At 67.3% G+C, this 114,222-nt stretch carries 98 protein-coding genes and 2 riboswitches (2 of these 100 only partly in view); of the genes, 56 read left to right on the top strand and 42 right to left on the bottom strand.

Features of this window, described 5'->3' with window-relative positions:
* Positions 1-376 carry the 5' end (the start) of an NAD(P)-dependent oxidoreductase gene (locus tag ABL312_RS15970; protein ID WP_349358394.1) on the bottom strand. The gene continues 491 nt to the left of window position 1, outside the view, so the window shows 376 of its 867 coding nt (coding positions 1-376); the start codon lies at positions 374-376; the stop codon falls past the left edge of the window.
* A 205-nt stretch (positions 377-581) separates the two neighbouring features.
* Positions 582-716, top strand: a riboswitch (TPP riboswitch).
* 103 nt (positions 717-819) lie between these two features.
* On the opposite strand from ABL312_RS15970, the gene thiC reads away from it, so the two are divergent.
* Positions 820-2,622: a phosphomethylpyrimidine synthase ThiC gene (thiC, locus tag ABL312_RS15965; RefSeq protein ID WP_349358393.1), complete on the top strand. Its 1,803-nt coding sequence runs from the start codon at positions 820-822 to the stop codon at positions 2,620-2,622.
* A gap of 94 nt (positions 2,623-2,716) precedes the next feature.
* Here thiC and ABL312_RS15955 read toward each other — a convergent pair whose 3' ends face one another.
* The 3 genes from ABL312_RS15955 to ABL312_RS15945 all read right to left on the bottom strand — a co-directional run bounded on the left by ABL312_RS15955 (position 2,717) and on the right by ABL312_RS15945 (position 4,578).
* Positions 2,717-3,040, bottom strand: coding sequence for a bifunctional hydroxymethylpyrimidine kinase/phosphomethylpyrimidine kinase (locus ABL312_RS15955; RefSeq protein ID WP_349358392.1), 324 nt, complete (start codon positions 3,038-3,040; stop codon positions 2,717-2,719).
* Entirely contained in the window at positions 3,037-3,501 is a 465-nt protein-coding gene (locus tag ABL312_RS15950) for an NUDIX hydrolase (protein WP_349358391.1), read from the bottom strand. The genes ABL312_RS15955 and ABL312_RS15950 overlap by 4 nt, the downstream gene beginning before the upstream one ends.
* Before the next feature lie 30 nt (positions 3,502-3,531).
* A riboswitch (TPP riboswitch) is annotated at positions 3,532-3,650 on the bottom strand.
* A 55-nt stretch (positions 3,651-3,705) separates the two neighbouring features.
* Entirely contained in the window at positions 3,706-4,578 is an 873-nt protein-coding gene (locus tag ABL312_RS15945) for a LysR substrate-binding domain-containing protein (protein ID WP_349358390.1), read from the bottom strand.
* Between the two features lie 272 nt (positions 4,579-4,850).
* Here ABL312_RS15945 and ABL312_RS15940 point away from each other — a divergent pair, with 272 nt between their 5' ends.
* Positions 4,851-5,105, top strand: coding sequence for a hypothetical protein (locus ABL312_RS15940; protein WP_349358389.1), 255 nt, complete (start codon positions 4,851-4,853; stop codon positions 5,103-5,105).
* 54 nt (positions 5,106-5,159) lie between these two features.
* Here ABL312_RS15940 and ABL312_RS15935 read toward each other — a convergent pair whose 3' ends face one another.
* Positions 5,160-6,434, bottom strand: a complete 1,275-nt coding sequence (locus tag ABL312_RS15935) for a HipA domain-containing protein (protein WP_349358388.1) — start codon at positions 6,432-6,434, stop codon at positions 5,160-5,162.
* Positions 6,424-6,762 (bottom strand): helix-turn-helix transcriptional regulator, encoded by a 339-nt coding sequence (locus ABL312_RS15930; protein ID WP_349358387.1) that lies wholly within the window; start codon positions 6,760-6,762, stop codon positions 6,424-6,426. Before ABL312_RS15930 ends, ABL312_RS15935 begins: the two co-directional genes overlap by 11 nt.
* A 554-nt stretch (positions 6,763-7,316) precedes the next feature.
* Between ABL312_RS15930 and ABL312_RS15925 the strand changes: the two genes are divergently transcribed.
* The 12 genes from ABL312_RS15925 to ABL312_RS15870 all read left to right on the top strand — a co-directional run bounded on the left by ABL312_RS15925 (position 7,317) and on the right by ABL312_RS15870 (position 20,994).
* Positions 7,317-7,958 (top strand): cupin domain-containing protein, encoded by a 642-nt coding sequence (locus ABL312_RS15925; RefSeq protein ID WP_349358386.1) that lies wholly within the window; start codon positions 7,317-7,319, stop codon positions 7,956-7,958.
* Positions 7,955-9,556 (top strand): ABC transporter substrate-binding protein, encoded by a 1,602-nt coding sequence (locus ABL312_RS15920; protein WP_349358385.1) that lies wholly within the window; start codon positions 7,955-7,957, stop codon positions 9,554-9,556. Before ABL312_RS15925 ends, ABL312_RS15920 begins: the two co-directional genes overlap by 4 nt.
* 70 nt (positions 9,557-9,626) lie before the next feature.
* Positions 9,627-10,652 (top strand): ABC transporter permease, encoded by a 1,026-nt coding sequence (locus ABL312_RS15915; protein WP_349358384.1) that lies wholly within the window; start codon positions 9,627-9,629, stop codon positions 10,650-10,652.
* On the top strand, positions 10,649-11,482 hold the full coding sequence (locus tag ABL312_RS15910) for an ABC transporter permease (protein ID WP_349358383.1): 834 nt from the start codon (positions 10,649-10,651) through the stop codon (positions 11,480-11,482). Before ABL312_RS15915 ends, ABL312_RS15910 begins: the two co-directional genes overlap by 4 nt.
* Positions 11,479-12,369 carry an ABC transporter ATP-binding protein gene (locus ABL312_RS15905; RefSeq protein WP_349358382.1) on the top strand — a complete coding sequence of 297 codons (891 nt, stop codon included), beginning with the start codon at positions 11,479-11,481 and terminating at the stop codon, positions 12,367-12,369. The genes ABL312_RS15910 and ABL312_RS15905 overlap by 4 nt, the downstream gene beginning before the upstream one ends.
* Positions 12,366-13,172, top strand: coding sequence for an ATP-binding cassette domain-containing protein (locus tag ABL312_RS15900; RefSeq protein ID WP_349358381.1), 807 nt, complete (start codon positions 12,366-12,368; stop codon positions 13,170-13,172). Before ABL312_RS15905 ends, ABL312_RS15900 begins: the two co-directional genes overlap by 4 nt.
* A complete protein-coding gene (locus tag ABL312_RS15895) occupies positions 13,169-13,678 on the top strand; it encodes a GAF domain-containing protein (protein WP_349358380.1) in 510 nt (169 codons plus the stop codon). Before ABL312_RS15900 ends, ABL312_RS15895 begins: the two co-directional genes overlap by 4 nt.
* Positions 13,678-15,750, top strand: a complete 2,073-nt coding sequence (locus tag ABL312_RS15890) for a hydantoinase/oxoprolinase family protein (RefSeq protein WP_349358379.1) — start codon at positions 13,678-13,680, stop codon at positions 15,748-15,750. Before ABL312_RS15895 ends, ABL312_RS15890 begins: the two co-directional genes overlap by 1 nt.
* A 10-nt stretch (positions 15,751-15,760) precedes the next feature.
* Positions 15,761-17,425, top strand: a complete 1,665-nt coding sequence (locus ABL312_RS15885) for a hydantoinase B/oxoprolinase family protein (RefSeq protein ID WP_349358378.1) — start codon at positions 15,761-15,763, stop codon at positions 17,423-17,425.
* A 26-nt stretch (positions 17,426-17,451) separates the two neighbouring features.
* Positions 17,452-18,276: an aspartate/glutamate racemase family protein gene (locus ABL312_RS15880; RefSeq protein ID WP_349358377.1), complete on the top strand. Its 825-nt coding sequence runs from the start codon at positions 17,452-17,454 to the stop codon at positions 18,274-18,276.
* A gap of 26 nt (positions 18,277-18,302) precedes the next feature.
* Positions 18,303-19,400, top strand: a complete 1,098-nt coding sequence (locus tag ABL312_RS15875) for a M24 family metallopeptidase (RefSeq protein WP_349358376.1) — start codon at positions 18,303-18,305, stop codon at positions 19,398-19,400.
* Positions 19,401-19,404: 4 nt separating this feature from the next.
* The gene (locus ABL312_RS15870) at positions 19,405-20,994 is read left to right on the top strand and encodes a hydantoinase B/oxoprolinase family protein (RefSeq protein ID WP_349358375.1); all 1,590 of its coding nucleotides are present in this window, start codon (positions 19,405-19,407) and stop codon (positions 20,992-20,994) included.
* 98 nt (positions 20,995-21,092) lie between these two features.
* Here ABL312_RS15870 and ABL312_RS15865 read toward each other — a convergent pair whose 3' ends face one another.
* The 8 genes from ABL312_RS15865 to ABL312_RS15830 form a co-directional block, all read right to left on the bottom strand.
* Positions 21,093-21,881: an SDR family oxidoreductase gene (locus tag ABL312_RS15865; protein WP_349358373.1), complete on the bottom strand. Its 789-nt coding sequence runs from the start codon at positions 21,879-21,881 to the stop codon at positions 21,093-21,095.
* A 132-nt stretch (positions 21,882-22,013) separates the two neighbouring features.
* On the bottom strand, positions 22,014-23,036 hold the full coding sequence (locus ABL312_RS15860; RefSeq protein WP_349358372.1) for an ABC transporter ATP-binding protein: 1,023 nt from the start codon (positions 23,034-23,036) through the stop codon (positions 22,014-22,016).
* A complete protein-coding gene (locus ABL312_RS15855; RefSeq protein ID WP_349358371.1) occupies positions 23,036-24,703 on the bottom strand; it encodes an ABC transporter permease subunit in 1,668 nt (555 codons plus the stop codon). The genes ABL312_RS15860 and ABL312_RS15855 overlap by 1 nt, the downstream gene beginning before the upstream one ends.
* A gap of 31 nt (positions 24,704-24,734) precedes the next feature.
* Positions 24,735-25,865 (bottom strand): Xaa-Pro peptidase family protein, encoded by a 1,131-nt coding sequence (locus tag ABL312_RS15850; RefSeq protein WP_349358370.1) that lies wholly within the window; start codon positions 25,863-25,865, stop codon positions 24,735-24,737.
* A 77-nt stretch (positions 25,866-25,942) separates the two neighbouring features.
* On the bottom strand, positions 25,943-26,977 hold the full coding sequence (locus ABL312_RS15845) for an ABC transporter substrate-binding protein (protein WP_349358369.1): 1,035 nt from the start codon (positions 26,975-26,977) through the stop codon (positions 25,943-25,945).
* A 19-nt stretch (positions 26,978-26,996) separates the two neighbouring features.
* The gene (locus ABL312_RS15840; protein WP_349358368.1) at positions 26,997-27,740 is read right to left on the bottom strand and encodes a type 1 glutamine amidotransferase; all 744 of its coding nucleotides are present in this window, start codon (positions 27,738-27,740) and stop codon (positions 26,997-26,999) included.
* A 5-nt stretch (positions 27,741-27,745) separates the two neighbouring features.
* The gene (locus ABL312_RS15835) at positions 27,746-28,687 is read right to left on the bottom strand and encodes a dihydrodipicolinate synthase family protein (RefSeq protein ID WP_349358367.1); all 942 of its coding nucleotides are present in this window, start codon (positions 28,685-28,687) and stop codon (positions 27,746-27,748) included.
* A 3-nt stretch (positions 28,688-28,690) separates the two neighbouring features.
* Positions 28,691-29,329 carry a GntR family transcriptional regulator gene (locus ABL312_RS15830; protein ID WP_349358366.1) on the bottom strand — a complete coding sequence of 213 codons (639 nt, stop codon included), beginning with the start codon at positions 29,327-29,329 and terminating at the stop codon, positions 28,691-28,693.
* 580 nt (positions 29,330-29,909) lie between these two features.
* Here ABL312_RS15830 and ABL312_RS15825 point away from each other — a divergent pair.
* The 6 genes from ABL312_RS15825 (at position 29,910) to ABL312_RS15800 (ending at position 37,178) form a co-directional block, all read left to right on the top strand.
* Positions 29,910-30,446, top strand: a complete 537-nt coding sequence (locus ABL312_RS15825) for a biotin transporter BioY (protein WP_349358365.1) — start codon at positions 29,910-29,912, stop codon at positions 30,444-30,446.
* 10 nt (positions 30,447-30,456) lie between these two features.
* Positions 30,457-31,929, top strand: a complete 1,473-nt coding sequence (locus tag ABL312_RS15820) for an AMP-binding protein (protein ID WP_349358364.1) — start codon at positions 30,457-30,459, stop codon at positions 31,927-31,929.
* Positions 31,892-33,034: a thiolase family protein gene (locus ABL312_RS15815; protein WP_349358363.1), complete on the top strand. Its 1,143-nt coding sequence runs from the start codon at positions 31,892-31,894 to the stop codon at positions 33,032-33,034. The genes ABL312_RS15820 and ABL312_RS15815 overlap by 38 nt, the downstream gene beginning before the upstream one ends.
* A gap of 92 nt (positions 33,035-33,126) precedes the next feature.
* On the top strand, positions 33,127-33,882 hold the full coding sequence (otsB, locus tag ABL312_RS15810; RefSeq protein ID WP_349358362.1) for a trehalose-phosphatase: 756 nt from the start codon (positions 33,127-33,129) through the stop codon (positions 33,880-33,882).
* On the top strand, positions 33,879-35,675 hold the full coding sequence (locus ABL312_RS15805) for a glycoside hydrolase family 15 protein (RefSeq protein ID WP_349358361.1): 1,797 nt from the start codon (positions 33,879-33,881) through the stop codon (positions 35,673-35,675). Before otsB ends, ABL312_RS15805 begins: the two co-directional genes overlap by 4 nt.
* A gap of 126 nt (positions 35,676-35,801) precedes the next feature.
* Complete coding sequence (locus ABL312_RS15800) at positions 35,802-37,178, top strand: trehalose-6-phosphate synthase (protein ID WP_349358360.1); 1,377 nt, start codon at positions 35,802-35,804, stop codon at positions 37,176-37,178.
* A 136-nt stretch (positions 37,179-37,314) separates the two neighbouring features.
* On the opposite strand, the gene hppD is transcribed toward ABL312_RS15800, so the two are convergent.
* Entirely contained in the window at positions 37,315-38,427 is a 1,113-nt protein-coding gene (gene hppD, locus ABL312_RS15795) for a 4-hydroxyphenylpyruvate dioxygenase (protein WP_349358359.1), read from the bottom strand.
* Positions 38,428-38,595: 168 nt separating this feature from the next.
* Here hppD and ABL312_RS15790 point away from each other — a divergent pair, with 168 nt between their 5' ends.
* The 4 genes from ABL312_RS15790 (at position 38,596) to ABL312_RS15775 (ending at position 43,031) form a co-directional block, all read left to right on the top strand.
* Positions 38,596-39,069 (top strand): Lrp/AsnC family transcriptional regulator, encoded by a 474-nt coding sequence (locus ABL312_RS15790; protein WP_349358358.1) that lies wholly within the window; start codon positions 38,596-38,598, stop codon positions 39,067-39,069.
* Between the two features lie 137 nt (positions 39,070-39,206).
* Positions 39,207-39,977 carry a tellurite resistance TerB family protein gene (locus ABL312_RS15785; protein ID WP_349358357.1) on the top strand — a complete coding sequence of 257 codons (771 nt, stop codon included), beginning with the start codon at positions 39,207-39,209 and terminating at the stop codon, positions 39,975-39,977.
* Positions 39,978-40,295: 318 nt separating this feature from the next.
* Positions 40,296-41,894 carry a GMC family oxidoreductase N-terminal domain-containing protein gene (locus ABL312_RS15780; RefSeq protein ID WP_349361433.1) on the top strand — a complete coding sequence of 533 codons (1,599 nt, stop codon included), beginning with the start codon at positions 40,296-40,298 and terminating at the stop codon, positions 41,892-41,894.
* 126 nt (positions 41,895-42,020) lie between these two features.
* The gene (locus ABL312_RS15775) at positions 42,021-43,031 is read left to right on the top strand and encodes a DctP family TRAP transporter solute-binding subunit (protein ID WP_349358356.1); all 1,011 of its coding nucleotides are present in this window, start codon (positions 42,021-42,023) and stop codon (positions 43,029-43,031) included.
* A 23-nt stretch (positions 43,032-43,054) separates the two neighbouring features.
* On the opposite strand, the gene ABL312_RS15770 is transcribed toward ABL312_RS15775, so the two are convergent.
* The 13 genes from ABL312_RS15770 to ABL312_RS15710 form a co-directional block, all read right to left on the bottom strand.
* Positions 43,055-43,729, bottom strand: coding sequence for a TetR/AcrR family transcriptional regulator (locus ABL312_RS15770; protein WP_349358355.1), 675 nt, complete (start codon positions 43,727-43,729; stop codon positions 43,055-43,057).
* A gap of 52 nt (positions 43,730-43,781) precedes the next feature.
* On the bottom strand, positions 43,782-44,786 hold the full coding sequence (denD, locus tag ABL312_RS15765) for a D-erythronate dehydrogenase (protein WP_349361432.1): 1,005 nt from the start codon (positions 44,784-44,786) through the stop codon (positions 43,782-43,784).
* Positions 44,787-44,850: 64 nt separating this feature from the next.
* Complete coding sequence (locus tag ABL312_RS15760) at positions 44,851-45,693, bottom strand: isocitrate lyase/phosphoenolpyruvate mutase family protein (protein WP_349358354.1); 843 nt, start codon at positions 45,691-45,693, stop codon at positions 44,851-44,853.
* A gap of 137 nt (positions 45,694-45,830) precedes the next feature.
* Positions 45,831-46,112 (bottom strand): SCP2 sterol-binding domain-containing protein, encoded by a 282-nt coding sequence (locus tag ABL312_RS15755; protein ID WP_349358353.1) that lies wholly within the window; start codon positions 46,110-46,112, stop codon positions 45,831-45,833.
* 112 nt (positions 46,113-46,224) lie between these two features.
* The gene (locus ABL312_RS15750) at positions 46,225-48,024 is read right to left on the bottom strand and encodes an IlvD/Edd family dehydratase (protein ID WP_349358352.1); all 1,800 of its coding nucleotides are present in this window, start codon (positions 48,022-48,024) and stop codon (positions 46,225-46,227) included.
* Positions 48,025-48,148: 124 nt separating this feature from the next.
* Positions 48,149-50,338 (bottom strand): heavy metal translocating P-type ATPase, encoded by a 2,190-nt coding sequence (locus ABL312_RS15745; protein ID WP_349358351.1) that lies wholly within the window; start codon positions 50,336-50,338, stop codon positions 48,149-48,151.
* Between the two features lie 227 nt (positions 50,339-50,565).
* A complete protein-coding gene (locus ABL312_RS15740; RefSeq protein ID WP_349358350.1) occupies positions 50,566-51,600 on the bottom strand; it encodes an oligopeptide/dipeptide ABC transporter ATP-binding protein in 1,035 nt (344 codons plus the stop codon).
* A complete protein-coding gene (locus tag ABL312_RS15735; RefSeq protein WP_349358349.1) occupies positions 51,597-52,586 on the bottom strand; it encodes an ABC transporter ATP-binding protein in 990 nt (329 codons plus the stop codon). Before ABL312_RS15735 ends, ABL312_RS15740 begins: the two co-directional genes overlap by 4 nt.
* Before the next feature lie 25 nt (positions 52,587-52,611).
* The gene (locus ABL312_RS15730; RefSeq protein WP_349358348.1) at positions 52,612-53,616 is read right to left on the bottom strand and encodes an ABC transporter permease; all 1,005 of its coding nucleotides are present in this window, start codon (positions 53,614-53,616) and stop codon (positions 52,612-52,614) included.
* A gap of 19 nt (positions 53,617-53,635) precedes the next feature.
* Positions 53,636-54,613 carry an ABC transporter permease gene (locus tag ABL312_RS15725; RefSeq protein ID WP_349358347.1) on the bottom strand — a complete coding sequence of 326 codons (978 nt, stop codon included), beginning with the start codon at positions 54,611-54,613 and terminating at the stop codon, positions 53,636-53,638.
* A gap of 83 nt (positions 54,614-54,696) precedes the next feature.
* A complete protein-coding gene (locus ABL312_RS15720; RefSeq protein WP_349358346.1) occupies positions 54,697-56,280 on the bottom strand; it encodes an ABC transporter substrate-binding protein in 1,584 nt (527 codons plus the stop codon).
* Positions 56,281-56,554: 274 nt separating this feature from the next.
* Positions 56,555-57,715 carry an acetylornithine deacetylase gene (gene argE, locus ABL312_RS15715; protein ID WP_349358345.1) on the bottom strand — a complete coding sequence of 387 codons (1,161 nt, stop codon included), beginning with the start codon at positions 57,713-57,715 and terminating at the stop codon, positions 56,555-56,557.
* Positions 57,712-59,424, bottom strand: coding sequence for an adenylate/guanylate cyclase domain-containing protein (locus ABL312_RS15710; protein ID WP_349358344.1), 1,713 nt, complete (start codon positions 59,422-59,424; stop codon positions 57,712-57,714). Before ABL312_RS15710 ends, argE begins: the two co-directional genes overlap by 4 nt.
* Positions 59,425-59,517: 93 nt before the next feature.
* Here ABL312_RS15710 and ABL312_RS15705 point away from each other — a divergent pair, with 93 nt between their 5' ends.
* Positions 59,518-59,865 carry an ArsC family reductase gene (locus tag ABL312_RS15705; protein ID WP_349358343.1) on the top strand — a complete coding sequence of 116 codons (348 nt, stop codon included), beginning with the start codon at positions 59,518-59,520 and terminating at the stop codon, positions 59,863-59,865.
* A 124-nt stretch (positions 59,866-59,989) separates the two neighbouring features.
* On the opposite strand, the gene ABL312_RS15700 is transcribed toward ABL312_RS15705, so the two are convergent.
* A complete protein-coding gene (locus ABL312_RS15700) occupies positions 59,990-60,793 on the bottom strand; it encodes a creatininase family protein (protein WP_349358342.1) in 804 nt (267 codons plus the stop codon).
* A 236-nt stretch (positions 60,794-61,029) separates the two neighbouring features.
* On the opposite strand from ABL312_RS15700, the gene ABL312_RS15695 reads away from it, so the two are divergent.
* On the top strand, positions 61,030-61,986 hold the full coding sequence (locus ABL312_RS15695; RefSeq protein WP_349358341.1) for a putative metalloprotease CJM1_0395 family protein: 957 nt from the start codon (positions 61,030-61,032) through the stop codon (positions 61,984-61,986).
* Positions 61,987-62,176: 190 nt separating this feature from the next.
* Complete coding sequence (locus ABL312_RS15690; RefSeq protein WP_349358340.1) at positions 62,177-63,232, top strand: MFS transporter; 1,056 nt, start codon at positions 62,177-62,179, stop codon at positions 63,230-63,232.
* Between the two features lie 84 nt (positions 63,233-63,316).
* Here ABL312_RS15690 and ABL312_RS15685 read toward each other — a convergent pair whose 3' ends face one another.
* Positions 63,317-64,660 carry an 8-oxoguanine deaminase gene (locus ABL312_RS15685; RefSeq protein ID WP_349358339.1) on the bottom strand — a complete coding sequence of 448 codons (1,344 nt, stop codon included), beginning with the start codon at positions 64,658-64,660 and terminating at the stop codon, positions 63,317-63,319.
* Between the two features lie 167 nt (positions 64,661-64,827).
* On the bottom strand, positions 64,828-65,214 hold the full coding sequence (locus ABL312_RS15680; protein WP_349358338.1) for a RidA family protein: 387 nt from the start codon (positions 65,212-65,214) through the stop codon (positions 64,828-64,830).
* A gap of 559 nt (positions 65,215-65,773) precedes the next feature.
* On the opposite strand from ABL312_RS15680, the gene ABL312_RS15675 reads away from it, so the two are divergent.
* From ABL312_RS15675 to ABL312_RS15640, 8 genes are all read left to right on the top strand, one after another.
* Positions 65,774-66,826 carry an ABC transporter substrate-binding protein gene (locus tag ABL312_RS15675; protein ID WP_349358337.1) on the top strand — a complete coding sequence of 351 codons (1,053 nt, stop codon included), beginning with the start codon at positions 65,774-65,776 and terminating at the stop codon, positions 66,824-66,826.
* Between the two features lie 144 nt (positions 66,827-66,970).
* Positions 66,971-67,786, top strand: a complete 816-nt coding sequence (locus ABL312_RS15670; protein ID WP_349358336.1) for an ABC transporter ATP-binding protein — start codon at positions 66,971-66,973, stop codon at positions 67,784-67,786.
* A gap of 27 nt (positions 67,787-67,813) precedes the next feature.
* Complete coding sequence (locus ABL312_RS15665) at positions 67,814-68,689, top strand: ABC transporter permease (RefSeq protein ID WP_349358335.1); 876 nt, start codon at positions 67,814-67,816, stop codon at positions 68,687-68,689.
* A gap of 10 nt (positions 68,690-68,699) precedes the next feature.
* Positions 68,700-70,016 (top strand): cytosine deaminase, encoded by a 1,317-nt coding sequence (locus ABL312_RS15660; RefSeq protein WP_349361431.1) that lies wholly within the window; start codon positions 68,700-68,702, stop codon positions 70,014-70,016.
* Positions 70,013-71,413 (top strand): FAD-binding oxidoreductase, encoded by a 1,401-nt coding sequence (locus ABL312_RS15655; protein WP_349358334.1) that lies wholly within the window; start codon positions 70,013-70,015, stop codon positions 71,411-71,413. The genes ABL312_RS15660 and ABL312_RS15655 overlap by 4 nt, the downstream gene beginning before the upstream one ends.
* A 78-nt stretch (positions 71,414-71,491) precedes the next feature.
* Positions 71,492-72,073, top strand: a complete 582-nt coding sequence (locus ABL312_RS15650; RefSeq protein WP_349358333.1) for an NAD(P)H-dependent oxidoreductase — start codon at positions 71,492-71,494, stop codon at positions 72,071-72,073.
* Positions 72,074-72,193: 120 nt separating this feature from the next.
* A complete protein-coding gene (locus tag ABL312_RS15645) occupies positions 72,194-72,781 on the top strand; it encodes an NAD(P)H-dependent oxidoreductase (protein ID WP_349358331.1) in 588 nt (195 codons plus the stop codon).
* 217 nt (positions 72,782-72,998) lie between these two features.
* Positions 72,999-73,478 (top strand): MarR family winged helix-turn-helix transcriptional regulator, encoded by a 480-nt coding sequence (locus tag ABL312_RS15640; RefSeq protein WP_349358330.1) that lies wholly within the window; start codon positions 72,999-73,001, stop codon positions 73,476-73,478.
* A 172-nt stretch (positions 73,479-73,650) separates the two neighbouring features.
* Here ABL312_RS15640 and chrA read toward each other — a convergent pair whose 3' ends face one another.
* Positions 73,651-75,018: a chromate efflux transporter gene (chrA, locus tag ABL312_RS15635; protein WP_349358329.1), complete on the bottom strand. Its 1,368-nt coding sequence runs from the start codon at positions 75,016-75,018 to the stop codon at positions 73,651-73,653.
* Positions 75,019-75,272: 254 nt separating this feature from the next.
* Here chrA and ABL312_RS15630 point away from each other — a divergent pair, with 254 nt between their 5' ends.
* From ABL312_RS15630 to ABL312_RS15620, 3 genes are all read left to right on the top strand, one after another.
* Positions 75,273-76,199, top strand: coding sequence for a DMT family transporter (locus ABL312_RS15630; protein ID WP_349358328.1), 927 nt, complete (start codon positions 75,273-75,275; stop codon positions 76,197-76,199).
* 217 nt (positions 76,200-76,416) lie between these two features.
* The gene (locus ABL312_RS15625; RefSeq protein WP_349358327.1) at positions 76,417-77,598 is read left to right on the top strand and encodes a LacI family DNA-binding transcriptional regulator; all 1,182 of its coding nucleotides are present in this window, start codon (positions 76,417-76,419) and stop codon (positions 77,596-77,598) included.
* A gap of 149 nt (positions 77,599-77,747) precedes the next feature.
* Entirely contained in the window at positions 77,748-78,656 is a 909-nt protein-coding gene (locus tag ABL312_RS15620; protein WP_349361430.1) for a 2-hydroxyacid dehydrogenase, read from the top strand.
* A gap of 303 nt (positions 78,657-78,959) precedes the next feature.
* On the opposite strand, the gene ABL312_RS15615 is transcribed toward ABL312_RS15620, so the two are convergent.
* From ABL312_RS15615 to ABL312_RS15605, 3 genes are all read right to left on the bottom strand, one after another.
* Complete coding sequence (locus tag ABL312_RS15615) at positions 78,960-80,138, bottom strand: pyridoxal phosphate-dependent aminotransferase (protein WP_349358326.1); 1,179 nt, start codon at positions 80,136-80,138, stop codon at positions 78,960-78,962.
* Between the two features lie 115 nt (positions 80,139-80,253).
* Positions 80,254-81,297, bottom strand: a complete 1,044-nt coding sequence (locus ABL312_RS15610) for a thiamine pyrophosphate-dependent enzyme (protein WP_349358325.1) — start codon at positions 81,295-81,297, stop codon at positions 80,254-80,256.
* On the bottom strand, positions 81,294-83,096 hold the full coding sequence (locus tag ABL312_RS15605) for a 2-oxoacid:acceptor oxidoreductase family protein (protein WP_349358324.1): 1,803 nt from the start codon (positions 83,094-83,096) through the stop codon (positions 81,294-81,296). Before ABL312_RS15605 ends, ABL312_RS15610 begins: the two co-directional genes overlap by 4 nt.
* A gap of 277 nt (positions 83,097-83,373) precedes the next feature.
* Between ABL312_RS15605 and ABL312_RS15600 the strand changes: the two genes are divergently transcribed.
* Genes ABL312_RS15600 through ABL312_RS15590 form a run of 3 tightly spaced genes read left to right on the top strand, consistent with a single transcriptional unit; the run spans position 83,374 to position 86,350 of the window.
* Positions 83,374-84,438 (top strand): GTP-binding protein, encoded by a 1,065-nt coding sequence (locus ABL312_RS15600; RefSeq protein ID WP_349358323.1) that lies wholly within the window; start codon positions 83,374-83,376, stop codon positions 84,436-84,438.
* A gap of 6 nt (positions 84,439-84,444) precedes the next feature.
* Entirely contained in the window at positions 84,445-85,419 is a 975-nt protein-coding gene (locus ABL312_RS15595; RefSeq protein WP_349358322.1) for a WD40 repeat domain-containing protein, read from the top strand.
* Between the two features lie 22 nt (positions 85,420-85,441).
* Complete coding sequence (locus tag ABL312_RS15590) at positions 85,442-86,350, top strand: LysR family transcriptional regulator (RefSeq protein WP_349358321.1); 909 nt, start codon at positions 85,442-85,444, stop codon at positions 86,348-86,350.
* 31 nt (positions 86,351-86,381) lie between these two features.
* Here ABL312_RS15590 and ABL312_RS15585 read toward each other — a convergent pair whose 3' ends face one another.
* Positions 86,382-87,458 (bottom strand): Glu/Leu/Phe/Val dehydrogenase dimerization domain-containing protein, encoded by a 1,077-nt coding sequence (locus tag ABL312_RS15585; RefSeq protein ID WP_349358320.1) that lies wholly within the window; start codon positions 87,456-87,458, stop codon positions 86,382-86,384.
* A gap of 384 nt (positions 87,459-87,842) precedes the next feature.
* Here ABL312_RS15585 and ABL312_RS15580 point away from each other — a divergent pair, with 384 nt between their 5' ends.
* A complete protein-coding gene (locus tag ABL312_RS15580; protein ID WP_349358319.1) occupies positions 87,843-88,472 on the top strand; it encodes a DUF1007 family protein in 630 nt (209 codons plus the stop codon).
* 11 nt (positions 88,473-88,483) lie between these two features.
* Positions 88,484-89,608: a nickel/cobalt transporter gene (locus ABL312_RS15575; RefSeq protein WP_349358318.1), complete on the top strand. Its 1,125-nt coding sequence runs from the start codon at positions 88,484-88,486 to the stop codon at positions 89,606-89,608.
* Here the strand turns inward: ABL312_RS15575 and ABL312_RS15570 are convergent.
* From ABL312_RS15570 to nthA, 4 genes are all read right to left on the bottom strand, one after another.
* Positions 89,605-90,519: a DMT family transporter gene (locus ABL312_RS15570; RefSeq protein WP_349358317.1), complete on the bottom strand. Its 915-nt coding sequence runs from the start codon at positions 90,517-90,519 to the stop codon at positions 89,605-89,607. The two genes, ABL312_RS15575 and ABL312_RS15570, sit on opposite strands and share 4 nt — an antisense overlap.
* Positions 90,520-90,784: 265 nt before the next feature.
* The gene (locus tag ABL312_RS15565) at positions 90,785-91,201 is read right to left on the bottom strand and encodes a nitrile hydratase accessory protein (protein ID WP_374730138.1); all 417 of its coding nucleotides are present in this window, start codon (positions 91,199-91,201) and stop codon (positions 90,785-90,787) included.
* Positions 91,188-91,847: a nitrile hydratase subunit beta gene (gene nthB, locus ABL312_RS15560; RefSeq protein ID WP_349358316.1), complete on the bottom strand. Its 660-nt coding sequence runs from the start codon at positions 91,845-91,847 to the stop codon at positions 91,188-91,190. The genes ABL312_RS15565 and nthB overlap by 14 nt, the downstream gene beginning before the upstream one ends.
* A complete protein-coding gene (gene nthA / locus ABL312_RS15555; RefSeq protein ID WP_349358315.1) occupies positions 91,844-92,596 on the bottom strand; it encodes a nitrile hydratase subunit alpha in 753 nt (250 codons plus the stop codon). The genes nthB and nthA overlap by 4 nt, the downstream gene beginning before the upstream one ends.
* Before the next feature lie 364 nt (positions 92,597-92,960).
* On the opposite strand from nthA, the gene ABL312_RS15550 reads away from it, so the two are divergent.
* The 5 genes from ABL312_RS15550 (at position 92,961) to ABL312_RS15530 (ending at position 102,038) form a co-directional block, all read left to right on the top strand.
* Positions 92,961-94,061: a TRAP transporter substrate-binding protein gene (locus ABL312_RS15550; protein ID WP_349358314.1), complete on the top strand. Its 1,101-nt coding sequence runs from the start codon at positions 92,961-92,963 to the stop codon at positions 94,059-94,061.
* A gap of 160 nt (positions 94,062-94,221) precedes the next feature.
* A complete protein-coding gene (locus ABL312_RS15545) occupies positions 94,222-95,262 on the top strand; it encodes a TRAP transporter small permease subunit (RefSeq protein WP_349358313.1) in 1,041 nt (346 codons plus the stop codon).
* Positions 95,263-95,382: 120 nt separating this feature from the next.
* Positions 95,383-98,046, top strand: a complete 2,664-nt coding sequence (locus ABL312_RS15540; protein ID WP_349358312.1) for a TRAP transporter large permease subunit — start codon at positions 95,383-95,385, stop codon at positions 98,044-98,046.
* A 249-nt stretch (positions 98,047-98,295) separates the two neighbouring features.
* Positions 98,296-101,763, top strand: coding sequence for an indolepyruvate ferredoxin oxidoreductase family protein (locus tag ABL312_RS15535; RefSeq protein WP_349358311.1), 3,468 nt, complete (start codon positions 98,296-98,298; stop codon positions 101,761-101,763).
* Positions 101,764-101,891: 128 nt separating this feature from the next.
* On the top strand, positions 101,892-102,038 hold the full coding sequence (locus ABL312_RS15530; protein ID WP_349358310.1) for a hypothetical protein: 147 nt from the start codon (positions 101,892-101,894) through the stop codon (positions 102,036-102,038).
* Positions 102,039-102,093: 55 nt separating this feature from the next.
* On the opposite strand, the gene ABL312_RS15525 is transcribed toward ABL312_RS15530, so the two are convergent.
* Together ABL312_RS15525 and ABL312_RS15520 are read right to left on the bottom strand one after the other, a co-directional pair.
* Positions 102,094-102,858 carry a response regulator transcription factor gene (locus ABL312_RS15525; RefSeq protein ID WP_349358309.1) on the bottom strand — a complete coding sequence of 255 codons (765 nt, stop codon included), beginning with the start codon at positions 102,856-102,858 and terminating at the stop codon, positions 102,094-102,096.
* A complete protein-coding gene (locus ABL312_RS15520) occupies positions 102,855-104,876 on the bottom strand; it encodes a PAS-domain containing protein (protein WP_349358308.1) in 2,022 nt (673 codons plus the stop codon). Before ABL312_RS15520 ends, ABL312_RS15525 begins: the two co-directional genes overlap by 4 nt.
* A 262-nt stretch (positions 104,877-105,138) precedes the next feature.
* Between ABL312_RS15520 and ABL312_RS15515 the strand changes: the two genes are divergently transcribed.
* From ABL312_RS15515 to ABL312_RS15480, 8 genes are all read left to right on the top strand, one after another.
* Complete coding sequence (locus tag ABL312_RS15515) at positions 105,139-107,127, top strand: AMP-binding protein (RefSeq protein ID WP_349358307.1); 1,989 nt, start codon at positions 105,139-105,141, stop codon at positions 107,125-107,127.
* Entirely contained in the window at positions 107,124-107,951 is an 828-nt protein-coding gene (locus tag ABL312_RS15510) for an ABC transporter ATP-binding protein (protein WP_349358306.1), read from the top strand. Before ABL312_RS15515 ends, ABL312_RS15510 begins: the two co-directional genes overlap by 4 nt.
* A gap of 13 nt (positions 107,952-107,964) precedes the next feature.
* Positions 107,965-108,861 (top strand): branched-chain amino acid ABC transporter permease, encoded by an 897-nt coding sequence (locus tag ABL312_RS15505; RefSeq protein ID WP_349358305.1) that lies wholly within the window; start codon positions 107,965-107,967, stop codon positions 108,859-108,861.
* A 33-nt stretch (positions 108,862-108,894) separates the two neighbouring features.
* Positions 108,895-109,971 (top strand): branched-chain amino acid ABC transporter permease, encoded by a 1,077-nt coding sequence (locus ABL312_RS15500; protein ID WP_349358304.1) that lies wholly within the window; start codon positions 108,895-108,897, stop codon positions 109,969-109,971.
* Positions 109,972-110,078: 107 nt separating this feature from the next.
* The gene (locus ABL312_RS15495) at positions 110,079-111,410 is read left to right on the top strand and encodes an ABC transporter substrate-binding protein (protein ID WP_349358303.1); all 1,332 of its coding nucleotides are present in this window, start codon (positions 110,079-110,081) and stop codon (positions 111,408-111,410) included.
* A 43-nt stretch (positions 111,411-111,453) separates the two neighbouring features.
* On the top strand, positions 111,454-112,272 hold the full coding sequence (locus ABL312_RS15490) for an ABC transporter ATP-binding protein (RefSeq protein WP_349358302.1): 819 nt from the start codon (positions 111,454-111,456) through the stop codon (positions 112,270-112,272).
* Positions 112,273-112,388: 116 nt separating this feature from the next.
* The gene (locus ABL312_RS15485; RefSeq protein ID WP_349358301.1) at positions 112,389-113,630 is read left to right on the top strand and encodes a phenylacetate--CoA ligase family protein; all 1,242 of its coding nucleotides are present in this window, start codon (positions 112,389-112,391) and stop codon (positions 113,628-113,630) included.
* A 166-nt stretch (positions 113,631-113,796) separates the two neighbouring features.
* A protein-coding gene (locus tag ABL312_RS15480) for a response regulator (protein WP_349358300.1) crosses the window boundary here: on the top strand, positions 113,797-114,222 show its 5' portion. The gene runs 24 nt beyond the window's last position; 426 of the gene's 450 nt are visible here — the first part of the coding sequence; it begins with the start codon at positions 113,797-113,799; its stop codon lies off the right edge, out of view.

The raw sequence follows: 114,222 nt of genomic DNA, 5'->3' as shown, positions 1-114,222 counted from the left end.
GCTCGCCGGCGAGCATGCCGACCAGTTGCCCGGCTTCGGCCGGCTTGCGCGAGCCCGAGACCGGCGCTTCGACGTAGCGCCCTCCGGCGGAGCGGATGTCATCGGCCAGTTGCTTCGAATAGTCGGCCGACACGGTGCCCATGGAGACGATGATATGGCCGGCGACGCGGGAGGTGAATTCCGGACCGAGGCGATCGAGTACGGTATCCATCGCCGTGTCGTTCTCCAGCATTAGGATAACCGTTTCGCATCGCGTGAACATCTCCGCAGCGTCAGAGGCAATCGTGGCACCCGCCTGTTCCAGCGGGGCGCATCGATTTCTTGTGCGGTTCCAAACGACGAGCGGCGTTCCGGCCCGCGCGAGGTTCAGAGCCATGGGCGCGCCCATCGTGCCAAGACCGATGAACCCGATTGGTGAATCCGGCGGCATGTCCAAGTTCCCTATTGCCTCTCCGCCAAGTCTACCCGCGGCTCGTTCTTCGGAAAAACGAATGTTTATGGATTGCAACTTCAGAGAACCGGGTATGTTGCCGGCGGTCCGCCTGGCAGTTGACAAAGCGCGGGACGAAACGCAGTCTCGGCATATTCACCCGGGGGGTCCCGACAAGGGGCTGAGATACTGATGGCCCGTCTGCCTTGATGGCGGCGCGCAGCGCAGTGACCCGATGAACCTGATCCAGTTCACACTGGCGTAGGGATGGTGTTCCGGCTGCGCGGCCTTGGCCGTATCTGCAATGCACGGCGTCTTTCACGCGGCCAATCCCCATTCATTGCGGCGAACTGGGTCTCCAACGCTTCGAGCTCTGGAGGCTCCGACCGATGCAAGATCTTTCCCCAATCGTCACAACAGGCCCGTTGCCCGCATCCCGGCGGGTCTGGCAGCGCGGCATCCTGCACCCGGATATCCGCGTGCCCATGCGCGAGCTCGAGTTGCTCCCGACGGCGGGCGAACCGCCCGTGACCGTCTATGACAGCTCCGGTCCCTACACAGATCCAGAGGCTGAGATCGCCATCGAGCGCGGCCTGCCGCGGCCGCGCGAAGCCTGGATCGCTACGCGGGGAGACACGGAGCTGTACGAAGGCCGTCATGTAAAGCCGGAGGACAACGGCTTTGCCCAGGGCGAGCGCCTGACGCCGGAGTTTCCGGTGCGGCACGAACCGCGGCGCGCGAAGAATGGCCGCGCCGTCACCCAGTTGGCCTATGCCCGTGCGGGCATCGTCACGCCTGAAATGGAATTCGTCGCCATCCGCGAAAACCTCGGCCGGCAGGCGGCGAAGCAGGCGCTTGAGCGCGACGGCGAGGCCTTCGGCGCCGAGATCCCGGATTTCATCACCCCGGAATTCGTCCGCGACGAGGTGGCGCGGGGCCGGGCGATCATCCCCGCCAACATCAACCACCCCGAGGCCGAGCCGATGGTGATCGGCCGCAATTTCCTCGTGAAGATCAACGCCAATATCGGCAATTCGGCCGTGACCTCCTCAATGGCCGAGGAAGTCGAGAAAATGGTCTGGGCGATCCGCTGGGGCGCCGACACGGTGATGGACCTCTCGACCGGACGCAACATCCACAATATTCGCGACTGGATCATCCGCAATTCCCCGGTGCCGATCGGCACGGTGCCGCTCTACCAGGCACTCGAAAAGGTCGGCGGCATCGCCGAGGCGCTCTCCTGGGAGGTCTATCGCGACACGCTGATCGAGCAGGCCGAGCAGGGGGTGGACTATTTCACCATCCACGCAGGCGTCAGGCTGCACATGATCCCGATGACGGTGGACCGGGTGACCGGTATTGTCAGCCGCGGCGGCTCGATCATGGCCAAATGGTGCCTACATCATCACCGCGAGAGCTTCCTCTACGAGCATTTCGGCGAGATCTGCGACATCGCGCGCGCTTACGACGTCTCGTTTTCGCTGGGCGACGGCCTGCGCCCCGGTTCAATCGCAGACGCCAACGACAAGGCGCAGTTTGCCGAGCTGGAGACGCTCGGGGAGCTGACGCAGATCGCTCGGGCCAAGGACTGCCAGGTCATGATCGAGGGCCCCGGTCACGTGCCGATGCACAAGATCAGGGCCAATATGGACAAGCAGCTCGAAGTCTGCGGAGAGGCGCCGTTCTACACGCTCGGGCCGCTGACCACCGACATCGCACCAGGCTACGACCACATCACCTCCGGCATCGGCGCGGCGATGATCGGCTGGTTCGGCACGGCAATGCTCTGCTACGTGACGCCGAAGGAGCATCTCGGGTTGCCCGGCCGGGACGACGTGAAGGTCGGCGTGATCACCTACAAGATCGCCGCCCATGCCGCCGATCTCGCCAAGGGCCATCCGGCGGCGCGGATCCGCGACGATGCACTGAGCCGCGCCCGGTTCGAGTTCCGCTGGGAGGATCAGTTCAACCTCTCGCTTGATCCCGAGACCGCCCGGTCGATGCATGACGAAACCCTGCCGAAGGAGGCACACAAGGTGGCGCATTTCTGTTCGATGTGCGGTCCGAAGTTCTGCTCCATGCGCATCAGCCACGACATTCGTGCAGAGGCCCAGAAGGACGGCATGGCGAAAATGGCCGAGAAGTTCCGCGAGGGCGGCGAACTCTACGTGCCGCTGGAGGACGCCCGATGACCGAGACCCCCGATCTGGCCGCAGCGGTCGATCCCGCACCGGTCGATTGCATCGGAGCGGGGCCGGTCTTTGCTATCCCGACCAAACCGGATCATCAGCAGCCCGTGCCGTGATCGTTGCGGGTCGCGATACGGGGTGCGGCAAGGGTGACGGTGCCTCCGGGACCGTAGAGGAGATCGGCACTATCGGCGCTGTCCTCCAGGTGCCCGCCCGCCGGAAGCACCCATTCCGGTCCCAAAGCCAGCGGATCGGGCAGCGCCGCGTGCATGGCCCCGGCCGTCCAATCGTCGTCACGCTCCAGCAGCACGGCCGCTTCGGGCAGGTTCGGCGTGATGAGCGTCGCGAGCGGCACAAGCCGTTCGCGCACCGCGGCGATCGCATCTTCATCGAGCAGAGCATGCCCGCTCTTGGCGATCATGACCGGTTGTCCTGTGCGGTGGCGATGTCGGCGGCCTGGCGAGCGACCTTGGCGACATCGAGACTGAGGGCAAGGCCGGCGTCGTCCAGTTCGTCGAGACGAAACCATCTCGCCTCGAGGGCGTCGTCCCCGGCGACTGGCCGTCCGCCAATCCAGTCGCACAGAACCGCGATCAGGACGAAATGCCGGTGAAGCCGGCCGGTTTCGTCGCGATCGAAGGCGTCGACCGCCGTGAACACCCGACGCGGCTGACCACGGACCCCGGTTTCCTCGAAGAGCTCCCGGACGGCGGCTGTTTCTATCGGCTCACCAGCCTCGATCTTGCCGCCCGGGAACCCCCAGCGGCCCGCATCCGGCGGATTGGCCCGGCGCACCAGAAGAATCCGTTCTTCATGGAAGACGGCGGCAATCGTGGCGGCGATTGGGAGAGCCTTGGAAATGTGGTGTGGTGTTGCCGGCATGGCGGCCTCTCAAGCGAGGCCGGCAAAGGCGCGAGGCGTTTAGACCTGTCCCTTCGCCGGCATAATCCGGATCAGGTTCAAAGGGTCACTGTGCTGCCGTACGGCCAACAGTATCTCAGCCCCTTGGCGGGGCCCCCCTCGGTAGGGCGAAACATAGCAGACGCAATCCGATAACGCAGCCCCACGCGCATCGGCCCGCGTATCTCAATGCGGGGCGACCCGATCGATCGTTTCCCGATGCAGGGCCTCGCACAGGGCATGTGCCGCCGGCGTCGCGTTCTGCGATCTGAGCATCCTCAGTTCGATCGCCGGGAGTTTTGGCAAGGCCAGATCATCGCCTGCACACACGATATCGTCGGGAACACCATGTCCGGTTCGCACCGCAATTCCCAGCTTCGAACGCAACGCACCCCATATGCCGGGCAAGCTTGGTGTCGTCACCGATACTCGCCAGCGCCTGTCCGCCCGGTCGAGCGTGGCAAGTGTCGCTTGCCGAAACAGACAGGGATGGTCGAACATCACCAGCGGAACCCGGTCCTGCACCGTCAGGTCCACAAAGGCCTTGTGCGCGAGCCATTGCATGGGCAATTCACACAGAAGCTCTCCCCCGCCGCCGGCGCCTTGCGGGAAAAAGACAATTGCGCCGTCAAGACGTCCAGCCCGGATTTCGTCACCGAGCGTGTGGTTCGGACCGGCGCGGACCTCGACGTGAACCCCGGGATGATCGCCCGCAAATGTCGACAGCGTGGCCGGCATTACATCGTCGAAGAAGTCCTGCGGCAGACCCAGGCGTACGGTTTCCGAGCTCATGGCCGCGCCCAATGCGCGCGCGGCTTCATCGTTGAGAGCGACGATCCGGCGGGCATACGCGGCCAGGGCCTCCCCGGCTTCGGTCGGTACCAGACCTCTGCCCTTGCGCACAAAAAGCTGCGTGCCGGCCTGCTGCTCGAGCTTTTTGAGTTGCATGCTGATCGCCGATTGCGACCGCCCGAGCTCCACGGCTGCCCGCGCGAAACTGCGTAATTCGATGCCGGCCACAACAGCACGTAGTGCATCCATATCAAAGGCTGGGTTCACTTCACGATTCCTGAATCGGAATTTCAAATATATTCGCTATTTAAAAGTGTAAGGTGCGGGTCGTCTCATCGTCAATCGAGAAGTGAGGGCTGCACCCGGTTCGTGCCGGCCTCGAACTGGTGCTGGAGGCATTCGGGATCGCCGGAGGCTGGCGCAGATCCACTGGTTCTTCGAGCTCGACAGCTCTCATCCCGGTGCCTGGCATGACCCGTCGTGGCACAAATTGTCGGTTAGTCGGCCGAGACGAAGTATTCTATGTAAGAGCAGCATGCATGGCATCGATCGAACCTGCGGATCAAGCTCATCCTCCGCAAGGAAGCGCACTCATAACCGCCGCCATGCTCACCGTTGCGTTGGTTGACGGCAGCGCGAAACATCTGAGTGCGGACCATTCACCGCTTCTTATTGCCTGGGCGAGATACGTTTCGGCAACGGTTTTCGTCCTTCCCACGGCTAAAGCCCTGCGCGGGCGGAAGGTCTTTATTGAGGCACGCTTGGGGGCAGCGAATGCCAACAGTTCGCAATAGGCTTGAAAACTGTTTGCCGCTCTTGAGTCTTGACGGTGTGCCTCAGGCACCGCGTCAGAAGCCCTCACTGCCTTCAAAAATGTAAGGGTTGAGGAAGATCCGTTCCCAGAACAGGTTTCGATCCACGTCTGAAAGGCTGGCCTCATTGCAGGTTGCCTCCCATTCTGTTCGCACTGTTGACATCATATCCTGAATGATCCCCGCAGCGGTTTGTTTGTCGAGCAGGAAATTGGGAGCAGCCTGCATACAGGTGGCAAGCGTGCTGCGCCGATTGTTGCCGGTGATCAGCATGGCCTGGCTGGCCTCATTGCCTGCCCTGCTTTGCGGGCAGATGTCATAGGCAGGCGTCAGAGTAAGCGCCTTGCCGTCCCAGAATGCGGCATGATTGCGGGCATGGTCGTCAGTGTTGCCGCACAGGATATTGAACACCAGTCGCCTGAACAGTTCCCGCAGTGTGTCCTTAGGCGCGCTGAAGCGATGCCGGATAACTTCGGTCAGGTCGGCATAGCTGGCATAGCGGGCCATCATCTCATCGAGCCCGAATATTGTCAGCGCTGAAACCATGGCTTTGCGCTGCCAACCTTCGTCGGTGTGCAGCCTATCGAAGCGTTCCACCAGTAGCACGTCCTTGCCGGCGACATGGATCAGGCGTACCGGCGCAACCTCCAATCCTGTTTTGGCGGCAAGCCGCATGGCGATGAATTCCGCCTTCGCCACATTGTAGGTGTCAGAGGAGGAGGGGAACTTGGCGATCAGTTTCTTGTCGCCATCCTCAATCATGGCCTTGGGCCGTGCGCCGCCCAGTGAACTGCCATGAAACAGCGCCTGATCCAGCTCAGGGGTGAGGGGAATACCCTTCTCGACTTTCTCGGCAGCGCTCAGTAATTCTTCCAGAGTGGCGTCCTGCGCCGAACGGGGAACATACGTCGTCGGCGACAGCTGAAAGTCCTGCGCACCAATGCGGTCGGAGCCGGATTCGAGCAGATAGGTCAGCTCGTCAATCGCGCCGATATCAGCATCCTTGCCCTTGATGCCAAATGTTCGGTTCAGGATAACACGCCGTCCCCAGGCGTCTGGTGCGCCATCACGCAGGCACCCAGCCATGCTAAGGCCTGCCTCAGGGGGGATTGCGCCAGCTTGCAAGGGCAGCTCTGGTAGATAGAGGGGGATAGCCCCTTCAAGCTCAAGATAGCTGCGGCCATAGTTGAAGATCAGGTTCTCGCCATAACGGGCGAGGCGGCCAGCAACAACCGGCTCGGTTGCGCCGGGGAGCCATACCCAGACATAAGCTTCTCTTGAAGCCTCATCGCGGCGGGGGTTAGAAGTCATCCTTCACCGCCTTTGTGCTTTTGCGGACCTTCTTCGGCAGCAGGGTCAGCTTGCTTCGTGCCGTTGCAAGGTGCTGGGTCAGGGTGGAGGGGGCCGCGTCAAAGAGCGGTACGCCGACAATGGCCGCGAGTTCGAAGACGGCACCGATGGAACAGCCCATCTCACCTTTTTCGATCCTGTGGACCAGCCCGCGCGAAATGCCTGCGCGCTCCGCAGCCTCGGCAACCGTCAGCCCACGCTCAATGCGGGCGTCGTGAATCAGCAGCCCCAGCAGCTCTGCGGCTTCCAACCCATAGCGGGAGTAGGGGCGGGTGTTTGGCTTTGCCATCTCGGTCAATTCCGTTTTATTAACAGAGCGTATCGCGCCTTTATGCATTATTTATGGATCAATCTGGCAGGATTCAAGTCAATACCACAAGGTTGAGTTCTATAAACAGGTCGTTAGGCAATAATTTGACCTGTTTATAGGTCATTCATTCGGACCGGGTGGCAAGGTGCCTACCCTCTGGATCCTTATCCAGCGTTCGAGCTGTGTCATGTCAATGAACACCCGCCCGCCGGTGCGGATCATGCAGGTGTTGACGCCATTGGTCTCCTTGACCTGCTCCCCTGAGATGTTCCCGATTTTGGGTTGGCCTGTTCCTCAACGAAGGAGATCCGCTCTTCCGAGAACCGGTTTCGTTTCATTGCCTGTCTCGTTTCCTTGGCGACAGGCTCACCCAGATCTCGGATATCGCAGGGGAGCGGTTCGATGCGCCGGGGCGCTGCAGGCTGAATCCCGGCGCCCGATCAAGCGGGTCTCGAAAACTGCCACGCCAGGGCTTGACGGACAATTTTAGTGCTGATTAAATTTTAACAGTACTAAAACGAGTGGTGGGGCTGATGGCGGTCGAGACCGAGATATCCGAGCATCCGACGCAGTTGGGCAAGAAGCTGCGCCGCCGGCGCAAGGAACTCGGTCTGACCCTGAAGGAGGTTGCCGACGGTGCGGGCCTGTCGGTCGGGTTCATCTCCCAGATCGAGCGGGGCATCGCCACGCCTTCGCTCTCCTCGCTGGTTGCGGTTTCCCAGGTGCTTCAAGTGGACGTCGGACACTTCCTGTCGCAACCGGTCTCGGGCGCGGCGCTGTCACGTCACGATCAACGTGCCACCTACGCCATCAGCGAGAACTCGCTCACCTACGAACGCGTCTCGTCTTCCTTCCCGGGCAATGTGCTGCGCAGCGTCATCATCCATGAGCCGCCGGGGCACCGGGGCGAGCCGATCGCCCATGAGGGCGAGGAGATGATCTTCGTTCTCAAGGGCGCGATCACGGTCGAGCTCGAGGGGGAGTCGAGCATCCTGGAGGAAAACGACTCCATCCATTTTCAGTCATCGCGCACGCATGCCACCTGGAACCACACGGACGAACCGGCGGCGGTTCTGTGGGTCGGCACGATGGACGTATTCGGCGAGGATCCGGGGCTTCGCGGGCTTCATTCCTCTGCCGGTGAAACCCAAGACGACAAAGGGGAAAAAAAATGAAAAAGCCTTCCATGCTTCTGGCCGCAACGCTTCTTGCCGCGACCGCGATCGTGCCGCTTCGCTCGGCGCCGGCGGTGGCGGACACCGTCCTTCGTCTCGATGAGGTCGCCGTTGGCGAACTCGATCCCGGCAAGGCGAGCGACTACGCCGACTCGATCCTGATGTTCAATGTCTATGACACCCTGGTGCTGCCCGTTCAGGGCGGGCCGGGCTATGCGCCGCATCTTGCCGAAAGCTGGGAGATGGACGGCACGGATTTCGTCTTCAAGCTGCGCTCCGATGTCAGCTTCCAGAGCGGCAATCCGCTCACCGCCGAGGATGTCGTGTTTTCCTTCGAGCGCATGAAGGCGCTGGGCCAGGGGCTTTCCTTCCTGTTCGGCAAGGTCGAGAGCGCCGCGGCCGTCGATGAGCACACGGTGCGCTTCACGCTCACCGAAGCCTATTCGCCTTTCATCGCGTCGCTGGTGCGCCTCCCGATTGTCGACAAGAAACTGGTGATGGAAAACCTGGGTGACGGCGAAGGCGACATGAAGGACTGGGGGCAGGCGTTCCTTTCCGCCAATTCCGCCGGCACCGGTGCCTATTCGGTCTCCTCGCACAATCCGCAGGCCGAAACCGTGATGCAGAAGAATGCCGACTATTTCCTCGGCGTCCCCGAGGCCGCACCGGATACGGTCCGTCTTCGCTACAGTCTCGAAGCGTCAACGGTGCGCACGCTGATCGCCCAGGGAGAACACGACATCTCCTCGCAGTGGCTGCCGCCCGAGGTGATGAAAGCGCTGGCCGCCGATGGCGCGCAACTGTTCACCGAGACCGGTGGCGGCGGCTTCTACATCAAGATGAACACCGCGAAACCGCCGCTGGACGATGTCAATTGCCGACTGGCTCTCGCCAAGGCCTATGACTACGCAACCGGCCTTGCGATGGTTTCGATCTCCGACGGCGTTGCCCAGGGCAGCCCCTCCACCGGTGCTGTTCCCGTCGGCATGTTCGGCGCCAATCCCGCGAACCAGACCCTGCAGCGGGATGTCGAGGCGGCGAAGCGGCATCTGGCGGACTGCAGATATGACCCTTCCGATTTCACGCTGGAGATCTCGTGGATCGGAGAGGTTCCCATCGAAGAACGTTTCGCACTTCTGATGCAGGCGAATTTCGCCGAGATCGGCATCAAGTCGGAAATCCGCAAGATTCCGTGGGCGCTCTTTACCGAGCAGGTGACCACCCCGGAAACGACCCCGCATATCTCGCAGATCTTCGCCAATGCGGTGACCGGCGATCCCGATACGCTGCTCTATCCCATGTATCATTCTTCGGTCAGGGGCACCTGGCAGTCTCCGGAATATCTGGACGACGCGCAGGTGGATGCGGCGCTCGACAAGGGCCGCAAGGCCGCCACGCCCGAGGCGCGCGAGGTCGCTTATTCGGAGCTCAATGACCGGCTGATGGAGATCGCGCCGACGATCTATGCCTACGACCGGCAGTCCGTCTTTGCGGCAAGTGACCGGGTGAAGGCCCCGGCGCTTCAGGACCCTGCCAAGGCGTTCGGCCTCGATGGCATGGGCTTCAGCTTCCGGCTCATGGAAATGACCGGTCAATAGCGGTCGGGGCGGCCGGTCCGGCGTCGATCGAACAGGTCGGGCCGGCGCTCTTCCAAATCATGGTGACGCAATGTCGTCTGTAATCCGCCTCATCCTGAAGCGGCTGGGGATCTCTTTGGTCGTCTTGATCGGGGTCTCCATGCTGATCTTCGCCATCGCCCGGGTCATTCCGGGGGATCCGGCGCGCATCGCGCTGGGGCCGAGCGCAACGCCCGAGCAGGTCGAGGTGCTGCGCGAAAAGCTGCATCTGAACGATCCGCTGCCGCTTCAATACGCCTATTTTCTCGCCGATCTGGCGCGCGGCGATCTGGGGGTGTCGCTCTATACGAACCGCCCGGTGACCGCCGACATCGCGCAATTCCTGCCGGCGACGCTGGAACTGGTTCTGGTGGCCGGCGCGATGATGGTGCTGATCGGCCTGCCGCTCGGCATCCTGTCGGCGCGGTATCGCAACAGCTGGATCGACGGCACCGTGCGCGTGATCTCGATCCTTGGCGTCTCGGCGCCGAGTTTCGTCTGGGCGGTGATCCTGATGCTGCTCTTCGCCTATTTCCTTCCGCTCTTTCCGATCGCCGGGCGCATATCGGATTCCTACGCCATCCCCCCCGTCACCGGTTTCCTGCTGGTGGACACGCTGGCGGCGGGGAACATCGCGGCCTTCGGCAATGCGCTGTCGCATCTGGTGCTGCCGGCCTTCGCCCTTGCGCTTTCCGGTATCGGGCAGGCCGCCCGGCTGACGCGCGCCAATATGGTCGAGACATATGGTCGGCCCTTTATCGAGATGGCGCGTTCCTACGGGTTTCCTGAACGCAAGATCGCGCGGCGCTACGCCTTCCGGCCTTCGCTCATTCCCTCGCTCACCATCATCGGCCTCGATTTCGCGGCCATGCTCGGCAATGCCTTTCTGGTGGAAGCGGTTTTCGCCTGGCCCGGGCTGTCGCGCTACGGCGTCTCCGTGATCCTGCGCAAGGACCTGAATGCCATCGTGGGAACGGTGCTGGTCATCTCGGCCATGTTCCTGATCGTCAACATCATCGTGGATATCCTGATCGCCATCATCAATCCGCGTATTCGCCTGTCGCAGAGGTCGACATGACCCGGACCCTCGCGATCCTTCTGCGCAACCCGCTTTCCGCGCTCGGTGTCCTCCTCGTCACGCTCGTCGTCCTGGCGGCCGTGCTCGCGGATTTCATCGCGCCCTTTCCCGAGCATCGCGGCGCGGTGGTGGACTTCGTCAACTTCAACAAGGCGCCCGGCTGGCCCTATCTGTTCGGGACCGATCTTGTCGGCCGGGACCTGTTCAGCCGCATCCTCTATGCCTACCGGATCTCGCTCTTCCTCGGCGTGGTGGTGCTGGCGGTGGCCGTTCCCGTCGGGGTCACCATCGGGCTGGCCGCCGGTTATCTCGGCGGCTGGACGGAATCGATCCTGATGCGGATCACCGATGTCTTCCTGTCGATCCCGCCGCTGGTGCTGGCCATGTCGATCATGGGGCTGCTGGAGCCGACCCTCTTCAATGGGATGCTCGCCGTGACGGCCATGTGGTGGCCCTGGTACACGCGGCTTGTCTACAATCTGGCGCGCGGCGAACGCGAAGAGGGCTATGTGCTGGCGGCAGAGGTGATCGGGTCATCGCGTCTGCACATCATGTTCCGCGAGATCCTGCCCAACTGCGTGCCGGCCATCCTGACCAAGATGACGCTCGATCTCGGGTTCGTGATCCTGATCGCCTCGTCGCTGTCCTTCCTCGGCCTCGGTGTCCAGCCGCCGACCCCCGATCTCGGCTCGATGGTGGCGGAAGGCGCGAAGTATCTGCCGGATTCCTGGTGGCTCACCGTTTTCCCGGGCCTTGCGATCCTGGTGGCGGTGTTCGGCTTCAACCTTCTGGGCGACGCGCTGCGGGAAATTCTGGGGGTCGACGAATGAGTGCGCCAACGCTTCTGATCCGCGACCTGCATCTCAGCTTTCGCACCTACACCGGCCTCATCGAAGTGCTGCATGGCATCTCGCTGCATATCGCCAAGGGGGAGCGCGTCGCGCTTGTCGGGGAATCCGGCTCCGGCAAATCCGTCACCGCACGGTTGATCATCGGGCTCCTGCAGATGGCGCGCGGCACGCGGGTCGACGGTCTGCTGCAATTCGAGGGGCGGGATCTCGAGCGCCTCTCGCAATCCGAACGCCACGCGCTGCGCGGCACGCGCATGTCGATGATCTTTCAGGACCCGACCTCCTCCCTCAATCCCGTCTATACGGTCGGCGCCCAGTTTCATGAGGTCTTGCGACGCGGCGCGCCGGGCATCGGGAAGACGCAGGCCATGGAGAGGGCCGCGGCGCTTCTCGATGAAGTGCTCATCCCGGACCCCGCGCGGGTGCTCGCCAGCTACCCGTTCCAGCTCTCGGGCGGCATGAACCAGCGGGTGATGATCGCCATGGCGCTGGCCAACGAGCCGTCGCTTCTGATCGCGGACGAGCCGGGTACGGCGCTCGACGTGACCGTGCAGGCCCAGACCCTGAAACTGATGCGCGACGTGGTGACACGCCATGGCACCTCGGTGCTGTTCATCTCGCACAACCTTGGCGTGGTGCGGGAGTTCGCCGACCGGGTCTATGTAATCTACAAGGGCCGGCTGGTGGAACAGGCGCGCACCGAAGACCTCTTCGACAGTCCGCGACACCCCTACACCCAGGCCCTGATGCGCGCCATTCCGCGCATCACCGGCGGGGGCATCCCGGATATCGAAGAAGCATCGGAGCGTTTCCACGAACCGCTGATCGTTCACGAGAGCTGCGGCGAGCCGGGAGACGCGCAATGACAGCTCCGCTTCTTTCCCTGAGGGACATTTCCAAGATCTTTCATGTGGGCGACCGGGAGGTGCGTGCGGTGGAAGGCACCTCCTTCGATGTGATGGAGGGCGAGTGCCTCGCCATCGTCGGCGAATCCGGCTCGGGAAAATCGACCATCGCCAACATGACGCTGGGCATCTACCCGCCGACCACCGGCACCATCGCCTATCGAGGCGAGGTCTTGCCGGCGCGGCGTCTGGCGAAACATCGCCGGGCCATTCAGCTCGTGCAGCAGAACCCGCTGTCGTCGCTCAATCCCAAGCGCTCCATCGGCGCATCGCTGCGCCTGCCGCTGGACGTTCATGACATCGGCGAGAAACGCGGCCGCTGGGATTGCACCGGCGCGCTTCTGGAGGAGGTGGGGCTTCCCGCCGAGCTGCGGTCGCGCTCGCCGGCGGCCCTGTCCGGCGGCCAGCGGCAGCGGGTGGCGATTGCCCGGGCGCTTGCCTGCGAGTCCGATCTGGTCGTTCTGGATGAGCCCACCTCGGCGCTCGACGTCCTGGTGCAGGCCCGGATCCTGAAGCTTCTCGCCGACCTCAAGCAGAGGCGGAAGCTCACCTATCTCTTCATCACACACGACCTTGCCGTGGTGCGCAACATCGCCGACCGGGTGGCCGTCTTCGAGAAGGGCCGGATGGTCGAACTCGACGCGGTGGAGACCATCTTCACCCGGCCGCAGCACCCCTATACGCGCGGACTGATCGGTGCGGTGCCGGTGATCACGCGCGAAGAACATGAGCTGAAAAACAGCCTCACAAAGGACCTGACATGACGGAAATGCCCGACTACGCGTCTTTCGAACGCGCGCTTGCCGCTGCCGACAACCAGCCCGCGACCGCCTTCGACGCGCTCTATCGTCTCACCCGGCAGGTGATCGGCGTGAAGCTCTTCACGCTGATGAGCTTCGACTTCCGGGCGGGCGTCTCGTCGCGCTTCTACTCCAACATGCCCGAAGCCTATCCGGTCTCCGGCACCAAGCCGGTCAACGAGACCGACTGGGCCCGCCAGGTCCTGAAGGAACGGCGCATGTTCGTGGCCAATGACATCGAGAGCATTGCCGAGGTCTTTTTCGACCACGAGCTGATCCGGTCGCTCGGCTGCGAGTCGGTGATCAACATCCCGGTCGAACTGGCCGGCAATGTGGTGGGCAGCATCAACTGCCTGCATGAGGCGGGTTTCTACACGCCGGAAAAGGTGACGGCGGCGGAGACGCTGAAACTGCCGGGCGCGGCCTGTTTCATGCTGCGCGAACGGTGCGAACAGGAAGAGGTGGCGTGATGGCCGACAAGACAATCCGCGTGGCAACCGATGTGGGCGGCACATTCACCGATCTGGTTGCCTTCGAGACCGATGCGAACGGTGTCGCGCGCGTCATCACGGCGAAGTCCGACACGACGCCGCCCAACTTCGAGCAGGGTGTGCTCAACGTTCTGGACAAGGCCGGGCTCGACCCCTCGTCCGTGGATTTCCTCGCGCATGGCACCACGGTCGTGATCAATGCGCTGACCGAGCGCAAGGGCGTGAAGGTGGGGCTCATCACCACCGAGGGGTTTCGCGACACGCTGGAGATCGCGCGCGGCAACCGCCCGGATTTCTTCAACCTTCACTACAAGAAGCCGGAGCCATTCGTTCCGCGCTATCTGCGGCGCGAGCTGCCGGGGCGCATGAGCTATCGCGGCGAGGAAATGGCCCCGCTGGATCTGTCGGGGCTTAAGGCGATCCTTGACGACTTCAGGGCCGACGGCGTTGAAGCGGTCGCCATCTCCTTCCTGCATTCCTATGCCAATCCCGCGCATGAACAGGCCGTTCTGGCCGAGGTGAAGTCGCTCTGGCCGGACGTCTCGGCGGTTGCCTCGCACCAGATCACCCGCGAGTGGCGCGAATACGAGCGCACCAACACGGCCGTGCTGTCGGCCTATGTCCAGCCGATCGCCGAGCGCTATCTGTCGCGTCTCGCCGGCGGGCTGAAGGACAAGGGCTTCGACCGCAATCTCTACATCATGCAGTCCAATTGCGGGGTGGAGTCGCTCGATGTGGTCACGCAGGTGCCCATCACCATGGTGGAATCGGGACCGGCGTCCGGCTTCTGGGGCGCGGCGGAACTGGGCAAGCTGATCGGCGAACCCAATGTGCTGGCCCTCGATATCGGCGGCACCACCGCGAAGTGCTCGCTGATCGAGGACGGTCAGGTCAAGATCATGACCGATTACTGGATCGAGCGCGAACGCACCACGGCGGGCTATCCGATCATGGTGCCGGTGGTCGATCTCGTGGAGATCGGCAATGGCGGCGGGTCGATCGCCTGGGTGGACGATTTCGGCAAGCTGCATGTGGGCCCGCAGTCGGCCGGGGCCGCGCCCGGGCCGGCGGCCTATGGCCGGGGTGGAACCAGCGCCACCACGACCGACGCCAATCTCTGGCTCGGCCGCATCAACCGCGATTATTTCTGCGGCGGCGAAGTGGAGGCCGACATGGCCTCGACCGAAAAGGCGATCGCGACCGTTGGCGAAAAGCTCGGTGTCGATGCCGCCGAGGCGGCGCGCGGCATTATCCGCATCGCCAACAACAACATGGTCAACGCGCTGAAGCTGGTCTCGCTCAATCGCGGCCATGATCCGCGCGATTTCACGCTGGTCGCCTTCGGCGGCGGCGGCGCGATGCATGCGGTGGCCCTGGCCGCCGAGCTGGGCGTCAAGAAGGTGGTGGTGCCGGCGGCGGCGGCGGTGTTCTCCGCCTGGGGCATGATGATGTCGGACCTGCGGCGGGACTATTTCGTCACCCGTCTGGCCGACCTGAAGCCGGGCGCGGCGCAGGGGCTGGAAACCGTCTTTGCCGAAACCGAGGATCGGGCCCGCGCGCAGTTCGAGCGCGAGGGGATCGATGCCGGTCAGGTCAAGTTCCTGCGCTATGGCAAGTTCCGCTACCAGAACCAGGAGCACACGACGGAGGTCCTTCTGGAGGAGGGCGTCATCACCGATGAGCGGCTGGCCGCCATCGAAGCCGCCTTCCACGAGACCTATGAGCGCGAATACACCTACCGGCTCGACGCGCCGGTGGAGATGGTCGGCATTCATCTCGTCGCCTCCGCCGAGGTCGGCAAGCTGACCATGGCCAGGAGCGAGCCCACCGGCACCGACGTGCAGGTGGCCCTCAAGGGGCGGCGCAGCGTGGACTATGCCCTCGAGGGTGTTCATGAGGCGGCTATCTATGACGGCACCAAACTGGAAGCCGGCATGACGTTCAGCGGCCCGGCCGTGGTCGAGGACCCCGGCACCACCACCGTCATCCATCCGGGCAACCGGGTCGAGGTGGACGGCTACGGCAATCTCCATATTCATCTGACGGCGTGAGGCAGGGGACATGAGCACCAGCACCACAGACCCCATCACTCTGGAGATCATCCAGAATTCGCTGCAGGCGACCGCCGATGAGATGTTCGCCGCGATGCGCAAGACGGCGATGAGCTCGATCATCTACGAGGTTCTCGACATGGGAACCGGCATCATGGACGCCAAGGGCCGCCTTGCCAGTTCCGGCGCGGGCATCCCGGCCTTCATCGGGGTTCTCGACAAGGCCGTTCAGGTCATCGTGGAGAAGTTCGACAAGCCGGGCGATATCGAGCCCGGCGATGTCTTCACCACCAATGACCCCTATTACGGCGGCGTGACGCATCTCAACGACATCGTCGTGGCCATGCCCGTCTTTGCCGGTGGCAAGATCATCGCCTGGACGGCCAACATCGCGCATAACTCCGATATCGGCGGCAAGTCGCCCGGATCGCTCTCGGCGGATGCGACGGAGATCTATCAGGAAGGCCTGCGCCTGCCGGCCATCAAGATCGTCTCCAGGGGCAAACCCATCAAGCCGGTCTTCGACATCATGAAGGCCAATTCGCGCATGCCCGACTTTCTGGAAGGCGATGTGTGGGCGGCCATTGCCTCCGTGCGCATCGGCGAGACGCGGCTGCGCGAAACGGCGGAGAAATACGGCGTCGCGACCTTCGAGGAAGCCGTCGATGCCTTCATGGACTTCGGCGAGAAGGTGTCCCTTCGGGAACTGGGCAAGCTGCCGCACGGCACGTTCGAGCTGTCCGAAGAGCAGGACGACGGCCGCGTCTACAACGTGAAGATCACCATTTCCGAGACCGAGTTTCTGGTCGATCTGCGCGACAATCCCGATCAGGACGAAGGGCCGACCAACACCAGCCGCGACGGGGTGATGGTCTGCGCGCAAATGATCTTCAAGTCGCTGACCGATCCCTATTCGCCCTGCAACGACGGCTCGTTCCGCCCGCTCAGGCTGTTGACGCGCGAAGGCTCGGTGTTTCATGCCCGCGAGCCTTCGGCCATCGGCTTCTACTTCGAGACCGAGGTTCGCGTTTACGATCTGCTGTGGCGCTGCCTGGCCCAGCAGGTGCCGGACCGCCTTGCGTCGGGGCATTTCTCGTCGATCTGCGGCACCTTCATCGGGGGCGTTCATCCCGATACCGGTCGCCACTACACGATCATCGAACCGCAGATCGGCGGCTGGGGGGCGAGCAAGGGCCGCGACGGCAACAGCGCCATCTTCTCCGGCTTCCACGGCGAGACCTACAATTGCCCCGCCGAAATCTCGGAAGCCCGCAACGGGCTGATCGTCGACCGGATGGAACTGAATATCCCCGGCGGTGGCGAGGGGCAGTGGTCGGGCGGACATGGCATCCGCCTGGACTACCGCATCCGCGTCGATGGCTCCTTCCTGACGGCCGGCTACACCCGCGCCAAGGTGCTGCCCTGGGCACTCGACGGCGGCAAGGAAGGCTCGCCCAACCATGTGGAAGTGCTGCGCCGCGACGGAACCAGCGAAAGCTATGCCTTCGTTTCGGGGCTGACCGTCAACAAGGATGACGTCATCTCCATCCGCACCGGCACCGGCGGCGGCTATGGCGATCCGAAGGCGCGCGACCCCGAAGCCATCCGCGACGATATCCGCAACGGCTATGTGACCGCGGAGCGGGCGCGCGAGATCTACGGCTTCGCGGGCTGAGACCGGTCAGGGAGGAGGAATTGGCCATGAAACCGTTGAAGGTGATGTACTTCAGCCCGGTTGCGGGCTCGCACGAGCATGACGAAATCTTTGCCCGGATGGCACGCGATCACAAGTTGCCTGGCACGGAGGTGCATATCGTCTCCCTGCCGCCGGGCGAGGGTCGGTTCAGCCACATCGAGTTCCGCTCCTATGAGGCGATGGTCACGCGCGGCATCCTGCGGGCCGTCCGTCAGGCCGCGCGCGAAGGGTTCGACGCCTTCGCGATCGGCTGCTTCTACGACACGGCTCTGCTCGATGCCCGCGAGGTTTCCGGCGACATGGCGGTGACCGCGCCCTGCGTTGCCTCCTGCGAGATCGCGGCGAGCCTTGCCAACCGGTTCGGCGTGATCGTGGGGCGGCGCAAGTGGGTCAACCAGATGGAAGCCACGGTGCGCGAGCACGGACATGGTCACCGGCTTGCGGGTTTCCATCACGTGGAACTGGGGGTGACCGAGTTCCAGGCGGATCACGCGGAGACCGAGCGCCGTCTCGTGGAGGCGGGCCGAAAAGCCGTCGAGGAGGATTACGCCGAGGCGGTCATCCTTGGCTGCACCATGGAAGTGGGCTTCTACCGCGATCTGGAAAAGCGGCTCGGCGTTCCGGTGATCGACCCTTCGATCGCCGCGCTGAAGCGGGCCGAATATGCGGCCATCCTTCGCAGACACTGCGGGTGGATCCCCAGCCGGCGCTGGTCGTGCGAGGCGCCACCCGAAGATGAAATCGCTCACATTGGCGGATTTGACGAGGGCGACGCCTTCGGTCGCCGGATCGTGGTCGAGGCCGAGGATCCGGCCGCACACGCCGCGTGAGCCCATAGTTACAGGATAAAGAGACCATGGCCGATGTTGCCAAGCGCCTTGAGCGCCTGAAAGAGAAAATGCGGGAAACAGGGACCGATCTGGTGGCGCTGGGACCGGGAGCGCACATGCAGTGGCTCCTGGGCTTCCATCCGCATCCCGACGAGCGGCCCTGCCTGCTCCTGGTTTCCCGGGTCGGCGAAACCTTTCTGATGCCCATCCTCAACGCGGACGGGACGCGGGAGGACACCGACATTTCCTTCCATTGCTGGAGCGATGACGAAGGCCCGGAGACGGCGCTGGCGGCGGCGCTTTCGGCCATCTCGGCGGAAGACGCCAGCTCCGTGGTGCTCGACGAGACGATGCGCGCCGATTTCGCGCTTCTCCTGCTGGGCGCGCTGCCGCGGCCGCGCCATGCCTTCACCGCCGAGACGGTCGGTGCGCTGCGCATGCGCAAGGACGAGGGCGAATACGGTCTCATCAAGATGAACGCGGGCATAGCCGATGAGGCCATGCGGAAGGCATTCGCGGCAATCAAACCCGGCATGGCGGAGAAAGACGTGGCGGACGTGATCCGCGCGCATTTTGCGTCCGAGGGCGCGGCGACGCAGTTCACCATCGTCGGGAGCGGAGGCAACGGGGCCTTCCCGCATCACCAGACCGGCGACCGCAAGCTCCAGGACGGCGATGCGGTGGTGATCGATATCGGGGCGCGCAAACAGGGGTTCCCGAGCGATATCACCCGCATGGTGGTGGTCGGTCATCCGCCGGAAGGCTACGATCAGGTCCATGCCGTCGTGGAAGATGCCGTCCGCGCCGCCATGGCGGCCGCCCGTCCGGGCGTGCAGGCCAAGGAAGTGGATGCCGCCGCCCGCAAGGTGATTTCCGACGCCGGATATGGCGAGTATTTCGTCCACCGCACCGGCCACGGCCTTGGCATCGACGGGCATGAGCCGCCCTATATCACCGCCGCTTCCGAGACCGTTCTGGAAGAGGGGATGGTGTTCTCGATCGAGCCCGGCATCTATCTTCCCGGACGCTTCGGCATCCGGCTTGAGGAAATCGTGATCCTGCGGGCCGACGGTCCGGAGATCCTCTCGTCGCTGCCGCGTGACGTGCACGTGGTCGAGGTCTGAGATCATGGCCAGGGAAGCGATCGATCCCATCACCGCCTCGGTGATCCAGGCGAGCCTGACGGCGGCGGCGGACGAGATGTTCGCCGTCCTCCAGCGCACGGCCATGAGCCCGATCATCTATGAGGTTCTGGATGTGGGCACGGGTATCACCGACGCCCGTGGCGAGCTGGTGAGTTCGGGAGCGGGCATTCCCACCTTCGTTGGCGTGCTCGACAAGGCGGTCAAGCGCATCATCGAGCTGACCGGCTTCGAGAACATCCGCGACGGCGACATGTTCGTCACCAACGATCCCTATTTCGGAGGCGTCACCCATCTCAATGACGTGGTGATCGCGCAGCCGGTGTTCGCGGAGGGCGAGCTGTTCGCATGGACGGCCTCCATCGCCCACTGGAACGATATCGGCGGCCAGACGCCCGGCTCCATGGCCGTCGACGTGACCGAGATCTACCAGGAGGGATTGCGCCTGCCGGCGGTGCGGCTGTTCGATGGCGGGCAAGAGGTGCGATCGGTCTTCGAGATCATCGCCGCCAACTCGCGCTTGCCGGATTTCGTGCGCGGCGATCTCTGGGCGCAGGTGGCGGCCAGCCGCAAGGCGGACGCGCGCATCCGTCAGCTGGTCGAAAGCTACGGGCTCGGCACGTGCCGTTCGGCGCTGGACGATCTCTTCGCCGAAGGCGAGCGGCGCGGACTTGCCGGCCTCGCGGCCCTGCCGCAGGGCAGCTACAGCATCGAGGAAGAGCAGGACGACGGGGCGCTGTGGAAGGCCACCGTCACGGTCACGCCCGAGAAGTTCCTCGTCGATCTGCGGGGCAATCCCGCGCAGCGGGCCGCCCCCTACAACACCAGCCGCGACGGGGCGATCATCTCGGCGCAGATGATCTTCAAGGCACTGGCCGACCCGACCCTCTTCGCCAATGCCGGGTCCTTCCGGCCGCTGGAGGTGATCACCGAACCGGGAACGATCTTCCATGCGGAGGGCGCCGCGCCGCACGGCTATTATTTCGAAACGCGCATCCGCCTCTACGACATGCTCTGGCGCTGTATGGCGAAGGCCTTGCCCGAACGCCTGCCCGCCGGCCATTTCGCCTCGATCTGCGGCACGGTGATCGCCGGCAATCACCCCGATACGGGACGCCGTTTCACCATGGTGGAGCCGCAAATGGGGGGCTGGGGGGCGACCGCCGAACGGGACGGGCTGGACGCCATGTATTCCTGCAGCCACGGCGAGACCTTCAATTGTCCGGTCGAGATCTGCGAGGCACGCTATGGCCTCGACGTGGACTACAAGAAGCTGAACGACAGCGGCGAGGGCAGGGGCCTGCACTCGGGCGGGCGCGGCGTGTCCGTCAGCTACAGGCTGCGTGCCGGGGCCGTGCTTTCCGCGGGCTACAGCCGGAACCGGATGCCGGTCTGGGGATCGAATGGCGGCGCCCAAGGCGGCACCAACGGGCTTTCGCTCGTTCGGGCGGATGGAACGCGGGAGGACTATTCCTTCGCCAGCGGCGTCGTGGTGCGTCCCGGCGACCGGATCCTCGTGCAAACCGGCAATGGCGGCGGCTGGGGCGCCCCGTTGGACCGGGGCGTGGAGGCATGACGGCATCGCCCCCCGCCGCACCGGGGGGCGATGCCTCGAAACGGCGTTTGCGCGCCGGAGAGGGCGCGCCGCAGAGGGCTCCGCCGGGCGCGCCTTGCTCAAACGCCCTTGATCGCTCCGCCGTCGCATCGAACGATGGAGCCGGTGGTGTAGCCCGCCCGGTCGCTGCAGAGGAAGGTGGCCATGTCGGCGAATTCCTCCACGCGACCGTATCGGCCGGCGGGAATGGTCGCCTTCGAGCCGGCCCGCACCTCCTCCAGGGTCTTGCCGGTGCGGTTCGCGGCGGCTTCGTCGAGCTGGTCGACGCGCGCGGTGTGAATGCGCCCGGGCACGAGGAGATTGCAGGTCACGCCATCGGCTGCGATCTCGTTGGAAAGGGACTTGTTCCATCCCACGAGCGCCGAGCGCAGGGTGTTCGACATGGCCAGATTGGGGATCGGCTGCACGACGCCGGAAGACGCGACCGTGAGAACGCGTCCCCAGCCCTTCTCCCGCATGGCGGGCAGCAGCCGGTTGGTCAGGTCGATGATGCCGAAGATCATCATCTGTGCCTGTCTGGCGAGATCGTCGGCGGACATGTCCGTCACCTTGCCCGGTGCCGGCCCGCCCGTGTTGTTGACCAGAATGTCGACGTGACCCAGCTGCGCCCGTGCGTGCCCGGCGACCCGTTCGGCGAAGGCGCCATCGGCGAGGTCGGCCGAGACATGGTGTGCCGCGACGCCATGCGCGGCCGCGATCTCCGCCGCATTGCGCTCCAGGAGATCGGCGCTGCGCCCGCACAGCAGGACCTCGACGCCTTCCGCCGCCAATGCGTTGGCGATGCCAAGCCCGAGCCCCCGGGACGCCCCCAGAGCCAGCGCTTTTCTACCCTTGATCTTCAGATCCATTTTATCAAACCCGTTCCTGATACGTGAGACTGGAGCATTTCTCGCGAATGCTGACTCGCTCGAAATGCTCCACGCGTTTGTCTTCATGCAATTTCGCGAGCGCGAAGGTCTCCAACTCTTGCTGGAATTGCTCTAGGTCGAAGCGCTGAACCGCAGAACGCGCTCCTCATCGAAGGCAAACTCCACCGGTGCGCCGCGATCGAGCCCTTCGACCGCGCTGGAGTTTGCGACATTGGCGGAGATCTCGGTGCCGTTGGCCCGGGCGATGATCTTGCTCGCCGGACCCGTGAACACGACGGTTTCCACATGCGCCTCGACGAGATGAGCCGCCGTCTCGCCGGGCGCGCGCAGGCGGATATCCTCGGGGCGGATGCCGAACTCCCGGCCGTTCGCGTCCTTCATGAGGTTGCACTCGCCAAGAAAGCAGGCGACGAAACTGCTGTTCGGCCTGAAGTAGAGTTCCCGCACGGGCCCCGATTGCTTGATCCGCCCCTCGTCCATGATGACGATGGTGTCGGACAGGTGCAGCGCCTCTTCCTGATCATGGGTGACGTAGACGATCGTGACGCCGAGCTCGCGATGCAGCTGTTTCAGCTGAAGCTGGATCGCCTGGCGGAGGTTCTTGTCGAGGGCCCCGAGCGGTTCGTCCATCAGGAGGATGTCCGGTCGGATGACCAGCGCCCGCGCCAGAGCCACCCGCTGCTGCTGACCGCCCGAGAGCGAACCGGGAAGCCGGTCCGCGAAATCGCCGAGGCTGACGAGGTCAAGCACTTCGGCGACACGCCTGCGTCGTTCCTCGCCTGGAACCTTGCGCATGTCGAGACCGAAGGAGACGTTCTCGCGCACGCTCATATGCGGAAACAGCGCATAGTTCTGGAACACCATCCCGATGTTGCGCTTGGAGACCGGGACATTGCTGATGTCGCGGCCGTCCACCTCGATCCGCCCTTCGTCGAAGGGCTCGAAGCCGGCAAGCACCTTGAGCATGGTCGTCTTGCCGGAGCCGGACGCGCCCAGCAGCGTGCAGAATTCTCCCGCCGCGATGTCGAGGTGGATATCGTGCAGGACCCTGAGGTTTCCGTAGCTCTTGTTTAGCCCCGCAATGGTGACAGGCCGACCCTGCAAGCCGTAGCGCGCCGATGACGAATTCTCCATCAGGATTGTCTCCGCGAAAGAAGAAGGTTGATTGCCAGCAATGTCAGCGTGAGCAAGATGATCATTGCCGACGCGGCGATGATGGTCGGATCGATCTCGTGGACCATGCCCTCGAACATCACGCGCGGGAGCGTGCGGGAGCGGATGTTGGTGAGAAACAGCGCCAGCACGACATCGTCGAAGGACTGGATGAAGGCGAACACCGCGCCCGCCGCCACGCCCGGCATGATGGCGGGCAGCATGACGCGGCGGAACATGACCGGCCAGCTCGCCCCCAGGTTCAGGGCCGCGAGTTCGAGGTTGCGATCGAACCCCACGAGAGACGCCCGGACGGTGATGAACACATAGGGCACCGCCAGGACGCTGTGCGCCAGGCCGAGGGTGGCCGGGTTTCCGATCACCCCGAGCGGCGCCAGCATGTAGAACAGGCCGACGGACAGGATGATCACCGGAATGACCATCGGCAGGATGAAGACCGTTTCCAGCCAGGGCCGCATGCGCCTGCCCACACGCATCGTCCCGATGGCGGCAAGCGTTCCCAGAACAACCGACAGGCTGACCGCCACCCCCGCCGCCTGAAGCGAGTTGACCACGCCCCGCATCCACTTGGCCTCCTCGAAGAGGTTCTCGAACCAACGCAGGCTGTAGCTTTCCGGCGGGAAGCTGAGGAACGGCGACGACCCCAGGCTCATCGGGAACACGATCAGAATGGGGGCGATCAGGAAGATCAGGACAGCGACACCGCAGGCGAAGGTGAGCCAGCCGCCCCCCGTGCGCCCCTTGTTGCCGATGGAAAACTTCGCGGTCGACCCGCGCGAGGCGCTTCCGGTCAGCAGGCGCTCCAGCCCGAACACGCGCTGGAACACGACGAAGATCGCCACGGTGCACAGGAGCAGCACCACGGAGAGGGCCGCGGCGAGACTCCAGTTGAGATCGCGGTTGATGTTGTCGGCGATGAGCATCGCGATCATCGTCTGACCGGGGCCGCCCATCAGGGCGGGCGTGATGTAATAGCCGATGGAGTTCAGGAAAACGATGGTCGCACCGGCGATGACGCCGGGCGCGGTCAGCGGCAGGATGACCCGCCGGCCGATGCTGTATGGGCCGGCGCCAAGACCTTCCGCGGCCTCGACCAGCGTGCGGTCGATGTTGATGAAGGCGGCGAACAGCGGCAACACGACAAACGGCATCAGCACATGCGTCATGCCGATCAGGACGCCGGAGAGATTGTAGACAAACGCGATGGGCGCGTCGATCAGACCGGCCCCGGTGAGCAGATCGTTCAGGACACCCTTGCGCTGGAGCAGGATGATCCAGGCCGTGGTGCGCACGAGCGCGCTCGTCCAGAACGGCAGGAGCACCACAATGAACAGGATCTTTCGGACCTTCGGACTGACCGTCGCGAGAAGATATGCGACCGGATAGCTCACGATCACGCAAAACAGCGTCACGAGAGCGGAGATCGCGAAGGTGTTGAGCAGGACCCGCCGATAGATCGGCACGTCTGCGATCCGCAGATAATGCTCGAATGTCAGCTGATCTTCACCGAAGCTGATGCCGAGCAGAGAAAGCGCCGGAAAGAAGAACAGGACCCCGAGAAAGATCAACAGGGGCGCGACCGCGACCCAGGCCCAGAAGGCGGGGCGCATGTTTGGCATGGTTTTCATCGGCGCTTTCTCCGATAGGTCTTGCTTCCCGTCACCCGACAAAAAGCTGACGGGGGAAGTTGGTGAGACGTTCGTAGCCGTCGCCGGTGACAAGAATCGTCTCGGACATGCCGAACCCCTTCGCCAGGACATAGGTGTGGAAGGTCATTCCCGGCTGGAAACTCCAGGAGGCCTTCGGCTCTGCTTCGAGCGGCTCTCCGCCGTTCGGATTCAGAAGCAGCCCGACCGAATAGAAGGTCTTGTTCGTGTAGGTCTTGCGCAGTCCCGCCCCCAGGACGCCGTCCCGGTACACCGCATCCGGCACCGTGGCCGGCACGCCGGGACGCACCTCCGACAGGGCCCTGTCCTGGATCTCGATCAGCTTTTCCACGATGCGATGATCCTCGTCGCTCGCCTCGCCGACCCGGATGGGGCGCATGAAGCGCGCGTGGTAGTGATGGCTGTTGGGCGTGGTTTCGACCTGAACGATGTCACCGCGCGCCAACACCCTGTCCGTGTATCCGCCGTGAAGGTGGAAGGCGCGTTCGCCCGAAGACAAAACGCCGGGACCGGGCAGGTCACTGCCTCCGCGCACCATGGCCGCGCAGATCGCCGCGGCCATCTCGCGCTCGCTGTTGCCGTCCTTCGCCGTCTCGATGGCTGCCGCCATTCCGGCTTCGGCGGCCTTGCCGGCCTTGCGCTGATAGGCGATTTCCGCCGGCGACTTGATCAGCCGCATCCGGCTGACGATGTCGGAACAGTCGACCCATTCGGTGCCGGGCAGACCGGACTTGATGCTTTCGAACCGTTTCACCGAGAGCGGCCAGGCCGCCATTTCGATCCCGAGCCGCGGCGCATTGCCGAGGCGCGAGGAGATCGCCTGCGCGGCCAGTGCAGACTTGTCGTCGCTGTCGGTCCACATGACGCGATCGGGGAAGATGCAGGTCGCGTCGAGGTAGTATTCTTCAACGTCGCGGCAGATCAGCGTCGGATCTCCGGAGGCCGGTATGATCGCGAACTGGAATGAACCGTAGCCACGCGTGAAGAACCCGGTGAGATAGGTGACGCTCTCGGGAAGGAATGCCAGCATTCCATCGAGCTTCCTTCTCTTGAGTTCTGCCTGAACCCTTTCGAGGCGCTGCGTGTACTCCTCACGCGCGAACCAATGGGAGTCGATCGCCATGCGATGCCCTTCTTAGGAAATTCTGAGATGGAGAAGACGGGGAGGGGGAGGGGGCAAAAGCCCCCTTCAACATGCCGCTATTTCTGCAGCATTTGCCGGTATTTCTCTGAAGCCGCCGTGGCGTTGTCGGCCCACCAGGCAATATCCATGAAGATGGCGTTCTTCAGACGCTCGGGCGTGGAGGGCAGGCGCGCCTGGCGTTCATCGTCGATGAACTCCCACGCCTGGTCCGTCACCGGGCCATAGGCCACATACTCGCTGAAGCGGGACTGGGCTTCGGGCTGCACCATGTAGTTGAGGAACCTGATCGCCTGGTCCCGGTTCGGCGCGCCGCGCGGGATCATGAAGTAACCCACCTGCGCGATGGATTCCGCCCATGACATCTCGATGTCGAGGCCTTCATCCATTCCCGCCTGAAAACGGCCATTCCAGCCAAGCGCCATCACGACTTCGCCGCTGCCGAGGGCCTGAACCGGCTGGGCGCCGCTGCTCCACCACACGGCCACGTGGTCGCGCAGGGAACTGACCTTGTCGAGCGCACGCTGGAAGCCGTCTTCCGTATCGAGCACCTTGTAGACATCCGCGGGCGCAACACCATCTGCGAGAAGCGCGGCTTCAAGCACCGTCGCGGCCCGGTCCGGCACGGCGCGCATGCCCGGGAATTTCTCGACATCGAAGAAGTCGGCGAAGGTCCGCGGCCCGCCATCGGGGAAGGCGTCCTTCGAATACCCGATCACGGTGGAGAAGATCTCGGAAGGAACGCCATAGTCGTTCCTCGCGCCCTCGATGACGTGGCTCTGGTCGACCATGTCCGCGGTGATCGGCTCGAACAGGTCGTAGGCCACGCCGCGCATCAGCGTCGAGCCGCCGCCGGTGACCACGTCCCACTCCAGGGAGTTGGTCTCGACCATCGCCTTGATGCGGGCCACCTCCGGCTCGGTATCCTGGATGATGTCGATGCCGGTTTCCTCGGAGAACGGCTGCAGCCAGGCCTTGGAGATGGCCTCCTGGTAGCTGCCTCCCCAGCTGGCGAAAACCATTTCCTCCGCCTGCGCGGCACATGTGCCGGCTGCAAAGGCACCGGCCAGAAGTATTGTTCTGATCGCTTTCATGTCTTCCTCCCTGGATTTTTTATGCAGGTTTCACGAGACCGTCCCTGGGTCTCGTCTCCGCGCTCGCCGCCGTGATCACGAAGTCGGCAAACTTCTTCAGAGATGTCTTCGCAACCTCGGCGTCGTCCGCCGTGCGGTTGAGCTCGTCGATATCCGCGCCGTCCTTGATGAGGCGCTCGCGGTTTTCCTCGAACCAGATGCGCGACTGCTCGAGCGAGATTTCCGGATGCCCCTGGATTCCCCAGATGGCCTCGTCGCGGTAGCGCCAGACCTGGTTCGGGCAGAGGTCCGACGAGGCGAGAACCGTCATGTCCGGATGCTCATGACGCACTTCGTCGTTGTGCCAGACGTACATGTAGACACGCTCGCCCCACGCATTGGTGATGGCGTCGTTTCTGATGGCCTCGGAGGTCGGGAGCCATTTGTAGCCGACCTCGCAGAACGACCGGCGGAACACCTGGTCCCTGCCGCACAGGGCGGAGGCGAGAATCTGGCTGCCGAAGCAGATGCCCAGCATGGGGATCTTCTTGTCGGCGGCCGATCGGATCAGCTCATGCTCGCGCGCGATGAAGGGGATATCCTCGTAGGCGCCATGCGGACTGCCCGACAGAAAGATGCCGTCATAATCGTCGAGGGTTTCGGGAAACTCGCCCTGATAGGCCCAGAAGCGATCGACCTGCAGGCCGTAGCCTTCGAAGCGTTCGTCCAGCCGGGCGACGGATTGCTGGCTGGTGCCATTTTGCAGATAAAGAAGTCGGGCCATGCGACTTACACTCCTTCGTTCAGGTGGAGCGCCGACAAACGCTGTGTCTGCCGGGCAATCAGCTTGTCGATTTCACCGAGGTCCTGCCGGGTGAGGGCGGGACCCGGCGGACGCAGGCGCGCACTGCGGATCGCGCCGCGCTGGCGAAGGATATGTTTGCGGATCGCGAGACCGAGACCGGGCTGCTGCTCGTATCGGGCCAGGGGCAGATAGGCGTCGAACAGGTCCCGCGCGCGATCGTGCTCGCCCGCCTTGGCCAGACGGGTCACGCCGACCATCATCTCGGGATAGGCGAAGCCCGTCATGGCCCCGTCCGCGCCACGCTCCATTTCCTCCGTCAGGAAGAGGCCGCCGTTGCCGGTCAGGATCGAGATGCGCTTGGCGCCTTCCGCTTCCGCGGCGCGCAGCGCGGAGATCTTCGACAGGCCGGGCCAGTCCTCGTGCTTGAGCATCACGGCGTTGGCATTCTCGGCGAAGATGCGCAGAAGAACCGGCGTCGAGATCACGACATTGGTGACCAGCGGGAAATCCTGAACGACAAACGGCGTGTCGGCCCCGATGACGTTGGCCGCCTGGCGGTAATAGGTCTGGATCTGGTCGTCGGAACGCAGGTTGGACGGCGGCGCGATCATGACGCCGGCCGCACCGGCATCCATGACGGTCGCGCTGAGATCGCGCATGGCGGCAAAGCCCGGGGCGGAGACGCCGACCACGACCGGCATGTCCGGGCAAGCCTTGATCACGCGCCTGGCGAAGGCCGTGCTCTCTTCCTGGGACAACTTGGGCGCTTCGCCCATCATGCCGAGAATCGTGAGTCCGGATGCTCCGGCGGATCTGTAGAAATCCACCATCTGCTCCACGCCGTCCAGATCCAGAGCGCCATTTTCTTCGAACGGAGTAACCGAGATAACGAAAACGCCGTCTGAGCGGCCATTAATCTTCTGCATTTCCTACCCTACAAAGCTGTTGATGATGCCATCTCTTGCGCTGGCGATGTGCTCGGACATCAGACGGCTGGCAGCGGGCGCATCGCGCCGATGAAGTGCATCGATGATCGCGAGATGCTCGCGGATGCCCGGCTCGAACCGGGAGGGGATGCGTTTCATCCCGAAAATCCGGGTCCGCTTGCGCAGGTTGGCGACGATCTGCGCCAGATAGATGTTGCCCGCCGCCTCGGCGATCCCGAGGTGCACAAGGTCGTCCGCCCCCCAGTGCTCGTCCGGGCTCGCGTCTTCATGCGTCAGCAGGGCTTCCACGGCGGCGCGCATCGCTTCGAGATGCGCTTCGTCGATCTTCTCCGCGGCAAGACGGGCGGTTTCACCCTCGATGAGAATGCGCGCCGAGATGATCTGAAGGATGTCCTGCAGGTCGATCTTGCTGACGATCGTGGTCCGCCCCGAGCGCACCAGATAGCCCTCGCCCTCCAGGCGGCCCAAGGCCTCGCGCACGGGCGTCCTTGAAATGCCGAGAGAATCCGAAAGACGACGGTCATTGAGAACCGCCCCGCCCTTCAATTCGCCGGAGAGGATCATCGCCGCGATCTTCTCGTATGCGTCCTGAGTCAGTCCCTTAGCCTCGGTACCCGCCATGCCCACTTCCAAACATGAATTCATTTGATATCCAGATGGTATACCAAATGTGGGCCGCGTCAAGCTCTGTCGCGGAGGACAACAAGAAGGGTCGGATGCGGCGATCGCCGCCGCCCGGCGCGGGGCAGGGCGACCTGCTCCCTCGATGCCCCTCGGTCCGGGGGGCGTTCCCTGACCGGGACGGCCGGCGGCGAAGCGATCCCGTCTTGCAGGGAGGCAGATCATCGGCGTTCTGAAGCGGGCCGAGGCGGCATGTCGGGCCGTCGGTCCGGCCGCGCCCTCCGCTCGCGATGGCGATTGTGCTCATGATCCGTGTCTCAGCGGGAGGGCGCCTTCCGGAGCGGCATGAACCATGGGAATCTGGCGCGCGTCGGAAATACGGAGGGGCAAACCGGTTGCGTGGCTGCGTCCGTCGGCCTTTAATGCCGCCGATCACGCTAGGGGCGTGATCTCCGCGCGCGTTGCGGCGCGCGGTGGGCGATCCGCGGCCCGACCCATGCCTTACGGAAAGATACAGGCCTGACGGAACGAAGCAGAACAGAGAAGGCTCCTCAAGCGCATGCGTGCCGGTCGCGACCTGATGGCTATCGCAATTCTCGTGGCCGTGATCGCCGCGCTCGGGCTCGTCCCGGGGGTGACCCTGCCCTTCGCCGGAGGGGTGCCGATTGCCGTGCAAAGCCTCGGGGTCATGCTGGCCGGGGTCGTTCTCGGCCCGCTGCTCGGACCGCTTTCGGTCCTGGTTTTCCTCGTCTTCGTCGCCTTGGGTTCGCCGTTGCTCACCGGCGCGCGCGGCGGGATCGATGTGTTTTTCGGCCCCTCGGCGGGGTTTCTCTTCGGGTTTCCCGTTGCCGCTTTCGTGGCCGGCTGGATCATGCGCAGCATGTCCGGATGGTCCGTGTTCGGAACCGCCCTGCTGGCCTCCTCCGTCGGCGGGATTCTCGTGCTTTATGCCATGGGCATTCCCGGCATGGCGCTGGTGGGCGATCTGCCGCTCGGCACAGCGGTCTTCGGGGCGATCGCCTATCTGCCCGGAGACGTGATCAAGGCCTTCGTCGTCGCGACGATCGCGCAGGCTCTGGCGCACGGCCGACCGCACGCGCTTCTCTCGCGGGCATGAGGTCTCTATCATGACAGTCACCGTGGTCGGAGGCACGCTTTGGCATCACGCGGCGACCGCGGACAACGCGATTGCGCTGGACGACGGCGAGCGGAGCGTGACCTGGGGTGCCCTCGCGGCGCGGGTCGAAGCCGAGGCCGCCCGGTCGATGGCCGGCGCGGGGGCGAGGGTCGCCATCGCCACGACGCAGGCGCCCGCCGAAACCCTGATCCGCATTCTGGCGGCCGCGACCGGCGGACAGGTGGCGGTCGTGTTCGACCCCTCCCAGCAGACGCTGGACCCGGACCGGCTGTCGCAGCGCCTGGGCTGCGTGCGCGTGGGCGAAGACCCGCGACCGCGCGGGCAAGCCCCGTCGGGAGCGCGCGAGGCTTCCGCCGTCGATGGCCCGCAGGGCGCGGATCGCCCCTTCTACATCGGCCTGACGTCCGGTTCCACGGGCGCGCCCAAGGCGTTTCAGCGCAGTCATGGCTCCTGGATTTCGAGTTTCGCGGTCTGCGAGCACGCCTTCGGGCTGTCCGCGGCCGACCGGGTGTTCGTGCCCGGAAGCCTCGGCCATTCGCTGCATCTCTTCGGGGCGATCCATGCCGTGCATCTCGGTGCCCGGCTCGATGTGGCGGGGCGGTTTCATCCCCGGCGGGTGGTGCGGCGGATGGCCGACGCGGCCACCACGGTGCTCTATGCGACGCCGACCCAGCTTCAGATGATCGTCGATGCGGCCCGACGCGGCGACATCGCGCTGCCCGCCCTGCGGCGCATCCTCGTGAGCGGCGCGAAGTGGCAGGGCGGGGATGCCCGCGTGGCGCAAGCCTGCCCCAATGCCGAGCTGCATGAGTTCTACGGGACCTCGGAAACGAGCTTCGTCACCGCGCGCCGGCCGGGCGATCCGGCCGGGTCCGTCGGACGCCCGCTTCCCGGTGTCGACATCGCGGTGCGCGATGCGGACGGGCAGCCGGTTCCGGCCGGTCGCGCGGGCACGATCTGGGTGCGCTCGGCCATGCTGTTCGACCGCTATGTCATGGGCGAGGAACCCGAGACGCGTCGGGAGGGGGCCTGGCTGACAGTCGGAGACCGGGGCTGGATCGGTGCGGACGGGGCGTTGCATCTGGCCGGGCGGGCGTCGCGGATGCTGGTGACGTCGGGGATCAATGTCTATGCGGAAGAGATAGAAAGCGTCCTGACGGCGCATCCCGCCGTCGCGCAGGCGGCCGCCTTCGGCCGTCCCGACCCCTTGCGCGGGCAGGAGATCGTCGCGGTCGTGCAACCGGTCGCGGATCGTGCGCCGTCCGACGCGCTCGCGAGCGATGTGCTGCGCCATTGCCGGGACCGGCTCGCGCCGGCCAAGGTGCCGCGCGTCCTGACTTGCCTTGCACAGTGGCCGCTGACGCCCGGCGGCAAGACGGACCTGGCCGCGCTGCGGGCGCGGCTTGACAAGGAGGCGATGGCGGATGACGGCCCGGGCCTATCTGGTCGCGGCGCGGCGTAGCGCCGTCGCCCCGCGCAACGGCGCCCTGTCGCGGCTGGAGGTCGATGCCCTGGCCGCGCCGGTTGTCGGCGCCGTTCTCGCCGACGCGGGTGTCACCGGGGAGGCCGTGGACGAGGTGCTTCTCGGCAATGCGCTCTACGGCGGCGGCAATCCGGCCCGCCGGGTTGCGCTGCTTGCCGGTCTGCCGGAGGCGGTGCCGGCGCTCACCCTGGACCGGCAGTGCGCGTCCGGTCTCGACGCCATCCTTCTCGCCGCGCGGCTGATCGAAAGCGGGCGCGCCCACTGCGTGCTGGCCGGCGGCGTCGAAAGCTATTCGCGCGCGCCGATCCGCATGACGCGACCTCTGGAGGCGGGCGACGCGCCGCGGGCCTACGACCGTCCGCCGTTCACGCCCTGGCCGGAGCGCGATCCCGACATGGATGCGGCCGCCGCCGATCTCGCGGCGCGGCTCGGCATCGATCAGGAGGCCCAGATCGCCTGGACGGTGGACAGTCACGCCCGCGCGCGGCGCGCCGAGGCGGAGCAGCGCTTCGCGGCCGAGCTGGTGCCCGTCGCCGGGGCGACCCGCGACGCCTTTGCGCGCGATCTCGACCCGCGCACCTGCGCGCGCTCGCCCGTGCTGGCGCGCTGTGGCGAGACGGCCCTGCGCGCCGCCACGGCCGCCGTCGCGGCGGATGCGGCGGCCGTCGTCTGTGTGGTCTCCGATACCTGGCTCGCGCGTCATGGCGCGGCGCATGCGGTGCGGATTGTCGACGGCGTTTCGGCGGGCGGCGATCCGACCCTGCCGGGGCTTGCGCCGGTGGCGGCGGGACGGGCGCTTGCCGCGCGCACCGGCGTCGATCTCGCCGCCGTCGCCCTGTGCGAGGTGATGGAGGCCTATGCGGTTCAGGCGATTGCCTGCGTTACACGGCTGGGGCTCGACCCGGACCGCGTGAACCGGAGCGGCGGGGCGCTGGCGCGCGGGCATCCCATTGGCGCCTCGGGGGCCATTCTGGCCGTTCGGGCGTTTCATGAACTGGCGCAGGCGCCGCGCGGAGCACAGGCGCTTGCCGCCATCGCCAGCGCCGGCGGGCTCGGCACGGCTGCCCTGTTCGAGCGTGTCTGACCGGCGGGGTGGCGCACAACCTCAACGCTGCGGCAGGCGAAGGGCGATGGCGCCGCTTCTCATCGTCGCCGACTTTGATTAGGCTTGCGGCAATGAACGCACCTCCTCCCGTCTCCGACGACTTCGCGCTGTTCCTGGATTTCGACGGCACGCTGGTGGACATCGCGCCGACGCCGGACGCCGTTCTTGTCGACCGCCGGTTGCTCGGTCATCTGCAGCGCGTGCTCGATCATCTCGACGGCGCGGTCGCGGTGGTGAGCGGACGTCCCATCCACGAGATCGACGACTATCTCGCGCCGCTGGCGCTGCCCTGTGCCGGGTTGCATGGTCTCGAAACCCGCCTGCATCCGGACGAGCCGGTCGAGGCGGCACCCGTCGGGCCGGAGCTTTCCGCGCTCAAGGCGGCGCTTTCGGGCAGCGGGTTGCTCGGACGGGGCGTGTCGATCGAGGATAAGGGAGCGGCAATCGCCGTGCATTATCGCATCGCCCCGGACTGCGAGGCGGCGGTTCTGGACGTGATGCGGGAGGCCATCGCCGGGCTGCCGGATCTGCATCTGGTGCGTGGCAAGATGGTGGTCGAGGCGAAGCCCGCCTATCGCGACAAGGGGTGGGCGGTGCGCAGCTTCATGGAGCGCCGGCCGTTTCGCGGCCGCACGCCCGTGTTCCTCGGCGACGACGTCACCGACGAGGACGGCATCGACGCCGCGCAGGCGATGGGCGGCTTCGGCATCAAGGTCGGCGAGGCCGAAAGCGCCGCCCGCTTCCGTCTGGCCGATGTCGCCGAGGTCCATCGCTGGCTGTCGCGCGACCTTCCCGCCCATGCCCATCCCCGGAGATTGCCTGAATGACGAGTGCGCCCCATCCCTCCCTCGATCTCGCCATCGTCGGCAATTGCTCCTTTGCCGGCCTGATCGACAAGATGGCGCGGATCGTCTGGTGCTGCCTGCCGCGCTTCGACGGCGATCCCGTGTTTCATGGCCTGCTGGGGTCCAACGGCGATCCGGCGGACGGCGCCTTCGCGATCGAGCTGGAAGGCGTGGTGCGCAGCGAACAGGCCTATCTGGAAAACACGGCCGTCGTTGTCACCCGTCTCTTCGACGGGAGCGGCAACGCCATCGAGATCACAGATTTCGCGCCGCGCTTCCGCACCAAGGGGCGGATGTTCCGCCCGACCGCGCTGGTGCGCCGGGTGCGCCCCATTGCCGGACATCCGCGCATCCGGGTGCGCTGCCGCCCGCGTTTCGCCTATGGCGCGCGCGATCCCGAAATGACCTTCGGCTCCAACCACATGCGCTTCGTCGGCAACGGCCTCACGCTGCGGCTGACGACCAACGCCTCGATCACCTATGTGCGCGACGAGACGCCGTTCCTGCTCGACGGGCCAATCTCCCTCTATCTCGGTCCCGACGAAAGCCTGACCAATCACCCCGAAACGCTGTGCCGCGACTTCGAGGACCAGACCGTGCACTACTGGCGCACCTGGACGCGCCGGCTGGGCCTGCCGCTGGAATATCAGGAGGCGGTGATCCGCGCCGCGATCACGCTGAAACTGTGCACCTACGAGGAAACGGGCGCCATCGTGGCGGCGGTGACGACCTCGATCCCCGAGGCCGCGAACACCGAACGCAACTGGGACTACCGCTATTGCTGGCTGCGCGATGCCTTCTTCGTGGTGCGGGCGCTCAACTCCCTCTCCGAAATGGAGACGATGGAGAATTACCTGCGCTACATCAACAACATCGCCTCCATGACCAACGGCGACCACGTGCAGCCGCTCTATGGCATCGCGCTGGAGAAGACGCTGGTGGAGCGCACGGTGGATCTGCCCGGCTATCGCGGCATGGGGCCGGTGCGCGTCGGCAATCAGGCCTATGAGCACTTCCAGCATGACGTCTACGGCAACATCGTGCTGGGCGCCTCGCAGGCGTTCTTCGACAAGCGGCTCTTGCGCCAGCCCGGCGTCGACGACTTCGAGCGGCTGGAGACCATCGGCGAGCGCGCCTATGCGCTGCACGACCAGCCCGACGCGGGGCTTTGGGAGCTGCGCACGCGGGCAAGGGTGCACACCTCGTCCTCGCTGATGTGCTGGGCGGCCTGCGACCGGCTCGCCAAGATCGCGCGCCAGTTCGACCGTCGCGACCGCGCGGAGCTGTGGCAGCGCCGCGCCGACCAGATCCACGCCACGATCCTGGAGCGGGGCTGGAACCCGGAAGTCGGCTCCTTCGTCGAGAGCTTCGAGGGCAAGGACATGGACGCAAGCCTCCTTCTGATGACGGAGGTGCGCTTTTTGCCGGCAAACGATCCGCGTTTCATCGCCACGGTGGAGCATGTCGGCGCGACGCTCCGGCGCGGCAACCACCTGTTCCGCTATCACGCGCCGGATGATTTCGGCGCCCCGGAAAACGCCTTCAACATCTGCACCTTCTGGTACATCGACGCGCTCGTGCGCATCGGCCGGACGGAAGAGGCGCGCGAGATCTACGAGACGATGCTGGCCTGCCGCAATCACGTCGGTCTCCTGTCGGAGGATACGACGCCGGCGACCGGCGAGCTGTGGGGCAACTTCCCGCAGACCTATTCGATGGTCGGCATCATCAACGGGGCGGTGCGCCTGTCGCGCAGCTGGGAAAGCCTGGTCTGAGCGGCCGCGCGCGTCCCCGCGCCCGCGCGGCCACGGGGGACCGACCGCCGGTGTTTTGAAACGCGACCCGCGAGACGGTGCGATCCCGCGCCGTCCGTGCCGGTTGCGTCACCCTGGAGGAAGCTCATGTCGCGTCTGATCGTCGTGTCCAACCGTGTCGGCCCCCTGAAGGACACCGGGCGTGCCGGCGGGCTGGCGGTCGCGCTCGTCGACACGCTGACCGCGACCGGGGGCATCTGGTTCGGCTGGAGCGGCGAGGTCTCGGAGGAGGGGACCTTCGGCAACCTCAAGCGCGAGGGCAACCGCAAGGTCTCCCTCGTCACCCTCGACATGACGCAGGCCGATCACGACGAATTCTACGTCGGGTTTGCCAATGAGTCGCTCTGGCCGGTGCTGCACTACCGGCTCGATCTGGCCGCCTTCGACCGGCGCCTGGAGGAGGGCTATCGCCGGGTGAACGCGCGCTTCGCCGCCCGCCTGCGGCCGTTGATCGAGCCCGGCGACACCATCTGGGTGCACGACTATCACTTCTTTCCCTTCGGCGCGGAACTGCGGGCGATGGAGGTCAACAACCCCATCGGCTTCTTCCTGCACATCCCCTTTCCGCCGCCGGAGGTGCTCGCGGCGCTGCCGAGCGCGGCGACGATGGTGCGGCGCATGCTCGCCTATGACGTGATCGGCTTCCAGACGACGCGTGACGCCGCCAATTTCCGCCGCTTCGTCACCGAGGAACTGGACCTCGTGGAAGGCGCGGACGAGAGCTTTCTGGTGGACGGGCGCAAGGTGGTGGCCCGGGCGTTTCCCATCGGCATCGACGCGGCCGGCTTTGCGCGGCAGGCGACCACGGTGGAGGCGCGGCGTCAGACCCACCGGCTGGAAAAGCTGCTCGCCGGCCGTCAGCAGATCATCGGCGTCGACCGGATCGACTACTCCAAGGGGCTGCCGCAGCGCTTCCGCGCCTTCGAGCGGTTGCTGGAGGACTACCCGGAAAACCGGGGGCATGTGAGCCTGATGCAGGTCGCGCCGCCCTCGAGGTCCGAACTCGACGCCTATGCGGACATCCGCAGCGAACTGGAGGAACTGGCCGGCAACATCAACGGGCGCTTCGCGGATCTCGACTGGACGCCGATCCGCTACATGACGCGCGGGTTCACGCGCCGCTCGCTTGCCGGCATCTATCGCGCCAGCCGGATCGCGCTGGTGACGCCGCTGCGCGACGGGATGAACCTCGTCGCCAAGGAATTCGTCGCGGCACAGCGGGCGGAGGACCCCGGCGTCGTCGTGCTGTCGCGTTTCGCGGGGGCTGCGGAGACCATGCGCGAGGCGTTGATCGTCAATCCCTATTCGGCCGAGGGGGTCGCGGCGAGCCTGCAGACCGCGCTCAACATGCCGCTCGACGAACGCCGCGACCGCTGGCAGGCGATGTTCGACCGCATTTGCGAGAACGACGCGGCCGCCTGGTCGCGGGCGTTTCTGGACACGCTGGCCGCCGCGCGGCGGTAGCCTCGCAGACAGCACAGCCGCCGGGCGGTCGGCGAGGCCTTCGACGCGGACAGGAAAACGGGTGCGAAGCGTGGGCTCCGCACCCGGTCTGTCGATCAATAGGGCCCGCCGGCGATGGTCCGGCCGGAGACGGACATCACTCGGCCGCGTCGACCTTCAGCACGCCGCGCTGGATCTGGTCTTCCTCGATGGATTCGAAGAGCGCGCGGAAGTTGCCTTCGCCGAATCCCTCGTCGCCCTTGCGCTGGATGAACTCGAAGAAGATCGGCCCGATCACCGTCCTGGAGAAGATCTGCAGCAGGATCTTGGTCGTGCCGCCGTCGACCACCCCCTCGCCGTCGATCAGAATGCCGTGGGTCTTCATCCGCTCCAGCGGCTCGTCGTGACCCTTCACCCGCTCGTGCGAACGCGCGTAATAGGTCTCCGGCGGACCCGGCATGAACTTCAGGCCGTTGTCGGCCAGCCGGTCGGTGGCGTCGTAGATCCCGTCGGTACCGACCGCGATGTGCTGGATGCCCTCGCCGTTGTACTTCTTCAGGTATTCGACGATCTGGCTGGTGTCGTCCTTGGACTCGTTCAGCGGGATGCGGATCTTGCCGCAGGGCGAGGTGATCGCCCGGCTGACGAGGCCGGTGATGCGCCCGTCGATGTCGAAATAGTGGATCTGCCTGAAGTTGAAGAGCGTGCGGTAGAAGTCCCACCACTTGTCCATGTTGCCGCGATAGACGTTGTGGGTCAGGTGATCGAGATAGTAGAAGCCCACGCCCTCGGGCTTTGGATCGACCGCGCCGAGCCACTCGAAGTCGGCCGCATAGGCCGAGCCCTTGTCGCCATAGGTGTCGACGAAATAGAGCAGCGAGCCGCCGATCCCGACGATGGCCGGCACGTCCAGCACCTTGTCGTCGCCCTCGTACGGCGTCGCGCCCTGCGCCACCGCATGGGCGAAGGCATGCTCGGCATCGACCACGCGCCAGGCCATGGAGGGCGCGCAAGGCCCGTGGTCGTCGACGAAGCGCATGCCGTGGCTGCCGGGCTCGGCGTTCAGGATGTAGGTGATGTCGCCCTGGCGATAGACGGTGATCGCCTTTGTCTTGTGCCGCGCGACCGGCACGTAGCCCATCTTGCGAAAGAGCGTGTCGAGCTTCTCCGGCTCGGGATGGGCGAACTCGACGAATTCGAAGCCGTCGGTCCCGGCCGGGTTGTCGGCGTCGATCCTCGCCGGCGGGGCATTGTGCGGAAACGGTCCCATGATGTCCTCCTCGACTGCGCGAGCCGGCGACGCGGCTGCGTCATGTTTCTGCGTCACCTTGTCTCAGTTCGAGTGTGCCAGAGCCGGCACGCACTGTGTGTGCATTCGCGAGGAAACGTGCCTGAAAAATGCATGAAACGTGCGTCGATTGCCGCTATGATGCGCGACATGATCGAGCTCGATGGATTCGATACACGTCTTCTCGTGAGCCTGCAGGAGGACGCCGCGCTGACCAATCAGCAGCTCGGCGAGCGCATCGGCCTGTCCGCCTCGCAGGTGTCGCGGCGCCGGCAGCGTCTGGAGGAGGCCGGCATCGTGCGCGGCTATCGCGCCGACATCGCGCCGGCGGCGGTCGGGCTGACGGTGACCGCCTTCGTCGGCGTGGCGCTCGAGGCGCACAGCCGGCAGAACGCGCGCCGCTTTCGCGATCTGGTGCGCGCCCTTGCCCAGGTGCAGGAGGCGCATGCGATGACCGGGGACATGGATTACCTGCTCAAGGTGATCGTGCCCGATCTGCCGGCGCTCGCCCGCTTCATCAACGAGGAACTGCTGCCGCATGACGCGGTGCGCAACGTGCGCTCCTCCATCGCCATGGAGACGCTGAAGGACGACAACACGCTGCCGCTGCCCGTCCCGTCCTGATGTCCGCCGGGCATCCGGCCGGGGTTCGGATGGGGCAAGGCGTGCGGATCCGGTCGACGGACGCTTGCGCGCGTGCGCCTGCCGTCCCATCTGAGACCTGATATGGTCAGGCGCGAGCCATCAGCAGGAGCCGGAGAATGTTCGACGCGAAATCCCTTCTGGAACAGTTCATGGGAAGCCAGGGCGGCGCTCCCGGTCAGCCGGCGGGCCAGAATGCGGGCCAGAATCCTGGTCAGGGGGCGGGCCGGGGCCAATCGGGCGACCTGCTCTCGCAGGGGCGCGACTTCCTGACCTCGCAGGGCGGCGGGCTGGCGCTCGGCGGTCTCGCGGGCCTGATGCTCGGTTCCAAGGGCGGACGCAAGATCGGCAAGACGGCTGTGAAATACGGCGGCATGGCGCTGGTCGCCGGGCTCGCCTACAAGGCCTATCAGGGCTATCGCGCCAACCAGCAGGGCCAGCAGCGGCCGCAGTATCCGCAGGAAGATCCGATCCCGCTCGAGGCGCCGCGCGGCACGGCCTTCGATCCGGCGCAGCAGCCGGGCGGCGAGCAGACTTTCGCCGTGGCGTTGCTGACCGCGATGATCGCCGCCGCCAAGGCGGACGGGCACATCGACCGGGACGAACAGGACCGCATCTTCGCCAAGATCGACGAGGCGGGCCTCGATGCGGAGGCCAAGGCGTTCCTGATGGACGAGTTGCGCGCGCCGCTCGACCTCGACAAGGTGGTGGCCAGCGCGACCTGCCCGGAAACGGCGACCGAGATCTACGCCGTGTCGCGGCTCGCCATCGATCCCGACCATCCGGCCGAAAAGGCGTATCTCCAGATGCTGGCCGCAAGGCTCGGCCTGGAACCGGCGCTGGTCGATGAGATCGAACTGGCCGTGCGTGAAGCGGAGATGGCTGGCTGAGGCTGGCGGCCGCGCGGCGTTTCCGCATTTCCAGACATCCGGAGAGGGCTTGAAGACCGCGCGAGATCGCTGTTTCCCGAGCCTTGCCCCCTGTCTTGTACAACTCTTGCCCATCTCTTGCCATGGCAGGCGGGTCGGGTCATCGTGCCGGTCGCGTCCCCGTCGCTTCGATGGCGACGGGGTGAATGACAGGTTTCAATAAGCGTCATCTGAAAGGCGCGGCGAGGCGGGGGAGCGTCGATGGGGGAAACATCCGGGAAGAATCCGGGGTCTTCGGGGGAACTGGGGGGGGATCCGGGGGAGGATCTGAGGGAGGATCTGGGGTCCTGGGATTACGTGATCGTCGGCGCCGGATCGGCCGGCTGCGTGCTGGCCAATCGCCTGTCCGCCGATCCGGACGTGCGGGTGCTGCTGCTGGAGGCCGGCGGCACCGACGATTACATCTGGATCCACGTTCCGGTCGGCTATCTCTACTGCATGGGCAACCCCAGAACCGACTGGGGTTACAAGACCGCGCCCGATCCGGGCTTGAACGGGCGGGCGCTGGCCTATCCGCGCGGACGGGTGCTTGGCGGCTGTTCCGCGATCAACGGCATGATCTACATGCGCGGCCAGGCGCGCGACTATGACGGCTGGCGCCAGATGGGCTGCACGGGCTGGGGCTGGGACGATGTGCTCCCGCTGTTCCGGCGCGCCGAGGATCATTATGCGCTCGACGACGACATGCACGGCCAGGGCGGGGAATGCCGGGTCGAGGAGCAGCGCCTGTCCTGGGAAATCCTGGACGCGGTGCGCGAGGCCTGCGCTTCCGTTGGCATCCCCAAGGTCGACGACTTCAACCGGGGCGACAATTTCGGCTCGTCCTATTTTCAGGTCACGCAGCGCGGCGGCGTGCGCTGGACGGCGGCCAAGGGCTTCCTCAAGCCGGTGATGCGCCGGCCCAATCTCAGGGTCGTCACCAAGGCGCAGGTCGCGCGCCTCGAAATCGCGGAAGGGCGTGTCCGCGGACTTGAGCTCACCGTCGACGGCGCGCCGGCGCGCGTCTCGGTCGAGGGCGAGGTGGTTCTGGCGGCCGGCGCGATCGGCTCGCCGCAGCTTCTGGAACTTTCGGGCATCGGCGATCCGGCCGTTCTGGGGCGTCATGGCATTGCGCCGGTTCTGGCAAAGCCGGGCGTCGGCGCGAACTTGCAGGACCATCTGCAGATCCGCACCGTGTTCAAGGTCGCCAACGCGGTGACGCTCAATCAGCTTGCGTCGAGCCTCTGGGGCAAGGCGAAGATCGCCGCCGAATATGCCTTCAGGCGCTCCGGGCCGATGTCGATGGCGCCGAGCCAGCTCGGCGTCTTCGCCCGCTCCGATCCCTCCTTCGAGACCGCCAACATCGAGTATCACGTGCAGCCGCTGTCGCTCGACCGCTTCGGCGAACCGCTGCATCCCTTTCCCGCGATCACGGCCAGCGTCTGCAATCTGCGCCCCGAAAGCCGGGGCCATGTGCATATTCGCTCGGCCGACGCGGGCGAGCATCCCGAGATCCGGCCGAATTATCTCGCAACCGAGGCCGACCGCAAGGTCGCGGCCGACAGCATCCGCCTCACCCGGCGGATCATGCAGGCCGACCCGCTCGCGCGCTATTCCCCGGTCGAGCATCTGCCGGGTTCGGCGGCGCAGACCGACGAGGCGCTGGCCCGGGCGGCCGGCGACATCGGAACGACGATCTTCCATCCCGTGGGCACCTGCCGCATGGGCGCCGACCCCGACGCGGTGGTCGATCCGCGCCTGCGGGTGCGGGGGATCGCGGGGCTGCGCGTCGCCGATGCCTCCGTGATGCCGGCGATCACATCGGGAAACACGGCCGCGCCGACGATGATGATCGCGGAGAAGGCGGCCGAGATGATCCGCGCCGACCGGCGGACCTGAGGGACGGCCCCCCGCCCGACGTTAATCGACGGTCAACCGGCGCTGCCTAGCCTGCGGCGTTCGAGTGGCGCGCGGGCGAGGCGGACGCCGGCCGGCCGCGCGCGCAGATCGATCTTGAGAGGGCTCATGAGGACATTCGCGACCTGGCTTTTCCTGTTGGCGCTTGTCGCGGTGCTTCGACCGGCCCCGGCGCAGGCCGAGGTCTGTCAGGACGGGGAACTGGTCATCCGCTTCGCCCATGTGGTCGCGGCCAGGGGGCATCCCAAGGGGGAGATGGCGACCGCCCTGGCGGCGCGCGTCAACGCCGAGATGGACGGAAAGGCCTGCATGCGGGTCTATCCGAACTCGGAGCTTTTCGACGACAATGCGGTGATGGAGGCGCTGTTGATGGGCGAGGTGCAGATCGCCGCGCCGTCGCTGTCGAAGTTCGAGGCCTATACCCTGAAGTATCGTCTGTTCGACCTGCCGTTCCTGTTCGAGGACATGGCCGCGGTCAACGCCTTCGCATACGGCTCGAAGGGGCGGGAACTGCTGCGGGCGATGGAGGATGTCGGCTTCGTGGGGCTCGGCTATCTCTTCAACGGGCTGAAACAGTTTTCCGCCACGACCCCGCTGCTCGTTCCGCAAGACGCGCAAGGGCTGGCGTTCCGCGTTCAGCCCTCGGCCGTCGCCGTCGCCATGATCGAGGCGCTGGGCGGGACCGCGCGGCGGCTGCCGTTCAAGGATGTGTTCGCCGCGCTCGAACGCGGCGTGGTCGACGGGCAGGAAAACACCTGGTCCAACATCTACACGCAGCGCTTCTTCCAGGTGCAGAATGGCGTGAGCGAGACCAACCACCAGCTCCTGGCCTATCTCGCGCTGACGTCCAAGGAATGGCTGGACGGGCTCGAACCGGCGGTGCGCATTCAGTTCCTGTCGATCTTCAGCGAGGTGCTGGACAGCTTCAACGCGCGGGCCGAGGCGATCAACGCCCGAAGCCGGCAGAAGATCATCGAGGCCGGCGGCACCGTGCGCCAGCTCACGCCGGAAGAGCGCCGGGCCTGGGTCGAGGCGATGAAGCCCGTATGGGACCAGTTTCGCGATCGCATCGGGCAGGACATGATCGACGCCGCGCTGGCGGCCAATGGCGCCGGCTGAGCGAATCGGCGATCCGCGCGCGCTCAGCGGCGGATGCCGTCCAGGATCAGCACGACCAGATCCTCCGCCTCCTCACCCGAGACCGATGCGGCGTCGCCCGCCGGTTCGCCTGATCCATCGGCTGCGGTCGCGAGCGCCTGGTGAACCAACTTCGGGTGGCGCAGCGAGAGCGTGGCGTTGTCGATGGCGCGCGCGGCCGCCGTCACATTGGCAATCGCGAAGGCCTCGCGCGCGATCCCGTCGCGCAGGATGGCCTCCAGGATCGCCCGGCAGCGCGTCGCATGGGCCGTCATGGCACCGGCGGCGCGCTCCGACAGGGCGGCGTAGGCGGCGAAGTCCGCCGGATCGGCCCGCGCGCGGCGGCGCATCTCGTCCTGCAAGGTCAGCACATAGGCGGCGAGACGGTCGACCGGAGCCGGCATGGCCTCCACCGTGGCGGCGAGCGTGTCCTCGATCTCCCGCAGCCAGGCCGTCATCACCGCGTCGAGCAGCGCCGCCTTGTTGGGGAAGAATCGATAGACGTTGGAATGGGACATGCCCAGCCGGCGGGCAATCGCGGTGACGGCCACGTGATCGGCGCCGGCGTCGCGCATCAGCGCGCGGGCGGCCTCCAGAATGCGCTCGGCCGTCGACGGTGTGGCGCCGGGCCCGGTCGCGCCGTCATCGTCGGTGGAGCCACTGTGTGCTGTGTCCCTCATGCCGTCGATTGTGGCCGGGGACACCGTTGCCGATCAATGCCAAAAGCGCGGATCAGCCCGAGCGTCCCGATGCCGGCGGCACGCTCGCCCCGATGCCGGCGTCGACCATATAGGCGCGCACCAGCGTCTCGAAGTCGGGATCGGGGCGAAAGCCGAGCGCCTCGGCCCGGGCGGCCGTGAAGCGGCGCGGCCAGCCGGCGACGATCCTCGCGATCGCCGCGTCGTGTTCGCGGCGGATCAACTCCGTGCGCGTCGGGCCGGCGATGCGCGCGAGCGTCTCGATTTCCTCGGCCACTGTCACGGCGAGGCCGGGCATGGTGAGGTTGCGGTCGTCGCCGAGCGCGGCCGTGTCGAGGCTTGCCGCATGCATGAGATAGCCGACGGCCGCGCGCGGGCTCGCCATCCAGTGCATCACGTCGTCGGCGACCGGCAGGACCGCTTCCTCGCCGTTCAGCGGTTCGCGGATGATGCCGGAGAAGAAGCCGGAGGCGGCGCGGTTCGGTTTGCCGGGGCGCACCACGAGCGTGGGCAGGCGCAGGCCCACGCCGTCGAGGAAGCCGCGCCGCGTGTAGTCGTTGAGCAGCAGTTCGCCGATCGCCTTCTGCGTGCCGTAGGAGGTCAGCGGCGTGCGGTGGTGGGTGTCGGGGATCGGGTCGGGCAGCGGCGCGCCGAAGACGGCGAGCGAGGAGGCGAAGACCACGCGCGGACGATAGCCGCCGCCAACGGCGCGGATCGCCTCGAACAGCGCCCGCGTGCCATCGAGATTGACGCGGTAGCCCTTTTCGAAGTCCGTCTCCGCCTCGCCGGAGACGACGGCGGCGAGATGGAAGATCACATCGGGCTCATGCGCCACCAGGTCCTCGGCGGCGCCGGGACGGGCGAAGTCGCCGGCCAGGCTGGTCACCGGCATGGCGGTGAACTCGGGCGGTTGCGGCGCGACCAGATCCGACAGGGTCATGCGGGTCACCTCCCGCCCGGCGAGCGTCCCGCCGCTGGCGAGCACCTCGAGCAGCTTGCGCCCGATCATTCCCCCCGCACCCGTGACGAGCACATGCACCATGGCGGCTTCCCCCTTCGCCTTCGATCGTTCGGGACATACGGACGACAGGGGAGCGCCGGCGTCAAGAGCCGGGCTGGCGCGGGGGTGCGAGCAGATCGTCGAAAGCGGTCAGACGCTCGATCCGTCCGCCAGTCGAGAAGCGTCCGGTCCGCTTCAGCCTGTGCGCGACATCGTGGAAGGTGCCAAAGGCGGCCCGCGCCAGTCCGGAGCCGACCGACATGCGTCGCACGCCGAGAGCGGCGAGATCCGCGCGCGTGAGAGGAAATTCTCCGGCGCCGGTGACGACATTCACCGGCCGGCCGACCTCGGCGACGACGCGGGCAATATGCGCACGGTCCCTCAGGTGGAGCGCGTAGACCACGTCGGCGCCGGCGTCCCGATAGGCCGCCAGACGCCGGATCGTCGCGTCGAGATCGCGCCGCGAGCGGATCGGCGCTTCCGCACGGGCGGTGAGGACGAAGTCCGGCGCCGCGCGCTTGGCGGCGACGGCGGCCTCGATCCGCGCGACCGCGTGGTCGAGGGCGTAATAGGGGGCCGACGGATCCCCGCTCGCATCCTCGATGGAGCATCCCGCAAGTCCGCAGTCGAGCGCAGCCCGGACCGTCTCCGCAACGTCCTCCGGGTCGTGGCCGTATCCGTTCTCCAGATCCGCGTTCACCGGGAGGTCCGTGGCGCGGACGATCTCGGCCGCATGGGCAAGCGCGCTGTCGCGGCCGATCCGGCCCTCGCCGTCGCGCACCCCTTGCGTGAAGGCAAATCCGGCGCTTGTGGTGGCGATGGCCGAAAAGCCCAGTCCCTCAAGAATGCGGGCCGTGCCGATATCGTGGGCGTTGGGGAGGATGAAGCAGTCGTGAAGGTTGTGCAGCGCGCGAAACCGCGCGCGGCGGCTGTCGATCTCGGTCATGTGGCGCTCCCTGAGCGAGGAAAAGGATCCCGGAACGGCGAGAGGATAGATCCCCTGCGCCATGCCGGAAGCGCCAGTTCGATGGAAAAGTACCGATCCGCGGATCGGCGCCATGCGGCGTGTCGGGAGCGTCGGCGTCAGACGATGCTGCCAAGCTTCATGGCGACGCCCATGGCGCCGTCCACCTTGATCTTGCCGGTCATGAAGGCCGTGGTCGGATTGAGATCGCCGGCCAGAAGCGCCTCGAGGTTCTTCGAACTGATCGAGATGGTGCAATCCGCCTCGCGGTCCTCGTTGCTCACCTCGGCGCCGTCCACGTAGATCACGCCGTCGTCGCCGAGATCGAATTTCACGGTGTCGGAAATGCCGCCGCCGGCCACCTTGCCGCGCACCGTTTCGGTCAGTTGGTCGAGTGTCATTGTGCTCTCTTCTTGCTGCCCCTGCGGGCTGGTCCCTCTGTGCCCGGACGTGCCCGGACCGGGGCAAGAGAGCATGACGCTTACGTAATCGTCAACCGGAAAGCGGGCGCGCTCAGTGATTGTCGCGCGGCGGGCCGCCGGAGCGCACCACGTCGCGATAACGGGTCGCGGGCTTGAGCACCATGCCGGCGTCGAACTGGTCGACGAGGCCGCGCTGGATCTCCTGCCAGGGTGTTTGATGCGGCGGGACGGGGAAACCGCCGCCGGCCTCCAGGGCGGCGCGGCGCTCGGCCAGCTCCGCGTCGGAGATCAGGATGTCCGCCGTGCCCCGGCGCAGATCGATGCGCAGGCGGTCGCCGGTCTTCACCAGCGCGAGCCCGCCGCCGACGGCCGCCTCGGGTGCCGCGTTGAGGATCGAGGGCGAGCCGGAGGTGCCCGACTGGCGACCGTCGCCAAGGCAGGGCAGCGAGGCGATGCCGCGCTTCAGAAGCGTTGCCGGCGGCTGCATGTTGACCACCTCCGCGCCGCCCGGATAGCCGACCGGTCCGGCCCCGCGAATGACCAGCAGGCAGCTCCCGTCGATCTCCAGCGCCGGGTCCTCGATGCGGGCGTGATAGTCCTCGGGTCCCTCGAAGACGATGGCGCGGCCCTCGAAGGCGTCCGGGTCGTCCGGGTTCGAGAGATAGCGGTCGCGGAAATCGGCCGAGATCACACTGGTCTTCATGATCGCGCTGTCGAAGAGATTGCCCTTGAGGTGCAGGAAGCCGGCCTTGTCCACCAGCGGATCGGCGACGGGGCGAATGACGCGCGGGTCGAGGGTTTCGACGTCCTTGCAGTTCTGCCGGAGCGTTTGTCCGTTCACCGTGACCGCATCGGGATGCGGCAGACGGCCGGCCTTCATCAGTTCCGCGATCACCGCCGGCACGCCGCCGGCGCGGTGGTAGTCCTCGCCCAGATAGTCCCCCGCCGGCTGCATGTTCACCAGCAGCGGCACGTCGTGGCCAAGACGTTGCCAGTCGTCGTTGTCGAGCGGCACGCCGAGATGGGCGGCGATGGCATTCAGATGGATCGGCGCGTTGGTCGACCCGCCGATGGCCGAGGTGACGACGATGGCGTTCTCGAAGGCCGCGCGGGTCAGGATGTCGGAGGGGCGCAGGTCCTCCCAGACCATGTCGACGATCCGCCGGCCGGTCTCATAGGCGATCTGCCCACGCTCGCGATAGGGGGCGGGAATGGCGGCCGCGCCGGGCAACTGCATGCCGAGCGCCTCGGCCAGCGAGTTCATCGTCGTCGCCGTGCCCATGGTGTTGCAATAACCGACGGACGGGGCGGAGGAGGCCACAAGTTCCATGAAACCGGCATAGTCGATCTCGCCGGCGGCCAGCCACTCGCGGGCCTTCCACACGATGGTGCCGGAGCCGGTGCGCGCGCCGCGATGCCAGCCGTTGAGCATTGGTCCGACCGAGAGCGCGATGGCCGGGATGTTGGCGGTCGCCGCCGCCATCAGACAGGCCGGCGTGGTCTTGTCGCAGCCCACGGTGAGCACGACCCCGTCGAGCGGATAGCCGTGCAGCACCTCCACGAGACCCAGATAGGCGAGGTTGCGGTCGAGCGCGGCGGTCGGACGGCGGCCGGTTTCCTGAATCGGGTGGACCGGAAACTCCAGACAGACCCCGCCGGCCGCCTCGATGCCGGAGCGCACGCGCCGGGCCAGCTCCAGATGATGCCGGTTGCAGGGCGAGAGATCCGAGCCCGTCTGCGCGATGCCGATGATCGGCTTGCCCGACTGCAGTTCCTCTCGGGTGAGGCCGTAGTTGAGATAGCGCTCCAGATAGAGCGCCGTCATGCCCGGGTTGTCCGGATTGTCGAACCACAGGCGGGAGCGCAGGGACTTGGGGTCGAGGCGGGCCATCGCGTGCTCCAGTGTGTGTCCGACCGGGACGTGTCGGCCAAAGATCTGTCGGACAGGGATCTGTCCTGAGCGGTCTTCCCTTTTGTAGGATAAATGCCCCGCAATCAATCCGCGAGGGAGTTGGTCAGCGCGCGGCCGCTTTCCAGCGGCGTAGAAGGGCTGCGTTGGTGACCACCGACACCGAAGACAGCGCCATGGCCGCGCCCGCGAAGGCGGGGGTCAAGAGCCCCAGGGCCGCGAGCGGGATGCCCACGACATTGTAGACGAAGGCCCAGAACAGGTTCTGGCGGATCTTGCGCACGGTCGCGCGCGACACGAGGATCGCATCGGCGACGAGATCGGGGCGTGGGCGCATCAAGGTGATGCCGGCGGTTTCCATGGCCACATCCGCGCCCGAGCCCATGGCGATGCCGACGTCGGCGGCGGCCAGCGCCGGCGCGTCATTGACGCCGTCGCCGATCATGGCGACGCAGCGCCCCTCGCCGGCGAGCGCGGCGACCGTCTCGGCCTTGCCTTCCGGGGGCACGCCGGCGATGACGCGGGTCAGGCCGATCTGGCGGGCGATCGCCTTTGCCACCGCGTCCGTGTCGCCGGTCAGCATCACGCTTTCGACACCGGCCTCGGCGAGGCGTTTAAGCGCCTGTGCGCTTTCCGCGCGCACCGCATCGGCCATGGCGATCACGCCGACCGCGCGCCCGGCGACGGCAACGGTCGCGCAGGTCTTGCCGGCGGCCTCGAACTCGCGCGCAATCTGCCCGGCGAGGAAGCCGTCGATCCCCTGCGCCTGCATCATCCGGGCGTTGCCGATCAGCACCGTCTCGCCGGCGATCTCGGCGACGATCCCCTGACCCGGCACGGCGGTGAAACCGGTCGGCCGGGTGAGCGCCAGACCGCGCGCCTCGGCGGCGGAGACCATCGCGCGGGCGAGCGGGTGTTCGCTCGGCAGCTGCACGCTCGCGGCGATGCGCAGCAGCCGGTCGTCGTTCCGGTCGAAGGCGCGAATGTCGGTCACCTGCGGCGCGCCCTCGGTCAGCGTGCCGGTCTTGTCGAAAACGGCCGTGTCGACCCCGTGCGCCCGCTCCAGCGTGTCGATGTCGCGGATGAGAATGCCGGCGCGCGCCGCGGCCCCCGTGCCGGCAACCAGCGCGGTCGGGGTCGCGAGCCCCAGCGCGCAGGGGCAGGCGATGACGAGCACGGCGACGGAGGTCGCCAGGATCGTGTCGGCGTCGGCGCCCATCAGCCACCAGCCGAGCGCGGTCAGGCCCGCGATGGCGACGACCACGGGCACGAAGACGGCCGACACCCGGTCGACCAGCTTCTGGACCGGGGCCTTGACGGCCTGGGCGGTTTCCACCAGGCGGATGATCGCGGCGAGCCGGCTGTCGGCGCCAAGTGCCGTCGCCTCCACGATCAGCGCGCCGGCGCCGTTGATCGTGCCGCCGATCACCGCGTCGCCGACGGACTTCGCGACGGGCATGCTCTCGCCGGTCAGCAGGGATTCGTCGAGATCGCTCGTGCCCTCGACGACCGTGCCGTCGACCGGCAGGCGCTCGCCGGGTTTCACCAGAACGCGGTCGCCGGGAAACAGGGCGTCGACGGCCACGGTCTCGGTCGTCTCGCCGATGATGCGATGGGCGGTGAGCGGCCGCAGATCGGAGAGCGCGCGGATCGCCGCCGTGGTGGCGCGCTTCGCGCGGGCTTCCAGCAGCTTGCCGACGAGGATGAGGGTGAGAATGACCGCCGAGGCCTCGAAATAGAGGTGTCCGGGATCGGCGGGCCAGGCGTTCGCGGTCAGATACAGGCTGTAGGCGAAGGCCGCCGTCGTGCCGAGCACGACGAGGACGTCCATGTTGGCCCCGCCGGTGCGCAGGGCCCTGACCGCGCCGGCATAGAACCGCGCGCCGACGAAGATCTGCACGAAGCCGGCCAGCGCCGCCTGCAGGAGCGCGGGCGGCATCCAGTCGCGGTCGAAGGGCTGCGCGACCATGCCGATCACCATCGGCGCGGTGGCGATCGCGGCGGCGATCAGCAGGTAGAGCGTGGCCTTTTCCGCGCGCAGGGCGGCCGCTTCCGCCGCCTGCTGGCGTTCGTGTTCGCCCTGCCAGGACGACGCGGTCTCGCGCGCCGTGAAGCCGGTTGCCTCCACCCTGCGCACCAGATCGGCCGCCGTAAGGCTGCCGTCGGTCTCGATCAGCGCGGTTTCGAGCGGCAGATTGACGGTGGCACGGGTCACGCCGGGGGTGCGGGCGAGCACCTTCTCCACCCGCGCGGAACAGGCCGCGCAGGTCATGCCGGCGATGGCGAGGCGGGTCACGCTGCGTGCGGTCCGTGGCGCCGACGTTTCGATGTCAGATGCGGCGGGGGCGGCCGGTGCGGTCGGAGTCATGCGATCTCTTGTCGATCTCTTGGGGGGCTTTAGTTCGCAAGAACAAGGGAGCTGCAAGCGCGGCGGGGCATGGGGCGCGCCGCCCCGGTCGCCCTGTTAAGCCCCCCGCTGTCGCAAACGTCAAGCCGCATCGCGCCTCCGGCGGCGCACGTGCCTCAAGGGGCGGTCCGCCCTTCCTCGACCGCGTGGCAGGCGACGCCCGTGTCGCCGATCATCTGGAGCTGCGGCAAGTCGCGCGTGCAGCGGTCGTTGGCCAGCGGGCAGCGCGGGTGAAAGGCGCAGCCCGGGGGCGGATTGATCGGGTTGGGGATCTCGCCCTCCACCGCCCGGCGGGGCGTGCCCGTCATCTCCAGATCCGGCACCGCTTCCAGCAGCATCCGCGTGTAAGGGTGGCGGGGGGTGCGGAACAGCTCCTTGCCGTCGGCGACCTCCACCAGCCGGCCGAGATACATCACGCCGATGCGCTTCGCCATGTGGCGCACGACGGCGAGATCGTGGCTGATGAAGAGATAGGTGAGGCCGAACTCGTCCTGCAGGTCGCGCATCAGGTTGAGGATCTGCGCCTGCACCGAGACGTCGAGCGCCGAGGTCGGTTCGTCGCAGACCAGAAACTCCGGCCTGGAGGCGAGCGCCCTTGCAATGCAGATGCGCTGGCGTTGCCCGCCGGAAAACTCGTGCGGATATTTCGCCCCGTCGCGCGGGTGCAGGCGCACGAGCTCCAGAAGCTCCGCCACCCTTGCCCGGATCGCCTCCTCGGAGGATTCCATGCGGAAGGCGCGGATCGGTTCGGCAATGATCTTGTCCACCCGCCAGCGCGGATTGAGACTGGCGTAAGGGTCCTGAAAGATCATCTGGATGCGGCGGCGCAGCTCGCGCATCTCGGTGCCGGACTGGCGGGGCGCGCGCATGTCGACGCCGTCGATGCGGATGTCGCCACTGCTTGCCTCCAGCAGGCCGACGACCATCTTGGCCACCGTCGACTTGCCGGAGCCCGATTCGCCGACCAGCGCGAAGGTCTCGCCCCGTGCGATGGAGAAGGAAATGTCCTGCGCCGCGCGCAGAAGGGCGCGCGGACTGCGCTCGAGGACCCGGTTCAGCCAGGGCTTCGAAACGTCGAAGGTGCGCGACAGGCCCTTCACCTCCACGACCGGAGACGCGTCCCCGGAGGCTTGCGCGGTTGCGGCACTCATCCTGCGCTCCTTTCGTTCGCTTCGACGAGCTTCCAGCAGGCGGCCAGGCTTTCGCCGGCGCGCATCGGCTCGGGTCGCTCGCGATAGCAGCGGTCCATCACCTGATCGCAGCGCGGGTTGAAGGCGCAGCCGGCGGGAATGGAATCGAGACGGGGCATGGAGCCGGGGATCTGGGTGAGGCGGTCGTGCTCGCCGGTGAGCGCGGGGATCGCGCCCATCAGGCCGACCGTGTAGGGGTGATGCGGCGCCTTGATCACGTCGCGCACCGGCCCGATCTCGGCAATGCGTCCGGAGTACATCACCGCCACCCGGTCCGCGGTTTCCGCGATCACGCCCATGTCGTGGGTGATCAGCATGACCGCCGTGCCGTGGTCGCGGCACACGCGCTGCAGCAGGCGGATGATCTGCGCCTGCACCGAAACGTCGAGCGCGGTGGTCGGCTCGTCGGCGATCACAAGTTCCGGCTCGGCGCAGAGCGCGAGCGCGATCACCACGCGCTGGCGCATGCCGCCGGAAAACTGGTGCGGATAGGCGTCCAGCCGGTCGCCCGCGGCGGAAATGCCGACTTCCTCCAGCAACGCCACGGCGCGCTCGCGCGCCTCGCGCTCGGAGACGGGCAGATGCGTCAGGATGGTTTCGATGATCTGGTCGCCGATGGTGAAGAGCGGATTGAGGCTCGTCAGCGGGTCCTGAAACACCATGCCGATGCGCTTGCCCCGGACCTTGCGCATCTCGGCGGTCGGCAGCGTGTCGATGCGCTCGCCCTTCAGCCGGACCTCGCCGCCGGCGATGCGTCCGGGCGGTTCCAGCAGACCGATCACCGCCGTGCCGGTGATCGACTTGCCCGCGCCCGATTCGCCGACGACGCCCAGCACCTCGCCTTCCTCGATGTCGAAGGAAATGCCGTCGATGGCGGTGAGCACGCCGCGTCGCGTGGGAAACTCGACCCTCAGGTCCTTCACCGAAAGCAGGGGTGTGCGTGTCATGTCTCGTGTCGTCCCACCGCTTGCATCAGCGCAGTTTCGGGTTGAGCGCATCGCGCAGCCAGTCGCCCAGAAGGTTCACGGCGAGCACCAGGATCGCCAGCGCGATCCCCGGGAACATCGCGATCCACCATTCACCGGAAAACAGGAAGTCGTTGCCGATCCGCACCAGCGTGCCGAGCGACGGTTGCGTCGAGGGAATGCCGACGCCCAGGAACGACAGCGTCGCCTCCAGGATGATCGCAAGCCCCAGGTTGATGGTGGCGATCACCAGCACGGGGCCCATGACGTTCGGCAGCACGTGGCGGATCATGATGAGGAAGGAGGGAATGCCGATCAGCCGCGCGGCCTGCACATACTCCTTGTTGCGCTCCACCAGCGTGGAGCCGCGCACCGTGCGGGCGAACTGCACCCAGAAGGACAGCGCGATGGAAAACACCAGGATCCAGAAGGCGAAGCGCTCCCGGTCGAGATTGCCGACCAGCGCGCGCGCGACACCGTCGACCAGCAGCGCGATCAGGATCGCCGGGAAGGTGAGCTGCACCTCGGCGATGCGCATGATCACCGCGTCCACCTTGCCGCCGACATAGCCGGCGATCAGCCCGAGCAGCACGCCGGCCACCGCCGCGAAGAACACCGAGAGAAAACCGACGGCGAGCGAGATGCGCGCGCCGTAGAGAATGCCGGAGAAGACGTCGCGGCCCTGGTCGTCGGTGCCCAGCAGAAAGCGCGGGTCGGCATACTCCATGCCCACCGGCGGCAGGCGCGCGTCGAGAATGGAGATCGTGGCGAGATCGAAGGGGTTGTGCGGTGCAAGCCAGGGCGCGAAGCCCGCGCCGATGAAGAAGGCGAAGGTCACGATGGCGGAGAGGATCGTCACCTTCGAGCGCAGGAAGGAATGCAGGATGTCGCTGTCGAGCGCGCGCGCCAGCAGGCCGCGCGGCGCCGGCGTTTGCGTGCCAGGGGCGGCGGCATCGGGGACGGCGGCCTCCGGAGACGGGGAAGCGGGCGAGGTCTTGTTGGCGGAAGTCATCGGTGCGTCCTCCCGTCCGTCAGTGCGTCGCGCGCTCGACCCGCAGGCGCGGGTCGACCACGAAGTAGAGCAGGTCCACGATCAGATTGATCACCACGAAGAGGAAGGCGATCAGCATCAGATAGGCGGCCATGATCGGGATATCGACGTTCTGCACCGCCTGCAGGAACAACAGCCCCATGCCCGGCCACTGGAACACGGTCTCGGTGATGATCGCGAAGGCGATGATCGAGCCGAGCTGCAGGCCGGTGATGGTGATCACCGGCACCAGCGTGTTCTTCAGCGCGTGGCGGAAATGGATCGAGCGCTGCTTCAGGCCGCGGGCGCGGGCGAACTTGATGTAGTCGGTGCGGATCACCTCCAGCATCTCGGAGCGCACGAGGCGCATGATCAGCGTCATCTGGAACAGCCCCAGCGTGATCGACGGCAGGATCAGCGCCTTGAGGCCGCTCCAGGTCAGGAGCCCCGTCGACCACCAGCCGAGTTGCACGACCTCGCCGCGCCCGAAACTGGGCAGCCACTGGAGGGTCACCGAAAACAGGAAGATCAGCAGGATGCCGATGAAGAAGGTGGGCAGCGAGATGCCGATCAGCGACACCGACAGGAAGATCTTCGACAGCCAGCTGTCGCGGTGCAGACCGGTGTAGACGCCCATCGGAATGCCGACGAGCAGGGCGAAGAGGGCGGAGACGAAGGACAGCTCCAGCGTGGCCGGCAGCCGCTTGCCGATCAGTTCGGCGACGGGCTGGCGGAACTGGTAGGAGGTGCCGAAATCGAACTGCGCGGCGCGCGCCACGAAGCGGGCGAATTGCGCCAGCACGGGGTCGTTCAGGCCGAGCCGTTCGCGCAGCGCCTCGCGCTGTTCGGGCGTTGTCTCGACGCCGACCATCTGGTTGACCGGATCCCCGACGAAGCGAAACAGCGTGAAGGAAATCAGCGCGACCACGAGCATGACCAGAACGGCCTGCAGCAGCCGGCGGATAGAGAAGGCGAGCATGGGGCCTCGATGTCGCTCGAACCAAAGGCACCGGCCCGGCGGTCAGATCCCGCCGGGCCGGGCGAAGGGCGGCTGTGCGCCGCTCAGTTCTTGGTGACCCAGCGGAAGTGGAACTGGTTGTCCGCGCGCTGTTCCAGATCCACGTTGGCCGCCACGCCCCAGGCGAGGCCCTGCTGGTGCAGCGGAATGTGCGACACGTCCTCATGGATCAGCGTGAAGGCCTCGGCGATCAGGCCGTTGCGGACGTCCGGATCGTTCTCCGACAGCACCTTCGCGGCCAGTTCGTCGACCTTGGGATTGCAGTAGCCGCCGAGGTTGAACGGCCCGCCGGCGCCCGTGTCGTCGCGGCAGCCGTTCAGATTGTGCAGCACGTTCCAGCTGTCGAAGGAGCCCGGCGTCCAGCCGAGCAGGTAGAAGGAGGTGTCGTAACCGCCCGACGCCAGCACCTTGGCGAAATACTGCGCCTTGGGCTGGGCGTTGAGGTCCACCTTGACGCCGATGCGCGCCAGGAAGGCCGCGACGGCCTGACAGATCGCCTCGTCGTTCACATAGCGGTCGTTCGGGCAGTCCATGCCGACGCTGAAGCCGTCCGCATAGCCGGCCTCGGCGAGCAGCGCCCTGGCGGCCTCGGGGTCGTAGGGATAGCGCTCGAATTCGTCGGACCGGGCGAACTGGAAGGGCGAGATCATCAGCGCCGACGGGGTCGACAGGCCGCGCATCACCTTGTCCTTGATCGCCTCGATGTCGATGGCCTGGTAGAACGCCTTGCGCACCCGCACGTCCTTGAACGGGTTCTTGCCCTTGACGTCGGAATAGAGCAGCTCGTCGCGCTTCTGGTCGAAGCCGAGGAAGATCGTGCGCAGCTCCGGCCCGGTCAGCGCCTTGGTGCCCTCGTTGTCGTTGACGCGCTTGATGTCCTGAACGGGCACCGGATAGACCATGTCCAGCTCGCCGCTCAGAAGCGCGGCGATGCGGGTCGCGTCGGAGCCGATCGGCGTGAACTCGACGGTGTCGATGTTGCCGTCATGGGTGTCCCACCAGTTCTCGTTCTTCTCGTAGACGGTGCGCACGCCGGATTCGTGGCTCGCCACCTTGTAGGGGCCGGTGCCGTTGGCGTTGAGCGCCGCGTGGTTCGGCGTGGTGTCGGAGGCCGACGTCACGGCGACGGCGCCGTTCTCCTCGGTCCACTCCTTGTCCATGATGTACCAGGTATCCCACTCGTAATGCAGGATCGGGTTCGGCCCAGGCAGGATGAAGTCGACCGTATAGTCGTCCACCTTGACGACCTCCACGTCCGCGCCGATGCGCGTCGTCAGGTCGGAGCCCTCCGAGCGCACGCGGTCGGCGGAAAACACCACGTCGTCGGCGGTGAAGGGATTGCCGTTGTGGAAGGTCACGCCCTGGCGCAGGTAGAAGCGCCAGCGGTTCGGCTCCATCACCTCCCAGCGTTCTGCAAGCGCGGGCTCGATGGTCAGGTCGGGGGCGCGCCGGGTCAGCCCCTCGTAGACGTTGCCGAGCGAGCCGAGCGTGAAGGTCTCGTTCAGCGAATAGGGGTCGAGCTGGTTCAGCGTCCCCTGGAAGGCGTAGCGCAGCGTCTCGGCCGAGGCGGCCGTGCCCATCAGCGACGCGGCAAGCGCGGCCGCGGCAAGCGGTTTGAAGTATCGCATGGGTCCCCTCGTTGGTTTTATCGGCGTCCGGGTTCTTGGTGCCGGTGCCGGTTCGATGTTGATGCGATTGTGTTCAGACTGTCGATCCGATGTCGGTTGCCAAGATGTCGACCCGCGCCGCGCCCGCAGAAACCGGTGTTTTCACTCGTTTTTCTGCCGGATCGCGCTCCTTCCGCGGGATCGTGGGCGACACGCCTGCGTGCCGCACCGGAACCCGCATCTAAGCAACTGCACGGCGGCCCGTCCAGCTTGCAGTTTCCCGTTGGTCACTCGATCAGGTCGACAGCGCTTCGACAAGGCGGGACATGATGCGCGCGCCCGCGGCCAGTTGCGCGGTGTCGATGAATTCGTCCGGTTGATGCGCCTGGTCGATCGAACCGGGACCGCACACCACCGTCGACAGGCCCGCGTCCTGGAACTGGCCGGCCTCCGTTCCGTAGACGACCGCGTGATGGGCATTGTCGCCGGTAAGCCTTCGGGCGAGCGCTTCCGCCATGCCGTCGGATTCCGGTCGCAGCGGCGGCACGACGGAGCCGCGTTCGACGATCACGTCGGCGTCCAGGTGGATCCGGCGCATCCCGGGGCGGATCTGCGTGTCGACGAAGTCTTCGAAACGCGCCTGCCAGGCGTCGAAGCTGTCCTCCGGCAGCCAGCGGATATCCGTGGTGAAGCGGCACAGACTGGCCACGATGTTCGATGCCGTGCCGCCCTCGACAAGTCCGCAATGCAGCGTGGTGAAGGGCGGGTCGAACGGGCTGTCGGGGGAGGCGGCGGCCTGATTTTCGCGCGTGCGGTCGTCGAGCCAGGCGATCAGACGCGCGGCGGTCGCGACCGCCGAGACGCCGCGATCCCACTGGCTGGAATGGACCGAATGCCCCTTCACCGTCACCCGCAGCAGTCCCGTGCCCTTTTGCGCTGTGACCACTTTCAGGGAACTCGGCTCCCCGACGATGACCCGGTCCGGGCGCGGACCGTCCGCGAGCATGGCGCGGATCACATGCGGTGCGCCAAGGCATCCGACTTCCTCGTCGTAGGACAGCGCCAGATGGATCGGCCGCGCCAGCGGCGCGGCCAGCATCTCCGGCACGGCGGCCAGCATCAGCGCGGCGAAGCCCTTCATGTCACAGGTGCCGCGGCCATAGAGCCGTCCGTCGCGTTCGGTCAGTGTGAAGGGGTCGCAGGACCAGGCCTGTCCTTCGACAGGCACGACGTCGGTGTGGGCGGACAGCACGACGCCGCCGTCGACCCTGGGGCCGATGATGGCATGGAGACCGGCCTTCTCGCCGGTTGCGTCCGGCACGCGCACGCTGGGCACGCCATGGCCGGCGAGATAGTCCTCGACAAAGGCGATCAGGTCGAGATTGGTCCGGCTCGACACGGTCGGAAACGCGACGAGGCGGGCAAGCATCTCCTTCGGAGAATAGCGGACGGTCATGCACTCGGGCTCCGGTCGGCGGGGCGGGCGGGCTCGCGCTCGATCAGGGGGGCGGGCGGGCTGAGCGCGAAAACGCGCAAGGGGGCCGTGCGCCCGCGCACGGCCAATTCCTTCAAGTGGGTCGGGTCGCAGGCAAATCCAGCGGCCTCGACGGCATCGTGCGACACGACCAGCGACACGCCGAACTCCTTGCTGCTCGCCTCCAGCCGGCTTGCCATGTTGACCACGTCGCCAAGCGCCGTGATGCGCGCGCTTGCCCCCTGGCGGTCGGCGGCGCCGATCCGGCCGAGGATCACCGGGCCGGCATGCAGCCCCATGCCGATCCGCAAGGGGGCGTCGAGCTGGCCGGCAAGTTCCGCGTTGAGATGCTCCATCCGTTCGGCGATGGCGTTGGTGGCGGCCAGCGCGTCGCGGCAGCCGGCGCGCAGCCCGTCGGTCATGCCGAAGATCGCCATCACGCCGTCGCCGATGAACTTGTCGACATAGCCGCCGCAGCTCTCGATCGCCCGCGCGGTTTCGCCGAGATAGCGGTTGAGCAGGAACACCGTGTCGTAGGACAGCCGGTTTTCGGCAAGGCCCGTGAAGTTGCGAAGATCCACGAAGAGCACCGCCGCGGGCTGTTCCACGCCCCAGTGATAGGCGTCGCCGTCGCCCGGCGCGCCGCGCGCCACCCCGCGGGCGGGCACCAGCGGCTGGATCGTCATGTCGGTCTGCGGCCGGATCTGGCAGGCCAGACGCACCGTCTCGTCGGCGCCGATGCGCGCAAGCACCTTGCGTTCGGTTTCCGTCGGCGCGCCCAGCGTCTCGCCGCCCGACAGGATGCGCGTGCGGCAGGTGGAACAGCGGGCCCGCCCGCCGCAGACGTCGGCATGGGGAATGCCGTTCATGCGGCTGATCTCCAGCAGCGTCGGACCCGGCACGACCTTCACGCCGCGACCGCCGGGATAGGTGATCTCCACGGTGCGCCGGACGCGGCGCGCCAGAGCGCGGATCGCGACCACGCCCGCGACGAGGCCGACGAGCGCGAAGAAGGCGATCTGCACCGCGCGCACCAGCGGATCGGACCAGGCGATCATCTCGGGGCTGAGCGGGAAGGGGACGTCCTCGGCGAGCGAAAGCCGGCGGGCGGCGTCGATCCAGCCCCAGCTCGCCAGCACCGGCATCAGGACGGCCACCGACAGCAGCCAGGGAAACCAGCGCCGGTAGTCGGGCCGGACGCGGAGCCAGAAATGCACGCCCAGCATGCCATGCAGCCAGACGAGGCCCATCAGCAGCGTCTGATTGACCAGAAGACCCGGCCACAGGACGGTGAGCACGTTGCGGTAGCTGTCCTCATAGCCGAAGCGCTGCGCCAGCCCGTGGGTGCCGATGGCGTGGGGGATCAGCAGATAGGGGATCGCCAGGCCGAGCAGGAGCTGCGCCCATTGCCAGGCCGGCAGGCGCCAGGTCCGTCGCCGCGCGGTCTTCCACAGTGTGAGGGAGACGTGACACACAAGGGCGGCGATCAGCAGTGCGGTGCCCGGCGGGCTGCGCCACAGGGCGAGAAAGACCGCCCGCCCGGCCTCCATGGCCTCCAGCGAGACGATCCCCAGCGCGTGGTTGAGCAGATGGGTGAAGGCGAAGGCGAGCAGCACCAGGCCGCTGGCGAGACGCAGCTTCTGGCGCCAGGGGACGGTGCCCGGATCGTGCGATGCGGCTCGTTCGGCCATTGCCTTCGGCGCTCCCCCCATTGCCTTGGGCGCTCCCGTGGTGTCCTGTTGCGCGGGCGCCCTGCCCGCCATCGATCATTCCAGGAGGCCGACATGACCGCCACGCTCTACGGTATCGCCAATTGCGACAAGGTGAAGGCCGCGCGCCGCTTCCTCGACGAGCGCGGCGTCGGCTATGTCTTCCACGACTACCGCAAGGCGGGCGTCGATGCGGACCTTTTGCGCCGTTTCGTCGACGCCTTCGGCTGGGAGCCGCTCGTCAACACGCGCGGCACGACCTGGCGCAAGCTCGACGCGGCGACGCGCGACGGCGTCACCGATGCGGCCTCCGCCATCGCCGTTCTGGAAGCCAACCCCTCGGCGATCAAGCGGCCGATCCTGGAAAAGGGCGACCAGTGGCTGATCGGCTTCGACGCCAAGGCCTGGGAGGCGCTGGGCTAGAGCATTTCTCGTGAATGCTGACTCACTCGAAATGCTCTATGTTCCTGTTTTTACGCAATTTCGCGTGCGCAAAAGTCTCCAACTTTTGCTGAAATTGCTCTAGGGCGCGCGCCGGGGCCCGGCGTTACGGGGTCCACAGCCGCGTCATGTCGAAGGCGTCGATGTCCTTGAGCAGTTCGACGAAGCCGCGCGCGGCGTGATCCAGCGAGGCCTCGCCCTTCGGCGCACTGGCCGCGGCGGCGTTGCCGACGACGCCGGCCGGATTGAGATCCTGCGCCTTCCAGCCGAACTGGGCCGGACCATGCCCGCGCAGATGCTTGAACTCCTTGCGGAAGTCGAGCTGCGTCGAGTGGAAATCCTCGGCCTTGTCCATCCTCACGAGATCGGGGCGCAGATGCAGCATGATCGAGGTCTCGATGTCGCCGCCGTGAATCCCGTAGGTGAATTCCGCCTCCGGAAACACGCCGTGCGGCTGGCCGAAGCGGGCCCAGGCGGTGGCGGTGGCGAGCATGTCGTGTTTCACGCGCAGCTCGCGTGCCACGATATCCATGATCGGCACGTTGCCGCCGTGCGAGGTGATCAACACCAGTTTGCGCACGCCGGCGCGATGCACGCTGTCGCCGATCTCCTCCCAGGCGCGGGTCACCGTGTCCCACGAGAGCGTCAGCGTGCCGGGCGAGGAGATATGCTCGTTCGACTTGCCGACCGCTTGCACCGGCAGGAAGGTCGCCGGAAGATCCGGCGGCAGCAGCTCCAGCACGCGCGAGATCTGGCCTTCCGCGATGCAGGTGTCGGTGAAGACCGGGAGATGGGGGCCGTGCTGCTCGATCGCGGCGATCGGCAGGATCGCGATCCAGGAGGATGTGTCTGATTGCGCGAAATCGGCGGTGGTCATCTCGTGCCAGAAACGGCGGGGAAGATCGGACATGAAGGCCTCTTGCAATCTGATGGCAAGGCGGGGAAGCCGCCTTGAGGGCGTGCGCGGCCGCCCGGCGTCGAGGCGACCATAGCCTGCCCGCCAGCGCCCGTCACCGGCCGTGACCGCACGCCGCCCGTCACTTGCCGTCGGCGCGTGCGGGGTGGGGCGTGCGGTCACGCAAATCTGATCGCTGCGGCGGCGGGCGTTAAGATTTCGGTAAGCTGACCCTGGGGAAGATTGCGGCGATGTTCGCGGCGCTGTCTCCCGTTGCCCCCGCCGCGTCCGCACCCGCATCGGCGCCCGGATCGACGGGCGCGGCCGCGCGGTCCGCACGGGCGGAGGGCCAGAGCGTCCCCGGTTTCGCACGCGCGGAGCCGGGTGCCGGCGCGCGCGAGGATGCCCGCGCCACGCCGCCGCAACCGACCTTGCGCGCCGAGGCCGTGGCGGCGCTGCAGTCGGGCGATCAGGCGGCGAACGCCCGGCGCGAGGAGCGCAATCCGCAAGCCCCCGCGAAGGGCGCGCTTGCCGCTGGCCCCGCGTCGGGACGAGAGGGGGCCGACGAAGCCGGGCAGGCGAACGCGGAGACGGACGCGAAGACGGACAAGCCAAGCACCGGTGCCGAGCGGGAACTGACCGAGGAGCAGGAAAAGCAGGTCCGCGAACTGAAGAAGCGCGACGCCGAGGTCAAGCAGCACGAACAGGCGCATGCCAGCGTCGGCGGCCCCTATGCCGGCTCGCCGAGCTATCAGTACACGCGCGGGCCGGACGGCAAGCGCTATGCGACCTCGGGCGAGGTGCCCATCGACGCCTCGCCGGAGCGCGAGCCGGAACAGACCCTGCGCAAGATGGAGATCGTGATCCGCGCGGCGCTGGCCCCGGCCGAGCCCTCCCCGCAGGACCGGCAGGTCGCCGCCCAGGCGCGCCAGCAGCGCAGCGAGGCGCAGGCGGAGCTGCAGAAACTGCGACAGGCGGAGCAGAGCGGCGAGGACGGCACGGCCACCGGCCTTGCGGCCCGCCCGGCCTCGGCACGGGCCGACGACGCGACGGCCGGAGATACGCAGGACGCCCAGGACGCGCAGGAGGCAGGGGACGCGCAGGCACGGCAGCAGGCAACGGCCGCGGTGGCTGCCTATCAGGCGGCCGAAGCGGCGGCCGCCGCGCTGTTCGGATCGGGTCCGGCGCCGCGCGCGATCGTGGCTTGAGGATCGTGGCCTGAAGATCCTGAACTGAAGTCCGTCGCCCGAGGCGCGGGGAAATCGCCATCGTCGCCGCCCGCGCGATGCGCTACGCTTGCGGTCGATGCCTTTCCGACCCTTTCGACGATCCCCGCGCCTGGCCGTCTCGGCCCTGTTCTTCTTCAATGGCGGCCTCTTCGGTGGCTGGGCGGCGCGCGTGCCGAGCATCAAGGCGGCGCTCGACATCGGCGAGGGCACGCTGGGGCTGTTGCTGCTCGCCGCCGCGGCCGGCGCCATCCTGTCGTTTCCGCTTGCCGGGCGTCTCACCGATTCCATCGGGGCCGCGCGCACCAGCCGGCTCGTCGCCGTCCTCTATGCGCCCTCCCTGCCGGCGCTGGCGCTGGCGAGCGAGCCCTGGCATCTGGCGCTGCTGCTTTTCGTGTTCGGGGCGACCCATGGCGGCATGGACATCTCCATGAACGCCTGGGGCGCCGAGGTGGAGCGGGCGCGCGGTCGCTCCACCATGGTGTCCTTCCATGCCATGTGGAGCCTGGGGGCCGGGGTCGGCGCCGGCGTCGGCGCGCTTGCCATCGCCTCCGGTCTGTCGGTCGGGGCGCATTTCACGGTCCATGCGCTGTTGCTGGCGGGGCCGACGCTCTGGCTCGCCTCGGTGCCCTGGCAAAGCCGCATGGGTCGGGGGCGCAAGGCGCCGCTGATCGCCTTGCCGCGCGGTGCCCTCGTCTGGGTCGGGGTGCTGGGCCTGTGCGCCATGATCGGCGAAGGCGCGATTGCCGATTGGGGCGCCCTGTTGCTGATCGAGCGCCTGGCGGCGGACGAGGCCCGGGCGGTGCTGGCCTTCAGCTTCTTTTCGGTGGCCATGGTCGCCATGCGGTTGGCCGGCGACCGGATCGTGGCCCGGCTGGGCCCGGTGCGGGTCGCGCGGATCGGCGGCGCGGTGACGGCGGCCGGCACGGTGCTGATCCTTCTGGCGCCGAGCGTCGAGATCGCCTGGATCGGCTTCGCGGTCACCGGGGCGGGGACCGCGACCATCGCGCCGCTCGTCTATGCGCGCGCGGCCCGCGATCCGGTGATCCCGCCGGGCGCGGCGCTCGCCGGCGTCTCCACGCTCGGCTACGGCAGCCTGTTCATCGGCCCGCCGCTGATCGGGGCCATTGCCGAGGTCGCCTCGCTGACGGCCGGCTTCTGGGTGCTGGTGGGAATGGCGCTTCTGGTCGTGGCGCTGGCCGGCGCGCTGCGGTCGCCCGCGTCCTGAGGCGCAAGACACGCGCTGCGCCACGCGGCCAGAGACACGCCGTCAGGGACACGCCGTCAGGGACACGCGGTCAGGGACACGCGGTCAAAGCGCTTCGAGAAACCGCTTCGCCGCCGCGCCATGTTCGGCCCGCAGGCGCTCGATGTCGATGGTGACGGGGCGCTTGTCGACCACGGTCCACTCGCCGCCGATCATCACCCGGTCGGCGGTATGCGCCCCGCAGAGCACCAGCGCGGCAAGCGGATCTCCGGACCCGGAAAACCGCAGCTCCTCCAGCGTGTAAAGCGCGAGATCCGCCTGTTTGCCGACCGCGATGGACCCGATATCCTCGCGCCCCAGACAGCGCGCCGAGCCCTCCGTTGCCCAGCGGAAGGTGTCGTAATGGGTGACGCTCGCCGCATCATAGGTGAGGCGGTTGATCATCAGCGCGTGGCGCAGGCCTTCCATCAGATTGGAATTGTCGTTGGAGGCCGAGCCGTCGACGCCAAGTCCGACCGGGGAGCCGGCCGCCTCAAGCTCCCGGGTGCGGCACTGGCCGGAGGCGAGCACCATGTTGGACGTCGGGCAGTGGCACACGCCGACGCGATGACGGCCGAGGCGGGCGATCTCGTCGTCGGTGAAATGGATGCCATGCGCCAGCCAGACGCGCTCGTTGAGCCAGCCGCAATCCTCCAGATAGTCGACCGGGCGGCACTGGAAGTGATGCAGGCAGTAGTCGTCCTCGTCGATCGTCTCGCCGAGATGGGTGTGCAGCCGGCAGTCGAAGCGTTCGGCGAGCGCGACGCTTTCGCGCATCAGATGCTTGGTGACGGTGAAGGGGGCGCAGGGGGCGAGCGCGACCTGGATCTTCGCCCCGTCCGACGTGTCGTGATAGCGCGACAGGACCCGCTCGCTGTCGGCGAGGATCGTGTCCTCGTCCTGCACCACCGTGTCGGGCGGCAGGCCGCCGTCCTTCTGGCTGAGGTTCATGGAGCCGCGCGTCACCGTCATGCGGATGCCGAGGCGGGTCGCTTCCTCCACCTGGATGTCGATGGCGTCCTCAAGCCCCGCCGGGAAAAGGTAATGGTGGTCGGCGGCGGTCGTGCAGCCCGACATCATCAGTTCGGTCAGGGCGAGCCGCGTGCCCATCCGGAAGGTCTCGGGCGTCACGTTTTTCGCCCAGATCGGATAGAGCGACATCAGCCAGGGAAAAAGCTCCTTGTTGATGGCTTGCGGGTGGGCACGCGTCAGCGTCTGGAAGAAATGATGATGCGTGTTGACGAGGCCCGGCACGACCACGTGGGCGGAGGCGTCGAAGGTCTCGTCGACGGGGGCGGCCGGCGTGGCGCCGGCGGCAAGGCATTCCACGATCCGCGCGTCCTCCACGACGAGGCCGCCGGCGGCATTGTCGGCGAGGATGGCGAGCGGGGTCTTGATCCAGATGCGCATGGGCGTGCGTCCCGTGGTGGCCGGACCTGCAGGCTTGGATAGCGGCGACGGCCGCCCGAGTTCCGCACAGGAGGGTATGGAAGAAAGCCGTCGATCTGTCGCCGGCGCGGGAATCCTACATCCGGTCACCCACGCCGGCAACGCCGGCGCGGGACAGGCCGCCCGCCTCAGGGCGCGGCGGCAATCACCTCGACCTCGACGACGAATTCCTCCCGCGCGAAGCCGCTGACGATCATCAGCGTGGAGGCCGGCGGCGGCGTGCCGGCGAAGCGATCGCGGACGGCCATGTAGCCGGGCAGATGCGCGCGGTCGGTGACATAGGCGTTGATCCGGATGATGTCGGACAGGTCCATGCCGGCTTCGGCGAGGATCGCGGCGATGTTCTCGAAGCACAGCGCCGTCTGGCCTTCCACGTCCGCCGGCACATGGCCGTCGGGCGCGATGCCGAGCTGTCCCGAGCACACCAGCAGACGGTGGCCGGCGGGAACCTCGATGCCGTGGCTGTAGCGGGCGAAGGGCGGGGCGATTCCGGTGGGCGTCACGGGCCGGGTCATGGCGGTCTCCTTGCATGATCAGGCGCCTAGCCTAGGCGAGCGCGGCTTGCGTGCAAACGCGTCGTCTAACGCGCGGACGCCGCTTTGATAGGCGCCGGCCGCAGCGGTTTGCCGCTTTTTTGTGCTGCAAAGCTGAGGTACGCTCAACCAAGGCGGTGCAAGGGCTGCCTGTCCGGCACGCCGACAGTCCCGGGCGCTGCCAGGTGACGCAGCGGCTGCGGGCTGTTTCGGGGTGTCCTGCCGGCCGGGGCGGCGCGCGCGGTGCCGGCGGGGCGCGCGAAACGCCCGCCCGTCGTCCGGGCGCGGGCTCTGGCACGCGGCTTGCTGCGTATCCCGTCGTGTGCACCCGGCCGGGACCCCGGGGCCAGTGAACTCGGGGACATCGAACTCGGGGACATCGAACTCGGGGGGCAGTGAACCCGGGACACCAGCCCGGGGACAGTGAGCGCGGACCGCGTGTCCCGGAGCTTTTTGCAAGAGCCCTCGACCAAGAAGGGGCTCGCGATCTTTTCAGACGCAACTCTTTTGGCAGAGCGACCTTGCGGAGGCGGACAGCATCATGATCAGGCATATCACCAGGCGGACCCGGCAGTCGGGTTCGGGGCGCGCCGCCCTGGCGGCGACGGCGCTCGGCGTTCTCGTGGCGAGCCCCTTTGGCGCGAGCGCGCAGGAGGCCGTGACCTTCGGCACCAACTGGCTGGCCCAGGCCGAGCATGGCGGCTTCTATCAGGCGGTCGCCGACGGCACCTATGCCGCATGCGGGCTCGACGTGACGATCGTGCCCGGCGGGCCGCAGGTGAACAACCGCGCGCTCATGCTGGCCGGCAAGATCGACTTCCACATGGGCGGCAACATGCTGCAGGCCTTCTACGCGCAGCGCGAGGGCATCCCGGTGGTGGTCGTCGCGGCCATGTTCCAGAAGGAACCGCAGGTGATCCTCACCCATCCCGGCAAATACGACAGCTGGGAAAGCCTGGCGGGCACCGCGCCGCTGCTGATCGGCGACAACGGCTTCAACTCCTACTACCAGTGGATGATCTCCGAATACGGCTTCACGGTCGAACAGCGCCGGCCCTACACGTTCAATCCCGCCCCCTTCCTGGCCGACGAGACCTCGGGCCAGCAGGGCTATGTGACCTCCGAGCCCTTTGCCATCGAGCGCGAGGGCGGCTTCATGCCCGACATTTTCCTGATCGCCGATCAGGGCTTTTCCACCTACTCCACGACGATCGAGACCATGGCGGATACCATCTCCGAACGGCCCGAGGCGGTGCAATGCTTCGTCGACGGCTCGATCCTCGGCTGGGTCAATTATCTCTACGGCGACAATTCGGCGGCCAACGACTTGATCCAGAAAGACAATCCGGAGATGACCGATGAGCAGATCGCCTTCTCCATCGAGAAGATGAAGGAATATGGCATCGTCGATTCCGGCGAGACGCTGACGCTGGGGATCGGTGCGATGACGGACGCGCGCAATGCCGATTTCTACGAGAAGATGGTGGCGGCCGGCGTGATCGAAGGCGGTCTCGACATCACGCAAAGCTATACGCTCGACTTCGTCAACAAGGGGGTCGGGCTCGAACTGAAGACGACGCTGACCGGCAACTGACGGTCCGGGGCCGGGCGGTTGCGCCCGGCCCGGGCGACCATGACGGGACACGGCGACGGCGGACAGGCGGACCGGCCACCGGTCCGGCCAAAGAGCGGGCAGGCGGGGACGGGCAGGCGGACAATGGATACTGGAACCGGGGGCATGCCCCCCGTGGTGCGGCTGGAGGGGGTTTCCAAGGTCTTCTCCAACGCGACCGTTGCCCTGAAGGATCTTTCTCTCGACATCGGTCGCGGTCAGTTCGTCAGCCTGCTGGGGCCGTCGGGATGCGGCAAGTCGACCGCGCTGAGGATCGTCGCCGGGCTGTCCAGCCCGAGCGCCGGTCGCCTGATCTGGCCGGGCGAGCGCCCGGGCCAGAAGGACCATGACATCAGCTTCGTCTTTCAGGAGCCGACGCTGATGCCCTGGGCGACGGTCTTCGCCAATGTGCATCTGCCGCTGAAGCTGAAGGGCGTGTCGGCGACCCGCGCGCGCGACGACGTCATGTCGGCGCTGGAGATGGTCGGGCTTCAAGGCTTCGAGAAGAGTTATCCGCGGGAACTGTCCGGCGGCATGAAGATGCGCGTGTCGATCGCCCGCGCGCTCGTCACCAAGCCCAAGCTCCTGTTGATGGACGAGCCCTTCGCCGCGCTCGACGAAATCACCCGGTTCCGTCTCAACAACGATCTTCTGCGGCTTTGGGAGGAGTTCGGCTGGACGGTGGTCTTCGTCACCCATTCGGTGTTCGAAAGCGTCTACCTGTCGAACCGGATCGTGGTGATGGCGGCGCGCCCGGGACGGGTGGTCGCGGATCTGGCGATTGACGCGCCCTATCCGCGCGGCGAGGATTTCCGAACCTCCCATGCCTATTCCGACCATTGTCGGCGGGCCTCGGAGGCGTTGCAGGCGGCCATGTCGGCGGGCACCGGTGAAGAGGCGACCTCTTCAGGCGCGGCCGCCGGCGCGGGGCTCGGCGGGTAGCGGAATGGAAACGGACGGGGGCGGCGAATGAGTGCCATGCCGGAGACGCAGGAGCAGAGCGCCGCATCGCAGGCGGTGCCCCTCGATCCGACGGAAGCGGCCAGGGCCCGCCGTGCGGCGGTCGACCGCATCGCGCGCTGGGCGCTGCCGGCGCTGGTGATGCTGGCCACGGTCGGCCTGTGGCAATGGTATGTCGATGCCTATGCGGTGCCCCATTACATTTTGCCGGGGCCCGACCGGGTTCTTCAGGCGCTCGTTCAGGACTGGTCGACGCTGTGGCCGGCGCTGCTCATCACCTTGCAGATCACGCTCGGCGCGCTCGTCATCGCGACCATCGGCGGCGTCGGCCTCGCCGTGCTCTTCGCCCAGTCGAAATGGGTGGAGATGTCCTTCTTCCCCTATGCGGTGATCCTACAGGTCACGCCGGTGATCGTGATCGCGCCGCTGATCTTCATCTATGTGCCGTCGAAGATCGTCGGCCTTTTGATCTGCGCCTGGATCGTCGCCTTCTTTCCGATCCTGTCGAACACGACGCTCGGGCTCAATTCCGCCGATCACAATCTGCGCAGCCTGTTCCAGCTCTATGGCGCCAGCCGCTGGCAGACGCTGTGGCACCTGCGGCTGCCGGCCGCCCTGCCGTATTTCCTGGGCGGGCTGAAGATCGCCGGCGGCCTGTCGCTGATCGGGGCGATCGTCGCGGAATTCGTCGCCGGCACCGGCGGGGTGGGCTCCGGGCTCGCCTTCAAGATCCTGGAAGCGAGCTATCGGCTGAATATTCCACGGATGTTCGCCGCGATCCTGCTGATTTCCCTGACGGGGATCGTTATCTTCGTGACGCTCAGCGTGGTGTCGCACATGATGCTGCGGCACTGGCACGAAAGCGCCGTCAAGCGGGATGCATGAGATGATCGACATGTTGTCTGGCGCCTTCCCCCCGGCCGGGCCCGTGCATCTCGCCAATGCGACCGTGCCGAGCGCGTTGACCGCCGGCATGCTGAACCATCTGGGCGAGGGGCTCGGACGCGCCGACATCGTGATCGACCAGGGCGAGATCGCCTCCATCAGCCCGCCGGGGATTGCCGCGCCGGAGGGCGCGACCCGGGTCGATCTCGACGGCGGTCTGGTGCTGCCCGGGCTGGTCGACCTGCACACCCATCTCGACAAGGGACACATCTGGCCGCGCCGGCCCAATCCGGACGGAACCTTCGCCAGCGCGCTCGAGGCGGCGCAGGCGGATCGCGTCGCGCATTGGTCGGCGGACGATCTGCGCCGGCGCATGAGCTTCGCCCTGCAATGCGCCCATGCGCATGGCACGGTCGCGATGCGCACCCATCTGGACACGATCCCGCCGCACGACACGATCACCTGGGACGTGTTCACCGAGTTGCGCCGGGACTGGGCGGATCGGGTCGACCTGCAGGGCTCGGCGCTGTTCGGCATCGAGCGGCTGGCCGATCCCGCCTATCTGCCGCGCATCGCGGACCGGGTGGCCGCCTGCGGCGGCACGCTCGGGGTCGTCTCCTACATGGTCGACGGGCTCGACGGATATCTGAGGCAGATGTTTCGCGCGGCCGCCGAGCGCGGGCTCGACCTCGATTTCCATGTGGACGAGACCGGCGACCCGGGCGCCGATTCGCTGCGTCGCATCGCCGAAACCGCGCTGGAGACCGGCTTTTCCGGCCGGATCGTGTGCGGGCACTGCTGTTCGCTGGCGCGCCAGGACGCCGACACGGTCGACCGCACGCTCGATCTCGTGGCCCGCGCCGGCATCGGCGTCGTCAGCCTGCCGATGTGCAACATGTTCCTGATGGACCGGGAGCCGGGCCGCACGCCGCGCTGGCGCGGGGTGACGCTGCTGCACGAGATGCGCGCGCGCGGCATTCCGGTCGCGGTGGCCTCCGACAACACGCGCGATCCCTTCTACGCCTATGGCGATCTCGACATGATCGAGGTCTTCACCCAGGCGATGCGGATCCTGCATCTCGACATGCCCGTGGGCGACTGGGTGCGCCTCGTGACGACGACCCCGGCGGACCTGATGGGCGACCCGACGCGCGGGCGCATCGACGTCGGCCTGCCGGCCGATCTGGTGCTGTTGCGCGCGCGCGACTGGAACGAACTGGGCGCGCGCCCCTCGGGGCCGCGCACGGTGCTGCGCGCCGGCCGCGCGATCGCCCGCGCGCTTCCCGACTACCGTGATCTCGACGACCTGATGGAGCATGACAGATGACAGACCTTGCCGCGTTGAAGGCCGAGCTCGAGGGCCTCGCGATCGAGGACAACCCGCAGATCGTGCGCCAGAAGAGCCGGGATTTCTTCTGGTACTCGCCGATCCTCAAGCGCCAGCTCGAGGAGGTGACGGGCGATCTGGTCGTCACCGTGCGCAGCGAGGCGGAGGTCATCCGCGTCCTCAAGGCGTGCTATGCGCGCGACATCCCCGTGACGACGCGCGGGGCGGGCACCGGCAACTACGGGCAGGCGATGCCGCTGTCCGGGGGCGTGGTGCTCAATCTCGCGGAGATGAACCAGGTGCTGGAGATCTCGACCGGCGCCGTGCGCGCCGAGGCCGGCGCGATCATCGCGACCATCGACGAGGCGGCGCGCAAGTCCGGCCAGGAACTGCGGATGCATCCTTCCACCTCCCGCACGGCGACCATCGGCGGCTTCATCGCCGGCGGGTCGGGCGGCATCGGGTCGATCAACTGGGGGGGCTTGCGCGATTTCGGCAATATCCTCAAGTTGCGCGTCGTCACCATGGAGGAAGAGCCGCGGGTGCTGGAGATGAGCGGTGAGGATCTGCACAAGGTCAGCCACGCCTATGGCACCAACGGCATCATCACCGAGGTCGAGATGCCGCTGACGGCGGCCTACGACTGGGTCGACGTGCTGGTCGGTTTCGACAGTTTCGCGGATGCCGCGCGCTTCGGCGACGCGCTGGCCAATCAGGACGGGCTGCTGACGAAGGAGATCGCGCCGATCGCCGCGCCTCTGCCCTACGACTATTTCCTGAGGCACCGCAAGTATCTGCATTCCAACCAGTCGGTCTGCGCGATCCTGGTGGCACCCTTCGCGATGGATGCCTTCGCCGCCTTCTGCGGCCGGTATGCCGATGCGACGGTGCTCTACCGCTCCGACCGGGCGTCGGAGGAGGACCGCAAGACGCTGCCGCCGGTGAGCGAGCTCACCTGGAACCACACCACCTTGCGCGGGCTGCGGGTCGATCCGACGATCACCTATCTGCAGGTGCTCTATCCCTTCCCCGATCACATCCGCAAGGCGGTGCAACTGGCCGAGCTGTTCGGCGACGAGGTCGTCGGCCATCTCGAGTTCGTGCGTTTCGACGGCAAGGTGACCTGCTTCGGCCTGCCGGTGGTGCGCTACACCACCGAGGAGCGGCTGGAGGAGATCATGCGCATCCACGAGGAGCACGGCTGCCCGATCTTCAATCCGCACCGCTACACGCTGGAGGAAGGCGGCATGAAGCAGACCGACGAGGTGCAGCTCGCCTTCAAGAAGGAAGCCGATCCCAAGGGGCTGCTCAATCCCGGCAAGATGATCGCCTGGGAGAACCCCGACTTCGACTTCTCCTCCCGTCAGACGTACCTGTTCCCAGGGCTCGCGTCTTAAGGCCCGCGCCATGACACCGGCGCGGGGGCACGGATATCGGGCAAGCGGCGGCGGGCGGCCGGCGGAGCGGGGGCGGCCATGCGCGTTCTCCTGATCCACGCCCATCCGCTGGAGGACAGCTTCAACGCCGCGCTCAAGGATGTCGCGCTGGCCGCGCTCGTCGGCGCCGGGCATGAGGTCGAGGTGCTCGACCTCTATGCCTGCGGGTTCGACCCCGTGCTGAGTGCCGCGGAGCGGCGCGGCTACCATGACGTGGAGACGAACCGGGAGCCGGTCGCGCGGGAGGTCGAGCAGCTCCTGCGCGCCGAGGCGCTGGTGCTCGTCTATCCGGTCTGGAACTTCGGCTATCCGGCCATTCTCAAGGGGTACTTCGACCGGGTCTTCCTGCCGGGCGTGTCGTTTCGCATGAAGAACGGCAAGGTGGTGCCGAACCTCAGGCACATTCACCGGATCGCGGCCGTCACGACCTATGGCGGCAGCCGGTTCCGGGCGATGCTCGCCGGCGATCCGCCGCGCAAGCTCTTCCGCCGTGTCCTGAGGGGGCTGGTCGCGCCGTTCGCCCGCGCGTCCTACCTCGCGCTCTACGACATGAACCGGGCCGATGCGGCGCGGCGGACCGCCTTCGTGACCCGCGTGCGCGACACGCTTGCCCGTTTCTAGAGCATTTCTCGTGAAAGCCGGATCACTCGAAATGCTCCATGCCTTTGTTTTTACGCAGTTTCGCGAGCGCATACGTCTCCAGCTCTTGCTGAAATTGCTCTAGGAGGAGCCGACCCCCGCATGCGCATTCTTCTGGTCAAATGCCATCCGTGCCCCACGAGCTACGGCGCAGCTGTCGCCGCGCGTGCGGAAGCGACGCTCGCGGCGGCCGGCCACGAGCTGCGCGTGACGGATCTCTACGCCGCCGGCTTCGATCCGGTCATGGGCGAGGCGGAGTGGCGGCACTATCACGACGAAGCGCTCAATCAGATCCCGGTGGCCGATCATGTCGCGGACCTGACCTGGGCGGAGGCTCTGGTCTTCGTCTATCCGACCTGGTGGTTCGGCCTTCCGGCGATGCTCAAGGGCTATCTCGATCGGGTGTGGGTGCCGCATGTCACCTTCGAGATCCCGACCGCGACCAGCCCGATGCGCCCGCGCATGCAGCACATCCGCAAGATCGCGGTGGTGACGACCTGCGGTGCCTCCTGGTTCGTCTCCAAGATGATGGGCGAGCCGGGCCGCAAGACGATCCTGCGCGGCATCCGCGCGCTCTGCGCGCCGCGCTGCCGCACGCGCTACCTGGCGCATTACGACATGGACAGTTCCACCGCGCAGTCGCGGGCCCGGTTTCTCGACAGGGTCGAGCGCAAGCTCGCCGACTTCTGACACTCCTTTGCCGCCTTCGGGCTCTCTCCCTGCAATAAGTGCTTAGGTCGGGAAAGGGCTTTTTCGTTTCTATTCAGGAACGTGCGTGATATTTTCAAAGATGTGCACGACGGTTGACGGCGTTCGACCCGACCCGGCCGCGTTCAGAAGACCGCCCAACCGTCCGCCGTAAGGTCCTGTCATCAAGCGGTCATTTGCCGGCATTAGAAGTCCTGACATGGCATTCAACTACAAAAAGAGCGTGACCTTTCGCCTGGCCCAGACCGCCAAGGCGCATCGTGCGCGCGCGGGCACGCATCTCGCCCGGATCGGTCTCCATCCGGGGCAGGAATCCGTGCTCAAGATCCTTGCCGACGTGGACGGTCAGACCATGAGCCAGCTGGCTGCCGCGCTGTCGGTGCAGCCGCCGACGGTGACGAAGATGGTCACGCGGCTCTCCGCGCAGGGCGTGGTGCGCCGGGCGACGTCGGAAGCGGACGGCCGGCTCGCACGCGTCTTTCTCACCGACGAGGGGCGGGCGCTGGTCGAGACGATCGACAAGTCCTGGAAGCGGCTGGAGCGCGAGGCGCTCGCCGGGCTCGACGACAAGGACCGCAAGAAGCTGCGCAAGCTGCTGCGTCAGGTCGAGAAGAACCTGGGATCGCGCGTCGTCGACGATGTCGACGGGGACGAGGCCGAGGGCGGCGACGGGGACTGACCGCGGCGGGCCGGGCGCGCCCTGCATCGCAGCGCCGCGCGCGCTGTGGCCGATATTGCGTCCATCACACTGTTTTTGAAGACACTTGTTCTGGCAGGATTCCGGCCCCTGCCGGACATGCCCTTCTGCCGGCTAACGGACGGGCTTTGCAAGCACCGCCACCGGCGGCCCGTCAGCCCGCCACGCCCGAAAGCTTGAGCACGACCCCGGCGAGCGCGGTGACGAGCACCACCTCCGCGACGCCGCGTTTCAGGACGAAGAGCAGCACGGCCGCCAGGCCGGCGAGGCCGGCAATCCAGGGGTCGAGGCTTGCGGGCACCGGCAGCGGGGCGGAAAGGCCTGCGCGCTCCAGCGTTCCGACCTCGCGAAACAGCACGTTGATCGCGAACCAGAGCGACAGGTTGAGGATGGTGCCGACGACGGCGGCCGTGATCGCGGAGAGCATGCGCGACAGCCAGCGCACCTGCTGAATGCGGTCGATATGCGGCGCGCCGGCCAGCACGAACAGGAAGCTGGGGGCAAAGGTGACCCAGGTGGTCATGGCGGCGGCGAGCGTTCCGGCGATCAGCGGATCGAAGGGCGCGGGATCGCGAAAGCCGCCGAGAAAGCCGACGAACTGGGTGACGAGGATCAGCGGCCCCGGCGTCGTCTCGGCAAGGCCGAGACCGTCGAGCATTTCGCCGGGGGCGAGCCAGCCTTGCGTCTCGACGGCGACCTGCGCCATGTAGCTCAAAAGCGCATAGGCGCCGCCGAAACTGACCACCGCCATGGTCGAGAAGAAACCGGCGATGTCGATCAGCACGTGCCGCGGTGAGAGTGCAAGAGCCGCGAGCGCGACCGGAAGCCCCCACAGGAGCAGCGCGATCGCGACCGTGCGCAGACTTGCGCCCAGCCCCGAGCGCCAGCCGCCGCGCGCGCGGCCGTCGGAGTGTGTCGGCGCCGGGTCGGCGTCCGGCGCGGCCTCCAGTTCGGCCTCCGCGCGGGGCGGCGCGGCCAGCCCGAGCGCGCCGGCAAGCCCCGCCGCGACGATCACCATCGGAAAGGGGAGGTCGAACAGAAAGAGCGCCAGAAAGGCCGCGAGGGCGATCGCCCAGGCACCGGCGGAGGTCAGCGCGCGGCGCCCGAGGCGGAGGAGGGCCTGCAGCACGATGGCCAGCACGCCCGCCTTGATGCCGTAGAACAGGCTCGCGACGATCCCGGTGCTTCCCAGCGTCACGTAAAGCAACGACACGGCGAGCATCGCCAGCGCGCCCGGCAGGATGAACAGCAGACCCGAGACCAGCCCGCCGCGCACGCCGGCGACGATCCAGCCGCAATAGGTGGCGAGCTGCTGCGCTTCGGGTCCGGGCAAGAGCATGCAGTAGTTCAATGCGTTGAGAAACCGTGTCTCGCTGACCTTGCCGCCGTCTTCCACGAACTCGCGATGCATCAGCGCGATCTGCGCCGCCGGACCGCCGAAGGACAGCAGACCGATCTTCAGCGACCGGCGGGCGAGCCAGCCCATGTCTGTCGCCGGGACGGTCTTGCGGGACATTGGCATGGTGCGGGCTCCGGGAAGGCGGGGGGGCGGGCGACTCGGGTTGTCCTGAGCGCATAGCCGGTGTGCGTTTCCATGTCATGACATTGACGGCGATCCGCCGCACAGTTTCATTTATAAGACAAATCGATTGTCGTCCGGCCCGCGAAGGTCACCATCTCGCGCACCGGACCCGTCGCGCAATCCGTCGCGGGCCCTATGGGGTCGTCGTCGGGATGCGTTCGCTGGAAAGCCCCTTCATTGGAAAGGCAAAGGCCTTGAGCACACCCGAGACCGTTTCCTCCGCCCAGAGCGCTGCTGCGGCGGAGCGTTTGACCGCGATCGGGCTCTTGTCCTTTGCCGTCTTCTGCTTCGCCGGCCTCGATGCGACCGCGAAATATCTCGCCGCCTCGCTGCCGACCGAGCAGATCGTCTGGGTGCGCTTCGTCAGTCACATCGTCTATGCCGCGCTTCTGTTCCGGATCTGGCGCAGCCCCGAGGTGTTCCGCTCGAAGCGCTGGGGGCTGCAGATCGTGCGCTCCGTGCTTCTGTTGATGACGACCGTTTTCAATTTCCTCGCGGTGCGCCATCTGCAACTCGCCGAAACGGTCTCGATCATGTTCGCCGCGCCCTTCGTGGTGACCGCGCTGGCCGGCCCCTTGCTCAACGAATGGGCGGGTCTGCGGCGGTGGCTTGCAATCATTGTCGGCTTTATCGGCGTGCTCGTGGTGACGCGGCCGGGTCTCGGCGGGTTCCACTGGGCGATGATCCTCTCGATCTGCTCGATGACCTGTTACGCCTTCTACACGATCCTGACGCGCATGCTTGCCCAGACCGATTCGCCGGTGGGCATGCTGTTCCTGTCGGGCGTCGTCGCGGCGGCCGCGATCACGCCCTTCGGCGTCGCGTCGTGGACCACGCCGGACGACATCTGGATCTGGCTGCTGCTCCTGTCGACGGGCGCCTGGGGCGGCCTCGGGCACTTCGCGCTGATCCGCGCGCATGTGCTCAGCCCGGCGCCGGTGCTGGCGCCTTTCATGTACACCCAGATCATCTGGATGACGGGGCTCGGCTTCTTCGTGTTCGGCGATGTGCCGGGCATCTTCACGCTCATTGGCGCCTCGATCATCGTCGGCTCCGGCCTCTATATTCTCTATCGCGAACGAAAGACCGGGCGCGCGGAGCGGCTGGCGCGCGATATCTGACGGCGCGCGCGGCGGTCCGTTCTTCCCCGTGCCCGCGCCATCCCGCGCCATCCCGCACCGGGGACGAAAGCCCGCCGGCCTTGCCGGCAAGAGGCTCCCGCCGGCCTTGCCGGCAAGACGCTCCCGCCGGCCTTGCCGGCAAGACGCTCCCGCCGGCCTTGCCGGCAAGACGTGAATGCGCGACAACTCAATCGATTGAAATCGGAGGCCGCGACCGGTGAGCGACGACCCTCCCCAGGGGGACGATCTTTCCAAGCCGACGGACGCGCGCCCGGCCCCGCCGGAAGACGCGCAGGGTGCGGCCGGAGCAGGGTCGGCGCGGGCGCGCCGGGTGACGCTCGGCGACATGGCCGAGTCGCTCGGCGTCTCGACGGCGACCGTGTCGCTGGCGCTCAGGGATTCGCCGCTCGTCGCCGCGAAGACGCGCAGCCGCATCAAGGCGCATGCGCGCCAGGTCGGCTATATCTACAACCGCTCCGCGGCGGCCCTGCGCACGGCGCGCAGCAACATGGTGGCCGTCGCCGTTCACGACATTCTCAACCCCTATTTCGCGGAAGTCTTCCGGGCGCTCGAGGAGGCCTTGGGCCGGGAAAATCAGGTCGTTCTGATCTGCAATCATCGCGACGATCCCGACCGCCAGCGCAGGTTCATCGACAGCGTGCTGCAGCACCGCATCGACGGGCTGATCCTGTCGGTCGCCGTCGGCACCACGGCGCAGGAGATCGATGCGCTGGCGGAGACGGGCGTGCCCGTCACGCTGATCTGCCGCGACCTCGAGGGCGCGCGCGTGCCGGTGGTGCGCGGCGACGATTTCGCCGGTGGACGTCTGGTCACCGGGCATCTGATCGCGCAAGGGCATCGGCGGATCGCCATGATCGGCGGCCGGCGGGAAAGCTCGGCGGGGCGCGCGCGCGCGGCCGGCTGGCGGGCCGCGCTTGCCGACGCGGGCCTCGATCCGGCGGCGCAGATCGACATTCCCGAAGCCATGACGCAGGCCGATGGCCGGGCCGTCGTGCCGCGGCTTCTTGCAGCGCGCCCGCGCCCGACGGCGCTTTTCGCCTTCAACGACCTGATCGCGCAGGGGCTCTATACGGGCCTGCGGCGCGCGGGGCTGGTGCCCGGGCGGGACATGGCGGTCGCCGGCTACGACGATACGGATGCGGCGGAAGGCTGTTCGCCGGCGCTCACCTCGGTGTGGAACGGGGCGGAGGAGATCGGACGCCGGGCGGCGGAGCTGATCCTGCGCCAGGTGGCGGGAGCGCCGGTTGCGCCGGAGCGCCTGCTGATTGCGCCGCGACTGTGCGTGCGCGACAGCACGCCGCCACCGCCCGCCGGGGAAACGGACAGGCCCGCGACGGCGACGCCGGCGGCTGCGGCCGTGCGGGACCGCCGGTCATGAGACCGCGCGCGCGGACGCATCGGCCGGGACAACAGGAACACCACGAGGGGAGGAGAGAACCAGTGGGACAGGAATCGGGGGCACATGCATCGGAAGCACTTGCGGCGCTTGCGGTCTTCGGCCGGTTGCCGGCCATCGTGCGCGAGACGCTGGCACCGCATTTCATCCTGCACGGCGATGGGGGAGGGCTGGCGGACATGCCCGAGGATCTGCGCGCCCGCGTGCGCGGGATCGCCTGCGGGGCGCATGCGCCACTCGATGCGGCCGCGATCGATCTCTTTCCCGCGCTCGAAATCGTCGCGAGCTTCGGCGTGGGCTACGATTCCGTCGACGCGGCCCATTGCGCGACGCGGGGGATCTGCGTGACCAACACGCCGGACGTCCTCACCGAGGAGGTGGCCGACACCGCCATGGGCCTGCTGCTGATGACGGCCCGGCAATTGTCGGCGGCCGAGCGCTATCTGCGCGCCGGGCGCTGGGTGTCGGAGGGGCCCTATCCGCTGACGCCGGCCACCTTGCGCGGGCGCACGCTCGGCATCCTCGGGCTGGGGCGCATCGGCAAGGCCATCGCCCGGCGGGCGGAGGCTTTCGGGCTTGCCGTGCAGTATCACGGGCGCAGCCGGCAGGCGGATGTCGCCTACCCCTATCACGACACGTTGCTCGCCCTCGCCGAGGCCTGCGACACGCTGATGGTCGTCGCACCGGGCGGCGCGGGGACGCAAGCTCTGGTGAATGCCGAGGTGCTGGAGGCGCTCGGTCCACAGGGACTGGTGATCAACGTGGGGCGCGGCACGGTGATCGACGAGGCGGCGCTCGTCGCCGCGCTGCAGGCCGGCACGATCCATGGCGCCGGGCTCGACGTCTTCGAGGACGAGCCGCATGTGCCGCAGGCCTTGATGGACATGGAGCGCGTTGTGCTGCTGCCGCATGTGGGCTCGGCGTCGGTGCACACGCGAAACGCCATGGGCGAGCTGGTGGCGGACAATCTGATCGGTTGGTTCAGGGATGGCGCGCCGCGCACACCGGTGCCTGAAACCCCTTTTGTTAAGGGTGGTTAACGCCTCTTAACGAAGCGTTAATCCGTTCGGTGCAATTTGAGGCATCCGCGGGCCGCCGCAGCGCAAGGCGGCCTTGGAGCGCGTGAATGGCAACGAGCGCGTGAAAGGATTGACGCAAATGCACCGGATCGCGAGCCGCCTGCCGGCCGTCATCGGCTGGGCGACGATTTCTCTTCTGTTCTTTGGAACCGGCATCGCCGGCGCCTGACGGCGCCGGGGGGGAACCGGTATCACCGGCGCCTGAGCGGCGCCGGAGGGGAACCGGTATCACCGGCGCCTGGGCGGCGCCGGCCAGAGGATCGCTCAGCCGGCGCGCTCGCGCAGGAAGCCGTCCATGCGCTTCAGCGCGCGAGCGATGTTCTCCGCCGAATTGGCGTAGGACAGGCGGATATAGCCCTCGCCCAGAATGCCGAAATCCGGCCCGCCGATCACCGCGACGCCGGCGTCCTCCAGAAGCGCGCCGGCGAGCGCCTTCGCCTTCCAGCCCGTGTCCGCGATATTGGGAAACGCGTAGAAGGCGCCCATCGGCGTCTTCGCCCTGACCCCGGGCAGCGCGTTCAGCCCCTCCACCACCAGCCGGCGCCGGGCGTCGAAGGCGCGCATCATCTCCGCGACCGCGTTCTGCGGGCCGGTGAGCGCGGCGATCCCGGCGTATTGTGCCGGCGCATTGACGCAGGACCAGGCGTTGACGGCGAGCTTGCGGGCCTTGTCGATGAGTTGATCCGGCCACACCGCATAGCCCATCCGCCAGCCGGTCATGGCATAGGTCTTCGACCAGCCGTCCAGCAGGATCACCCGGTCGCGCACCGCCTCGAACTCCAGCAGCGAGCAATGCTCCGCGCCGTCGTAGGTCATCTGGCCGTAGATCTCGTCGGAGAGGATCGCGATGTCGGGACGTGCCTCCAGCCCGGCGACGAGGGCCTCGATCTCGCCGCGCGGCGTGACGCCGCCGGTCGGATTGGCCGGCGAATTGAGGATCACGAGGCGGGTCGCGGGCGTGATCAGCTCGAGCGTTTCCTCCGCCGAAAAGGCGAAGTCGTTCTCCTCGCGGATCGGAACCGGAACGGGCCGCGCGCCGGTGAACTCGATCATCGAGCGGTAGATGGGAAAGCCCGGGTCGGGATAGAGAATGTCGACGCCGGGCTCGCCGAACATCAGGATCGCCATGAACATGGTGACCTTGCCGCCCGGCACGATGACCACATTGTCCGGTGAGACCTCCACCGAAAGCCGCGTGTGCAGATCGGCGGCGACCGCCTCGCGCAGCGGGAGAATGCCGGGCGCAGGCGTATAGCCATGATGACCGTCCCGCAGCGCCTTGACCGCCGCCTCGACGATGTGTTCGGGCGTGCGGAAATCCGGCTGACCGATCCCCAGATTGATGATGTCGCGCCCCTGCGCGGCAAGCTCCGTCGCCCGCGCCAGAACGGCGAAGGCGTTTTCCTCGCCGATGCGCTCGAAGCCCTCGATGGTTTTCAGCATGTGTCCTCCCGCGCGGGATTGTCCGAGGCGCGCCTCCCCATCGGGCGCCGGCCTCCCGCTCCTTCGTCGCCTTTCTATCGCGTCGCGCGCGCTGGTGAAACGGATGGCGTCGCGCTCAGCGCTCGTCCCAGGTCGGGGCGCGGTGCAGGATCGCCGCGAGCGCATCGCGCCGGGCCTGAAGGTCGGGTTCGGGAGGGGGCGTCCCGGGGGCGCCGGGCGTGGCGGCGTGTTCTCCTCCTGCGCCGGGCCCGGCGGCGCCTTTCTTTTTTGCGCCGGGCCCGACGGCGCGGAAGAGGATCCCGCAGGGCTCGGGCAGGTCAGGCGTTGGCAGATCGGCCAGCAGCGTCGCGAGCATGCGGTTGGCCGGGTCGTGCAGCAACGCGTCGCCCGCGTCCATCGTCCCGCCGTCACGCGAAACGACGCTCAGGGCGAGCCGGCGGGGCTCGAGCCTCAGCGCTTTCGATCCGTCGAGGCCGTAGCGCAGGGGCGCGCCCTCGACGAGCGACAGCACGGTGTCCGGCGTGACCGGGCGCGCTGCGTCGGTCGCCTGGCAGGCCCGGCGTACCTCGACGACGGCGCTGCCGCGATGGGCGTGGGCGGCGGCGAGCACTTGAGAAAGGTGGGCCGCGTCGTCTTCACCGGTGCGGGCCACGAAGCCGGCCCCGGCGGCAAGCGCGAGGCGGGCCGGTGTGAGCGCGCTTGCATGCCGCTGATCGAGGGCGGCTGCGCGGGAGGCGCGTGCGGTCCCGATTTGGGGCGATGGCCCCGGGTGCGGCCAGACGCAGCCGGCGTCCGCTCCGGTCAGGACCAGACAGGTCACGTCGAGATCGTGGCGCAGCAGATGGGTGAAGGCGCTCATGCCGGAGCCGAGCGCGTCGTCGGCCTCGCAGATCAGCCAGATATCGAGCCCCGGCGAGACCCGCGCGATGCCGCTTGCCACGGCGGCGGTCGGGCCGGGGACCGAATGCACGCCATAGACGCCCAGGTGACCGGCGAGGCGCGCGGCGCAGCCGGTGCCGCATACGAAGACCGCCGCGTGGGGCGCGATGCCGGCCGCGCTCAGCACGTCTTGCAAGGCGTCGGCGAGCGCGCGGTTGCCGCAGCCGGGGCACCCGTCGACGGTCGCCGGCGTGCCGGGGGCGCGCGTGGCATCGCTCATGCGTAGGCCTCGCCCATGCAGGCGCGCGCGGCCGTCTCGAGATCGATGGCGCGCGGGCTGACGCCCGAGGCCGCCTCCACCGGCACCGCGTCGACCAGACAGGCCGCGCGGATCAGGCCGACAAGCTGGCCCGCGTTGCCTTCGGGCACGAGCACGTGACGGGCCGCGCGCACCAGAGGCGCCAGCCCGCGTGGCAGGGGATGGAGCATTTCCAGGTGAAGATGGGCGGCCGGCACACCGTCGCGCCGCAGCCGCGCGACGGCGGTCGCGATGGTCGCATGGGTGCCGCCCCAGCCGACGAAGAGCACGTCGTCGCCCGGCAGGCCGGCGGCGAGATCCACTTCCGGCTCGCGCTCGGCGATGAGCTGCACCTTGCGGTGGCGCAGGCCGCGCATCCGGGCGTGATTGTCGGGATCGAGGCAGATGGCCCCGCTGGAGGCGTGGCGTTCCAGACCGCCGACGCGATGCGCGCCGCCGGGCGTGCCGGGCACCGCCCAGGGCCGCGCCAGCGTGCGCGGGTCCCGGTCGTAGGGCCGGAAACGCTCCGGCACCGCCTGCGCCGGCGTCGGCGGGCTCGCGGGCGGCAGCTGCGGGATGCGGAAGGGCTCGGCCGCGCGCAGCAGATCCGCCTCGGCCAGCACGATCACCGGCGTCATATGGGCGACCGCCATGCGCACCGCCTCGCGCGCCACCGCGAAGGCATGGGCCGGGCCGCGCGCGGCCAGCACCGGGCACGGCGCGTCGCCGGTGCGCCCGCCGCGCGCCGCCAGAAGATCGCCCTGCGCGCCAAGCGGCGGGATCCCGGCGGACGGGCCGACCTGCTGCGTGTGGACGAGCACCAGCGGCAGTTCGGCGGCGACCGCGAGCCCCAGCCCGTCGCTGGCCGCAGCGAGCCCGGGGCCGCGGGTCGCGACAAGCGCGAGCGCCCCGGCGAAGGCGGCGCCGAAGGCCGCATGGACCGCGGAGGCGACATCCTCGCAGGGCACGAGCCGCAGGCCCGTTTCCCCCGCCAGGGCGGTCAGATGGGCGTGGACGTGCCCGGACCCCGCGCCGTTCGCGGAGCAATAGGCCGGGTCGAGCCCCAGATCCTGCGCGCCGGCGAGAAGGCCGAAGGCGAGCGCCTCGCCGCCGGTGATCATGCGCCAGGTGCCCGGCGCGCGGGGGCCTTGCCCGGGCGTGGACACCGGCGCGGCGCCCGTGGGCCAGGCGACGGGGCCGAGATCGCGCGGTAGCGCAGACATCGCGCCATGGTCGTAGCCGGCCTTGAGCGCGGCAAGCTCGAGCGCGGCACGCTCCGGCGTCGCGTCGGTCCGCGCTTCGAGCCAGGCCTGGGAGCTTGCGGTCTCTAGTCCGTAGAGCCACAGCAGCAGCCCGAGCGCCCAGGCCAGCCGCAGGGTGTCGCCCGCATGGGAGGCGTCCGGGTTGCTCGCAGGAACCATGCGGGCAACCGATCGGCCGGGCACGTCGAGCAGCGCATAGCCGTCGAGCGACGGGTCGCCGGCGGCGCGCACGGCCGCGAGCACATCCCGGTCGATGACGAGCAGGCCGGCGGGCTTCAGCTCCGGCAGATGCCGGGCGAGCGATGGCGCATCGAAGACGGCGAGCGCATCGAGGGTGCGCGCGTCGGACAGCGCCGGCGCCTCGCTGAGGCGCACCTGAAAGGCGGTCGCCGGATCGCGTGGGGCGGTTGAAGCGGCGCCCGAGCCGGAGGCATCCACGCCGAGGCGGCCTGCGATCGTGCGCGCACCGCCGTCGGTTTGCGTCGCGATACGTATGGCCACGGGCTCGCGTTCGCTCATGTCGTCGTCTGTCGCTTCTCGTTCACCGGATCGAGTGCGGACGCTGTCACAGAAGCGGGGCGGGGAAATTGATCTGACGCAACGCCAGCGCGTGGCAATGCTTTGCCAAATGCCGCGAATGCCTGTAGTCGGAGCGCGAAGAGACCCCATATCCGGGGAAGGCGACGGGCCGGGTGCCCCTTTCGCGCGCTGCGGCGCAATCGACCGGACGCATCGACACGGGCCGCAGTTTTCGGTCACCCTGTCGGTCAACCTTGCACAAGCTCAGGCGAGACCCATGACGCTATCCACCGACGACAAGACCCCCGTCACCGTGCTGACCGGCTACCTCGGCGCGGGCAAGACGACGCTGCTCAACCGGATCCTGAGCGAGAACCACGGCGTGCGCTACGCGGTGATCGTCAATGAATTCGGCGAGATCGGCATCGACAACGACCTCCTCGTGGAGTCCGACGAGGAAATCTTCGAGATGAACAACGGCTGCATCTGCTGCACCGTGCGCGGCGACCTGATCCGCACGGTGGAGAACCTGATGAAGCGCAAGGGGACTTTCGACGCCATCGTCGTCGAGACGACCGGCGTGGCCGATCCCGCGCCGGTCGCCCAGACCTTCTTCATGGACGAGGACGTGCGCGCCAAGGCGAAGCTCGACGCGGTGGTGGCCGTCGTCGACTGCCGGCACGTGCTGCAGAGGCTTGCCGACACCACCGAGGCGCAGGACCAGATCGCCTTCGCCGACGTGATCCTGCTCAACAAGACCGATCTCGTCACGACCGCGGAACTCACGGCCGTGGAAGCCCGCATCCAGGAGATCAACCCCTACGCCCGGCTGCAGCGCGCCGAGCGCTGCGCCGTGCCGCTCGACACGGTGCTCAACCGCGGGGCCTTCGATCTGGAACGCATCCTGTCGCTCGATCCGCATTTCCTGGAAGAGGCGGAGCACACGCACGAATGCGGGCCGGACTGCGACCACGACCACGATCATCACGGGCACGATCACGACCATCACCACGATCACGGGCATCACGGCCACGGCCACGACGACCCGCATTCGGTGAAGAGCGTGTCGATGACGGCCGGCGAACTCGACCCGCAGCTGTTCTTCCAGTGGATCGGCAACGTCAGCCAGATCCAGGGGCCGAACATCCTGCGGCTGAAGGGCATCATGGCCTTCAAGGACGATCCGCAGCGCTACGTGGTGCAGGGCGTTCACATGATCCTGGAAGGCGATCACCAGCGCGACTGGAAGGACGGCGAGGCGCGCGAAAGCCGGCTCGTGGTGATCGGCCGGGAGCTCGATTTCGAGGCGATCGAGACCGGCTTCAAGGCCTGCGAGGCCTGACGCGCGATGGTGACGCTTGCTCCGCATGACACCGGCAGCTTCGTGGTTGCCGCGACCTTCCTGCGCGACCGGCCGGCCTTCGCGCTCGGCGACGGCACCGTGCTGCTGCTCGGCGAGGAAGGCGAACGCCGCATTCAGGTGCATCGCGGCGGGCTGCTCGCGGCCGCGCGCATGCGCGACGGCGGCGCGCTCGTCTCGGGCGGCGACGACGGTCAGGTGATGTTCACCGCCGCCGACGGCTCGGTGACGCAACTGGCCGAGCTGCCGCGCAAGTGGATCGACATCGTCGCGACGGGGCCGCAGGACGCGGTCGCCTTCGCCGCCGGGCGCACGGCGGTGGTGCGTCTGGCCTCGGGCGAATTGCGCGAGTTTCCGCAGGCCCGCGCCGTCGGCGGCCTCGCCTTCGCGCCCAAGGGGTTGCGGCTGGCGGTCGCGCGTTACGACGGCGCGACGCTCTACTGGGTCAACACCAACGCGCCCGAACAGGCGCTTGCCTGGAAGGGCGCGCATACCGGCGCGACCTTCTCGCCGGACGGCAAGTATCTCGTCACCACCATGCAGGAAAACGCCCTGCACGGCTGGCGTCTCGCCGACGGGCAGGACATGCGCATGACCGGTTACCCGTCCAAGGTGAAGGCCACCGACTGGTCGGCGAAGGGGCGCTATCTGGCCACCTCCGGCGCCAATGCCGCGATCCTGTGGCCGTTCTTCGGCAAGACAGGGCCGATGGGCCAGCAACCGCTGCAGCTCGGAGCCCGGGGCGATCAGATCGTTACGGCCCTTGCCTGTCATCCGGGCGAGGAGGTGATGGCGATCGGCTATCAGGACGGGATGGTGCTGGGCGTGCGCTTCGCCGACACTCAGGAAGCGGTGATGCGGCGCCCGGGCGAGGGGCCCGTGACCGCGCTCAGCTGGGATGCCGGTGGCACGCGCCTCGTCTTCGGCACGGAAACGGGGGCGGCGGGCGTCATCGCGCTGTAGGAACGCCGCCCGGGGAGAGATCATGGACACGCTGAGCCGGATGCGCTGCTTCTTGAAGGTGGTCGATGCGGGGGGCTTTTCGGCCGCCGCGCGCGAGCTCGGCCGGTCCAAGGCGCTCGTCTCCAAATACGTCGGCGATCTGGAGGACGAACTCGGCGCGCGGCTGCTGAACCGCACCACGCGGCAGATCTCGATGACCGAGGTGGGGCACGCCTTCTACAAGGAAGCGAGCGACATCCTGACCCGCATCGACGACCTGAAGGCCTCGGTGCAGAACACCCATCAGGCGGCGCGCGGCACCTTGCGGATTTCCGCGCCGCGCTCCATGGGCGACGATTTCATCAATCCGGCGATCATGGCCTTTCTGGTGGCGGAGCCGGAGATCTCCATCGACCTCAGGCTCGAGGACCGTTTCGTCGATCTGGTGGAGGAAGGCTTCGACGCCGCGATCCGCGTGTCGGAGATGACCGACTCCAGCCTGATCGCGCGCAAGCTCGCCTCGTTCCGCGCCACCGTCTGCGCCTCGCCGGAGGCGATCGCGCGGCTCGGCACGCCCCGTCATCCGCAGGATCTGGCGAGCCTGCCCTGCATCATCGACAACAACTACCGCTATCGGAACAACTGGCAGTTCCAGGTGGACGGCGCGCGCCTCGGTGTCGCGGTCAAGGGGCGGGTCGAGGTCAACAGCGCACAGGCCGCGCGCCTCGCCGCCCGCGAGGGGCTCGGCTTTCTGCGCACGCCGCATATCTTCGTCCACCGCGACGTCGTCGCCGGCCGTCTGGTGGAGGTGCTGGAGTCCTTCCACCCCGAGGCCCAGGCCGTGCATGTCGTCTATCCGCACCGGCGGCATCTGTCGGGCAAGGTGCGCGCCTTCGTGGATTTCCTCTCCGCCTGGTTCGCCGACAAGCGCAAGCGCGGCGAGATCTGCTGAGCGTGCCTGCGCCGTCCTTTTCCAATGCGCCTCACGCGGCGGCGAGACGTTCCTCCGCCATCGCGTCGGCGACCGCCTGGGTCGGCTGCTTCAGCGCCTCGGCGCGCTGGAAGATATGCGCCAGCGTCTGGCCGATGGCGATCACCTTGTCGCGCACGGCCGTGTCGTCTCCGCCGGGGCGCGCGAGCGCGATGGAGATCGCGCCACCGGCGTTGATCGCGTAGTCGGGCGCATAAAGGATCCCGCGGGCGGCGAGTGCGGCGTCGTGCCGGGCCTCGGCCAGCTGGTTGTTGGCCGCCCCGGCCACGATCGGTGCGCCGAGTTCGGGGATCGTCCCGTCGTTGAGCACCGCGCCGAGCGCGCAGGGCGCGAAGACATCGGCGCCTTGCGCATGGGCGGCCTCGGGGGCGACGACGGTCGCGCCGAATTCGGCAACCGCGCGCTCCACCGACGGAGCGTGGAGATCGGCGACGATCAGCGTCGCGCCGGCCTCGTGCAGCAGGCGCGCGACGCCCATGCCGACGTGGCCGAGGCCCTGCACGCAAACCCTGCGCCCCTCCAGGCTGTCCGAGCCGAAGCGATGCATCAGCGCCGCCTTGATGCCGACGAAGATGCCGAGCGCGGTGTAGGGCGAGGGATCGCCCAGGCCGGTGGCCCTCGTGCCGCGCACATGCGGCGTCACGCCGGCGACGATCTCCATGTCCGCATCCGACACGCCGACGTCCTCGGCGGTGATATAGGTGCCGCCGAGCCGGTCGACCTGGCGTCCGAAGGCGGCGAGCAGTTCCGGCGTCTTGTCCTTGCGCGGATCGGCGATGATCACCGCCTTGCCGCCGCCGAGGTCGAGACCGGCGAGCGCGTTCTTGTAGGTCATGCCGCGCGACAGGCGCAGCGCGTCGGTGAGCGCGTCCGCGTCATCGGCATAGGCCCACACGCGGCATCCGCCGAGCGCCGGGCCGAGCCGTGTGCTATGGACGGCGATCACGGTCTTGAGGCCCGTGGCCGCATCGAAACCCTGCAAGATCTGCTCGTGGGCGTCGAATTCGGGATGGTCGAACACGCAAGCCGCGCCCGTCGTCAGCTCGCGTTTGGTCAGCGGCGCGTTCATCGCAAGTCTCCCTTCGCTCTTCGGACCGTCCGGCGCCCGGCCGGGCCACGCCGGCCCGTCGTCCGCGGTTCAGTCAGCCTGAGAGGAAGATATGCGCATGAATTTGCGGAAATGCGCCCTTTTCTCTTCGGTCAATCCCGCGCTTTCGGGCAGACTCAACCCTTCATGGCCTTGATTGCGGAAAATACTTCCCCCGAGGCATGATGCGCTGCAAAAGGTCGCGCCCTCTGCCTTGCTCTTGCCGACAATTGGTTCGATAACCGGCGGTGACTCGGAACCGGAGGCTGAATGCTCGCGCCCGCAGACACGCACACACCCGCATACCCGGATACACCCGCGCATCCGCGACCGGGCGCAGGGCGCATCTGGCGTCGATGGGCGGTGATGCTGGGACTCGTCGTCCTGACGGCGACGCAGGCCTCGGCACATCCGCATGTCTTCGTGGAAGCGCGCGCCGAGGTCGTCTTCGACGATCAGGGCCGGGTGTCGGCGGTGCGCCACGTGTGGCGCTTCGACGAGGCCTTCACCGCCTTCGCGGTGCAGGGGCTCGACGCCAACGGCGATGGCGAGCTGTCGCGCGAGGAATTGCAGCCGCTCGCCCAGGTCAATGTGGAGTCGCTCGCCGAGTACGACTTCTTCACCTTCCTCCATCAGGGCGACGATGCGGTGGGTTTTGCCGAGCCCCAGGAATACTGGCTCGATTTCTACGGCGGCCGTCTCACGCTGTTCTACACGCTGCCGCTTCAGGCGCCGCGCATCGTCGACGCCACGACGCTGACGCTCGACGTCTACGATCCGACCTATTTTGTCGCCTTCGAGATGACGCAGGACACGCCCTTCGCCATGGTCGACGCGCCGGCGACCTGCACGCTGGATTTCACGCCGCCGCCGGAACTCGATCCGCTGACGGCCACCACGCTCGCCGGCATCCCGGCCAGCGAACGCGATCTCGCGCCGGAATTGCTCGAGGTGACGGAAACCCTCTCCAATTCGGCCACGATCGGATGCAGATAGACGGTCGGAAGATGCACAGCCTGTCTCGTTCCACGGCCGTGGCGGCCGGTCTCGCCACTCTTGCGCTCGTGACGCTCCATCTAGGGACCGGGGCGGCCGCGCCGTCGCCCTTCGGCGTCGGCCTGCCGGAACAGACGCTCACTCCGTCCGGGCCGCTCGCCGGCTTCTTCGCCTGGGTCGCGGCGCAGCAGACCGCCTTCTATGCGGCGCTGACGGCGGCGATCAAGGAGATGAAGGCCGATGGCACCGCGGGCTGGTGGCTGATGGCGCTTTCCTTCGCCTATGGCGTCTTTCATGCTGCGGGGCCGGGCCACGGCAAGGCGGTGATCTCGTCCTATGTGCTGGCCAATGGCGAAACGCTGAAGCGCGGGATCGCGCTGTCCTTCGCCTCCGCCTTCGCGCAGGCCGTGACCGCCATCGTGCTGATCGGCGTCGCCTCCGTGCTGCTGCGGATGACGTCGATCGCGATCACCGAGACCACGCGCTGGTTCGAACTGGGCTCCTATTTCGCGGTGATGCTGCTCGGCGTCTACCTCGTGTGGCGCAAGATCCTGCGCCCGCTGATGCCCGTCCGCCGCCCGGTGGCGCTGGGCGCGCAGGCCGTCATGATCACGCCCGACTGCGATCAGGCCGCGCAGGCCTCCCACGCGCACGACCATCACCACCACGATCATCATCCCCACGGCCACCACCATCACCATCATGATCACGCGCCGCACGCCCATGCGTCCCATGCCCATGCCCACGTAGGCGACGTCTGCTCCAGCTGCGGTCATGTCCATGCGCCGCCGCCGGAAATGCTGTCGGGGCCGTTTTCGCTGGCGCGCGCCTGGTCGGTGATCCTCGCCGTGGGCCTTCGGCCCTGCACGGGCGCGCTGGTGGTCCTGGTCTTCGCGATCTCGCAAGGGCTGATGCTCGCCGGCGTGGCGGCCACCTTTGCCATGGCGCTCGGCACGGGCATGACCGTGTCGGTGCTGGCGATGCTCGCGGTCACGGCCAAGAGCGCGGCGTTGAAGGTGACGGGCGCGCAGAGCGCCGTTCTGGTTCACCGGGTCGTGGAGGGGCTCGGTGCGATCCTGGTCCTGCTGCTCGGGACCAGCCTCTTTGTCGCCGCGCTGGGCTGGGGCTCGCTTTAGGCCGACTCCGCCGCGCGGGCGCGCCGGGCCGCGATCTGCTCGCGGTGGATCACATAGAGCCCCGCGCCGACGGTCAGTGCGATGCCGGCGCTCGCCATGGCGTCGGGCAGGTCGCGGAAGATCATCCAGCCGATCACGGTGGCGAAGGGGATTTCCAGATATTGCATCGGTGCCAGGGTGGCTGCCGGCGCCAGCCGCAACGACCAGGTCATCAGCAGATGCGCGAGCGTGCCGAGCACGCCGACGGCCACCAGCAGAAGGGTTTCCGTCGACGTGGTCGCCACGATCCGCAGATCGGGGATGTCCAGATTCCAGCCGACCAGCAGCGCGGCGGCGAGGATCGGCGTGGCGAGAAGTCCGCTCACCGCCTGCAGGGCGATCGGGTCCGCCGCCTTCGCCACGTGCCGCGTCACCAGCATGAACAGCGAAAAGGCGACCGCCACCACCAGCGGCAGAAGCGCGGGCGTGCCGACCTCCGCGTAGTTCGGCCGGATCACCAGCAGCGTGCCGACGAAGCCGACCACGCAGGCCATCAGCCGATAGGGGCCGACCTGCTCGCCGAGCACGAAGCGGCCGAGCAGCAGCATCAGGAACGGCATCACGAAGGCGATGGCGATCGCATCGGCGAGCGGCAGGAAGCGCAGCGAGGCGAACATCGCCGCAATGCCGACGATATGCAGCAGCGTGCGCAGCACGGTCAGGCGCAGCACGCGCGGGGTGAGGCGCAGCGAGATGCGGGTCGCCAGCGCCAGCGGCACGAGGATCGCCGCCTGCAGGGCGAAGCGCACCAGCAGCAGATGGCCAAGGGGCACGCTGTCGCCGAGGATCTTGGCAAGGGAGTCGCCGAGCGGGGCGAGCACGCAAAAGCCGATCATCAGCGCCATGCCGGGAAGAGGGCGGTCGGCGATCATGGATCGGTCATAGGCGAGCGGCGCGCGGAAGGGAAGCGCCCGTCTCGCATTTTGCGTGTGGTGCGGTTGCAATTTCCCGCGCCATTGTCCGCGCCGATGCCCGCGCCGATGCCCGCGCCGGCCGCTGCCCGTCGTGCGAGCGCAGCCCCGCCGCTTTCGGGCACGCCTCGTCCCGGCGATGCCGGAGCGTCGGAGCGCCGGGGCGGCATGGCGCGTGGTCCGGCCGGACTTCGGAGCCGTGTGGGAGCCGGTGTGCGCGGAGCGCTCAGGCCTTGCCGGCCGGCTGCCGGTCGCGGCCGAGTTCGATCGGTTCGCCATGCGGGGTGGCGGCGGCGGCCCGGTGCCAGGCCGCGCGGCGGGCCTCGAGCCCCCGGGACGTGGTCACCTTGCGCTCGGTCACCATCCGCTCCAGCGCGGCGAGCCAGTGGCGGTAGTAGCTGTCGCCGAGATCGGGATCGCCGGCGGCCTGCGCGGCGGCGATTTCCCGCGACAGGGTTTCGGCCCATTCCGGCCAGGTGAACAGCCCGCGCGCGTGCAGGTCCACGACCAGCGCGAAGGCCCGCGCCTCCCATGGCTCGCGGAACACCGGCGCGCCGCCGTCGCGCGGCAGGTCGGAAAACAGGGCCTCGGGCGGTGTGGCGCCGGTGGTGTCGGGGCAGGTCTTGTCGTCAGGCGAGGTCAAGATAGGGCTCCCAGAGATCGACGCGCAGGACGAGGTCGGGCGCGGCATCCTCGCCCCAGATCTCGCGGCCGTCGAAGGCGACGCCATAGAGCCAGGCCGGCTGTTCCCCCGCGCCGGCCGCGTTGCTGTCGGGAAAGACATGGACCCCGTGCACCGCCTCGATGGTGCCGGCGTGGCCGCGACAATAGCGGGGGATGCGGGTGTGGCCGGTCGGATGCATCTGCCGGGCGCGCACGCGGTCGCCGACCCGGTAGCGCGCGGGTTGCGTGACCTCGCGCTGCGTGGGGCCGCCCCGGCGCAGCGTTTCGGCGACGCGATCCGCGGTGAGCACGCGCGCGACCGGGCGGCTGTCGCGCAAGGCCCGGCCCGCCGCGATCTCCTCGGCGCTCACCAGGCCGCGCTCCTCCAAGAGGCGGATCAGCCCGGCCGTCCAGATCTCGTAGTAGCTTGACGTCAGATAGACCGGCGGTGGCAGGCTTTCGCGGGCGAAGCGGGCCATGTCGATGGTCCATTCGCCGGTCGCGCCCATCGCCAGCGTGATGGCGAAGGCCCGCTTTTCCCAATCGTCGTGAAACACGGGATGCACGGGCTCCGGCAGAATGGCGCCGAAGCCCATCATCCCGCCGAGATCCTGCGCGCCGTTCATGGGTGCACCGCGTCGGGCGCATCCGGCGCGAGCGCCAGGCCGGTGCCGATCATGCTGTCCCGGGTGACGAGGCGGGCCAGTTCCGCCTCGCTCCAGCCCTCGGTGCCCTCGGGCCGCATGGGGATCACCAGATAGCGGATCTCGGCGGTGGAATCCCACACCCTGATGCGGGTCGCCTCTGGCAGCGCGACGCCGAAGTCGGCGAGCACGCCGCGTGGGTCGCGCACGGCGCGGGAGCGGTAGGGCGCCGACTTGTACCACACCGGCGGCAGCCCCAGCACGGGCCACGGATAACAGGAGCACAGGGTGCACACGACCATGTTGTGCTCCTCCGGCGTGTTCCAGACCGCAACCATATGCTCGCCCTGGCGTCCGACATAGCCGAGCGCGTGGATCGCCGCGCTGGCGTCCCGGCGCAGCCAGTCGGCAAAGTCCGGATCGCTCCAGGCCCGGGCGACCACATGAGCGCCGTTGTGCGGGCCGACATGGGTCTCATAGGTTTCGATCAGCACGTCGAGCGCGGCCGGATCGACATAGCCCTTTTCAACCAGGATGGACTCCAGCGCGCGCACCCGCGCCTCCGTCTCGGACAGATGCGAGCCGTGCCCGTCGTCGTGCCCGTGCGCATGGTTGTGCGCATGGCTGTGCGCATGGCTGTGCGCATGGGTTTGCGCATGAGGGTCGCGGTCCGGCGGAGTGCCCGGCGGACGGTGGCTTTCGGGTCCGGAGGCGTCGTGCTCGCGCGTCATGCGGTGTCTCCTGTCGGATGGGTCCCTGCCGGGACTTCGCGGGGGTTTCCGCCGGTGTGCACCGCGTTCCCTGGCGGATTTATCTGCGCCGAGCGCTGGCACGGCCCGTCTCACCCCGGAACGAACGCGCGGTGCGTGCCGCGCGCGGAAGGTCAGCGTCAAAACGCCGCGTGACGCAGGGTCGCGAGTGGTTAAAAATATTTCCCACTTGCAAACGCATCCACTTGTGTCGCGTCTCGACATGAGCTTTATATCATACGCAGAGTGCCGGATAGGTTGAAGGCGCTTTCGAGGATGTGCAACGCTGATCGAGCGGATCGTTGTTGCCGCAGCATTTTGAACAGTTCTCTGTGGGAGGAGAAACATGGATCGCCGTTCGTTTCTGAAAAACGCGGGTCTTGGCGCGGGCGCCGCCGCCGCCGCCACGACGCTCGCCGCGCCGGCCATCGCGCAGTCGACCACCGAGATGGTGATCGTCTCGACCTGGCCGCGCGACTTTCCGGGCCTCGGCACGAGCGCCCAGCGTCTGGCGCGCCGCATCGGCGAGCTGACCGAGGGGCGGATCAACGTCCAGTATTTCGCGGCCGGCGAGCGTGTCGGTGCTTTCGACTCCTTCGATGAAGTCGCCTCGGGCAATGCGCAGGCCTACATCGGTGTCGATTACTACTGGAAGGGCAAGCATCCGGCGTGGGCCTATTTCGGAGCCGTGCCCTTCGGCCTCACCTATCCGGAGATGGATGCCTGGATCAAGTTCGGCGGCGGTCAGGAGCTGTGGGACGAACTGGCCGACGACTATGGCCTGAAGAACTTCGCCGCCGGCAACACCGGCGTGCAGATGGGCGGCTGGTTCAACAAGGAGATCGAGACGGTCGACGACCTCAAGGGTCTCAAGATGCGCATCCCGGGCCTCGGCGGCGACGTGATGGCCAAGCTCGGCGTCTCGCCCGTGTCGCTTCCCGGCGGCCAGATCTACGAGAACCTGGTATCCGGCGCGGTCGATGCGACGGAGTGGGTCGGCCCGTACAACGACTACTTCATGAAGTTCTACGAGGCCGCGAAGTACTACTACTATCCGGGCATGCACGAGCCGGGCTCGCAGCTCTCGATGGGCATCAACAAGTCCTGGTGGAGCACCCTGTCGCCGGCCGACCAGGGCATCATCGAGGCCCTGTGCATGATGGAAAACTCCATGCAGATGGCCGAGACGAACGCCAAGAACGGCGAGTATCTCGACCGGCTGATCAACGAGCACGGCGTCGAGCTGCGCCGCTTCAACGAAGAAATCTACGATGCCTTCGGGGAAGCCTCCGAGGAGGTGTTCGAGGAGACGATCCAGCACAGCGATCTGGCCGCCCGCGTTCACGAGAGCTTCGTCAAGGCGCGCTCCGAGATCGGGCGCTGGATGCTTCTGGCCGACACCGGCTACACCACGCAGCGCAACCGCGTGCTGGGCATCGAAGTCTGACGGTCCGGCCGTTCGCCGCGGATCGCAGCAGGGACGGGGCCGCGCGCCCCGTCCCCATCGCGCTTGTGACCGACGTTAAGATCCGGCGCAGGACGAAGATCGGCGATCCCGCGGCAACGACGTATCTTCCTCGAACTGTCTTCCAAGGGGCATCTCCGACATGACGTCCTCTGCCGGGGCTTCCGGATCCGCGTCGGGCTTTGCCGAGGCGGCGACGGGCCGCTCGAACGCCGGTGCCGTCGTCACCCGCCTGTTCGGCTGGATCATGCTCGCCGTCATGGCGGCTTTCGTCTTCAACAACTATCTCACCTACTGGCAGGATTTTCCGGGCGTGGCGCCGCTCTTCGGAGGCGCCGCCAACGGCGACCCGAACACCATGCTCTCGCTCGCGCAGGTCGGGATCTACGGCATCCTGGCCGCGCTGGCCGCGGCTTACGTGCTGCGCGATCCCGGACAGGCGCTTCGGGCGGACAGCCGGCGCATCGTCGCGATCAACAGCTTCCTGATCCGCGGCGCCTTCTTCGCGGTGCTGATCGTCGGGCTGAGCGATGCGGTGATCTCCTATCTGCGGGTCGAGGGCATGCTCGAGGGGCTGGTCGGCGAGGCGATGGCGACCGATCTCGGCCGCTCCCAGTTTCGCGGCCCCTATGTGCACATGCCGCTGATCGCCCTGTCCTTCGTGCTGGCCGCCTTCACCCGCACCATCGGCTTCATGTGGCTGGCGCTGCTCGTGGTGGCGGCGGAGTTCCTGATCGTGATCGGGCGCTTCATCTTTTCCTACGAGCAGGCCTTCATGGCCGACCTGGTGCGCTTCTGGTACGCGGCGCTGTTCCTCTTCGCCAGCGCCTACACGCTGTGGGACGAGGGGCACGTGCGCGTCGACGTCTTCTTCGCCGCCATGTCCGCGCGGACGAAGGGGCTGGTGAACGCGGTCGGCTCGCTGCTCATGGGGATCGTGCTGTGCTGGACGATCCTCATCATCGGACTTGGCGGCAAGCAGAACGCCATCAACGCGCCGATGCTCTCCTATGAAACGACGCAGGCCGGTTTCGGCCTCTATGTGAAGTATCTGATGGCCGGCTTTCTCGGCGTCTTCGCCGTGTCGATGCTGATCATGTTCACGGCCTATCTGCTGGAGGCCGTCGCCGACATTCGCGAAGAACCGGGCGGGCGCGACGTGGCGTCCAGCGCGGCGCACTGAACCACTCCGGTCGGGGAGCGGCCGCCTGGCCGTTCCGACACGTTCTAGCCTGGGCCGGGCCCTGCACCGCCGATACCGCGCGCAGTCGCCCGACGTCCCCATGCCGATGGGTCTCGGACTATGGAATTGTTCTTTCTCGCTCTGCTGGTCGTGCTGATGGCCGCCGCGCTCGGCTCGGGCTTTCCGGTCGCCTTCGCGCTTCCCGGCTCGGCCATTCTCACCATCGGCCTCGCGGCGCTGGCCGGCTATCTCTTCGCCGGCAACACGGATGCCTTCTTCGCCCATGGCGGGCCATCGCAATGGCTGAGTGCCGGGGTCACGAATTTCAGAGGCATCTACTGGGAAGCGGAACGAGATACGCTCATAGCCATCCCGCTCTTCGTGTTCATGGGCATCATGCTGCAGCGCTCGAAGATCGCCGAAGACCTGCTCGTCACAATGGCGCAGCTGTTCGGGCCGATCCCCGGGGGACTGGGCATTTCCGTGGTCTTCGTCGGGGCGCTGCTGGCCGCAACCACCGGCATTGTCGGCGCCACGGTGGTGGCCATGGGGCTGATCTCCCTGCCGGCCATGCTGCGCAACAATTACTCGCCGTCGCTGGCGACCGGCACGATCGCCGCCTCGGGCACGCTCGGGCAGATCATCCCGCCCTCCATCGTTCTGATCATTCTCGCCGACCAGCTCGCCAGCGCCGTGGACCAGGCCGGCTCGCTGCGCCAGACGCTCTATCGCGACAGCACCGGCGAATTTTCCATGCCGTCCGACTTCGCCGTCACCTCGACGAGCGCGGGCGAAATGTTCCTCGGCGCCTTCATTCCCGGCATGGTGCTGGTCGGGCTCTACATGCTCTTCATCATGGGCTTCGCGCTCCTCAACCCGAAGTCGGCGCCCGCCGTGCCGCGCGAGGGCACCTTCGACCGCGCCTTCTTCGCCAAGGTGTTCGTGACCCTGATCCCGCCGCTTGCGCTGATCTTCCTGGTGCTGGGCTCGATCCTGGCCGGCGTCGCGACCGTCAACCAGGCGGGTGCCATCGGCGCCATCGGCGCCATGATCATGGCGGGCTACCGGTTGCGCGAGGGGGAGAAGGGGGCCTATACGCCGGCCGTGCTGGCCGTGGTCGCGTTGCTGGCCATCGCCGTCGCCGTCAGCTTCTACGACATCAATATCCGTCTCGTTGAAACGTCGGAGGATGTTCTCGGCCTCGTCATCGCGCTGATCGCCGTATCGCTGCTGCTGATCGCGGTGTTCTGGAGCGGCTGGCGGACCCTCACGATCTCCGACACGCTGCGGGGCGTGATGATCGAGACGGCGAAGACCACCTCGCTCGTCTTCATCATCCTGCTGGGCGCGGCGATGCTGACCTCGGCGTTCCGGGCGTTCGGCGGCGAGGAGATCGTCAAGAACTTCCTGCAAGGGCTGCCCGGCGGTTTCTGGATGCAGTTCCTGATCGTGATGCTGGTGATCTTCATCCTCGGCTTCTTCCTCGACTTCATCGAGATCGCCGTGGTGGTGGTGCCCATCGTGGCGCCGATCCTGCTCGCCGATCCGTCCGCCAATGTCACCGCCGTGTGGCTCGGCGTGATGATCGGCCTCAACATCCAGACATCGTTCCTGACCCCGCCCTTCGGCTTCGCGCTGTTCTACCTGCGCGGCGTGGCGCCATCGGCGGTCAAGACAACGGCGATGTACAAGGGCGTGATCGCCTTCATCGGGCTTCAGTTGCTGGCGCTCGCGATCGTCGGATTCTATCCGCAGTTGGTGAACTATCTGCCCAACCGCGCCTCGCTGCTGTCGGAAACGGCGCCGCCGCCGCTCAATCCGCGTTTGCAGTATTGCATGGAGAAATATGTCGCCGAGCGGTTCGAGACCGAAGGCGACGATCTCATCGCGGCCATCCAGACGGCGCGGGGGCTCGATCTCTCCTATCTTCCCGAGGATTTGCGCGAGGATCTCGCGGAGAGTTTCGACAAGGCCGAGAACAGCCTCGCGCTCATGAAGGAGATCACGGACGCCGAGGCCGCCGTCGCCGTGGCCGCGGTGGACTATCGCCCGCTGCATGTCGAGGTGCGCGCGCTGCAGCGTGACATGCGGCGCCTCGACGCGCGGATCGAGGAACTCCAGGTGATCGTCAACCGCTCCGGCGAGGGGCAGATCTATTCCGCCGAGCGCGGCGAGCGGGCCCGCGCGACCATCGCGGAGCTGGAGGCGGAGAAGGCGGCGCTGGAGGCGCGGATCCCGGAGGACTGGGAGCCGCGCCATGACGCCTTCGCGGAGATCCAGACCGCGGAAAACAGGGCGCGCATGACCTACCGGCGCAATGCGGACGATGCCTATGAGCCGCTCAACGAGGTGCGCATGGTGATCGCCGACACCGACAAGCTGGCGGCGCTGGAGAACGACCTGCGCGGGCTGGAGGGCGAGCTCGACACGCTGGACAAGGACGCCTTCGTGGAGCGGATCACCGAGGTGCGCAGTCTGGTCGGTGACGTGGAGGGCGCGGGCGACGTGCGCTCGGCGGTCAACGACGCGCGCTCGGCGATGCGCTCGCGCGAGCCGGACCCGCAAGCCGCGCGCGCGGCCATCGCCGAGGCTATCGCGCTTTTCGAGGCGCAGATGGTCTGGCGCGCGCGGGCCTCGGAAGAGCTTCTTCCCGGTCTCGCCGCCTATGATGCCGCGATCCGGGACACCATCGGCCTGCGCGGTCAGGCGCGGCTGCCGCGCGAACACGCGCTCTATGTCGCGGCCTGCAACTCCGAGCACCGGGACGTGTCGCTCAGCTTCTGACGGCGGGCCGGGGCGTGCGCCCGGCCCGACCCGAACCGGCCGGGTCGCCGGATCGCGTCGCGCGATCCGGCGACGTCCGTGCATGCTCCAAGCCCGCCAGGACGCGACGTCGCGGGTCGGCACGCGCTGATGCGAAAGGCGTTTTTCCCACGCAAGCCTTGATCGCCCGGTGCCTCAGGCGTTTTACTCACGGCTTGTGCCCGCGGCCTTCGCCGACGGCCGTTCGCCTTTCGCAAGGATCTGATGCTCATGACGCGCAACCGTGTTTCGCTGGATGACAAATACGACCTCTCCAAGGAGCGGATCTTCATCTCCGGCACGCAGGCGCTCATCCGGCTGGTCCTGATGCAGAAGGAGCGCGACCGGCGCGCCGGGCTGAACACCGCCGGTTATGTCACCGGCTATCGCGGCTCGCCGCTGGGGGCGCTCGATCAGCAGTTCCAGCGCGCGGGCAAGCTGCTCGCGCCCGCCGACGTCGTTTTCCGTCCGGCGATCAACGAGGATCTTGCCGCGACCGCCCTTTGGGGCACGCAGCAGGCGGAGATGCGCGGCGAGGGACGCTTCGACGGCGTCTTCGGCATCTGGTACGGCAAGGGTCCGGGCGTCGACCGCTCCGGCGACGCGTTCCGCCATGCCAATCTCGCCGGCACCTCGCCGAACGGCGGCGTGCTCGCGCTGATGGGCGACGACCACACCTGCGAAAGCTCCACCACCGCGCATCAGTCGGAATTCGCGCTGGTCGACGCGATGATGCCGATCCTCAATCCCGCCGGCGCGCAGGAAATTCTCGATTTCGGGCTCTACGGCTGGGCGCTGTCGCGCTACGCCGGCATCTGGGCCGGTCTGAAGCTGGTGAAGGACAATGTGGAATCCACCGCGTCCATCGACGGCCGCCTCGACCGGGTCGCGCCGGTATGGCCCGATTTTCCCATGCCGCCGGGCGGGGTCCACATTCGTCCCTCCGATCCGCCGCTCGCCCAGGAAGCGCGGCTGCACGAGATCAAGCTGCCGGCCGCACGCGCCTTCATCGCCGCCAATGCGCTCGACCGGGTGATCCTGTCGGGCGGCCGCGACCGGCGCATCGGCATCGTCTCCACCGGCAAGAGCTTTCTCGACGTGGTCGAGGCGCTCGACGCGCTCGGCATCGACGAGGTCAGGGCCGCCGATCTCGGCCTCGCCTTCCTCAAGATCGGCTGCACTTGGCCGCTCGACGCGACGCGCCTCGGCGATTTCGCGAGCGGGCTCGAACTGCTGATCGTGGTGGAGGAAAAGCGCGGGCTGATCGAGAGCCAGGCCAAGGAGATCCTTTACGGCCGGGCGAATGCCCCGGCGGTGATCGGCAAGCAGGACGAGACGGGCGCGACGCTCTTCCGCGCCGCCGGCGCGCTGGAGCCGATGCGCATCGCGCTGGAGATCGGGCGCCGCGTCCAGGACCGCCGCCCGACAGAGGCGGTGGGCGCCCGATTGGCGGATCTCCAGGCGCGGGTCGAGCGGCTGGAGCGCACCGAGGATGTGGCGAACCGCACGCCCTATTTCTGCGCCGGCTGCCCGCACAATTCCTCCACCCGCATTCCCGAGGGCACGCGCGCCTATGCCGGCATCGGCTGCCATTACATGGCGCAGTGGATGGACCGCAACACCGAAGGCTACACCCAGATGGGCGGCGAGGGCGCCAACTGGATCGGCGAGGCGCCGTTCTCCAGGACAGGGCACGTGTTCCAGAACCTCGGCGACGGCACCTACAATCATTCCGGCGCGCTGGCCATCCGCGCGGCCAAGGCCGCCGGCGTCAACATCACCTACAAGATCCTCTACAATGACGCCGTGGCGATGACCGGCGGGCAGGCGCACGACGGCGGGCTGACGGTGCCGGAGATCGCGGCGCAGGTCGCCGCCGAGGGCGCGCGTCGGGTCGCCATCGTCACCGACGAGCCGGGCAAATATCCCGTCGGCATCGCCTGGCCGGAGGGCACGACCATCGACCATCGCGACGATCTGATCGAGGTGGAGGGCGGTCTGGCGCGCGAGCCGGGGCTCACGGTGCTCATCTACGACCAGACCTGCGCGGCGGAAAAGCGCCGCCGGCGCAAGCGCGGCACCTTCCCCGATCCGGACGAGCGCATCGTGATCAACGATCTGGTGTGCGAGGGCTGCGGCGATTGCGGCGTGCAGTCGAACTGCGTGGCGATCCAGCCGGTGGAGACCGAATGGGGCCGCAAGCGGCAGATCGACCAGTCGTCCTGCAACAAGGATTTTTCCTGCGTGAAGGGCTTCTGCCCCTCCTTCGTCAGCGTCAAGGGCGGTGTGCTGAAGGGGCGCGCGGTCACTCCACCCGAAGCGCCCTCGGTGCCCGAGCCGGAGATCGCGCCGCTGACGCGCACCCATTCGGTGCTGATCACCGGGGTCGGCGGCACCGGCGTCGTCACCATCGGCGCGGTGATCGGCATGGCCGCCCATCTCGACGGGCTCGGCTGCGGCATCATCGACATGGCGGGGCTGGCGCAAAAGGGCGGGGCGGTGACGAGCCACCTGAAGCTCGCGCCTCGGCCGGAGGACATCTCCGCGATCCGCGTCGGGCCCGGCTCCGCCGATCTGGTGCTCGGCTGCGACATCGTTGTGGCGGGCACCGCCAAGGTGCTCACCGCGATGCGAAAGGGCGAGACGCGCGCGGTCATCAACACGCATGAGACCCTGCCCGGCGATTTCGCGCGCAATCCCGATTTCAGCCTGCCCGGCCGGCGGCTCGTGGCGGCGATCGAGGAGGCGGCGGGCGCGGACACGAGCCGCTTCGTCGACGCCACGACGGTTGCGACCGATCTCTTCGGCGATGCGATTGCCGCCAACATGTTCCTGCTCGGCTACGGCTGGCAGATGGGCGGACTGCCCGTGACCCGCGAGGCGCTGGAAGAGGCGATCCGGCTCAACAAGGTGTCGGTGGAGATGAACCTTGCCGCCTTCGCCTGGGGGCGGGCGGTGGCGGCCGATCCGCAGGCGGTCGCGCGGGTCGCGCGGGCGCGACCCGAGCCGCGCGGGCATCATCGCCTGTCGGAAACGCTGGATGAGGCCATCGACCGGCGCGCGGTGTTCCTGACGGAGTATCAGGATGCGGCCTATGCCGAGACCTACCGGGCCCGCATCGCGGCCTTGCGCAAGCGCGCCGAGCCGCTGGGCGCGGCCGGCGACAAGGTGCTGGACGCGGCCGTGCGGCAGCTCTTCCGGCTGATGGCGATCAAGGACGAATACGAGGTCGCGCGGCTGTTTACGGCGCCTGCCTTCGCCGAACAGCTCGCGGATACCTTCGAGAGCCACGAAAGGCTCGAGTTTCATCTGGCGCCGCCGCTTCTCAGCCGCACCGACCCGCGCACCGGGCGTCCGGCCAAGCGCCGCTTCGGCCCCTGGGTGCTGCCCGTGTTCCGCATTCTGGCGCGGCTGAAGGGTTTGCGCGGCGGGGCGCTCGATCTCTTCGGCCGTACGGCCGAGCGCAAGATGGAGCGCCGCTTGCGCGACGACTACGCGCGCATCCTCGACGAGGTCGCCGGATCGCTGTCGGCGGAAAACGCGGAGCGCGCGGCCGCGCTGCTTGCCTATCCGGAGAGCATTCGCGGGTTTGGCCCGGTGCGGGAACAGGCGGCGCGCGAGGCGGAAGCCCGCGTGCCCGCGCTGCTCGCCGCCTATCGCGCGACGGCGGGGACGCGGGACCTGGCGGCGGCCGAGTAACCTCGCGCCGGCTGCAACCGGCGTGCGCCATCTTGCGACCGCAGGAGGCGCGCCCGGTGTGGTCGAAGAAAGTATTTTGAACCGGATCGGATCCGTTTTCTGATGGTCCCCTTTCCAAGGGGGATGTCATGAAACGCTGGAGTCTCGTCTGCCTCGCGGGTCTTGCGCTGGCCTTCGCCACCGTGTCGGTGCATGCGCACGGCGGCGGCTGTCGAAAGGACAGCCCTCCGGGCAAATGCTGCCATGCCGGATCGCAGCCGTACCACTGTCACTGAGCGTGGACGGGCGCCGACGAGGGGCGGTTGCGGATGCGGCTTTCGGCCGGCCGGCTCAGCCGTCGCTCCAGGTGACCTGGGCGGTGAGCATGTAGCCCGAGCCATAGACCGTGCGGATCAGCGGCGGTTCGTCGGGCCGGGTCAGCTTCTTGCGGATGCGGGAAATGCGCACGTCGATCGCCCGATCGAGGGTGTCGTCGCGTCCGCCGTGCTCCAGCAGGTGATCGCGCGACAGGACGCGTTTGGGCGCGCGCAGCAGGGCCGTCAGGATCGCCGCCTCGCCGGTCGACAGGAAACTTTCCTCGCCGTCGGGCGCCAGCAGGCGGTGCGACTCGGGCTCGAAGCGCCAGCCGGCGAACCGCGCGACCCTGTCGCCGGCATCCCGCACGCCGGCGGCCGGCGCCGGGCTTGCCCGGCGCAGCAGCGAGCGGACGCGCGCCACGATCTCGCGCGGATCGAAGGGTTTGACGACATAGTCGTCGGCGCCGAACTCAAGCCCCATGATCCGGTCGGAGGCATGGGCGCGCGCCGACAGCACCAGAATGGGAACGGGCCCGCGCGCGCGGATGCGGTTGATCGCATCCATCCCGTCCATGTCCGGCAATCCGAGATCGAGGATCACGGCGGCCGGCGGATCGGCGGCGAGTTCGCTGAGGGCGGCCTCGGCGGTCGCGAAGGCGACGGGCGCGAACCGATAGGTGCGCAGCGTGTCGCACAGAAGGTCGCGGATGTCGCCGTCGTCCTCGATGATGAAGACGCGCGCGCCATCCGGATCGGTCGCGCCCGCCTCGCGTGCGGAGACGGGATCGGGATGTGTCATGATGCGAGAATCCCGCTGACGGTCTTGGCAAGCATACGTGTTGTAAAGGGTTTCGACAGGACCGGACAACCGGCACGGGCTTCCCCGGGACCCGTACCCTGCCCCGTACCTTGGCCCGTTTCCCGGTTGGGGCCCTGGCGATAGCCGCTCATCAGGGCGACCGGCAGGCCCGGGCGCAGGCGATGCACCTCGCGCACAAGCGCCAGCCCGCTCAACTGACCGGGCATCACGATATCCGACAGGACCGCGCGGATGTCGTCCACGTCGCGCACCAGATCGAGCGCATCGCCGGTGTCGCCGGTCACCAGCACCGTGTAGCCGAGGTCGCACAGCTGGTCGCGCACGACATTGGCCACATCCGCATCGTCGTCGACCAGCAGGATCAACTCGCCCTTGCCGGTGGCCGACGCGCTGACGTCGGCCGGGTCCTCGGTTGGCGTTTCGGGCCCGAGCGCGGGCAGCAGCAGGCGAATGTCGGTGCCCTTTCCCGGCGCGGAGTCGATCGCGATGCCGCCGCCGGCGCGCCGCGCGAAGCCGTAGACCGTCGGCAGGCCGAGCCCGCTCCCGGTGCCGAAGGGCTTGGTGGAAAAGAACGGGTCGAAGGCCTGACGCCGCACCGCATCGCTCATGCCCACGCCCGTGTCGGACACAAGGATTTCCGCGTAAGCGCCGGGGGCCACGCCGGCCCGGTCGGCCTCCGCCTCGGTGAGGGTCCGGCGGGTCAGCGTCAGCGCGATCTCGCCGCCGTCCGGCATGGCGTCGCGGGCGTTGAGCACGAGGTTGACCAGTGCGTTTTCCAACTCGCCCGCATCGGCGCGGGCAACCACCTCGGTGTCGCGCAGGTCGCAGCGCCAGGCGATGGTGCGCGGCAGCGACTTCGACAGAAGCGCCTCGATGTTGGCGATCAGCGCGGCGAGGCGCACAGGCTTCATGTCCGGCGCGTCGCCGCGCGCGAAGACGAGCAGCCGCCGGGTGAGATCGGTGCCGCGCTGCGCGGCCTGGAAGATCGGATCGAGATGAGCGGTGAGGTCCGGCATGGCGGGTGCCTCCGCCTTGCGCCGGAGCGCCAGCACGTTGCCGATGATGATGGTCAGCAGGTTGTTGAAGTCATGGGCGAGCCCGCCGGTGAGCTGGCCGACGGCCTCCATGCGCTGGGCGTGGGCGAGCGCCGTCTCGCTGCGCTTCTGGTCGGTGGCGTCGAGCGACAGGACGAAACAGCCGAGCGTGCGGCCGTCGAGGGTGCGGTCGGGGATGAGAGTCGAACGCATGTGCGCCAGACGCCCGTCCGGGCGGGCGCGGGAATACTCGTAGGCGACCGCGTGGCCGCGAAACGCCTTTTCGATCTGCGGACCGATCTCGGGATAGAGATCCGGCCCGATGACCTCCTCGGCCGATTTGCCAATGATCGACTCCACCGTCTGATCGAACCATTTGGCGTAGCGGCGGTTGGCGAAGCGATAGACCGGACCGGGGCCGAGATAGGCGACGAGCGCGGGGATATTGTCGGTGACGAGGCGGAGCCAGTCCTCGCTCTGGCGCAGCTGGCGGGTGCGCTCGGCGACCGTACGCTCGAGCGTCGCCTGGTGCTCGCGCTCGCGCGTGATGTCGGTGTAGGTGGTGACGAAGCCGCCGGCGGGCAGCGGCGCGCCGCTGATGAGAACCACCTGCCCGTCCGGGCGCACGCGCTCGAAGGTGTGCGGCTCGAACAGCCGCGCCCGCTCCACCCGGCGCGCGATCAGCGCATCGACATCGCCCTCGCCATATTCGCCGCGCTCGGCGTTGACCCGGAGAAACGCCTCGATGTGGGTGCCGCGGCGCGCCAGATGGCGGGGGAAGTCCAGCAGCTCGAACAGCCGGCGGTTCCAGCCGACCAGCTCCAGATTGGCGTCGAAGACGGAAAAGCCCTGGTTGATGTGGTCGAGCGCCGCCTGCAGCAAATCGAGACGGTCGCGGCTGACATCCGCGCCGGCAGGCTCCCGGGCTTCGTTCTGGGCTGCGGTCTCGACGGGGTTCGACATGGGCAAAGTCTAGCCGAGCGGATCGAGCGGGTGAACGAAAAACCGGCGCCGGGACGGGGCGATTGAAACGGTTCGACACAATTCGATCATACTGACGCAATGCAGGCGACCTACCGTGACGCACATGCGCTCCGTCGCGTCAATCGCGCCCTATTCTTCGAAAAGAGAGAAAGGGTTGATCCGGCCGACAGATGATAGTCTGATAGCGCTGAAATTATCGTGACCCTGGACTAACCGGGGCGCAAAGAGGGGAAGAAACGCAATGGCAGGGTCGCCCGTCGTCGAGCGCCTCGACGAGGACACCTTTCCGAAAATCCTGTTGCGCAACGCCAAGGTCTTTGCCGACCGGCCGGCCATGCGCGAGAAGGATCTCGGAATCTGGCAGGCATGGACATGGGCGGAGGTGCTGGAGGAGATCCGCAGTTTCGCCATCGGCTTGCAGGATATCGGCTTTCGCGCCGGCGACAAGGTCGCGATCATCGGCGCGAACCGGCCCCGGCTGTACTGGTCGATGGTCGCCGTCCAGTCGCTCGGCGGCGTTCCGGTGCCGATCTACGCCGACTCCGTCGCCGAGGAGATGGCCTATGTGCTGCACCACGCGGAGGTGAAATTCGCCTGCGTGGAGGATCAGGAACAGGTCGACAAGGTCCTGTCCATCTCGCAGGAAGTGCCGGGATTGGAGCATGTGATCTACGACGATCCCCGGGGGCTGCGCGACTACGACCACACACGGCTGCATTCCTTCGAGGCGATGCAGGACGCCGGCCGCCAGGCGCTCGCCGCCGACCCGGGCCGCGAGACGGCGTGGCTTGACGGCATCGCCCGCACCAAGGGAGAGGACATCTCCGTCATGCTCTACACCTCGGGCACCACGGGGCGTCCGAAGGGCGTGATGCTGTCCTTCGACAATCTCGTGATCTCCGGGCGCAACGGCAACGCCTTCGACAAGCTCGACGAGACGGAAGAAACGCTCGCCTATCTGCCGATGGCGTGGATCGGCGACCACGTGTTCTCGCTCGCCCAGGCCTATACCGCCGGCTATTGCGTGAACTGCCCGGAGAGCCTGGAGACCGTGCTCTCCGACCGCCGCGAGATCGCGCCGACCTATTTCTTCGCGCCGCCGCGCGTCTTCGAGGGCCTGCTGACGCACATCATGGTGCGCATGGAGGATGCCGGAAAACTGAAGAAGAAGATGTTCGACGTCTTCATGGAGCATGCCCGGCGCGTCGGCGAGCCGTTGCTCAACGGCGAGAGCGTCGGCTTCAAGGACCGGCTGCTCTACAAGCTCGGCGAGATCTTCGTCTACGGGCCGCTGAAGAACCAGATGGGCTTTTCCCGCATGAAGGTCGGCTACACCGCCGGCGAGGCGATCGGCCCGGAAATCTTCCGCTTCTACCGCTCGCTCGGTCTCAACCTGAAGCAGCTCTACGGCCAGACCGAAGCCAGCGTCTACATCACCATGCAGCCGGACGGCGAGATCCACGGCGATACGGTCGGCACGCCGGCGATCGACGTCGAGGTGAAGATCGCCGACAACGGCGAGGTGCTTTATCGTTCGCCCGGCGTCTTCGTCGGCTACTACAAGAACGAGGAGGCGACGCGCTCGACCAAGACCGAGGACGGCTGGGTGCTGACCGGCGACGCCGGCTTCATCACCGAAAACGGCCACCTCAAGATCATCGATCGCGCCAAGGACGTCGGCAAGCTCAACGACGGTGCGCTGTTCGCCCCGAAATACATCGAGAACAAGCTCAAGTTCTTCCCCAATGTGAAGGAGGTCGTGGCCTTCGGTCACGAGCGCGACTATTGCGCCGTCTTCGTCAACATCGACCTGACGGCGGTGGGCTCCTGGGCGGAGCGCAACAACGTCAATTACGCGTCCTATCAGGAACTGGCGGCGCATCCGCAGGTCTATCAGATGATCCAGGAGCATGTGGATCAGGTGAACCGGGACCTGGCCGGCGAGCCGATGATGGCGGGCGCCCAGATCCGGCGCTTTCTGATCCTGCACAAGGAGCTCGATCCCGACGACGGCGAGCTGACCCGCACGCAGAAGGTCCGCCGCTCCTTCATCGCCGAACGCTACGCCCCGCTGATCGAGGCGCTCTACGACGGCTCCACCTCCAAGCACGTGCGCACCGAGGTCACCTATGAGGACGGGCGCAAGGGGTCTCTGGAGGCGACGGTGGAGATCCGCGACATGACCCCCTATCCCGCCTCGGGCGCGAACCTGAAGGAGGCGGCCGAATGAGTGCCTTTGTCGATCCCGCCAGCACGGCGGGCCATTCGGGCCTGTCGGGCGGCGACGTGCTGCTGCGCGTCGACAATGTGTCGCTGTCCTTCGGCGGCGTGAAGGCGATCACCGACATCTCCTTCGACATCGTGAAGGGCGAAGTGCGCGCCATCATCGGCCCCAATGGCGCCGGCAAGACGTCGATGCTCAACGTCATCAACGGCTTCTACCACCCGCAGGAGGGCACGATCACGTGGCGCGGCAAGGTGCGGCGCAAGATGAAACCCTATGAGGCGGCCAGCAACGGCATCGCCCGCACCTTCCAGAACGTCGCGCTCTTCAAGGGCATGACCACGCTCGACAACATCATGACCGGGCGCGGGCTGAAGATGAAGAAGAACTTCTTCTGGCAGTGCCTGCACTGGGGGCCGGCGCTCGACGAGGAAAACGAGAACCGCCGGAAGGTCGAGGAGATCATCGACTTTCTCGAGATCCAGGCGATCCGCAAGACGCCGGTTGGGCGGTTGCCCTACGGCCTGCAGAAGCGGGTGGAGCTGGCGCGGGCGCTCGCCATGGAGCCGGAGCTGCTGCTCCTCGACGAGCCGATGGCGGGCATGAACCTCGAGGAAAAGGAGGACATGAGCCGCTTCATCCTCGACGTGAACCAGCAGTTCGGCACCACGATCGCGCTGATCGAGCACGACATGGGCGTGGTGATGGATCTGTCCGACCGCGTCGTGGTCCTGGATTACGGACGCAAGATCGCGGACGGCCCGCCGGAAGAGGTGCAGGCCAACCAGGATGTGATCGACGCCTATCTCGGCGTTCCGCACGAAGATTAAGGGGCAGCGCGACATGTCGTTCTTCATCGAAACCGTATTGTCCGGCCTGATGGCCGGGGTGATGTACTCGCTGGTCGCTCTCGGCTTCGTGCTGATCTTCAAGGCGTCAGGCATCTTCAACTTCGCGCAAGGGGTGATGTGCCTGTTCGCCGCGCTGACCTTCGCCGGCATCATGGAAAAGACGGGCGTGCCCTGGCCGATCGCCTTCGTGCTGACCATCGGGGTGATGGTGCTGGTCGCCTGGATGGTGGAGCGCTTCGTGCTGCGCCATCTGGTCAACCAGGAGCCGATCATCCTGTTCATGGTGACCATCGGGCTCGCCTATGTGCTGGAAGGCGTCGGCGACATCCTCTGGGGGTCGGACGTCAAGGTGATCGACATCGGCCTGCCGACCGGCGCCTCCGACTTCATGCTCGACAATTTCAACATCTACATCGAGAAGCTGGAACTGTTCGCCGCCGGCGTCGCCGCCGTGCTGGTCGCCTTCCTGGCGGTGTTCTTCCAGAAGACGCGGATCGGCCGGGCGCTGCGCGCGGTGGCCGACGACCATCAGGCGGCGCTGTCGGTCGGCATCTCGCTGCAGACGATCTGGGTGATCGTGTGGTCGGTGGCCGGCTTCGTGGCGCTGGTCGCGGGCACCATGTGGGGCGTGAAATCGGGCGTGCAGTTCTCGCTGTCGCTGATCGCGCTCAAGGCGCTTCCCGTGCTGATCCTGGGCGGCTTCACCTCCATTCCCGGCGCCATCGTCGGCGGGCTGATCATCGGCGTCGGCGAGAAGCTCGCGGAGATCTACGTCGGCATCTACGTCGGCGGCGCGATCGAGAACTGGTTCGCCTACATGCTGGCGCTCGCCTTCCTGCTGGTGCGGCCGCAAGGGCTGTTCGGCGAAAAGATCATCGAACGCGTGTGACGCCGGGCGTCCCTCAAACAGGGTGAGAATTCCATGCTTTATCGTGAAGCCGGCCAATTCAAGACGTCCTATACGGCCGATCAGGGGATCTTCCCGATCGCGCAGGACCGGTGGGTCGTGTGGGCCTTCGTCGCCTTCGCCTTCCTGGTGGTGCCCTTCGTGGTCAACGACTATTGGGCCAACGCCATTTTGCTGCCCCTGCTGATCTACGGCATGGCCGCGCTGGGGCTGAACATCCTCGTCGGCTACTGCGGGCAGATCTCGCTCGGCACCGGCGGCTTCATGGCGGTGGGCGCCTATGCGTCCTACAAGCTGATGACCGCCTTTCCGGAGATGAACATGATCTTCGTGGTGCTCCTGTCGGGCGGCATCACGGCGGCGGTCGGGTCGATGTTCGGCCTGCCATCCCTGCGCATCAAGGGCTTCTATCTGGCGGTCGCGACGCTGGCCGCGCAGTTCTTCCTGGTGTGGCTGTTCAACAAGGTGGGCTGGTTCTACAATTATTCCGCCACCGGTCAGATCACCGCGCCGGAGCGCATGATGTTCGGCTACGCGCTCACCGGGCCGGCCGCCGAGCCTTGGGTCAAATACCTGTTCTGCCTGACCTTCCTGGCCGTCTTCGCGCTGATCGCCAAGAACCTCGTGCGTGGCCGCATCGGCCGGAACTGGATGGCGATCCGCGACATGGACATCGCCGCCGAGCTGATCGGCGTGCGTCCGCTGATGACCAAGCTGTCGGCCTTCGCGGTGTCCTCCTTCTATGTCGGCATGGCCGGGTCGCTGCTGTTTTCCGTCTATCTCGGCGCGGTCGAGGTGGGCGAAGTGTTCGGCATCAACGTGTCCTTCCTGGTGCTGTTCATGGTGATCATCGGCGGGCTCGGCTCGATCGTCGGATCCTTCATGGGCGCGGCCTTCCTGGTGCTGCTGCCGATCCTGCTGAAGAACGGCATGGTCGACGGTCTCGGCATGATGCCGGTCACGGCCAAGCACGTGGAAATCCTGTTGATGGGCCTGTTGATCATCTTCTTCCTGATCGTCGAGCCGCATGGCCTCGCCCGGCTGTGGCAGATCGCCAAGGAGAAGCTCAGGATGTGGCCCTTCCCCTACTGACGGGTCCCGTCCCGGCGGGATCCCAAGCGCGGCGGCGCGAACCAAACCAACCACAACGCCGCTTGCGAGACTGACCTGAAAGCTTGTGTTCCATGGGAGGAAACAGCATGAAACTGACATATCTCACAGCCGGTCTGGCCGCTCTCGCGGTGGCTGCCCCGGTGGCCGCAACGTCGGTGGCGACGCCGGCGGGAGCCTATGAACTGACGATCCCCTCGCTCGTCTACCGCACCGGTCCCTACGCGCCGGGCGGCATTCCCTTCGCCAACGGCTACGCCGACTATTTCACGCTTCTCCAGGAGCGCGACGGCGGCATCAACGGCGCCACGATCAATCTCGTGGAGTGCGAGACCGCCTACAACACCCAGCAGGGCGTGGAGTGCTACGAGAACACCAAGGGCCAGGGCGAGAGCGGCGCGCTCGTCTATCAGCCGCTGTCCACCGGCATCACCTATCAGCTGATCCCCAAGGCGTCGGTCGACGAGATCCCGCTGTTCACCATGGGCTACGGCCGCACCTCGGCGGCCGACGGCAAGGTGTTCCCCTGGGTGTTCAACTTCCCCAGCACCTATTGGGACGCGGCGTCGGGCATGGTGAACTACGCGGCGGCGATCGAAGGCGGGGCGGAAAACCTGTCCGGCAAGACGATCGCGCTCGTCTATCACAACTCGGCCTACGGCAAGGAGCCGATCCGCACGCTGGAAAAGCTCGCCGAGAAGCATGGCTACACCCTGGAGCTGCTGCCGGTCGACCATCCGGGCCAGGAGCAGAAGGCCACGTGGCTCCAGATCCGCCGCATGCAGCCCGACTGGGTGTTCATGTGGGGCTGGGGCGTGATGAACCAGGTGGCGGTCAAGGAAGCCTCGTCCATCCGCTTCCCGATGGACCGCTTCGTCGGCAACTGGTGGGCCGGGTCCGAGCATGACGTGCAGCCGGCCGGCGAGGGCGCCAACGGCTATCTCTCGGCGACCTTCCATGCGCCGGGCGCGGACTTCCCGCTGCATCAGGAGATCCTCAAGACCGTCTACGACGCGAACAAGGGCGCGGGCGAGCGCGAGCGTGTCGGCGAAGTGCTCTATAACCGCGGTCTCATCGCCGCCGTGTGGACCGTCGAGGCGATCCGCAAGGCCATGGAGATCAAGGGCTCCAACGAGATCACCGGCAAGGACGTGCGCGAGGGCCTGGAGGCGCTCAACGTCACGGAGGAGCGGCTCGCCGAACTTGGTCTGCCCAACTTCACCTACCCGGTGGAACTGTCCTGCGCGGTGCATTCCGACCCGGGCACGGTGCTGATCCAGCAGTGGGACGCCGCGGCCGGCAACTGGAAGGTGGTCGCGACCGGGATCGAGCCGGACCGCGAGGTCATCACCCCGCTGATCGAGGCCGACGCCATGGCCTATGCCACCGAGAACAACATCACGCCGCGGGACTGCAACTGATCGTCCTTGCGACGATCGCAGTTCCGGCAACGTGGAGCCGAAAATGACCGAGACGTCCGCTGATCCCATCCTTTCGGTGAACAACATCGAAGTGATCTACGATCATGTCATCCTGGTGTTGAAGGGCGTCTCGCTCACCGTTCCCGAGGGGGGCATCGTCGCCCTCCTCGGGGCCAATGGCGCCGGCAAGACCACCACCTTGAAGGCGGTGTCCAACCTGCTCGGGGCCGAGCGCGGGGACGTCACCAAGGGATCGATCGTCTTCGACGGCGATCAGGTGCAGGCCCTGTCGCCCAACGATCTGGTGAAGCGCGGCTGCATCCAGGTCATGGAGGGCCGGCATTGCTTCGGCCATCTGACGATCGAGGAAAACCTGCTGACGGGCGCCTATACCCGTCGCGACGGCAATGCCGCGATCCGCGAGGACCTGGAGAAGGTCTATGCCTACTTCCCGCGCCTGCGCGAGCGGCGCGGCAGCCAGGCCGGCTACACTTCCGGCGGCGAGCAGCAGATGTGCGCCATCGGCCGGGCGCTGATGAGCCGGCCGAAGATGATCCTTCTCGACGAGCCGTCCATGGGGCTGGCGCCGCAGCTGGTGGAGGAAATCTTCGAGATCGTGAAGGAGCTCAACGCCAAGGAGGGCGTCTCCTTCCTGCTGGCGGAGCAGAACACCAACGTCGCGCTGCGCTACGCCACCTACGGCTACATTCTGGAATCGGGTCGCATCGTGCTCGATGGCGATGCCGCCGCGCTGCGCGAGAACGAGGACGTCAAGGAGTTCTACCTCGGCGTCGGCGGAGAGGGGCGCAAGTCTTTCCGAAACGTCAAACACTATAAGCGGCGCAAGCGCTGGCTCGCCTGAGCCGCCGTCGCGCCTGCCGGTTTCGCACGCCATGCCGCGCGGGCGCGGTCCCGCCACGGGGGGCTTGTGTCCAGCGCGCGGCCGGGTGTCGCCAGACTACCGCAAGGGATTGAGCCATGAGCAGCGAGCATTTCGACGACCTTGAAACGCAGGATCCCGCGCAACGCGAGGCCGACCTGTTCGCGCGGCTGCCCGATCATGTCGCCTATGCGATGGCCGGGGCGCCGGGCTGGGCGGAGCATCTCGCCGGCGTCGATCCCGCAGGGCTGCGCGACCGTGCCGCGCTCGCGAAGCTGCCGGTGTTGCGCAAGCCGGACCTGATGGCGGCGCAGGCGAAGACCCCGCCGTTCGGCGGCTTCGCCGTGCCGTCCGCGGCCTCCGGCGGCCGGGTGTTCATGTCGCCGGGCCCGGTCTGGGAGCCGCAGGGCGCGGGCGCCGATCCCTGGAACGGCGCGCGGGCCTTCTTCGCCGCGGGCTTTCGCGCCGGCGATCTGGTGCATGTGGCGCTCGCCTATCAGATGACGCCGGGCGGCTTCATCCTCGATCACGGGGCGCGGGCGCTCGGCTGCACGGTGTTTCCCGCCGGCGTCGGCAACACGGAAGGTCAGGTCGAGGCGCTCGCCACCCTCAGGCCCGTCGGCTATGCCGGCACGCCGGACTATCTCAAGGTGCTGCTCGACAAGGCCGACGAGATGGGCCGCGACGCGTCGAGCGTGACGAAGGCGCTCGTCTCCGGCGGGGCGCTGTTCCCCAGCCTGCGCGCGGAATACGCTGACCGGGGCGTGGCGGTGCTGCAGGCCTATGCCACCGCGGATCTCGGCGTCATCGCCTATGAGAGCGCGGCGGACGAGGGCATGATCGTCAACGAGAACCTGATCGTGGAGATTGTGCGGCCGGGCACGGACACGCCGGTGCCCGAGGGGGAGGTCGGCGAGCTCGTGGTCACCAGCTTCGATCGGACCTACCCGCTGATCCGCTTCGGCACCGGTGATCTCTCCGCGCTGATGCCCGGCCGCTCGCCCTGCGGGCGCACCAACATGCGGCTCAAGGGCTGGATGGGCCGCGCCGACCAGCGCACCAAGGTGAAGGGCATGTTCGTCGATCCCAAGCAGATCGCGCAGCTGATCGCGCGCCATCCCGAGGTCGTGCGCGCGCGGCTCGTTGTCGAGCGCCACGGCGAGCAGGACGCGATGCGTCTTCTCTATGAAACTGAGGCCGCCGCCGAGGGGCTCGATGCCGCGCTGGTCGCGACCCTGCGCGAGGTCACCAAGCTCGGCGGGTCGGTCGCGCGCGTCGAGACCGGCGCTCTGCCCAACGATGGCAAGGTGATTTCCGACGAACGCGCCTACGACGGCTGAGCCGTCCCGCCTTCTGACCCCTCGCTTGTCGCCGCCCGGGACCTGGCCTTCGGCGCCTTGCGGACGCCTGCCAGGGCCGTGAAACGTTTCTCTTGCTTTGTAACCATTCGCCGTCCTATCCAATCCTTTGGCACTGCGGCGATGCCGAGAGGGGTGAGCGGTCGGCATGAAGGGTGGCGAGCAGGACGGTCAGGGCGCGGCCATCCTCCTGGTGGAGGACGACCCGGACGACGTGCGCATCATCGTGAAGGCGCTCGAGACCTCGCCGATCCCGGTGGCCATCACCACCGTCGACAACGGGCACGCGGCCCTTGGCGAACTCGAGCGGATCAGCGCCGCCGGGGAGGCGCCGCCCGATCTCGTTCTCCTCGATCTGAACCTGCCGGTGCTCAGCGGCACGGAGTTTCTCGCACGGTTGCGCAAACATGCCGTCTTCGGGGCCATTCCCGTTTGCGTGTTCACCACGGCGGACGACGCGGTCACCATCCGCCGGGCCTATGCGGCCGGGGCGAATGCGGTTGTGACCAAGGCCGACAGTCTGGTGGGCATGAGCGAGGCGCTGCACACGATCGTCGAGTTCTGGTTCAAGGTG

It is taken from the genome of Stappia sp. (assembly GCF_040110915.1).
In the GTDB taxonomy this organism is placed as follows: domain Bacteria; phylum Pseudomonadota; class Alphaproteobacteria; order Rhizobiales; family Stappiaceae; genus Stappia.
This window is presented reverse-complemented; position numbering and strand designations above follow the sequence as displayed.

What these genes read in the sequence shown, in the direction of transcription:
- ABL312_RS15820 (WP_349358364.1), top strand. Translation starts at nt 30,457, where the DNA reads ATGACAGTCACCGTGGTCGGAGGCACGCTTTGGCATCACGCGGCGACC.
- ABL312_RS15905 (WP_349358382.1), top strand. Translation starts at nt 11,479, where the DNA reads ATGAGTGCGCCAACGCTTCTGATCCGCGACCTGCATCTCAGCTTTCGC.
- ABL312_RS15700 (WP_349358342.1), bottom strand. Translation starts at nt 60,793, where the DNA reads ATGTCCGATCTTCCCCGCCGTTTCTGGCACGAGATGACCACCGCCGAT.
- ABL312_RS15855 (WP_349358371.1), bottom strand. Translation starts at nt 24,703, where the DNA reads ATGAAAACCATGCCAAACATGCGCCCCGCCTTCTGGGCCTGGGTCGCG.
- ABL312_RS15550 (WP_349358314.1), top strand. Translation starts at nt 92,961, where the DNA reads ATGGATCGCCGTTCGTTTCTGAAAAACGCGGGTCTTGGCGCGGGCGCC.
- ABL312_RS15530 (WP_349358310.1), top strand. Translation starts at nt 101,892, where the DNA reads ATGAAACGCTGGAGTCTCGTCTGCCTCGCGGGTCTTGCGCTGGCCTTC.
- ABL312_RS15890 (WP_349358379.1), top strand. Translation starts at nt 13,678, where the DNA reads ATGGCCGACAAGACAATCCGCGTGGCAACCGATGTGGGCGGCACATTC.
- ABL312_RS15640 (WP_349358330.1), top strand. Translation starts at nt 72,999, where the DNA reads ATGGCATTCAACTACAAAAAGAGCGTGACCTTTCGCCTGGCCCAGACC.
- ABL312_RS15685 (WP_349358339.1), bottom strand. Translation starts at nt 64,660, where the DNA reads ATGCGCATCTGGATCAAGACCCCGCTCGCCATCCTCGCCGACAATGCC.
- ABL312_RS15485 (WP_349358301.1), top strand. Translation starts at nt 112,389, where the DNA reads ATGAGCAGCGAGCATTTCGACGACCTTGAAACGCAGGATCCCGCGCAA.
- ABL312_RS15720 (WP_349358346.1), bottom strand. Translation starts at nt 56,280, where the DNA reads ATGCGATACTTCAAACCGCTTGCCGCGGCCGCGCTTGCCGCGTCGCTG.
- ABL312_RS15910 (WP_349358383.1), top strand. Translation starts at nt 10,649, where the DNA reads ATGACCCGGACCCTCGCGATCCTTCTGCGCAACCCGCTTTCCGCGCTC.
- ABL312_RS15925 (WP_349358386.1), top strand. Translation starts at nt 7,317, where the DNA reads ATGGCGGTCGAGACCGAGATATCCGAGCATCCGACGCAGTTGGGCAAG.
- ABL312_RS15705 (WP_349358343.1), top strand. Translation starts at nt 59,518, where the DNA reads ATGACCGCCACGCTCTACGGTATCGCCAATTGCGACAAGGTGAAGGCC.
- ABL312_RS15755 (WP_349358353.1), bottom strand. Translation starts at nt 46,112, where the DNA reads ATGACACTCGACCAACTGACCGAAACGGTGCGCGGCAAGGTGGCCGGC.
- otsB (WP_349358362.1), top strand. Translation starts at nt 33,127, where the DNA reads ATGAACGCACCTCCTCCCGTCTCCGACGACTTCGCGCTGTTCCTGGAT.
- ABL312_RS15740 (WP_349358350.1), bottom strand. Translation starts at nt 51,600, where the DNA reads ATGAGTGCCGCAACCGCGCAAGCCTCCGGGGACGCGTCTCCGGTCGTG.
- ABL312_RS15615 (WP_349358326.1), bottom strand. Translation starts at nt 80,138, where the DNA reads ATGCTGAAAACCATCGAGGGCTTCGAGCGCATCGGCGAGGAAAACGCC.
- nthA (WP_349358315.1), bottom strand. Translation starts at nt 92,596, where the DNA reads ATGACGCGCGAGCACGACGCCTCCGGACCCGAAAGCCACCGTCCGCCG.
- nthB (WP_349358316.1), bottom strand. Translation starts at nt 91,847, where the DNA reads ATGAACGGCGCGCAGGATCTCGGCGGGATGATGGGCTTCGGCGCCATT.
- ABL312_RS15655 (WP_349358334.1), top strand. Translation starts at nt 70,013, where the DNA reads ATGACAGACCTTGCCGCGTTGAAGGCCGAGCTCGAGGGCCTCGCGATC.
- ABL312_RS15785 (WP_349358357.1), top strand. Translation starts at nt 39,207, where the DNA reads ATGTTCGACGCGAAATCCCTTCTGGAACAGTTCATGGGAAGCCAGGGC.
- ABL312_RS15520 (WP_349358308.1), bottom strand. Translation starts at nt 104,876, where the DNA reads ATGTCGAACCCCGTCGAGACCGCAGCCCAGAACGAAGCCCGGGAGCCT.
- ABL312_RS15525 (WP_349358309.1), bottom strand. Translation starts at nt 102,858, where the DNA reads ATGACACATCCCGATCCCGTCTCCGCACGCGAGGCGGGCGCGACCGAT.
- ABL312_RS15500 (WP_349358304.1), top strand. Translation starts at nt 108,895, where the DNA reads ATGCTTTATCGTGAAGCCGGCCAATTCAAGACGTCCTATACGGCCGAT.
- ABL312_RS15900 (WP_349358381.1), top strand. Translation starts at nt 12,366, where the DNA reads ATGACAGCTCCGCTTCTTTCCCTGAGGGACATTTCCAAGATCTTTCAT.
- ABL312_RS15850 (WP_349358370.1), bottom strand. Translation starts at nt 25,865, where the DNA reads ATGGCGATCGACTCCCATTGGTTCGCGCGTGAGGAGTACACGCAGCGC.
- ABL312_RS15545 (WP_349358313.1), top strand. Translation starts at nt 94,222, where the DNA reads ATGACGTCCTCTGCCGGGGCTTCCGGATCCGCGTCGGGCTTTGCCGAG.
- ABL312_RS15750 (WP_349358352.1), bottom strand. Translation starts at nt 48,024, where the DNA reads ATGGCCCGCCTCGACCCCAAGTCCCTGCGCTCCCGCCTGTGGTTCGAC.
- ABL312_RS15580 (WP_349358319.1), top strand. Translation starts at nt 87,843, where the DNA reads ATGCTGGGACTCGTCGTCCTGACGGCGACGCAGGCCTCGGCACATCCG.
- ABL312_RS15835 (WP_349358367.1), bottom strand. Translation starts at nt 28,687, where the DNA reads ATGCAGAAGATTAATGGCCGCTCAGACGGCGTTTTCGTTATCTCGGTT.
- ABL312_RS15695 (WP_349358341.1), top strand. Translation starts at nt 61,030, where the DNA reads ATGTTCGCGGCGCTGTCTCCCGTTGCCCCCGCCGCGTCCGCACCCGCA.
- ABL312_RS15875 (WP_349358376.1), top strand. Translation starts at nt 18,303, where the DNA reads ATGGCCGATGTTGCCAAGCGCCTTGAGCGCCTGAAAGAGAAAATGCGG.
- ABL312_RS15590 (WP_349358321.1), top strand. Translation starts at nt 85,442, where the DNA reads ATGGACACGCTGAGCCGGATGCGCTGCTTCTTGAAGGTGGTCGATGCG.
- ABL312_RS15885 (WP_349358378.1), top strand. Translation starts at nt 15,761, where the DNA reads ATGAGCACCAGCACCACAGACCCCATCACTCTGGAGATCATCCAGAAT.
- ABL312_RS15540 (WP_349358312.1), top strand. Translation starts at nt 95,383, where the DNA reads ATGGAATTGTTCTTTCTCGCTCTGCTGGTCGTGCTGATGGCCGCCGCG.
- ABL312_RS15775 (WP_349358356.1), top strand. Translation starts at nt 42,021, where the DNA reads ATGAGGACATTCGCGACCTGGCTTTTCCTGTTGGCGCTTGTCGCGGTG.
- ABL312_RS15570 (WP_349358317.1), bottom strand. Translation starts at nt 90,519, where the DNA reads ATGATCGCCGACCGCCCTCTTCCCGGCATGGCGCTGATGATCGGCTTT.
- ABL312_RS15645 (WP_349358331.1), top strand. Translation starts at nt 72,194, where the DNA reads ATGCGCATTCTTCTGGTCAAATGCCATCCGTGCCCCACGAGCTACGGC.
- ABL312_RS15495 (WP_349358303.1), top strand. Translation starts at nt 110,079, where the DNA reads ATGAAACTGACATATCTCACAGCCGGTCTGGCCGCTCTCGCGGTGGCT.
- ABL312_RS15605 (WP_349358324.1), bottom strand. Translation starts at nt 83,096, where the DNA reads ATGAGCGAACGCGAGCCCGTGGCCATACGTATCGCGACGCAAACCGAC.
- ABL312_RS15670 (WP_349358336.1), top strand. Translation starts at nt 66,971, where the DNA reads ATGCCCCCCGTGGTGCGGCTGGAGGGGGTTTCCAAGGTCTTCTCCAAC.
- ABL312_RS15760 (WP_349358354.1), bottom strand. Translation starts at nt 45,693, where the DNA reads ATGACCGAGATCGACAGCCGCCGCGCGCGGTTTCGCGCGCTGCACAAC.
- ABL312_RS15790 (WP_349358358.1), top strand. Translation starts at nt 38,596, where the DNA reads ATGATCGAGCTCGATGGATTCGATACACGTCTTCTCGTGAGCCTGCAG.
- ABL312_RS15865 (WP_349358373.1), bottom strand. Translation starts at nt 21,881, where the DNA reads ATGGATCTGAAGATCAAGGGTAGAAAAGCGCTGGCTCTGGGGGCGTCC.
- ABL312_RS15585 (WP_349358320.1), bottom strand. Translation starts at nt 87,458, where the DNA reads ATGAACGCGCCGCTGACCAAACGCGAGCTGACGACGGGCGCGGCTTGC.
- ABL312_RS15880 (WP_349358377.1), top strand. Translation starts at nt 17,452, where the DNA reads ATGAAACCGTTGAAGGTGATGTACTTCAGCCCGGTTGCGGGCTCGCAC.
- ABL312_RS15710 (WP_349358344.1), bottom strand. Translation starts at nt 59,424, where the DNA reads ATGGCCGAACGAGCCGCATCGCACGATCCGGGCACCGTCCCCTGGCGC.
- argE (WP_349358345.1), bottom strand. Translation starts at nt 57,715, where the DNA reads ATGACCGTCCGCTATTCTCCGAAGGAGATGCTTGCCCGCCTCGTCGCG.
- ABL312_RS15950 (WP_349358391.1), bottom strand. Translation starts at nt 3,501, where the DNA reads ATGCCGGCAACACCACACCACATTTCCAAGGCTCTCCCAATCGCCGCC.
- hppD (WP_349358359.1), bottom strand. Translation starts at nt 38,427, where the DNA reads ATGGGACCGTTTCCGCACAATGCCCCGCCGGCGAGGATCGACGCCGAC.
- ABL312_RS15725 (WP_349358347.1), bottom strand. Translation starts at nt 54,613, where the DNA reads ATGCTCGCCTTCTCTATCCGCCGGCTGCTGCAGGCCGTTCTGGTCATG.
- ABL312_RS15935 (WP_349358388.1), bottom strand. Translation starts at nt 6,434, where the DNA reads ATGACTTCTAACCCCCGCCGCGATGAGGCTTCAAGAGAAGCTTATGTC.
- ABL312_RS15610 (WP_349358325.1), bottom strand. Translation starts at nt 81,297, where the DNA reads ATGAGCGATGCCACGCGCGCCCCCGGCACGCCGGCGACCGTCGACGGG.
- ABL312_RS15770 (WP_349358355.1), bottom strand. Translation starts at nt 43,729, where the DNA reads ATGAGGGACACAGCACACAGTGGCTCCACCGACGATGACGGCGCGACC.
- ABL312_RS15825 (WP_349358365.1), top strand. Translation starts at nt 29,910, where the DNA reads ATGGCTATCGCAATTCTCGTGGCCGTGATCGCCGCGCTCGGGCTCGTC.
- ABL312_RS15895 (WP_349358380.1), top strand. Translation starts at nt 13,169, where the DNA reads ATGACGGAAATGCCCGACTACGCGTCTTTCGAACGCGCGCTTGCCGCT.
- ABL312_RS15845 (WP_349358369.1), bottom strand. Translation starts at nt 26,977, where the DNA reads ATGAAAGCGATCAGAACAATACTTCTGGCCGGTGCCTTTGCAGCCGGC.
- ABL312_RS15600 (WP_349358323.1), top strand. Translation starts at nt 83,374, where the DNA reads ATGACGCTATCCACCGACGACAAGACCCCCGTCACCGTGCTGACCGGC.
- ABL312_RS15870 (WP_349358375.1), top strand. Translation starts at nt 19,405, where the DNA reads ATGGCCAGGGAAGCGATCGATCCCATCACCGCCTCGGTGATCCAGGCG.
- ABL312_RS15505 (WP_349358305.1), top strand. Translation starts at nt 107,965, where the DNA reads ATGTCGTTCTTCATCGAAACCGTATTGTCCGGCCTGATGGCCGGGGTG.
- ABL312_RS15680 (WP_349358338.1), bottom strand. Translation starts at nt 65,214, where the DNA reads ATGACCCGGCCCGTGACGCCCACCGGAATCGCCCCGCCCTTCGCCCGC.
- ABL312_RS15805 (WP_349358361.1), top strand. Translation starts at nt 33,879, where the DNA reads ATGACGAGTGCGCCCCATCCCTCCCTCGATCTCGCCATCGTCGGCAAT.
- ABL312_RS15840 (WP_349358368.1), bottom strand. Translation starts at nt 27,740, where the DNA reads ATGGCCCGACTTCTTTATCTGCAAAATGGCACCAGCCAGCAATCCGTC.
- chrA (WP_349358329.1), bottom strand. Translation starts at nt 75,018, where the DNA reads ATGCCAATGTCCCGCAAGACCGTCCCGGCGACAGACATGGGCTGGCTC.
- ABL312_RS15650 (WP_349358333.1), top strand. Translation starts at nt 71,492, where the DNA reads ATGCGCGTTCTCCTGATCCACGCCCATCCGCTGGAGGACAGCTTCAAC.
- ABL312_RS15920 (WP_349358385.1), top strand. Translation starts at nt 7,955, where the DNA reads ATGAAAAAGCCTTCCATGCTTCTGGCCGCAACGCTTCTTGCCGCGACC.
- ABL312_RS15595 (WP_349358322.1), top strand. Translation starts at nt 84,445, where the DNA reads ATGGTGACGCTTGCTCCGCATGACACCGGCAGCTTCGTGGTTGCCGCG.
- ABL312_RS15665 (WP_349358335.1), top strand. Translation starts at nt 67,814, where the DNA reads ATGAGTGCCATGCCGGAGACGCAGGAGCAGAGCGCCGCATCGCAGGCG.
- ABL312_RS15515 (WP_349358307.1), top strand. Translation starts at nt 105,139, where the DNA reads ATGGCAGGGTCGCCCGTCGTCGAGCGCCTCGACGAGGACACCTTTCCG.
- ABL312_RS15915 (WP_349358384.1), top strand. Translation starts at nt 9,627, where the DNA reads ATGTCGTCTGTAATCCGCCTCATCCTGAAGCGGCTGGGGATCTCTTTG.
- thiC (WP_349358393.1), top strand. Translation starts at nt 820, where the DNA reads ATGCAAGATCTTTCCCCAATCGTCACAACAGGCCCGTTGCCCGCATCC.
- ABL312_RS15815 (WP_349358363.1), top strand. Translation starts at nt 31,892, where the DNA reads ATGACGGCCCGGGCCTATCTGGTCGCGGCGCGGCGTAGCGCCGTCGCC.
- ABL312_RS15830 (WP_349358366.1), bottom strand. Translation starts at nt 29,329, where the DNA reads ATGGCGGGTACCGAGGCTAAGGGACTGACTCAGGACGCATACGAGAAG.
- ABL312_RS15575 (WP_349358318.1), top strand. Translation starts at nt 88,484, where the DNA reads ATGCACAGCCTGTCTCGTTCCACGGCCGTGGCGGCCGGTCTCGCCACT.
- ABL312_RS15940 (WP_349358389.1), top strand. Translation starts at nt 4,851, where the DNA reads ATGGCATCGATCGAACCTGCGGATCAAGCTCATCCTCCGCAAGGAAGC.
- ABL312_RS15660 (WP_349361431.1), top strand. Translation starts at nt 68,700, where the DNA reads ATGTTGTCTGGCGCCTTCCCCCCGGCCGGGCCCGTGCATCTCGCCAAT.
- ABL312_RS15675 (WP_349358337.1), top strand. Translation starts at nt 65,774, where the DNA reads ATGATCAGGCATATCACCAGGCGGACCCGGCAGTCGGGTTCGGGGCGC.
- ABL312_RS15800 (WP_349358360.1), top strand. Translation starts at nt 35,802, where the DNA reads ATGTCGCGTCTGATCGTCGTGTCCAACCGTGTCGGCCCCCTGAAGGAC.
- ABL312_RS15535 (WP_349358311.1), top strand. Translation starts at nt 98,296, where the DNA reads ATGACGCGCAACCGTGTTTCGCTGGATGACAAATACGACCTCTCCAAG.
- ABL312_RS15860 (WP_349358372.1), bottom strand. Translation starts at nt 23,036, where the DNA reads ATGGAGAATTCGTCATCGGCGCGCTACGGCTTGCAGGGTCGGCCTGTC.
- ABL312_RS15930 (WP_349358387.1), bottom strand. Translation starts at nt 6,762, where the DNA reads ATGGCAAAGCCAAACACCCGCCCCTACTCCCGCTATGGGTTGGAAGCC.
- ABL312_RS15735 (WP_349358349.1), bottom strand. Translation starts at nt 52,586, where the DNA reads ATGACACGCACACCCCTGCTTTCGGTGAAGGACCTGAGGGTCGAGTTT.
- ABL312_RS15490 (WP_349358302.1), top strand. Translation starts at nt 111,454, where the DNA reads ATGACCGAGACGTCCGCTGATCCCATCCTTTCGGTGAACAACATCGAA.
- ABL312_RS15730 (WP_349358348.1), bottom strand. Translation starts at nt 53,616, where the DNA reads ATGACTTCCGCCAACAAGACCTCGCCCGCTTCCCCGTCTCCGGAGGCC.
- ABL312_RS15510 (WP_349358306.1), top strand. Translation starts at nt 107,124, where the DNA reads ATGAGTGCCTTTGTCGATCCCGCCAGCACGGCGGGCCATTCGGGCCTG.
- ABL312_RS15955 (WP_349358392.1), bottom strand. Translation starts at nt 3,040, where the DNA reads ATGATCGCCAAGAGCGGGCATGCTCTGCTCGATGAAGATGCGATCGCC.